This is a genomic window from Streptomyces fumanus (assembly GCF_014655295.1).
GTDB classification, from domain to species: Bacteria; Actinomycetota; Actinomycetes; order Streptomycetales; family Streptomycetaceae; genus Streptomyces; species Streptomyces fumanus.
The window spans coordinates 115,343-228,113 of the sequence record NZ_BNBI01000005.1; the positions used below are offsets into that span (position 1 = coordinate 115,343).

Sequence of the window (112,771 nt, forward strand, 5' to 3'; positions counted from 1 at the left end):
GCACGCCGCCTGGCCGGCTGGGCGATCGCCGACCACTCACGCACCGACCACGGAGCCCACTGCCCGAGCAGGGCCTTCACCGCAGCCCGCGGATCAGCAGCGGTCGGCGGAGCGCGAGCGCGGGCCCCAGCGACGTTCTCAGCCTGGTCTCAGGTCGATCGGGGACAATGAGCGGCAAAAACATCGACGGGAAGGGGGCGGGCGGGCGTGCGGATCATGATCGCGGATGATGAAGCGGCCATCCGTGAGTCGCTGGAGCGGGTGCTCCAGGTCGAGGGGTACGACACCAGCACCGTCGCCAACGGTTTCGCCGTGCTCGACGGGTTCGTCGGGGCCGACGGCGACACGCTGGATCTGCTGATCCTCGACGTGATGATGCCCCGGCTCGGCGGACTGGAGACCTGCCGGCGGTTGCGGGCCGCGGGGCGGGATCTGCCGGTGCTGATGCTGACCGCCCGTGACCAGGTCTCCGACCGGGTCACGGGGCTGGACGCGGGCGCCGACGACTACCTGCCCAAGCCGTTCGCCACCGAGGAGTTGCTGGCCCGGGTGCGGGCCCTGCTGCGCCGGCGGACCCCGGCCGACGGGGAGTCGCAGATCCTGTCGTTCGCCGACGTCCGGCTCGATCCCGACCGGTTCGAGGCGTGGCGGGGCGGACGGCCGCTACGCCTGACCCGGACCGAGTTCTCCCTCCTGCAGGTCCTCATGAGCAATGCGACCCGGGTCCTGACCCGCGACGCGCTGTTCGAGGCGATCTGGGGCTTCGACATGAGCGCCACCGCCAACAACCTCCAGGTGTACGTGAGTTACCTGCGCCGCAAGATGGAGGCCGAGGGTGAGCCGCGATTGATCTACACGCTGCGCGGCCTGGGTTACGTGCTGCGGGAGACTCCTCCATGAGCAGGCCCGCCGGCCGGGAACCGCGTCGGCTGACCCGATGGTGGCGCCGGCGGTCCCTGCGGGCCAGGCTGACGGTGATCGCGGCGACGGCCATCGCGGTCAGCGTGTTCGTGGCCTTCCAGGTGGCCAGCGAACTACTGGGCGGGGAGTTGCAGGACAGCGCCGAGAAGCAGATGCGCGCCGACGCCCGCGTCCTGGCGACGAACGCGCGGCGCGCCGGTGCGGCCCAGGTCCAGCTACCGCCTTATCCCGGATCCGGTCGGCTGGTGCGGGTCGTCCTTCCCGACGGCTCGACCCGGACGCCGGCCGGCCAGCCCGCGCTGCCCCCCGTCAGCGAACACGCCGAGCGGGTGGCGCGGGGCGCGTCGGCCGACCTGATGGAGTCGAACGACAGTGACGAGGACGGCTACCTCGTCTACACGGTGCGGGCGGGCGACGGCGCGGTCCAGGTGGCCCAGGTCGTCGACGACAGCCCGATCAACCAGTTCGGGTTCGGCATGCTGCTGATCGGGCTGCTCTGCGTCGCCGGCGGCACCCTGGTCGGGCGGACCGTGGCGCGGACCGGCCTTGCACCGATCGACCGGCTGACCGCTGCCGCGGTACGTGTCGCGCACACCCGGGATCTCGACGCCGACATCCCGGACGAGGGCGGCGGGGAGATCCGGCGGCTGATCCAGTCGATCAACGACATGCTCGCCTCGCTCCGGGACTCCCGGCGGGCCCAGCGGCTGCTCGCCGAGGACGCCGCCCACGAACTCAAGACCCCGCTCACCAGCCTGCGCCTCAACGTCGAGCTGCTGATCCGGCTCGATCGGCGCGGCACCCTGGACAGCGCACTGCCGGCGGCGGGCCGGACCCGGCTGCTCAACGATCTCGGCGCCCAGGTGGCCGAGTTGAGCACCCTTGTCGCCGAGCTGACCGACCTCGCGCGCGGTGACGTCAGCGACGAGAACACCGAGCTGCTCGACCTCGCTGACGTGGTGGCGGCCGCCGCGACCCGGGCACGTTCCCGCGCACCTGACATCGAGGTCGCGCTCGACGTGACCTCCGTGTGGGTGAGCGGGCGTCCCGCTGCGCTCGAGCGGGCGGTGCTCAACCTCATCGACAACGCCGGCAAGTGGTCCCCCGCGGACCAGCCGGTCCAGGTCCGGCTCCGTGCCGAGGACGCGTCGGTGGTGCTCGAGGTCGACGACGCCGGGCCGGGCATCGACGACGCCGACGTACCGCGGGTGTTCGACCGGTTCTACCGTGCCGACAGCGCCCGGGCGCTGCCGGGCTCCGGTCTGGGGCTGTCGATCGTGCAGCGGGTCGTCGACGCCCACGGCGGCCGGGCCGCCGTCGCCCGCTCCGCACGTGGTGGCGCGCTGCTTCGGGTCGACCTTCCGGCCGCGGCCCCGCCCGCCCCGATCGCGCGGCTCACCGCCGGGGAGGACTCCGCGGCGCGCTGACCCGCCCGGCGGTGCGGCGCAGGACGGGGGACGGCGCCCCTCGGACATGGTCCCGCGCGGCTCACCGTCGACGCAGGACACCGCGGTGCGCCGGCCCCCGCCCCGGCAAGTGGCGCGGGACCGAAGGGCGGCGGCCATCGGCCCCGTGAAAGAGACCGGGACGGGCCTGGGGCCCGTCCCGGATCTCGTCCGTACCGCCGCGTTCACCGTTGCAGCGCGGGCTCCTCGTCGTCGGCGAGCGGCTGTTGCCCGTCCGGCAGCTCTGCCGCTGGACGGGACAGCCGGCTCGGCCACCACATCCGCCGGCCGATCAGCACAGTGAGAGCGGGTACCAGGACCGACCGCACCAGCAGGGCGTCGAGCAGCACGCCGAAGGCGACCAGGAACCCGACCTCGATCAGCATCACCAGCGGAAGGGTCGCCAGGACCGCGAACGTGGCCGCCAGGACCAGACCTGCCGAGGTGATGACACCCCCCGTGGCCGAGAGGGCTTTGAGCATGCCCTTCTCGGTGCCGAGGCGCACGGTCTCCTCCCGGGCCCGGCTGGCCAGGAAGATGTTGTAGTCGACGCCGAGCGCCACCAGGAACAGGAATGCCAGCAGCGGCACCGCATGGTCGACACCCTTGAACCCGAGGAGCGTGTCGAAGACGAACACGCTGCCGCCGAAGGCCGCCGCGAAGGAGACGATCACGGTGGCCATCAGGACCAGCGGGGCCACGATCGCGCGCAGCAGCAGCCCGAGGACGATCAGGACGACGGCGAGCACCAGCGGGATCACCAGCTTCTCGTCGCGCTCGGTGGTCACCTCGGTGTCGAGGTTCTCCGCACTCGGCCCGCCGACGATCGCCTCCGCTCCGCGCACCGCGTGCACGGCCGTGCGTACCCGCTTGATCGTGTCGTACTCCGCGGCGGTGTCCGGTGCGTCCTTCGGGAACACGGAGATGTCGGCCCAGCCACCGCTGGTCTGCTCCGGGACGGCCAGGGCCACGCCACGCGTGGCCTTGACGACGTCGAGGACCCGCTCCTGGTGCGCCGGCCGCGTGAAGACCGTCATCGGCTGGCCGCCGAGCTCCGGGAAGTGCTGGCGCAGCACGGTGAAGCCGGTGACCGACTCCGGCGCGGACAGGAACTGGTCCTGCTCCCGCAGGGCGCCCGTGTTGCCCGCCAGCCCGAGGGCGAGTACGCCGAGGACTCCGAGCGAACCGAACGTCGCCAACCACCGGCGGCGGCTGATGGCGGCGCCGAGCCGTCCCCACAGCCCCGGCTTCTCCTCCACGGCTGTGCTGAACCGCGGGATGGCCGGCCAGAAGATCCGCCTGCCGAGCACCACGAGCACCGCTGGGAACAGCGTCAGCATGGCCACCAGCGCGCACAGGATGCCGGCCGCGCCGATCGGGCCCAACCCGCTGGTGCTGTTCAGGTCCGCGACGAGCAGGCAGAGCAGACCGGCGACCACGGTCGCCGCGGACGCGACGATGGCCGGCGCCGCGCCGCGCAGCGCGTGGACCATCGCGACCCGGACGTTCTCATGGTGGTGCAGTGCCTCCCGATACCGAGCGATGAGCAACAGCGCGTAGTCCGTGCCGACGCCGAACACCAGGATCGTCAGCAGCGCCGAGTTCTGGTCGTTGACCACGATGCCGAAGCCCTTGACGAGCAGGTAGACGGTCCCCATCGCGGTCAGTGCGGCCGCGCCCACGGCCAGCAGCGGGATGATCCACAACACCGGACTGCGGTAGGTGAGGATGAGCAGGAGCGTGACGACGACGATGGTGGTGAGGAGGACCTGCACGTCGATGCCGTCGAAGACGGCGTCCATGTCGCCGTCGATCGCGCCCGGGCCGGTCACGTCGAGTTCCAGGCCGGAGGGGCGGTCCTTCGCGGCGTCACGCAACGGGCCGACGATCTCCTCCGGCGCGCCGTAGGCCGTGCTCACCTCGAGGGTGAACATCATCGCCTTGCGGTCGGCGGAGGGACTCACCGATGAGCCCTCGTCATCAGCTTCACCCTCGTCGCCCGCAGCCGTCGCCTTCGGCGGGTACCGCTTGGCCAGGGTGTCGTAGTGGCGCTCGACCGTCGCGCGGTCGGCGGCGGTCATACCGCCGGCGCGGTGGTACACGAAGACGAACGTGTTGTTGTCACCGCCGGGAAGACTGTCGTCCAGCGCCGCCACCTTGGTGGACTCGGCACTGGCCGGCAGGGTGTCCACGGCGCTGTCGGTGGTGACCGAGCTCAGCTTTCCGCTCAGCGGCACCATGCCCGCCGCCAGCACCAGCCACAAGCCAATCACCACCCAGGGCACCCACCGGCCTGCCAACCGACCGGCCGGCGCTTCCCCGGACGGCGCTGCGTCGACTGCCATCACTAGCCTCCTGCATAGGGGTTGCATCACTTGTCTGGATGCGTGCTTCCTACTGAGCGAAGCTGAGACGACTGTTAATACGGTGGTCAGGCTGGTTGGCCGAACGATGCGCCCGGCGCGCACGCACCAACGTGGCGGCGTCGGGGTGTGCCGACGAGCACGCGGACGAGGTCCAGGAGCGGTTCGAGTACCGCGATGTCACCGACCGGATCCTGATGCCCTGGCAGAACTGCTCGTCGCCGGCGAGGTCCGCTCTCGCGGTCGTGGCCGGCGACGCGGTCGACACGCTCGGCGGCCTCCGCGTCGGCACCATCAAGGTGTGCGCGGGAACCGACTGCGTCGCGGTCTTCCTCGACGCCACCCGCGGCGAGTTCCGCCGCTGGTGTTCGATGAACACCTGCGGCAACCGGGCGAAGAAAGACGCCATGCGTGTGCGAGCCGCCCAGTGACGTCACGCGGTGCGCGCAAGGCGGAACTAGGGCCTGCGTGCCCTGAATCCGCTGTGTGCTCAGCGCGGGCCGGCTCGGGCCTGCCCTGCTCGGTGATGCTCATGCTCAGTGGATCGAGCCGTTCGTCAGGCTGAGTCCGGTGCGGTTCTACCGGCTCGTGGCGCTGGTGCGTCGGCGCGGTGGTGACGTCCAGCGGGGCCGGCCGTGGCGGTTGCCGCTGGGGGACCGGGTGTTGCTGGTCGCTGTGTACTGGCGCACGAACCCGACGTTGTGTCGACGGCACACACGTTCCCACCCGCGACGGCGGCATCGCAGCCTAGAGCAAGGACTACCGGTACTCGACGAACCGCGCTGGGCGATGACCAGGCCGGTCCCCGTCATCGCGGCGAGCGGAGGGACCCGAGCGCCGTCGGTGCGGCGGGCACCGCGCACGGCCTTGCCGTCCACGGCGAGCCGACTTCCGGCAACTGTGTCCAGCGCGTCCCTGCCGATGCGTTGGAGGACACGACACACGGTGACCTCGGCCGGGGCGAAAGCGACGGCCGCCCACGCAACACGCTCGGTCGGGGGATACCGGCCGAGCGGCTGCGGAGGCTGCTCGCGGTCAGACCGTCGCGGTCGTCCGCGACTTGATGGTGAGGGCGGCCGCGGTCATCATGAGCGCGCCGAAGAGTGCGGCGCAGGCGTACATGGCGAAGCCGATGTCGGCGTTGCCCGCCTCGAGGAGGGCGCCGCCGATCCACGGGCCGAAGATGGCGCCGAAGCGGCCCATGCCGGAGACCCAGCCGAGGGCGGTGGGGCGGTCCTCGTCGTCGTGGTGGGTGCCGACCGTCGCGTAGACCATGGTCTGGCCGGAGAAGAGCAGCAGCCCGGCGAGGAAGACCACCGCGTACAGGACGCCGACCGGCATCTGGACGCCCATGAGGTAGACGAAGACGGCGGTCAGCAGGAACCAGGCGATGACGACCTTGCGCGGGCCGATGCGGTCGGCGGTGCGGCCGGCGACGAGCATGCCGCAGATGCCGCCGACGTTCAGGAACGTCGAGAAGAGCAGTGAGTCGCCGGTGTCGTAACCCAGGTCGACCATGATCTTCGGCAGCCACTGGCCGACGCCGTAGACCAGGAGCAGGCCCGCGAAGGAGGTCAGCCAGAAGCACAGGGTGGTGGACCACTGGCGGTTGCGGAAGAGGTTCTTGAGTGCGTCCAGCTTGTCCCCGCGGTGGGCCTTCGGTTCGGCCAGTTCGGTGCCGTAGGCGGCGGCGAGCCGCTCGGCGTCGGCGTGGCGGCCGCGGGTGAGCAGGTTGGCGGGCGACTCGGGCAGCAGCTTGACGGCGACCGGGAGCAGGATCAGGGCGGGCAGCGCGGAGGCGATGAAGGCCGTTCGCCAGCCGTGGTCGTCGACCAGCCAGAGGGCGATCAGCGGGGCCAGGGCACCGCCGGTCTGGTGGGCGGTCATGATGATGCCGGTGGCGAGGGCGCGGCGGCCGCGCGAGGTGAACTCCATGCCGTACGAGATCGCGATCGGCAGCAGTGCCCCGAGGCCGAAACCGCACACGAAGCGGAAGAAGCCGAACTGGCCCGAGGACTGGGACCAGCCGGTGCCCAGCGTGGCGAGGGTGAAGATCACGACGCTGACGAAGACGGTGACGCGGCGGCCGATCCAGTTCGAGGCCATGCCGGACAGGATCGTGCCGAGCAGCATCCCGAAGTTGGCGTAACTGCCGATCGTGCCGGCCGTGTCGGGGGTCAGGCCGAGGCTGTGGCCGCCGAGCATCTTCGGCAGCACGGAGCCGTAGATGAACGTGTCGATGCCGTCGAGGAGGACGAGCCCCCAGCACAGGGCGATGACGGCGGTGCGACTGCGGCGGGTCGCTGTCCCGGTCGCCTGGGCGAGCGGGGAGGTGGCGGAGGAGGACATCGTTGTTTCCTCTCGTGCGGGACGCCAGGACGGGGCTCTGGTCCTGGCTGCAAGGGCGATGGGGCCGGTGCGGCTCGCGCGGCCGGTGGGGAGGACGGACGGAGCGCGCCCCCGAGCTGCGGACTCCGCGCGGGGAGCCTCGAACTCGCTGTGGCGTAGACGTTAAGAAGCCATGGCCGTCAGGTCAACGCTTTTGTTGACAATTTCGGTGACGATTTGGCCCCGGGGTACGGACGGCCGTTCCCCGGGGCCTGAAGGGACAAGGTCACATCAGGGCCGCACGGGCGGTGTGCCGTGCGTGTGGAAGGACTCGATGGTCTTCAGGCCCCATGCCTGGCCCCTCTTGCGCTCCTCCTCGGTCCAGGTGATGAGCGGCCAGTCGGGGGCGAGGACGAGACGGGTGAGGGGGTTGCAGAGTTCGATGCGGTTGCCGCCGGGTTCGTAGACGTAGAGGAAGAACGTCTGCTGGATGGCGTGCTTGTGCGGCCCGGTCTCGATGAAGACACCGGTGTCGATGGCGAGGTCGGCGGCGCGCAGGACGTCCTCGCGGGTGTCGGTGGCGAACGCGATGTGATGCAGACGGCCCTCACTGCCGGTCCAGTCGGACGTGTAGACGACGTCGTACGACTTGTCGGTGTACGTCAGCCAGCGTGCCGCGATCCTGCCGGAGTCGAGCCGGATCTGCTCGGTGGGGCGGGCGCCGAGGAGTTGTTCCTGCCACTCGGCGTTGGCGAGGACGTCGGCGGCGAGGAAGTTGATGTGGTCCAGGCGGCGGACGCCGACGCCGCGGTTGGGTTTGGCCTGCGGCTGGTTCTTCAGTGCCGGCCGCAGCTCCTCGGGGGCCTGGTAGTGCTCGCTCTCCCAGTACAGGGCGTGTTCGTGGCCGTCCGGGTCGGTGGTGACGTAGAGCCGGCCGAGACCGGGCTCGTCCTCGGTCCACTTTCCCGTGCCGCCGGCCGCCTCGATCGCCGCCACCCGGCGCCGGAGCGCCTCCTCGCTGGAGGTGCGCAGGGCGAGCCGGCCGAGTCCGGGCTGTTCGCGGGCGGTGAGGACGAGGCTGTGGTGCTCGTAGTCGTCGAAGGTCCGCAGGTAGACGGTGTCGCCGTGCTGCCCGTTGACGGTCAGGCCCAGGAAGTCGGTGAAGAAGGCGACGGAGGCGTCCAGGTCCGGGGTGAAGAGCTGGGTGTGGCCGATGTGGGCGATGTCGCCGAGGGGCGGGGTCATGAGCGACCTCCTGTGGGTGGTACGGGGAAGACGGTGCCGTCGAAGATCTTGCGGGCGGTGCGGACGACGGCGGTGCGACGGGCTCTCGGGCCGCCCTCGGGGGAGCGGTCGATGCTGCTCTCGATGTCCGTGAATCCGCTGGGATGCTCGATGCGGAGCCGGTCGCCCTCCTCGGGGAGGGCCGCGATGCCGTGCGCGACGCTTCCCTCGATCCGCAGCCCGGCCGCCACGCTCGCGGCGCCGAGGACGCCGATGGAGGTGTGGACGCGGGCCGGGATGAAGGTACGGGTGGTGACGGCGCCGCCGTGGCGGGGCGGGGAAAGGAGGGTGAGTTTGGGGACGGTGGTTGCGGTGACGTCGCCGAGTCCCATCAGCTTCCCGGCTTCCAGCCGGATGCCGTGGAGCCGGGCGGTCAGTTCCCGGTCGGTCTCCAGGGCCTCGGGGTCCTCCCGACCGGTGACCCCGAGGGCCTCGGCCGGGATCAGGACGGTCGGCATGCCGTTGTCGACGCAGGTGACGTCGATGCCGGCGACCGTGTCGCGCACGTTCCCCGTGGGCAGCAACGGCCCCTTGCGCGGGGGGAATTCGACGACCACGGCGGCCGCGCTCCCGGGGACACCGGAGATCTCCGTGTCGCCGTTGTAGTCGACACGGCCGTCAGGGGTGGGGAACGTCGCCGTGGCGATGTCACCGGAGTTCACCATGCGGATGCGCACGGATGTCCCGCCGCTGCCCGCTGGTACGAGTCCGCGCTCGACCGCGAACGGGCCGACCCCGGCGAGCAGATTGCCGCAGTTCTGGCGGTCCGAGACCACCGCTTCGTCCACGGCGACCTGGAGGAAGAGGTAGTCGACATCGGCCTCGGGGTCGGCCGACGGGGACACCACGGCGACCTTGCTGGTGAGGGGGTGGGCGCCGCCGAGGCCGTCGATCTGGCGCGGGTCGGGGCTGCCCATGACCCGCAGCAACAGCTCGTCGCGGACGGTCTCCTCGGTCGGCAGGTCGTCCGCCAGGAAGTAGGCGCCCTTGGAGGTGCCGCCGCGCATCAGCATGCAGCGGACCCCCGCGGGGCCGGTCACGACCCGGCCTCCTCGTAGGTGCGGTACTCCACGCCGAGTTCCCTGAGCCTGTCCCGCAGTCCGTAGCGGTCCAGGCCCAGTTCGCCCTCCAGGAAGGCGGCGCGGGCGGCGGCCTCCTTGCGCTCGCGGGCCTCGGACGCCTCGGCGGTGTCGCGGGCGCGCTCACGCGGGACGACCACCACGCCGTCGTCGTCGGCGACGATCACGTCACCGGGGCGGATCACCTGCCCGCCGATCACGATCGGTACGTTGACGCTGCCGCCGGTCGCCTTGACCGTGCCCTGCGGGCTGACGGCGGCGGACCAGGCGGGGAAGCCCATCGCGCGCAGTTCGGCGGTGTCGCGGACACCGGTGTTCAGGACGACGCCACGCACCCCGCGACGGGCGAGGGCCGTGGCGAACAACTCGCCGAACAGTCCGTCCGCGCACGGCGAGGTGGTGGTGACGACCAGGAGGTCGCCCTCGCCGCACTGCTCCACCGCCGCGTGGATCATGAGGTTGTCGCCGGGCCAGCACAGCACCGTGACGGCGGTGCCGGCGACGCGGACGCCTTGCTGGACGGGGCGCAGATGCGTGCCGAGGAAGCCGGTGCGGCCCATGGCCTCGCCGACGGTGGCTGTCCCGTGGCCGGCGAGCGCGGCGACGTCCTCCGGGGCGGCCTTGGGCGGGTTGGTGACGACGACGCCGGGCATCAGGCGAGCTCCTTCGCGATCTGCGGGTAGGGCCGCATGTACGCCTCGGCCATGGTCCTGTGGGCAAGACCCAGGTTCGGGCCGGCGTTCCGCTTGAGCTGCACCCCTCGGCGTACGGCGAGATCGGTGTAGTAGTCCCACAGGTGCTGCTGGGCGCCCAGGCACTCCATGGCCTTGCGCTTGGTGTCCCAGACCTCGGTGATGTCGAGGAGGACCTCGGGCTTGAAGCCGCTCATCTCCGGCTGGTGCGGTTCGAAGTAGAAGACGGGCGGGGCGCCGATGATGCCGCCCTCGCCGGGATAGCCGATGGCCTGGGCGAGGACACGGGCCTGAAGAGCCATGCGGTTGGCAGCCGGGTGGTCGCCGTTGTACGGGTCCTCGACCGGGTGCGTGAGCACGACGTCCGGCTGCGTCTCCCGGTAGAGGGCGACGAGCCGGTCGGTCAGCTCGGCCGTGGCGACGAGCGGATAGTCGCCGGCGTCGAAGAAGCGGACCTCGGCGCCGAGCGTCGCGGCGGCGCGCTCGGCCTCCTCCCGGCGGATCGCCTTGATCTCGTCGAGCTTCTTCCCCTCCCGCCACGCCTTCGCCGACTCGCCGCGCTCGCCGAAGGTCAGGCACGCGATGGTGACCTTCTCGCCCCGGGAGGCGGCCAGGGCGATGGCGCCGCCCGCCCGCCACACGAAGTCACCGGCGTGCGCGGTGACGACGAGGGTCGATCGGGGCGGTGCGGTGACGGGTGCGCCGTTGCCGTGGGTCATGCTGCATCTCCTTGGTGACAGGTGCCGCACCCGCCCCAGGTGTGCGTTTCAGTCGGCGCGCAGGGCGTCGATCACGCTGCTGAGGTGGGCGCGCACGGCCGTCTCGGCCGCTTGCGGATCCCTGGCCCTGATCGCTTCGATCAGGGCCAGGTGCTCGCTCAGGGACTGCTGCGGACGTCCCGGCCGCAGCGCCAACTGGAAACGGTGGCGCACCAGTTGGGCGTTGAGCCGCTCCAGGAGACCGACGGCCGTGTGCTGGCCGGAGGCGTCCCGGATCAGGCCGTGGAGGTCCTGGTTGAGCTCGGAGTAGGTGACCGGATCGCCGTCGGCGACCGCCTTGGACATGGCCTTGCCCAGGCCGGTCAGCTCGTCGAGCTGCGCGTCGGTGGCCGCGGTCGCCGCCTTGGCCGCGCACAGCCCTTCGAGCGCCAGCCGGCACTCCGTGATCTCCACGGCCTCCTCGACCGTCACCACCCGCACCCGCGAACCGCGGTTGCGGATCCGCTCGACCAGCCCCTCGGAGGTCAGATCCAGCAGTGCGGCACGCATGCTGGCACGCGTGACGCCGTAGCTCTCGGCGAGTTCGTTCTCCACCAGCCGCTGGGCCGGCGCCATCTCGCCCCGCAGGATCGCCTTCCTGAGCCGCTCCAGCGCGTACTGCTTGGCCTGCTCTCCGGAGCCTGGACGGGCTTCCTTCGGCATCTGCCCTCCCTGAGTGAGTGCCTGTCGACGCTAAATCTAGGGCAACAGAATTGTCAACGATTCTGTTCTCACTCTTGGGCGGGGCTCGTCGCGGCGGACGGGGCAGGCGGCGCCCGATGGCCTTCGTCGAGGGTCAGGCCGCCGGGGGGGGCGCTGCCGCCCGCACCGCCGGCTCGCCGTCCTGCGGTGACGGCACGTCGGTGGCTAGCTCTTGTGGCCCGTCACCTCGGCGACCCACTTGAAGAAGTCACCCGGGTCCTCGTTGGTGGCGTGGCCCTTGTCCCAGTAGTACGCGTGGTCGACCTCGTCACCGAGGTTGTCCACGGCCATGGCGAGGTTCGCGGCGACCGTCAGCGCGGTGTCGGTGTCGGAGGTGCCGAGCCGGATCCACCAGTGCCTGGAGCGGTGCGGGTTGCGCTCTTCGAGAAGGTGGAACATGGGGTTCATCAGCTTCAGCTTCTCGGGGATGTCGCTGTCGACCCGCTTGCCGCTGAGCCCGGTGGTGTCGTTCCTCGCGCTGTACGCGGTGAAGTGACGGGCCTTGGTGGTGCCCTCGCCGAACTCGTTGTTCTCGCCGGCGGACAGGTCGAACGCGTCGAACGCCGGCTGCGTCTTCTTGCGCCGGGCCACGTGCGCGAGGTAGCCCTCCCATGTGAAGACGGCCCGGTCGTTCTGCCATGTGATGAACGTGTTCTCGGCCAGGTACGTCTCGCGCTCGGAAGCCGGCAGGGCCGCGAGGTACTTCGTCGCCGACGGCCGCAGATAGTGTTCGAGGAGGTAGTCGGCGTAGTTGCGGGCGGTGATCTTGCCGAAGCGGGAGCCCTTGAGGCCGCGTAGGTTCAGGCTCGCCTGATACTCGGCGAACTGCGACCGCAGCTCCTTCGACACGTTCTGGTCGACGGTCTTGCCGGTGCTCTGGGTGGGCAGGGTGCCCCAGTTCCACTCGTAGGCGCCGTCGGCGTGCTCCAGGTCCGTGATCGGGCACCAGGCGCCGGTCGCGAAGATCGCGTCGGAGGCGTCGGCCGCGCCGGCCTGCCTGAGGTACGGCTCGTAGATCTCGCTGTCGCCGGAGGCGCCGAGCAGGGCCGAGGAGGCGCCGCCCGCGCTGGTGCCGGTGGACACGATCCGCTCGACGTTGCCCGGGACGCGCCCCTTGTTGGCGCGGAGGTAACGCACGGCGGCCTTCAGGTCGACGATCACCGCGGGGGCTGTGCCGTAGTAGGTGCCGGAGGAGTCGGTCAGGCTGCGGCCGCGGGTGCCGGGCTCCACCACGACGTAACCGGCGACCAGGGCCAGCTTGGCGAGGTTCACCATGCCGTTGACGGCACCCGTGCCACCGGCCATGCCGCCGCCCGTGCCGCCCGACGGCATGCCGCTGGGCATGGGATCACCCGTACCGCCGCCCATGCCGGTCATCTCCAGCTTGGCCTGGCCCACGCCGGTGGCGTCGGCCACCGTGGAGGGCATGTACGCCCCTACCGCGTTGGCGAGCACGATCGGGGCGTTCGAGGCATCGACCGCCTTGCCGTCGATCGTGACCGGGACGCTGACGACCAGGCTCTGGTGGCCGGAGTCGCTCGGATGCGTGACGTAGTCGCGGGCCTTGTAGAAGCGGTACGTCACCGAGTGCTCGGTGCCGGACGCGTCGGCGATCGACTCGGTCTTCTTCGTGAAGTCGTCCCTGTCGAAAACCAGGGAGCCGTCGGCCGAGGTCCCCGCGCTGTCGGTGCCACCCGTGTTCTCCGCCTGTGCGGTCAGGGTGATGCCGCCGACGGCCGCGGCCCCCGCGGCCGCACCGAGTCCTATGACGACGCTCCTGCGGTTCACTGCCCTGTGCTTCACGATCATCTCCTTGCATGGCGGGATGCCCGCCGGCTGTCGGGACTGCCATTTGGAGTGTGCGACTCCGGATTTTTATTTTCAACGGTTGAAAAATTAGAAGACCGTGAGACCGGGAGTGCTGTGGCGACCAGGCACAATCGAGACGTGAACACCCCCGCTCCCACCGACTCCGCGGCCGTGCGCCGGGCCAACCTCTCCTTGGTCCTGCGCTACGTCGCCGCGCACGGCCCGTGCGCACGCACCGAGGTCGCGGCGGGCACCGGCCTGGTGCACGCCTCGGTGACGGCGCTCGTCGCCGACCTGATCGACCGCGGCCTGGTGGCGGAAGCGGGCGCCGCCGCCTCGACAGGCCGCGGCCGTCCGCGCCGACCGGTGCGCCTCGTGCCCGGGCGAGTGCGGACCACAGCCGTTCATGTGGCCTGGGGGTACAGCACGGTGATGACGTCCGACCTGGCCGGTGTGACCGGCCGACCACGCCGACTACCGAATTCCGGAGGGCCGTTCGGGCCGTTGGAGGTCCTGGCCGATGACATCGCCTCCGCCGTCGACGCCGTCGGTCCCCCGGAGCCGGGAGTCCATCACGGCCGTCTGGTGATCGCCCTGTCCGGACCGGTCACCGAAAGGGATCAGGACGCGCCGAGCCCTGCGCGCAGCGCCTCGCACCTCGCCCGGCTCGTGGCCGACCGGCTGCCCGGACCGCCGTGCCCCGTCGACGTGGTCAACGACGCCAAGGCGGCGGCCTTGGCCGAGTACCACGCCCTTGCCGTAGGGGGTGGCACCGTCGCGTACGTGAAGTCCGACGCGGGAGTGGCCGGTGCCTTGATCGTCGACGGACGCGTCTTCCACGGCAGCCACGGCCTGGCGGGGGAGCTCGGCCACATCCCGGTCTCCCTCGACGGACCGGTCTGCCGGTGCGGCGCGACCGGCTGCCTGACCACGTACGTCAGCACCCGCGCGGTCCTGGAGGAGGCCGGCCTCGGCGGTTCGACCGCACCTCACCACGTCAGTGCCGCCCTCACCGAACTCGATCACCGCCTGCGTGCGGGGGAGCCGGTCGCTCTGGCCGCACTGGACCGCGCCGGGCACGCCCTGGGCGCCGCACTCCAGTCGCTCGCCGGAGTGGCCGACCCCGACCATGTCGTCCTCGGAGGCCGGCTCGCCGACTGGCTCCCCTGGCTGAGGCCCGGCATCGACGCCCGCCTCGCCGCGCGCCGGGGCGCCTTCCCGGCCTTTTCCCCTGCCGTCACGCCCGGGCACCTCGGTGACGAGGCGGCCCTCCACGGCGCGCTCGCCGCCGGACGCGAACACATCCTCGCCGACCCGGCCGCCGTTCCGAAGGGAGCCTGATCCCGGCCGCGCGGGTACCGCTGCCGGCGATGGGGCTCAGGACCTGCCTCCGGCCACCCCGCGCACCCCCGACACCGACCGCCCCGCCGAGGCGATCCTGCGCGCCGACCTGGCCGACCACCACCAGGACGTGCGCCTTCGTCGTGCCCTCCACCGCCGACGGCCGCCCCGCCCGCATCGCCGCCCCCTCGCCGACGACCAGGACCGGCACCTGGCCCGGTGGCTGCGCCACCATGACGCCCGATGATGTCCGCGATAATGCTAGGCATATTGTTAACAATCTTATAGCGTGCGTCACGCCTTGACCCCGAGGCATCCGCGCAGCACCTGGTGCTCGATGAGGGGAGACCCATGCAGAGGTTCACCACGTCCCGCGGACGAGACGCACTCGCCCACCCGCCGAGCGTGCGGGCGGACCGCCCCACGCCCCGCACACGCCGCCTGAGCAGGGCGGCGCTCGCGGGTGCCCTCGTCCTCACGTCCGTCGCCGTACCGGCCTCCGTCGCGGCGGCCGCCCCCGCGCAGAGCCGTGGCCACGCCGCGGACCCCCAGGACGCGGCGCTCGCCTTCGACTCCTCCGCCTACACGACGATCACCGTCACCGTCGACGGCCGTCCCTTGTCCGTACGCTGGTACAAGGAGATCTGCTACGTCGCGGACCCCGTCGCCGCCGCGGCACAGCAGCCCGGTGGTCCCGCCGGGGGCAGCACCACCATCCCCAACACCGCTTGCGGCTACCAGAGCATGAACGTGTTCGTCCCCGAGAGCGCCATCGGCGACCAGCGGGCGCCCGTCTACTTCGCCGTGAACAACAGCGGCTGGATGGCCAGTTACGTACGGGCGAGCGTGACCGCCGACGCCTCCTACCGCAGTGCGACGAGCAACGTCGGCGCCGCCCTGAAGGCGGGATACGTCTTCGTCGACGTCGCCGGCCGCAGCCGCGGACTGGTCGGCGCCGACGGCTCGTCCCCCGGCAAGGCACCCGCGGCCGTCACCGACGCCAAGGCGGCCGTGCGCTACCTGCGTCTGAACGACGCCGCGATGCCCGGCAGCGCGGAGCGGATCGTCGTCAACGGCACCAGCGGCGGCGGCGCACTGGCGTCCATCCTGGGCGCTTCCGGCAACAGCGCCGAGTACGCCCCGTACCTCGCCGCGGTCGGCGCCGCCGGTGTCGACGCCGAGAGGCGCAGCACCCTGCGCGACGACGTCTTCGCCGTCAACGCCTACTGCCCCATCACCGACCTCGGCAACGCCGACATCGCCTACGAGTGGCTGTACAACGTCCTCGGCACCCGCGCCACCACCGGGCAGAACCCCTCTCCCGAGGGAGCCGCGGAGATGGCGGCCCGGTTCGCGGCGTACGAGAAGAGCCTCGGACTGCGCAACCCCGACGGCTCCCGGCTCACCGCCGCCACCATGCTCGACACCATCCAGCAGGAGGTCGTCCGCTCCGCCGAGACCTACCTGAAGGCCGATCCCGCCCACACCGTCCCGCCGCTGGGCGGCACCTTCCAGATCACGGCGGGCGGTACCACCACGTCGTACGTCAACGACTGGATCGACGTCGACACCGCCACCCGCACGGTGCGCTCGGTCGACATGGCGAGGTACCTCGCCTTCGTCGCCACCCAGGCCGCCCTCAAGACGACCCCCGCCTTCGACGCCGTGGGCGTCGACGGGAACACCACCAGCCGCACCGAGACCAACCTCTTCGGCCCGCCGACGCAGACGTACCTCAACTACACCGAGTTCGGCTGGAACCACAACGACGTGCCCGGCGACGGCAGCGGTGCGGACGACACCGGGCTGACCTGGAAGCAGTACACCGCGCGGCACAGCACCACCGTCGACGACCAGATCCACCTCATCAACCCGATGGACTTCATCGGCACCAAGGCCGACACGGCGCCGAACTGGTACGTCCGCCACGGCACCCGCGACCGCGACACCGCCTTCACCGTCTCGGTCAATCTCGACCGCGCGCTCGCCGCTGACAAGCAGGTCGAGGATCTGGACTACCGGCTCGCCTGGAACCAGCCGCACGCCGGGAACTACGACGTGCCCGAGGCCATGGCCTGGATCGCCAGGATCGTTCAGAAGGCCGGCGACCCGCTCGCCTGACGGACCGGACCGCCACCGGAAGGCCGCAGGCCGGCGGGGTCGGCCGGCCGATGCGGAGGCCCCTGTCGGCTCAAGCTGTCGGTGACACCGAGCAGCCGAGTGCGGAGGTCGTCGGGGGCGGTTGTGCGCGCGGCCACCAGGCCGGCGCACGAAAGGGCGGTTCTGGGGGTCTGCATCGCGGCGGGCCGTGCGCGCGGGGTGAACCGACTCGGGTGCGGCAACGTTCCAGCGCAGGACAGGACGTGCAACCGGTGGTCGATCCTGCCGGGCACCGATGCAGAAGGAGGACGACAGTCCGGTGAACGCCCCTTCCGTGTTCCCGCTCCACGATCTTGCCGACCTCGACGCGTCCATCGCGAGGGCGGTCGAGGGTCTGTTCGCCTACCAGGGGCAGAACGGCGCGTTCGCTCCCTCCGACACCCGCTACTCACCGGCGCACAGCGCCCTCGCCCTCATCGCCCTGCATCTGACCTCGCCCGAGGACGCGGACGGGCTGATCACGCGGGGGATCGCCCAGCTCTGCCGGACCCAGCGCTTCGACGGCGGGTGGTCCCCGCACCGGTTCGGTTCGGAGCCGCTGGCCACCGCCCTGGCCGTCGATGCGCTGCGGCTGATCGCGCCCGAGCGCGCGGCCTCCGCCATCGAGGCGGCCAGGATCCTCATCGACCGGATCGGTCATGCCCAGGAGCACGCCGACGCGGCGCCGGCCGGGGGCTACGAACGTCTGCTCTTCAGCCCCACGGCGGCGTTGCGGCAGGACGTGGCGTTGCGTCTGCCGCTGTCGCCCGGCCGGGCGAGGAGACAGTTGAGCCTGCAGTGGCCGGCCGTGGCCAGTCTGACGCTGCGCGGCAGACGGCAGGAGTCCGCGGGCGATCCGGTGGGCCGGGCGGTCAGGGCCCGGACCCGGGCCTCCGCGCTGTCACTGATCCGGCAGTTGTACGAGCACGAAGGCGGCACCGGCGGTTTCGCGGCGGATCCCATGCTCACCGGTTACATCTGCATTGGCCTGGGCCTGTCCGGGCTGGGCCCCGACATCGCACGCGCGGCGGCCGCCTGGCTGAAGGCGGCCGGCGGTGAGTCGGGGCAGTGGGCCCAGGCGCCCCTGCACGTGCGCTGGACCAGCCTCGCCGGTTCGGCGCTCGCGGAGGCGGGGCTGGCCTCCGACACCCGGCTGGCCGGCACGGCCCACGTGCTGGCGCGGGCACAGCACCAGGCCGACTTCGCGCCGCTGGGCGTTCCCGCCGGGGGGTGGAGCGCCTCGGGCGGTCCGGGCTGGGCGACGACGCTGGACACGGCCGAGGCGGTGTCCGCCCTGGCGGCACTGACCGCGACCGACCGCACGGCGGTGATCCGCGAGGGCGTGCGGTGGCTGACGGACCAGCAGGACGCGGCCGGGTCGTGGAGCTACGCCGTACGGGACACCTTGCCGGGCGCCTACGGACCCTGCGCCCACCTGACGGCCACGGCGGTCCGGGCACTGATCGACGCGGGCACGCCCGCCGACGACAAGCACGTCAAGAAGGCCCTGCACTGGCTCGCCCGGCGGCAGGACGCCTCCGGGTACTTCACGGCGATGTGGTTCCGGGGCCACACCATCGCCACCGCCGCGGTCGTCGAGACGTACTGCCGCATCGGCGACGGGGAACACGCGGTGGCCGCCCGCGCCCGGGACTGGCTGCTGCGCACCCAGCGGCGGGACGGTTCGTGGAGCGCCGGGCAGAGCGTCGGGGTCAGCTCGGTCGAGGAGACGGCCTCCGCGCTGCGCGCCCTCGTGGCCACCGGCCTGACCGGGTACGCCCCGCCCGTCGCCCGCGCCGTGGGGTGGCTGATCGCCCGGCAACGCACCAACGGCACCTGGCCCGGGGAGCCCGTCAACGAACACGTACGCCTGCAGCACCGCTACGCGGACGACCTGGTGGCCACCGCGCTGGCACTGCGGGCCCTCAGCGCCGTGCGCGGGAGATGAGGGACGACGGGCGACAGTTGCCCCCGGACCGGCCGCTCTCGCACGGCGTCGACGGGACCGGCGGGTGGTGGCCGTTGCGCCAGACCGTACCGGCCGCGATCCCCGTGAAGTCCGCCAGTCCGTGGATGTACGAGAAGCAGTCCGCGAGCACCGGGCAGGTACGGCAGACCGCCTTCGCCGTCTTCTCGGTGGCCACGTCGTCGAAGATGCCGGGGTCCACGACGTGGCGGCACGCGGCGTCCTCCATCCAGGTGTGGGACGTACGCGTCTCATCGAGCCGTACCTGCTCGCAGTCCATGATCACTTCCCGTGCCGTCGAGAACCCCGTGCTTCGCCTGGCTCAACGACCGCCCGGCGGCTCGGGTTCACCCCACGGCACACAGCCGTCCCGGCGGCCGTCACCCGCCGGGGCCGCTCACCGGGCTGCCTGCTGCCGCTTGCGGTACGTGGCCACCTTGTGCCGGTTGCCGCACTCGGCCATGCCGCACCAGCGCCGGGTGGCGGACCGCGACAGGTCCACGAAGAGGCGGGTGCAGTCCTCGTTGGAGCACTCCCGGACGCGAGCGAAGTCGGCACCGCCCAGCAGGTCCACCGCGTCCCGGGCCACCGCCCCGAGCACCTCGTCGACGTCCCCGGTACGAGTCAGGTGCCCCTGCTCGTCGAGCTGGTGCCTCGGCAACGGCAGCCGGGCCGCCTCGTTCACCACGGCCAGGGCGTCCCGTACCTCGCTGTCCGCGTCCGGGGCCAGGGGCCAGGAGCGGACCAGCGTGTAGACGGCCTCCCGCAGGCGGCACGTCCTCGTCAGGGCCCGTGCGTCCAGCGGGCCGGGCGCGTCGAGCAGTGCCGCCTGCCGGATCCAGCGCCGCAGATCGTCGGGGGAGCGCAGCAGTTCGGTGCGCCGGCTCCGCCGCCAGAGCAGGGTCCCCGCGAGGTCCAGGGACAGGCGCCCGCTGACGAAGACGAAGTCATCCACCCCCTCATGGTGCCATCCGGTCCCCGGCACCCGCGCCACCCCTCCTGCCACCCAGCGCCTCGACGACCCGGGTCAGGATCTCGTCGAGTATCTCCTGCGAGGTGGCGAAGTTCAGCCGCAGGAACCCGTCGGCGTCCTCGCCGAACGGGGCCCCGCCGTCGAGCAGGACCCGGCCCTCCCTGAGCACCTTCTCCACCGGCGGCTCGTCCAGCCCGAGCGGCCGGGTGTCCAGCCACGCCAGGTAAGTGGCCTCCGGCAGGTGGTGGCGGACCAGCGGCAGCCGCTCGCGCAGCACCGCGTGGACCCGTCGGCGGTTGCGGTCCAGGACCGTCAGCAGGTCGCGCTGCCAGGCGTCACCGTGCTCCCAGGCGGCCAGCGTGGCGGTGACACCGAGCGGCGAGACGGTGCCGTACAGGTCGGGCGGCTGTGCGTCGCGCAGTGCGAGGAGGCGGTCGGGGCCGTAGTGCGTCAGGGCGCAACGGATGGCGGCCAGGTTGAACGCCTTGGTCGCGGAGGTCAGGGTCACCGTGCGCCGCGCGGCGTCGTCGGACAGGCTCGCGAAGGGAACATGCCGATGAGGGGCGTGGGCCAGCTCGGCGTGGATCTCGTCACTGATGACGAGGAGGTCGTGCCGTCGCGCGATCACCGCGATGTCACCGAGCTCGTCACGCGTCAGGACGCGACCGGTGGGGTTGTGCGGATTGACCAGGAGGAGCGCCTTGCAGCCGAACCGTTTCACCGCGGTGTCCACAGCGGCGGGATCCATCTGCCAGTTGTGGTCGGTGTCCCGCATCGGGAGGGGGACGATCCGGCGGTTCATCGTTCGCAGCGTCGCCAGGAACGGCGGATAGTTGGGCGTCTGCACCGCCACCGCGTCCCCGTCGGACGTGGCAAGGTGGAGGACGAGTTGCAGGCACTGGATCAGGTCGGTCTGCTCGCGCACCCGGTGCGCCGACGCGGACCATCCGTGGCGTTCGGCCATCCGTTTGGCGAAGGCCGGCCGCAGCGGGCTGCCGTTCGGCCAGTCCGGATACCCGAGGTCGAGGTCGTCGATCGCCTGACGCAACGCGGCCGCCACCGGCGGCGGGGTGGGGAAGTCCATGTCGGCCACCCACGCCGGCAACACATCCCGCCCGGCACGGCGCCACTTGACGCCGCCGCGGGCGCGCAGCCGCTCCAGATCGAGGTCGTCGAAGCCGGGAAATCCCTGAGCCTGTGCGGTCCTCATGCCGCGACCCCCGCCCGCAGAAGGTCCCGGGTGATCTGCACCTGACCGTGATGCTGGGCCAGTTCCTCCAGTACGTGGAGCTGGACGCCCCGCACGCTCAAGGGGCGGTCCGGTCCCTCGAAGTCGGCGGGGGCGGCGTTGCGCGGTGCGTCCGCCGACGCCGCCCGGCGGAGGTCCGCCCGCAGGCGCACGAACAGCGCGTCCACCTCTTCGCGCAGGCGTCGCACATCCCCTGCCGCCCTGAACTCGGCGGGCCGATCACGGTCGACGTGCCGTCCGGCGACCACATGGCCGAGCCAGTAGTCCGCCACACCGACGCAGTGGTACGCGATGGCGTAGGGGGAGTTGGCGTCCGGCAGCGGCGGCGCGGTATTGGCGAGGTCGTCACCCAGCTCCACCAGCGCGTCGAGCATCCCGTCGAAGGCGCGGCGGAGGAAGTACAGGTACTCGTCGTGATCGTGCACGGTGCCTCCTTGTCGGTCGAAGCATGAGGATCATCAGGATCATCAAGACGACGACACCTGTCAAGGCGGTGTCTTCACGAGGTGGCAGAGGTAAGTGCATGGAATAAATACGGCAAAGCGGGCTCCACGGGCGAAGAAAGTAACTGCCTTAGCTGGTGTTGTCGAGGGTAGGAGCCCGAGGGATCGCAACCGACTTCGTCCCCGGGCGAGTCGGTCCGAGCTGCGACCCGAGGGTGCGGGCCGCACCCTGGACGGGCAGGGCCCGACCGGCAGCGGGAGACCAAGGAGTGACGCCACATGCGGGACGACGAGCGGAAAGAGACCTGGGACGCGTTCCGTGACGCGGTGAACATGACGCCGGGGGAGCTGGAGAAGTGGCTGGACTCGGAGCGATCGCAGGCGGCCGGGCAGCACAAGGACGGGGGCGAGTCCACGGGGCATGCCTCCGGTCGCCGCATCCTGGACATCCTGCGGACCAAGAAGGGCGACCTCTCGGACGAGGACTACCAGCACATGCGCAAGGTGGTCGGCTACGTCCAGCGGCATCTCGCGCAGCGGCCCTCCGGTGACGTACGGGACACCCGGTGGCGGGATTCGCTGATGAACTGGGGACACGACCCGCTGAAGTGACCCGAGCCGCGCCCGCCCCGGCGTCGTCCGGCCGGCGGCGGCGCTTTGTGGGCCTGATGTGCGCAGCCCTATGATCAGCCGCTGTTCGTCATCCAGCGGCTGGAGGAACCGTCCGTGGGCCATTCCCTGGAGTCCGATCCGGTGCCGGGCGCGGAGCGGCGGCGAGGTCCGTCCGCGTGGGCGGCGTGATGAGCGGCGAGGAGTGCGGCCGTACCGGCATGCGGCGCGCGCTGCTCGTACCGCTGGTGGCGGTGGCCCTGGCCGGCTGCTCCCTCCTCGGCCGGGACGCCACCCCGTGCGGGCAGGCCGACGCGGACTCGCGGGTGTCCGCGGTGTGGCGGTCCGCCGACTTCGGCGGACCGGACGCGGTGACGGTCCGGCTCTGCGTGGACGACACCTGCGAGGCGCGGTCGTCCGGCGATCCGGGCGATCCGTTCACCTCGCTGGCGGTCCGGCTCCCCGACGACGTGGGTGCGGTCGCCGTGCCGGTTCGGCTCACCGTGACCTCCGCGCGCGGCGGTGACACGGTCGTCGAGGACAGCGTCCGGGCCGAGTTGACCGAGCAGCACCCCAACGGGCGCACCTGCCCGCCCACCGCGTGGACGGCGACGTTCCGCGCCCACCCCGAGAAGGGCCTGACCTCACCGGAGGGACTGGCGCTGCAGGACTGAGCCTCTGCTCCGGGCGGCCGGTGGCGGGGTCACCCGCGACCGGCCAGCCCCCCGGCGGCGGCGAGTGTGCGGGCGGCCTCCATGACGGTCCGGCGGCGGCGGTCGAGGGCGGCCCGCTCGGTCTCCTCGTCCAGCACCAGGCGGCACATCCGCGGCACCGCGAAGTTCCAGGCGATCAGCCCCATGACGGTGAACAGCAGGTCCTGCGCGGCGCGCACGCGCGTCTCCTCCGGCAGTTGCCGGGCCGCGTCGCCGCCCGTGAGCCGCTCCACCTTCCGGCGGAAGGCGTCGCGGCGCTCCCGCTCGCTCTCGGCGTCCTCCTCGACCGCCTCCAGCGCGTCCCACAGCAGCAGCCTGATCAGCTCCGGGTGCTCCTGGTACCAGTCGAAGAGCTGTCCGACCGACTCGGCCACCGCGTCGGGATCGACGCGGATGGCGGCGCCGGCCTCCTCCAGCTTCGCCCGCAGTACGGCGGCGAACAGCTTCTCCTTGCTGCCGTAGTAGAGGTAGATGGCCTGCTTGTTCGCCCTGGCGGCCGTCGCGATCCGCTCGACCCTGGCCCCCGCGAGGCCGTGCTCGGCGAACTCGGCGGCAGCGGCGGCGAAGATCCGCCGCCTGGTGTCCTCCGCGTCATAAGCCATGGCCGAATTAAACCATCCGGTTGACTCCGCGTCCCCCGGGCGGCAGCATCCTCCTCGGATGTAAAACAACCAGATGGTTTAGTCAGCGAGAGGCTGCCCGCGCATGAGCACTCCGACTTCCTCACCCGCGTCCTCACCCGCCCCCGAGCCCGCCCCCGTGCCGGTCCGCAACCCACTGCCCGGCGGCCTGGCCGGCGCGACCGCCGTCCTCGTCGGCGGCACCTCCGGTATCGGGCTGGCGACGGGTGTGCTGCTGCGCTCGGTCGGCGCCCGCGTCGTGCTGGTCGGCCGCGACGCCGACCGGCTCAAGGCCGCCGTCTCCCGGGTGCGCGGTGCGGGCCCGGACGAGGACGCCGACGACGCCGTACTGGGCGTCGCGGGCGACGGCGCCGACGACCGGACCCTCGCCGAGGCGTTCGACCGCGCCGGTCAGGTCGACCACGTCCTCGTCACCGCGGGCGGCATCGGAGGCGTCGGCCCGGTGACCGGCCTGACGGCCGACGACCTCGGCGCGGCCTTCGACTCCCGGCTCCGCGGGGCCTTCGCCGCCGCCCGCACGGTGGCGACCCGGCTCCCGGCGGGCGGCTCCCTCACCTTCAGCTCCGGCATCCTCGTCGTCCGCCCCCGGGCCGGGATGAGCGCCCCGCTGACGGCCGCCGGTGCCGTGGAGATCCTCACCCGGGCCCTCGCCGTGGAACTCGCCCCCGCCCGGCTGCGGGTGAACACCGTCCGGTTCGGCCGGATCGACACCCCGCTGCTGCGCTCGCAGCCGGGGCTGGACTCCGACGCCGCCGTCGCCGCCGCGGGCGCCTCCGCGCCCCTCGGCCGCTTCGGCACCGCCGAGGAGGCCGCCGCCTCGGTCCTGTTCCTCATGGCCAACCCTTACGTCACCGGCCAGGTCGTCACCGTCGACGGCGGCGAGACCCTCGTCTGACCCCTCAGGCGGCGTCCTCGTGGGCGGTGGCGGCCGACTTCTCGCGCCACGGTTCGAGGTCGTCGTGGATCTGCCGCAGCTTGACCTCCAGGCGCTCCAGGGTGTCGCGGCCGAGGTAGAGATGGGTGGGCAGCCGGTCGGTGTTGGTGACCTCGACGATCAGGGCGGCGCCCTTCACCGGGTCGCCGAGCTGGGCGTGGTTGGTCTGGCCGGCCCAGTCCAGGGTCGCGTGGGCGGGTGTGCCGTCGTAGTCGGCGATCCGGCGGGCGGCCACCGACAGGGAGCTGGCGTCGAGGAAGTCGGTGCGGAAGACGCCGGGTTCGACCACCATCGACTGGATGCCGAACGGGGCCAGCTCCACCGACAGGGCCTCGCTGATGCCGGCGACCGCGAACTTGGACGCCGCGTACAGCCCGACACCGGGCTCGCCCTCGAAGCCGGCGCGGGAGCCGATGTGCACCAGCTTGCCGGCGCCCTGCCGGCGCATGACGGGCAGTACGGCACGGGTGACGTTGATCAGCCCGAAGACGTTCAGGTCGAACAGCGAGCGGGCCTCGGCGTCGGAGACCTCCTCCAGGGCGCCCAGCAGCCCGCGGCCCGCGTTGTTGACCAGGACGTCGATGCCGCCGAAGCGGTCCACGGCGGCCTGCACGGCGTCGGGGATGCCGCCGGTGTCGGTGACGTCCAGGGCGACGGGCAGGACGGCGTCGGAGTCCCTGAGGTCGTCCGGCACCCGCCGCGGGTCACGGACGGCGACGACGACCTCGTTGCCGTCCTTGAGCGCGGCGCGGGCGATCTCCGCGCCGATGCCGCGGGAGGCGCCGGTGATGAACCACGTAGCCATGGGAGTTCCTCTTTCGTCGCGTTGCGTGCCCCGTCGCCGCGGGGCCTCTCCTCCTGACGTGTTCGAGTCTGCGGACGGCGGCGCCGCCGATGAAGGCCGAGCCGTTCCTGGGTGCACCGCTCCCAGGAACGGCTCCTTCCGCGCCCGGGCGCCCGCCCGCCGTGTCGGTCAGAGGGCCGCGAGCAGGCCGTCGAGCGGGGCCGGGACGCGGGCCGTGTCGAGGGACTCGGCGAGCAGCCGCCCGTAGCGGATCTTGCGGCCCTTCCTGGTGCCGAGGAAGCGCCGCAACTGCCGCTCGCGGGACCGGCCGTGCTGTGCGGGCTGGCTCAGGAAGGTCTGCCAGGGGCGCAGCTCGCCCTCGGCCCGGATGATCTCCTCGACCACCTCGGTGCCCAGCGCCCGGATCAGCTCGTCCTCCAGGTCGGACACGCATACGAAGAACCCGTCCCGGGGCGCCCGCGCCCGCTCCAGCGCGCGGTCGTAGAAGGGCCGTTCGCGCTCGTCGCACAGGCCCGTCAGGCGCAGCCCGAGGCCGGCCGGGCCGAGCAGGGCGGTGTACCGGCCGACGCTCATCGCGCCGCCCATCGGCAGCACGCACACGCCCTCGGCGGCCAGGTCCCGGCCCCGCCGGGCGGCCAGCGCCTCGACGGCCGCGAGGTCGCTCGGCCCCTCCAGCAGCACCACCGTCCGCACCCCCGGTGCCAGTTCACGCGCCGGTGCGCCGGAACCGCCGGCCGCCCAGTCGCCGACCGCACTCCGGAACGCCCGCATGTCCGCCATGCGGCGAGTCTGCACCCTCGCCGGCGGCCCGGCACGGGAATTTCCGCCGCCGGTCAGGTCCCGTCCGGGGCGATGCCGGTGAGCAGGTTGGCGAGCAGGCGGTCGGTGAATTCCCGGTCCAGGGGCAGGCCCGCCGGCAGCAGCAGCCGGTGGTAGCAGGCGCCCCAGAGCTGGTCGACGACCGTCTCCAGGTCGACGCCGGCCCGGATCTGCCCCAGCTCACGGGCGCGCGCCAGCCGCTCCACCGCGAGCCCGCGCCGCTTGCGCACGTACTGCTCGGACAGTGCCGCCGCCAGGCCGGGATCGCTCTGCGCGGCCCCCACGATCCCGGCGAGCACGGGCCCGTGCCGCTCCACCAGGTCGACGAAGGCGTGGAGCTGCTCGGTCAGGTCGCGCCGGATGTCACCGGTGTCCGGGAAGGCGAGCGTCCGCTCGAACACGCTGAAGTACGCCTCGAAGGCCAGGCTCCCCGGCGACGGCCACCACTTGTAGAGGGTCATCTTGCTGACGCCGGCCCGCGCGGCCACCTTGGCGAAGGTCACGCCCGGCATCCCGTCCGCCAGCAGCAGCTCGGCCGCCGCGGCCAGGGCGGCCCGGCGGACGTCGTCGGCGGGACGGCGGCCCCGGCCGGGCTTGAGCGTGGGCGCCGCGGGCGCCGCGGGCACGTCGCTGGACTCCATGGCCGTACTCCTCCTCCGGCGACTTCGGCCGCACTCGTCGTACTCGTCGCACTGGTTCGGACGAACTATGTGGACAGACAGTCTACATACGAGTTAATGTACTAGCAGTCCATATAAGCGCGGCGGAGCGGCCGTCGTCGCACCGCCGGAAGGAAAGAGGGCCGTCATGACCACCACACAGCGGACACCGGAGCGGGTCGCCGTCGTCACCGGGGGATCGGGCGGGATCGGCGGCGCGGTGGCCCGCCGGCTCGCCGCCGCGGGCACGGCGGTCGTCGTGCACTACTCCGGCGGCCGGGCGCGGGCCGACGAGGTGGTGGAGCGGATCACCGCAGAGGGCGGCACCGCCGTCGCGGCACGGGCCGACCTCGCGGACGCCGACGAGGCGGCCGCGCTCTTCGCCGCCGCCGAGGAACACTTCGGCGGTGTCGACGTGGTCGTCAACACCGCCGGAATCATGCTGCTCGCCCCGCTGGCCGAGATGGACCTGGACGACTTCGACCGGATGCACCGGATCAACGTCCGGGGCACCTTCGTCGTCTCCCGGTTGGCCGCCCGCACCCTGCGGCCGGGCGGCGCGCTGATCAACTTCTCCACCTCGGTGACCCGGCTCCAGCAGCCCACGTACGCCGCCTACGCCGCGACCAAGGGGGCGGTGGAGGCGATGACCCTGATCCTCGCCCGGGAGCTGCGCGGCCGGGACATCACCGTCAACGCGGTGGCGCCCGGCCCGACGGCCACGCCGCTGTTCCTGGACGGCAAGAGCGAGCAGACGGTCGAGCGGCTGGCCGCCGCCGCGCCGCTGGAGCGGCTCGGCACCCCGGACGACATCGCGGAGACGGTCGCCTTCCTGGCCGGTCCGGGGCGCTGGATCAACGGCCAGGTGCTGTACGCCAACGGCGGCATCGCCTGAGCCCGGGCGCCGGCGCGGCACCCGGGCTCGGCCCCGGCCGGGTGTCCGGCCGGGCGGTGGCTCAGGGGCGCCAGCCGTACTGCGGCGGGATCCGCACGTCGGCACCCAGTTCGCGGGCGGCGCGGCGGGCCCAGGTGGGCTCGCGCAGGAGCTGCCGGCCGATCAGCACCGCGTCGGCCTCGCCGTTGGCGAGGATCTTCGCGGCCTGCTCCGGGTCGGTGATCTCGCCGACCGCCGCCACCGGCATCTCCGTCTCGCGCCGGACCCGCTCGGCGAACGGCACCTGGTAGTTCGGGCCGACCGGGATGCTCACCCCGGCCGCGTTGCCGCCGGTGGAGATGTCCATCAGGTCCACGCCGTGCTCGGTCAGCACCCGGGCCAGGGCGACCGTGTCGTCCGGCGTCCAGCCGCCCTGCTCCAGCCAGTCGGTGGCGGAGACCCGGAAGAACAGCGGGAGCTCGTCGGGCCACTCCTCGCGTACGGCGTCCACCACCTCGACGGCCAGCCGGATCCGGTTCTCGAAGGAACCGCCGTAGGCGTCGGTGCGGGTGTTGCTGTGCGGGGAGAGGAAGTTGCCGATCAGGTAACCGTGGGCGCCGTGGATCTCGACGACCTGGAACCCGGCCTTGAGCGCCAGTCGCGTGGAGACGCGGAACCGCTCCACGACCTCGCCGATCTCCTCGACGGTCAGCTCGCGCGGCACCTTCAGCCCCGGGTAGGCGACGGCACTGGGGCCGACCGGCTCCCAGCCGTGCTCCTCGGGACCGACCGGGCGGTCCCCGTCCCACGGGCGGCTGGTCGACGCCTTGCGGCCGGCGTGGCCGAGCTGGATGCCGGGGACGGTGCCCTGCTCCTTGAGGAACGAGGTGATCCGGCTCAGGCCCTCGGCCTGGGCGTCGTTCCACAGCCCCAGGTCCTGGGGGGAGATCCGGCCCTCGGGCGCGACACCGGTCGCCTCCACGATGATCAGCCCGGTGCCGCCGGCCGCCCGCGCGCCGTAGTGCTGGAAGTGCCAGTCCGTCGGCACACCCTGCGCCGGCCCCTCGGGCGCGGCGGAGTACTGGCACATCGGGGGCATCCACACCCGGTTGGGCAGGGTCACGGACCGCAGGGTGTACGGCTCGAACAGGGCGCTCACAGAGGTCTCCCGTCGACGGAAAGGTCGGTCACGCCGGCCGCGCACGACACCGGACGCGACCGCCGCCTCGTACGATAACTCTCGTAATACGGCACCCGTCAAATTACGACACCCCTCGTACAAGCGGCCCCTCTCGCACGACCCGCCGAGCCGCCGAGCCGCCGGCCTCGGACCGGCCGCCGCCGGGGCCGGGCTCCCGCCCGGGAAACCGGCTGGAACCCCGGGCGGGAGCCGTGCTGGGATGACGGGATGACGGTGCACGACGTGTCCCCGGCCGTGGACCGGGGTTCCTACCCGCGGACGGTGACGCCCTGGGAGCGAGCCGACTGGCGGGCGGCGGCTTCGGACTGGGCGGAGCGGCGGCTCGCCGCGCGGGGACTGCGGGAGACCGGCCCGCGCAGTGTCCGGCTGCGGCCGTGGTCCGTGCTGGTGCGGCTGCCCGTCGAAGGGGGCGGTGCCGTCTGGTTCAAGGCCAACCCGCCCGCGAGCGCCTTCGAGGCCGGGCTCACCGCCGCCCTGTCCCGCTGGGTGCCGGAACACGTCCTGCGGCCGATCGCCGTCGACACCGCCCGGGGCTGGTCGCTGCTCCCCGACGGGGGCGCCCTCTTCCGCCACGTACTCGACCGCGGACCCGCCGACCCGCGCGCCTGGGAGGAGCCGCTGCGGCGGTACGCGGAGATGCAGCGCGCCCTGGTCCCGCGCGCCGACGCCATGGAACGGCTCGGCGTGCCGAGCGCGCGGACCGGCGCCCTGCCCGAGGCCGTCGACCGGATCGTCGCCGAGAACGCCGCCCTGCGGCCGGAGGACCGTGCGCGCCTGCGCGCGGTGCGCCCGCTCCTGGTGGACCGGTGCGCCGAACTGGCCGCCGCGGGCGTCCCGGACTCGCTCGACCATGCCGACCTGCACGACGGCCAGCTCTTCCGGCCCGCGCCGGGCCGCTACACCTTCTTCGACTGGGGCGACGCCGCCGTCTCCCACCCCTTCCTGAGCTTCCTGGTCCCGGCCCGCAAGGCCCGCGAGCGGTTCGGGCCCGGTGTCCTGCCGCGACTGCGGGACGCCTATCTCGAACCCTGGACGGGAGCCGGCCGGACGGCGGCGGACCTGCGCCGCGCGTTGGCCCTGGCCGAGCCGCTGGGTGCCGTCGGCCGCGCGGCCTCCTGGGGCCGGCTGTTCCCCGGCACCGGCACGGCCGGCACGGCGGCGGCCGGTGCGGATGCGCTGCGCGAACTCTGCGCCGCCCTCGAAACGGCCGCCTGACGGAACGGGAACGGCGACCGGGCCCGGGACGCCGTCCGGCGGAAGCGGCGGCTTGCCTCGCCGGGACGCCGATTTGCCGGATCGGCAAAGAAGCGTGCCGTTCCGGGGTGGTCGGGTGCAGGCTGCGGGGTGTGGAAGCGGGGATCGCCCGATGCCCGTTCCCTCACGTTCCGTCCCGTTCCGCCGTCGTCAGGAGGCAGCATGAGCCGTACGTCCTTGCCGGACCAGCCCGCCGAGTACTGGGAGGCCCGGTACCGCGACGCGGGGCGGGTGTGGAGCGGCCGCCCGAACGAGCTGCTGGTGCGCGAGGCGGCCGGCCTCGCCCCCGGCACCGCCCTGGACCTCGGCTGCGGGGAGGGCGGCGACGCGGTGTGGCTGGCCGGGCGGGGCTGGCGGGTCACCGGCGTCGACATCTCCGCCACCGCGCTGGAGCGCGCCGCCCGGCACGCCGCCGAGGCGGGCGTCGGCGACCGCGTCTCATGGGAGCGCCACGAACTGGGCGTGACCTTCCCCGAGGGCTCCTTCGACCTGGTCAGCGCGCACTACCTGCAGTCCCCGGTCGCCCTCGACCTGCGGCGGGTGCTGCGCCGGGCGGCCGACGCGGTCGCGGCCGGCGGCACCCTGCTGATCGTGCTGCACGCGGGCTGGCCGTCCTGGCAGACCCAGCCGCCGTTCGACGCGGAGTTCCCCACGCTGGACGGTGTCCTCGACGACCTCGGGCTCGCCGAGGGGGAGTGGACGGTGGAGACCCGGGAGACCGTCCGCCGGGCCTCCGCCGCCCCGGACGGCACGGCCGGGCACCGCGACGACCACGTGTGGCGGCTGCGCCGGGCGTAGCGGGCACCCGGCGACTGTGCCGGGCCGGGCCGGGTACTCAGCCCGCCCACCGTGCGACCAGGGAGCGGAGACATGACCGGAAACCACCGGACGGCGGACGACCCCGCCGGGCGTCTGCGGCGAACCGCCGCCGAGGTGTTCGGGTGGGAGCGGCTCACCGCCGAGCAGCTCCAGGCCATGGAGGCCGTGCTGGACGGCCGCGACACCCTCGTCGTGATGCCGACCGGGTCCGGCAAGTCGGCCGTCTACCAGGTCCCCGGGGTACTGCTGGACGGCCCGGTGGTCGTCGTGTCGCCGCTGCTGGCGCTCCAGCGCGACCAGATCGCCGGCCTGCCCGAGGGCGAGGACGCGCCCGGCGCCGTCGCCGTGAACTCCACCCTCACGGCGGCCGGCGCCGAGGCCGCGTGGGAGGCGGTGCGCTCGGGCGCGGCCCGGTTCCTGTACCTGTCGCCCGAACAACTGGCCAAGGACGAGGTGGTCGACGAGCTGGCCGCCGCCGCACCCGCCCTGTTCGTCGTGGACGAGGCCCAGTGCGTCGCCTCCTGGGGGCACGACTTCCGGCCCGACTACCTCCGCCTGGAACAGGCCGTACGCCGGGTCGGCCGCCCCCCGCTGCTCGCCCTGACCGCGACCGCCGCCCCGCCCGTCCGCGAGGAGATCGTCGCCCGCCTCGGCATGGACCGGCCCCGGCTGACCGTCACCAGCTTCGACCGGCCCAACATCCGGCTGGAGGCCCGCCGCTTCCTCGACGAGGACGACCGGCGCCGCGCGCTCGTCGAACGCGCCGCCGCCGAGCCCAAGCCCGGCATCGTCTACGCCGCCACCCGCAAGGAGACCGAGGAGTACGCCGAGCAGCTCGCCGCCCTCGGACTGACCGCCGTCGCCTACCACGCCGGGCTGCCCGGCGCCGAGCGCGCCCGGGTCCACGACGCCTTCCTCGCCGGCCGCACCGACGTGGTGGTGGCCACCTCGGCGTTCGGGATGGGCATCGACAAGGAGGACGTACGGTTCGTGCTGCACGCCTCGCTGCCGGGCTCACTGGACGCCTACTACCAAGAGATCGGCCGCTGCGGCCGGGACGGCGAACCGGCCCTCGCGGTGCTGCACCACCGCCCCGAGGACACCGGCATGCAGTACTGGTTCGCCGGCCGCACCCCGGGCCACGACACCCTCACCGAGGTCGCCGACGCCGTACGCGACCACGAGGACGACCCCGCCGACCTGGACGCGCTGCGCCGCGAGACCGGACTGTCCCGCAACCGCGTCACCACCGCCGTGAACCTGCTGGAGGAGGCCAGGGCCGTCGCCACCGGCGCGGACGGCGAGGTCCGCCCGGACCAGGACACCCCGCCGGAGGCCGCCGCGGAACGGGCCGAGGAGGCCGCCGAGGCGCACCGCGTCACCGACCGCACCCGGGTCGACATGGCCCGGGCCTACGCCGAGACCACCGGGTGCCGGCGCCGGTTCCTGCTGGGCTACTTCGGCGAGGAGTACGAGCCCCCGTGCGGCAACTGCGACGGCTGCGACGCCCGGGAGGACGAGGACGCGTCCCCGCGGGCCGAGCACCCCGCGGCCTCCGCCTATCCCGTGGGGGCCCGTGTGCGGCACCGCGAGTGGGGCGAGGGCATGGTGCTGAGCGAGGACGGCGACCGGATCACCGTCCAGTTCGAACGGGTCGGCTACCGCACGCTCTCCCTGGACGCGCTGGCCGAGCAGGACGACCTGCTCACCGTGGTCACCGAGGAGCCCTGACCCCTCAAGCCGCCCCGTGCCCCGCCCACGCCCGTGCGCGCAGGTCCGCGTGGAGCAGTACGTCCGCGGCGGTGCACGCCAGCGCCTGCGTCACGGCCGGCAGGACCGCGCGGGCCCGTTCCGAGGCGGCGGCCGCGGCGAACTCGGGGGTGTGGTCGGAGCCGTCCTCGTCCATGATCGCCACGAAGGGGTGGATCGCGGGCACCCGCGCGCTGACGTTGCCGATGTCCGAGGAGCCGAGATACACCCCCGGCGCGGGCGCCGTCAACGTGATGCCCGCCCGGGACAGGTGCGCGGCGAACCGGTCGGAGAGCACCGCGCTGTCCCGGAAGTGGTCGTAGCGGACCGTCGCCCGGGTCACCTCCGCCCGCGTCCCGGTCGCCCGCGCGACCCCCTCGGCACACTCCCGCAGGCGCCCGGTCAGCTCGTCCAGCGCCCCCGTGGTCGCCGCCCGCAGCCCGAACAGCCCCTCCGCGTACTCCGGCACGATGTTGGTGGCCGTCCCGCCGTGCGTGACGATGCCCTGCACGTGCGACGCATCCGGCAGCCTCCGCCCCAGCACGTTCAGCACGTTGAACAGCTCCACCAGGGCGGCGAGGGCGTCGACGCCCTCCGCCGGGTTGCCCGTCGGATGCGCGGCCCGCCCGTGGAAGGCCACCCGGTACTGCACCTGCGCGATCAGCGGCGCCCACCGCCAGTCGTGCACGCCCGGGTGGAACATCAGCGCCGCGTCCACCTCGTCGAAGACCCCGGCCTCCGCCTCGACCGCCTTGCCGCCGCCGCCCTCCTCGGCCGGTGTGCCCACCGCCAGGACGGCGCCCGGGGTGCCGTCCAGCACCTCGCGCAGGGCGAGGGCCGCGCCCAGGCCCGCCGCCGCGATGAGGTTGTGGCCGCAGGCGTGCCCGAGGCCCGGCAGGGCGTCGTACTCCAGCAGCAGGGCCACGGCGGGCCGCCCGGTGCCGGACCGCGCCACGAACGCCGTCTCCAGCCCGGCGACCGGGCGCCGCACGTCGAAGCCGGCGCGCTCCAGCTCCCCGGCGAGCAGCGCCGCCGCCCGGTGCTCGGCGAAGGCGTACTCGGGATCGGCGTGCAGGCGCGAGGCCACCTCCCACAGGGCGTCGGCCCGGCCCGCCACCTCGGTACGGAGCTGGTCGTGCACGTCCTGCGGGGTGCGGGTCACGGTGGCCTCCCGGTGTCGGATGCGTCCTCGTCCGGCCGTCGGACGAGCCTGGTCCGCCCCGGGTTCCACCACCGGGTGCGGGGACACCCGCCGGTCCCGGCGCCCCCAGGCACCGGACGCGGCCCCGCCGCCCACCGCCGCCCCACCCCCTGTCCGGTATGCCCGATTATGTTGAAAAACTTACCTTCAGAGAATTCTGAGAAGTTAGGCATGTTTTGTGACTGACCGGACACCTGTGTCGGTGAAGGCTACCGGCCAAATCAGAGGGAGATGGTGACATGCCTTCCAAGGAAACGGTCATGGAAGAAGTGGCCCGCATCCAGGACATCGACGTAGACGCGGCTCTCGACCCCGCCGAGGCGGAGGGCGTCTACCGCGACAGCCGGCAGTGCGCGGCACTGGCTCTGGCCGGCGGACAGGGCGGAGTCCTGCTGTCGCCGCCCACCCCGCGTCCGAAGAAGGGCTGACCGGCTCGACGGGAGCACCTGAATGGAACAGTCAGGCACTTCGACCCTGCTGAAGGGCGCGGTGCAGGACCTGGCTGCCGGCGTGGCCTCCGCTCTCCGGAGCGGGGGCCACGGTCCGGCCGGTGACCTGCCGTCGGCCGCGTTCGCGGCCGACGGCCTGGCGCCGGCCGCGGTACGGGTCCTCGGCGCCGACTACGTGCTGCCGCACGTGCTGCTCGGCACCCGCCCCGACCCCGCCGAACTCGCCCTGCTGCGGCGGGCGGTGGAGACCTACCCGCCCCGCGCGGACGCCGCCCCCACCGTGGCCTGGAGCCACTGGGCGATGACCCGCGCCCTGCGGCGACTGGCGCCCGGCGAGGCCGTACCGGCCCCCGAACCCGCCGCCGACTGGCTCGACACGGCCGACTGGCGGACCCTCACCCACCAGCTCGCGATCCTGGCCCCCCTCGCCCTGCCCGGCGAGGACAGCGCGGTGGGCCGCGCGGCCCGGCACCGGCCGGTCGACGTCGCCCGCGGCTTCGTCCGCGCGGTACGCCGCCGGGACTGGGCCCAGGCGGCCGGCGCGGCCCGCTGGCTGACCGTCCTGGACGGCGTCCCCGACACCCTCGGCCTGGACACCGGCCTGGACTTCGTGGAACTCATGGGCGGCGGCGACCCATTGGTCGACCTCCAGGTACGGGCCGCCCGCCATCTGCGCGTCGGGGCACTCGTGTGACCGCCGTCGGCGTCCGGGGCGTCCGGGAGGTGGCGGACGCGGCCCTGGACTGGATCTGGGCGCACCGCGGCGCGTTCGCGCTCGGCGAGGACGCGCTCGCCCTCCACGGCGAGGTCGACCGCACCTGGAAGCCGCTCGGCGAACTCGCCCAGGTCTGCGCCACCCTGACCCGGCGCACCGACCCGGCCGACCCGCTGCACGGCCGCGCCGCCGAGCTGCTCGCCTTCGCCTGGCGGGAGACCGACCTGGGCGAGCTGTTCCTGACCCTGCAACGCCAGGAACCCTTCGCCACCTACCCGTTGGAGGTCTACGCGGCCTTCGCCGCCGGCGGCCTGCGGCACCCCGGCTACGAGACGGCCGCGGCCACCGTGGCCCGTACCCGGGGCTGGCGGCGCACCGAACAGGACCCCACCCGGCGGCTCGGCGTGCTCTGCGCCGAACGGCACGGCGGCATCGCCCGGCCCGAACCGGCCACCGCGGTCCTGGACGGCACCTGGCTCGGCGGACTGCCCGAACCCTGGACCTTCGAACGGGCCTCCGGCTACGCGCTCACCCACGTCGTCTTCCACCTCACCGACTGGGGCCGCGCCGAAGAGGCCGGCGTCCCCGGCCGCCTCACCGCCTATCTGGCGCACTGGCTGCCGCCCTGGATCGACACCTGCCTGGAGGCCGGCCAGTGGGACCTGGCCTGCGAACTGCTCGCCGTCGCCGCGAGCGTCCCCGGCACCGCCGGCCCGCCGCTGCTCCAGGAGGCGTGGCGGCGCCTCGCGGCGGCCCAGCGGCCCTCGGGAGCACTGCCCGAGGAGGCGGCCTTCGAGGGCGAGGGGTTCGCGTACAGCTACCACTCGACCCTGATGGCCGTCTTCGCGGCGGCCCTCACCGACCACCGGTACGGCGGACAAGGAGTCCTCGGATGACCGCCACGCGCCTGATGCACACCGTCGGGACCCGCGCCATGGAGTGGCTGTGGGCGCACCGCGACGGCTTCCGGCTGGAGCCCGACGTGGACCCCGAGGTGGGGTTCCTGGAGCGCTTCAAGCCGGTCGGCGAACTGGCCATGATCTGCAAGGTGCTGTTCCGCGAGGGCGTGGCCGGCTCCCGGCAGGCCGACCTGGCCCGCAGGCTGCTGGACCACGCCTGGCGGGAGACCCTGGACGGCGGCCGGATGCTGGTCCTCGGCCAGCGCACCGAACCGATCTCACCGATCCCGTTCGAGGTGTACCTGGCGTTCAAGGAACTCGGCTACAGCCAGCCCGAGGTGGAACGCGCCGCCGCCCTCAACCACCGTCTGGAGAGCTGGGTCTCCTTCGAGGTGGCCCCCACCCGCAGACTGGGCCTCTCCGCGTTCCAGCGCCGCTTCGGCCTCACCCCCCGCCCGCCCGAGCCGGAGGCGTTCGCCGCCACCTGGCTGGCCCGCACCCCCGAACCCTGGACCGTCGAGGGCCACATCGCCTACGACGTCACCCACGCGGTGTTCCACCTCACCGACTGGGGCGAGCGCCCCGACGGGCTGCCGCCCCGGGTCGCCGACTACCTCGCCACCTGGCTGCCGGTCTGGATCGACGACTGGCTGGACCTGCGCCGCTGGGACCTGCTCGGCGAACTCCTCGTGGTGGACGCCTGCCTGCCCGAGCCCACCCTGGACCAGCGGGCCTGGGAGGGGTTCGCCGCCGCCCAGCAGCCCGACGGGGCCATGCCCGCCGTGCACGAGATGCCCGAGGGCGACCCGGACGAGGTGTTCGACGTGGTGTACCACCCGACGCTGGTGGCCGCGTACGCCTCCGTGCTGGCCACCTCGCGCTCCCTCACCGAGCTGGCGCACACGCCCTCATGAGCGGCGTCCTGCTGTGGCCCGGCGCCCCCGCCGGCGAACCCCGCGCCCCCGCACCCCAGGGTGCGGACCACGGTCCGGAGCCGGCCGAGCGGCTCGCCGCCGCCGTCGAGGCCGCCGACGCGCCCGACGCGGTCTTCGCCATGTCCCGCCACGGCCGCCGCGTCCTGTGCTCCGGCGGCACCGCCCCGCCCCCCGGCGCCGCCCGCGAGGACCTGCGCTACGAGATCGGGTCCGCCACCAAGACGTTCACCGGGCTGCTGCTGGCCCGGCTCATCCAGGACGGCGCGCTCACCGGCGGCGAACCCGCCGTCACCTGCCTGGACCCGGCCCGCGAGGCCGGGCCGCACCCGGTGACCCTGGCCCACCTGATCACCCACACCGCCGGACTGCCCGCCCTGCCGCCCGGCTTCCGCCGCCGCGCCCTGCCGGTCTGGAACACCAACCCCTACGGCCGCTACCCGGCCGGGCGGGTGGCCGACGCCTTCCTGCGGTACCGCCCCCGGCACCGCCCCGGCACCCGCTGGCACTACTCCAACTTCGGCGTCGCTGTCCTCGGCCACGCCGTGGCCGCCGTCACCGGCACCGCCTGGGAGGACCTGCTCACCGACCGCGTGCTGCGCCCGCTCGGCCTGCACGGCACCGGACTGCGCCCCGCGGACGCCGCGACGGACGCCGCCGGCCACGGCAAGGACGGCCGCACCCCCGTCCCCCCGTTCGACGCCGGCGGGTTCCAGGCGGCGGGGGCCGTCCGCGCCACCCCGCACGACCTGCTGACCTTCCTCGAAGCCCACCTCGACCCGGACGGCTCCCCGGCCGCCGCGGCGCTCCGGGCCGTCCAGGTGCCCGTACTGCGCCGGGGCCTGGACCACCGGCACGTGCACACGGTGGCCTGGTTCCGGCACCCCACCGACGGCGGGCCGCTGTACTTCCACTCCGGCGCCACCCTCGGCCAGCAGGCGTTCCTGGGCTTCCGCCCGGACACCGGCACCGCGCTCGCCGCCGTCTGCACCCGCCGCTTCCGCTCCCGCGACCCGTTCGTGGCCGCCGCCTACGCCCTCCTCGCCGAGGACTGACCCCGCTTTCCGGTGCGGGCCCGGCCCGCACCGGAAAACGGGGTCAGCGGGTCACAGCCGCTGCCACAGCGCCGGAGTGCCCTCCGGCGACCAGGAGGGCTGCGCCTGGTGGTCCTGCAGACACTGGTAGCGCACGCCCGAGCGGGTCACCGTGGCACCCGCGTCGTAGACCCGGCCGGCCGACCAGGCGTCCGCCGCGCCCTGCTCCCCGGGGGCCGCCGGGGCGCTCTGCCCGGAGGACGTCTTCAAGGTCACGGCGAACTCCTTCAGCATCGGGTTGACCGGCTGGAAGAAGGTGGTCCCGCCGCTGGTGCAGTCACCCGAACCGCCCGAGGTCACCCCCTGCGCCTGCGCACCGGCCAGGTACGGGCCGCCCGAGTCACCGGGCTCGGCGCACACCGTGGTCTGCGTCAGGCCGTTCACCGTGCCCTCCGCGTAACTCACGCTGGTGTCGTGCTGCTCGATGGTGCCGCAGTGCCAGCCGGTGGTCGACCCGGACCGGCACACCGACGCCCCGACCAGCGCCTGCACCGAACCGGCCACCGCCACCTTCTGCTCCTTCTCGCCCTTGACGTCGGCGGTGGCGGTCCAGTCGGCGTTCACCTCCACCCACGACATGTCCTTCTCCGGGAAGGTGGACGCCTGGAAGGTGCCCTGCGCCGCCTTGTCCGAGCCGGTGGTCTTCGCCCCCGGCTTGCCGCAGTGACCGGCCGACACGAAGCCCTGCCGCTGCTCCTTGGTGACGGAGAAGCCGATCGAGCAGCGGGCCTTGTCGTCGATGTAGTACGCGTCACCGCCCACCACCTCCGCCAGCGGCCGGGGCCGGTCCGCCGACACCCGTACCCCCGCGTCCTGGGGCCGCACCCCCGCGCCGCGCAGGAACGCGGCGCCGGCCTGCTCGCTGGTGGCCTGGACGACGACCCGGTTCGACGGCACGTCGACGTACCACACCGGTGTCTCGGGGGTGGCCGCCCGCCGCGCGGCGGTGTCCAGCTTCTCCTTGACGGCCCGCAGCTCCGCCAGCGTCTTCTTCACCACCACCGCCTCCGCGCCCTGCGCCCGGATGGCGGCCACCTGCGAGGCGTCGGTGGTGGCGATGGTGAGCCGCGCCGAGGTGGTGCCGCTCACCCAGGCACCGGCGAAGCGCGGGCCCAGGGTGTTGCGCAACTGCCCGGCGCGGGTGCCCGCCTCGGCCTCGTTGACCAGCTTCGCCGACGCCTGCTCCGGCGTCAGTTGCAGGTCGCGCTGGAGGGCCCGCAGCACCTCGGCCGAGGGCCGGTCGGCGCCGAGGGTCTGCGCGGCGGTGGGCAGCGGCCCGGGCGCGGGCGGCGGCGCGGCCGACGCGGCCGCCGGAACGGCGGTCAGGACGAGCGCGCCGAGCGTGGTGAGGGCCGCGTGCGAGCCGCGCGTGGCATGTCTGCCGGCCATCATGCGATGTGCCTCCTTGGGTCGAGGGGAGAGACCTAGCCCTAGCCGGAACGCCCCGCCCTGATGCCCTGCCGGGGTGTCTTTCGCGCTTTGGGGGACGTCGACCGGTGCCAAGTGCAGTACGCGGGCACCGCGACGGCTCAGGCCGGCTTCATGCCCTGGTCGCCGACCTCGGTGACGAAGGAGGCGGCGGTGGTGAGGGGAGCGCCGGGCGTGGAGATGACCGAGACCGTCTTGAAGTCGATCCGGGCCGACTCGGTGCCGATCGTGACCCGGGCGAAGCCGCGCCGGCCGTCGTAGAACTTCATGTGCGGGTTGGCCTTCATCTGGGTCTCCCAACTGTCCGGCCGTTCCACGCCGTCCTTGCCGCTGGAGACCGAGGAGCAGGCCAGTTCGGTGCCGAGGGTCCTGGAGTCGGGGTTGTCGAAGTCGTCCTTGACGTCGAAGGCGTAGGCCACGTGCACGTCCCCGGTGAGGATCAGCCAGTTCTCCAGCCCGGCGGCCTTGGCACCGGCGACCACCCGGTTGCGGGAGGCCCGGTAGCCGTCCCAGGCGTCCATGGACAGCGGGGCGTCGGCGGTCAGCCCGAACCGGCGCTGGGAGAAGCACACCTGCTGCGCCGTCACGTTCCACAGCGCGTCGGACGCCTGCCAGCCGTCGAGCAGCCACTTCTCCTGCTCGGCCCCGGTCAGGGTGCGCGCCGGGTCGTCCGACTCGGGCCCGGGGGCGTGCGGCCGGTCGTCGTACGCCTGGTCGGAGCGGTACTGGCGGGTGTCCAGCACGTCGAACTGGGCGAGCGTGCCCCACTGCAGCCGCCGGTACAGCAGCGCGTCGGGGCCCTGCGGGAGTTGGGCGGAGCGCAGCGGCTGGTTCTCCCAGTAGGCCCGGTAGGCGGCGGCCCGCCGGAGCAGGAACTCCGACGGCGGCAGGTCGTTCTCGGGCACCGAACCGGCGTAGTTGTTCTCGGTCTCGTGGTCGTCCCAGGTGACGACGAACGGATGGGCGGCGTGCGCCGCCTGGAGGTCCTTGTCGCTCTTGTAGAGGGAGTACCGCAGCCGGTAGTCGGCGAGGGTCATGGTCTCCCGGTTGAACACCTCGGGCAGGGTGACGTCGGTGTAGCCGCGCTCGCCGCCCGCCGAGTTCACCGCGTACTCGTACAGGTAGTCGCCGAGGTGGAACACCACGTCGACGTCCTCCCGGGCGAGGTGCCGGTAGACGGTGTAGTAGCCGTCCTGGTACGCCTGGCAGGCGACGGCGCCCAGCTTCATCGTCGTCAGGTCCGCGTCGGCGGCGGGCGCGGTGCGGGTGCGTCCGGCGGGGCTGATGTAGCTCCCGGCCCGGAACCGGTAGTAGTACGTCACGCCCGGCGTCAGCCCCTGCACGTCGACGTGCACGCTGTGGCTGTACTCCGGGTACGCCAGCGCGGTGCCCCGGCGGACGACGAGGGCGAAGTACTCGTCCAGCGACACCTCCCACTGCACCGACACCCGTTCCTGGCCCATGCCGCCGTCCTCCTCGAACGGCTCGGGCGCCAGACGCGTCCACAGCAGCACCGACTCCGGCAGCGGATCGCCGGAGGCCACGCCGAGGGTGAACGGGTCGGCGGTGAGCCGGGCGGCGTCCATCTCGGCGGCCACGGCACCACGGGCCGGCAGGTTGGTGGAGAAGGCGAGCGCGGCGGCGGCCGCGGTGACGGTGAGGAAGCGCCGGCGGCCGAGGTGCCGGGCGGCGGCGCTCAGCACGGCGTCGTGCGGGGAGAAGGCATGCGCGGCCAGTGCTCTGGGACGGCCCAAAGGCGCCATCGGGGGTCCTCTCGTACGGGGCGGGCGGCGCGGGCGGTTCCGTGGCGAACGGCACGAGGAGCCGCCGCGCTGACGCCGGCCCGCGCACGCGGACCCTGCATGCTAAGCAGACAAAACCCCCAAAACTGGCCAAACTTGCGGAGCGGCCGGAGCGATCACACAGGAGGCGGTACGGGGGGCGCGCGCCCGGGACGCGCGCCGGGGCTCACACGCGGCGGCGCAGCAGCACGACCGTGGCGGCGGTGAGCACCAGGGCGAGGCCGCCGAGCAGGGCGGTGTCGTACCACTGGACGGTCCAGTAGTCACCGGCCGGGTTGGCCTCGTAGAAGCGGGCGACATAGCCGTGCCGGGCCATGCACTCCTTCAGCTCGGGGCCCGACGGATAGGGGCAGTTGAGCACCGGTTCGCGGCGGCCGGAGGCGGTGATCAGACCGTAGTTCCCGGTGGACCACTTGTCGCCCATGGGCGGCTTGGGCCGGGTGCCCTGGCTGACGTAGCGGTGCGGCGGGACCAGCAGCCGGGAGCGGTGCAGCCACTGCACCAGGAATGCCGTCGCCGCCGTCACCGACAGGGTCCAGGCCATCGCGGCGAGCACCCGGCGGGCCAGCAGCCCGGCGAGGGTGCCGACGGCCAGGCCGAACAGGGCGGCGGCGACCGTGGACGGTCCCGAGCCGCTCAGGGCGGTGGTCTCGTACCAGAACAGACCGTAGCTGCGGTCGGCGGCCGGCTCCCACCACCAGTGGAACAGCCAGGCAAGGGTCCCGGAGACGGCCACCGTGCCGAGCGCGGCCAGCGCCAGGCGGGAGGTGAACCACTGGGCGCGGCTGACGCCCTGGGCGAGGACCATGCGGTGGGTGCCCAGTTCGCGGTCGCGGCCCAGCAGCGGCGCGCCCCAGAACATGCCGATCAGAACGGGCAGCGCGATGTTGAGCGCCCCGAGCAGCTTCAGCGGCTCGATGTCCAGGAACATCGGCAGACCGTCGGACGGCCGGGTGCAGTACAGCGGGCCGGGTGCGCAGTGGTCGAACAGACCGCCGCGCAGGGCGTCCAGCATGCCGGAGCGGAAGTGCGCGGCGAGCGCGGCGGCGGCCACCAGGACCGCCGCGCCGCAGCCGACCAGTACCCGCTGCTGGCGCCAGGCCAGCCACAACGAGCCCTTCACGCCGCCTCCTTCAGGTCCCCGGCGAGCGCCTCGGCGCCGCGCAGATGGCCGAGCAGGATCTCCTCCAGGCCCGGGTGGGTCACATGCCAGTCCCCGTCCAGCGGGCCGCGCGGCCGGAGCAGGGCGGTGAGCTGCCGGCCGTGCGTCCGGCGGTGCACCACGTCGTGTCCGGCCAGCGCGGCCGCCCCGTCGGCGTGCCCGGTGACCAGCAGATGGTCCTCGCGGAGCGTGCCGGTGTCCTCGCTCAGCCCGACCCGGCCGTCCCGCAGGAGCAGCACCCAGTCGCAGGTCTCCTCCAGTTCGGGCAGGACGTGCGAGGACAGCACGATGCTCAGCTCCCGTTCGGCCGCCTCGGTCATCAGCGTGGCCATCACCTCGCCGCGCACCACCGGGTCGAGGTCCGCGAGGGGCTCGTCCAGCAGGAGCAGTTCGGGGCGCTTGCCGAGGGCGAGGGCGAGCGCCACGCGGGTGCGCTGCCCGGGGGAGAGTTCGCCGACGCGGGCGCCGGGGGCGATGCCGCCCTCGCGGACCACCCGCTCGGGCACGGCCGGGTCCCAGCGGGAGTTGAGCCGGGCGCCCATGCGCAGGGTGTCGGCGACGGTGAAGCGGGGGTAGAGCGGCTTGTCCTGGGTGACCAGCGCGACCCGGGACCGGGCCGAGGCCGTGCCCGGTACGGAGTCCAGCGCGCGGATCTCGCCCTCGGCGGGACGCAGCAGCCCGCCGGCCAGGTGCAGCAGCGTGCTCTTGCCCGCGCCGTTGCGCCCGACCAGCGCGGTGATCCGGCCCCTGGGCACCGTGAACCCGCAGTCCCGCAGGGCCCAGCCGCCACGCGCCCGGTACCGGAAGCCCAGCCCGGTCGCGCTCAGCGCGGCGGGCTCGTCTGGCCCGGTCATGCGTCCTCCTGTTGCTGTTGCTGCTGTTCTTGCTGTTCTTGCTGTTCTTGCTTGTGTTGCGGTCGTTGCTTCTGGGCGGTGTGTTCCTCGTCCGAGGCGTCCAGGGCCGCCGTCACCAACGCCAGCACGTCGTCCCGTTCCAGCCCGGCCGCGCGGGCCCGCTCGACCCACGCGGCGAGGTCCGCGCGCAGGGGCGAGTCGTCCTCCGCGCCGGGCCGCGCCAGCGACCGCGTCACGAAGGTGCCGAGACCGCGCCGCGAGGTGACCAGCCCCGCCTGCTCCAGATCGCGGTAGGCCCGGAACACGGTGTTGGGGTTGATGGCGGTGGCGGCGACGACCTCCCTGGCCGTCGGCAGCTTGTCCCCGACCCGCAGCACACCCATCCGCAGTGCCTGTTCGGTCTGCCGAACGATCTGCACATAGGCGGGGATGCCGCTCTGCCGGTCGATCCGGTACTCGACCACGTCACCTTCCATGCTTTCATTAATTCATTAGTACAAGCATGATCAGGGGGAGCGTGGATGTCAAACAGCCTGGCCGAGCCGGTCGAGACGGCACGTCCCGAGCCGGTCGAGACGGCTCGGGACGTGCCGCCGGAGCTTCCGCCGGAGGCACGGGGCCCCCGCCGCACCGCCCTGGCCGTCGCCGTCGCGCTCACCGCCGCCGCGTTCGCCCAGCAGGTCCTGCTGATCGCGGGCGGGGGAGGGCTGCTCCCCGGGTGGCAGCCGTGGCCGTTCCTGCTGGGCGCCGCCCCCGCCTGGTGGCTCGCCCGGCCGTCCGGGACCCCCCGTGCCGGCGCCGGGGCGGTGCGTCTGCTGCGCCGGGTGCCCGGACCGGCGTACGCGGCGGGCGTGCTGGTGACCGCCGCCGCCGTGTGGGCCGTCCTCCAGGACCACGAGCCGTACCTCGGCCACGAGGAGGCCGTCTACGCCAACCGGGCCCGCGCCTGGGCCGACGGCACGCCCGCCGCCGGCTGGGGCCCCTACCGCCCGGTCGGCCTCCCGGCGCTCGGCCGGCTGGCGCTGGCCGTGCACGACGGCGTCGGCGCGCTCCGCGCGGTGGCGCTGCTGCTGACCCTGTTCACCCTCGCCGTGACCTATCTGGCCGCCGCCCGCTGGACCACCCCGCGCCGGGGCGCCCTGGTGGCCCTGCTGGTCCTCGGCGGCCTCGGATTCCTGCGCCGGACACCGGAGTTCCTCAACGACATCGGCGCCACCGGTCTGCTGCTGCTCGTCGTCGCGCTGCTGGTCCGGGTCCAGGAACGGCCGCGCTCCCGCTGGGCGGCGCCCGGCGCGGCCCTCGTCGCGCTCGCCGCCTTCTACCTGCGCTACGGCAGCCTGGGCAACCTGCTGGCCATCGCCCTCGCCGCCCTGTTCGCCTACGGGCCGCGCGCCTGGTGCGTCCGGGGCCGCCGACTCGCCCTCGCCGCCGGGGTGTTCGCGGCCGGCCTGGTCCCGCACTTCGTGTACGCCGCCCAGGTCACCGGCTCCCCGCTCGGCCTGATCCGGTGGGCCACCGCCCAGGCCAACCGCGCCTACGTCGGCGACGGCCTCGTCTACTACGCGGCGATCCTGCCGTACCGGCTCGCCGGTGACCTGGGCGCGGTGGTCATGGCGGCCGGACTGCTCGCGGGCCTGGCCGCGGTACGGCGCCGCCGGGGCGGGGGAGCGGCGGACCCCGGGGACGCGCGCCGGGTGTTCCTCGCGGCGACGTCCGTGCTGGTCCTGGTCGTGCTCGGCCTGGTCACCGACGGCGAGCCCCGCTTCGTCTACCTGCCGGTGGTGCTGCTCACCCTGCTCGGCGTCGAGGCGCTGCCGCGCTCCGCCGGGCGGTGGGGCGGCCCGCTGCTGGCCGGGACCGGCGTGCTCGCCGCGCTGACCGTCCCCGGCACCGCCCAGGTGGTGGCGCACGGGGCGATGCCCGGCCCGACCGCGCAGGCCCGGTCCACGGTCCCGGTCGCCCAGCGGCTCGCCGCCACCGGCCGCCCCTGCCTGCTGGTCACCGGCTACGAACCGGAGGCCGGCTGGTACTCCAGTTGCGACGCGGTCACCTACGCCCAGTACCGCCGTGCGGCCCCGCCCCCGGGCACCACGGTCCACCTGGTCCTCTTCGCGCACGGCCGGCTCCAGCCCGGCCCGGCCGCACGCGCCGCCCTGGTCGCCGACCGCTCCGCCCGTACCCGTACGTTCCCCACCGGCGGGTCCCTGGGCACCGCCACGGTGATCACCCTGCCGCCCGAGCGGTGGGACACGCGTGCGGGGGACCACTGACCAGGTCCCCCGCACGCTCCCGTTCCCCGTGCTCTGCGGCTCCCGGGCCGGTCAGGCCGGCCGCGCCACCGCCCCCACCGCCGGTGTCCGCAGCACGTGGCGCGCCGTCGCCAGGCTCGTGCCCAGCGTCACCGCCGCGCCCACCGACGCCACCGCGGCCCAGGTGCCGAGGAACTGCCCCGGCAGCACCCCGTCGGCGCGGACCACCGTGAACGGCACCACCCCCGCCAGCGCCGCCAGCGTCCCGAAGAACACCCCCGTCACCGTCAGCAGCACAGCCTCCGCGCCGACCGTGCCGAGCACCTGGCCGGGCGTCGCCCCGGCGAGCCGCTGCTGCCCGAACTCCCGGGAGCGGTACGTGGTCGCCGCGTACAGCGAGTTGACCAGCATCACGCAGACGAAGACGGCGATGATCCCGACGACCGTCAGGTTCAGCGTCTCCAGGTTCTTGGCGTCGACCGACTTCACCCGGCCCGAGGCCGCGACCGCGTCGCTCTCCACGGCCTGCACGGTCAGCGTCGCCGTGGCCACCGCCGTGAACAGCGTCAGCGACATCAGCACCCCGGCGAGCTGCCCGGCCCGCTGCCGCAGATTGCGCACCGCGAGCCAGACACTGGCGCCGTCCAGGGGCAGTCGGCCCAGCAGCTTCGTCAGCAGCCCCGGCGCCAGCAGCGCGCAGCCCACCGACAGCAGGATCGCCCCGTACGCGGGCGGCGCCATCAGCGCCTCGGCCGTCGCGGAGAACCCGAACGTCGAGCAGGTGCTCGCCGCCCCCGCCGCCAGTGCCGCGTACGCCGGGAGCCGCCGCGCCCGCGCCCGCCGGGCCCCGGTCCGGTTCACCCGGCGCAGGGCGAGGAAGGCCGCGCCCGCCGCCGCGAGCAGCGTGCTGCCCACCCCGGACGACAGGGCGAGGGCACCGAAGACGTACTCCACGTCCCCGGCGACCTGGCCGCTGTCCTGGAACACCGTCAGCAGCACCCGGCCGCCGAGCAGCGCCGGGCCGATCGCCAGCAGCGCGCCGGCCAGCGCGACGGCGACCGCCTCGCCGACCACCATCCGCCGGAGCTGCCCCGGGGTCGCCCCCGAGCAGCGCAGCAGCTCCAGTTCGGCGGCCCGCTGCCGGACCGCGACCGTCAGCGCCGAGGCGACCGCGAAGAACACCAGCAGGGTGCCGTAGCCGCCGACCACACTCGCCGACGTGCCGAGGGTCTCCGCGCTCACCGGGTCGACGCCGGCCCCCGCCGCCGTGTCGTGCATCGCGGCGAACGTCATGACGACCGCCGCGCCGAGGAAGGCGGAGAGCAGCGTGGCGAGGAACCGTCCGGGCCGGTGCCGGACCGAGCGCAGGGCGAGGACGAACACGGCTCACACCCCCACCGCGGCGTCGTCACCCAGGTGCGCCAGCCTCTCGGCGACCGCGTCCGGCGTCGGTGCGTCCATCCGCCCCGCCAGCCGCCCGTCGGCGAGGAACACCACCGCGTCGGCGTACGACGCGGCGACCGGGTCGTGGGTCACCATCACCACGGTCCGCCCCTGCGAGCGCACCGCGTCCTGGAGCAGCCCCAGCACCTGCCGGGCGCTGCGGGTGTCCAGCGCGCCCGTCGGCTCGTCCGCGAAGATCACCCGGGGTTCGGCGACCAGGACCCGCGCGATCGCCACCCGCTGCCGCTGGCCGCCGGACAACTGGCCGGGGCGGTGGCCGAGCCGGTCGCCCAGCCCCACCGAGGCGAGCACCTCCCGGGTCCGCCGGCGGTCCACCCGCCGCCCGGCCAGCTTCAGCGGCAGCACGGTGTTCTGCGCCACCGTCAGCGTCTCCAGCAGGTTGTACTCCTGGAACACGAACCCCACCCGGCCGCGCCGGAACTTGGTCAGCTCCGTCTCGGTGCCGCCGGTCAGCTCGGTGCCGTCCACCCGGACGACCCCGCTGTCCGGCCGTTCCAGACCCGCCGCGCACCGCAGCAGCGTCGACTTGCCCGAGCCCGACGGTCCCATCACGGCGGTGAACGTGCCCCGGGCGAGGCCGAGCGTCACCCCGTCCAGCGCGGTGACCGCGTTCTCGGCGCTCCCGTAGGTCTTGCCGACCCCGGCCAGCCGCAGCGCCTCGGCGGCGGGTCCCGCGTCCTGGCCGTGTCGTGCGCCGGTGCGCACCATCGTCATCACCCTCCGTACGGCACGCCCTGTGCCTCACCACGACGCTACGGAGACGGCGGTGCGGGCACACGGGGCGCAGAACCCGTATCGCGGGGTGTACCCAGCACCACCCCGCCCGGGCGGCGGCTACCGGACCGTCACCAGCACCACCTCCAGGGTGCGCGGGCCGTGCACCCCCTCGACCCGGTCCAGCTCGATGTCGCTGGTCGCCGACGGGCCGGAGATCCAGGTCAGCGGGCGGGCCGGGTCGAGGCGTCCGAGCGCCTGCGGCACGGAGGCGACCACCTGACCAGGCACCCGGACGACACAGATGTGGTGGTCCGGCACGAGCGTGATGCGGCGGCGGCCCTGGTCGGGGGAGCCGTCCAGCACGATCGTGCCGGTCTCGGCGACGGCGACGGCGCAGCCGGTGACCACGCTGTCGACGCCGTCCAGGGCGCGCGGGGTGCCGTCCGCCGTGTCCGCGACCCGGGTGACCTCGGTCTCCGCGAGCCAGCCCGGGTCGAGGCCGGGCGGCACCACCACCGACGCCGACCCGTGCCGCCGCAGCAACCCGGCGATCAGCGACGGCAGTCCGGTGTCCGTGCAGCGGTGCACGAGCGCCCGGTAGTCCGCCAGGTTCTCCGCGAGCAGCTCCACCGTCTCCGCGACGCTCCGGCCGCCGTGCTCGCGCAGATACCCCCGGGGCACCGCCTGCTCGTACGGGACCTCCTCGCGCGGTACGTCGGCCAGCGCGCGCCGCACCCGGCCCAGCACCCGTTCCCTGCCGCTCACCTGTCCGTGTCCTTTCCACCCCGGGTCCGCTGCCACCAGTCGCGGAACGGCTCCGCCGGCACCGCCGGCAGGTCCCGGCTCGCGCTCCACGCCCGGCCCGGACCGGGCAGCGTGCGCGGATGGAAGCGCCGGGTCCGCGACGCCAGCCGCTGCCCCGCGCGCAGCGCGCCGGGGCGGGTGAACGCCCACCGCGCCGCCCGCATCGCGGCCCGCTCGGCGGCGTGGCCCTTGGCCGGGCGCAGGACGACCTTGTTGCCGTCCCGGGTCGCCGGACCGCCCCGCACCACGCGTTCCCGCAGGTGCACCAGCACCTCGGGGATGTCGATGGCGACCGGGCACACCTCGTAGCAGGCCCCGCAGAGCGAGGACGCGTACGGCAGCGAGGCGTCGATCTCGCTGCCCGTGCCCCGCAGTTGGGGGCTGAGGATCGCGCCGATCGGGCCCGGGTACACCGACCCGTAGGCGTGGCCGCCGGCCCGCTCGTACACCGGGCAGACGTTCAGGCAGGCCGAGCAGCGGATGCAGCGCAGGGCCTGGCGGCCGACCTCGTCGGCGAGGGTGTCGGTGCGGCCGTTGTCGAGCAGGACCAGGTGGAAGGCGCGCGGCCCGTCGCCGTCGGTGGTGCCGGTCCACATCGACGTGTACGGGTTCATGCGCTCGGCGGTCGAGGAGCGCGGCAGGGTCTGCAGGAACACCTCCAGGTCCCGCCAGGTCGGCACCACCTTCTCGATGCCGACGACCGAGATCAGCGTCTCGGGCAGGGTCAGGCACATCCGGCCGTTGCCCTCGGACTCCACGACGACCAGGGTGCCGGTCTCGGCGACCACGAAGTTGGCCCCGGAGATGCCCACCTTGGCCCGCAGGAACTTCTCCCGCAGGTGCAGCCGGGCCGCCTCCGCGAGTTCGGCGGGGCGGTCGGTCAGGCCCTCGGGCGCCGGGCGGCCCCAGGCGCCCATCTCACGGGCGAAGATGTCCCGGATCTCGCCCCGGTTGCGGTGGATGGCCGGGACCAGGATGTGCGAGGGCCGGTCCCGGCCCAACTGCACGATCAGCTCGGCCAGATCGGTTTCGTAGGCGCGGATGCCCTCCGCTTCGAGGGCCTCGTTCAGCCCGATCTCCTGGGTGGCCATCGACTTGACCTTGACGACCTCCGACTCGCCGGTCTCCTTGACCAGTTGGGCGACGATCGCGTTGGCCTCGTCGGCGTCGGCGGCCCAGTGCACGGTGCCGCCCGCCGCCGTCACCGCCTCCTCCACCTGCTCCAGATAGCGGTCGAGGTGGCGCAGGGTGTGGTCCTTGATGCGCCGGCCGGCCTCGCGCAGCTCCGCCCAGTCGGCCAGCTCCGCGACCGCCTGCGCCCGCTTGCCGCGGATGGTGCGGGTGGCGTGCCGCAGATTGCCGCGCAGGGTCGTATCGCGCACCGCCGTACGGGCCGCCCGGGGGAAGGCGGGCATGCCCACGAAGGTCCCGCTCATCCGGCCGCCTCCTCTTCCGTGCTCGCCAGGATCTCCGCGATGTGCACCGGCCGCATGTCCACCCGGAGCCGGCTCATGGTGCCGCCGATGTGCATCAGGCACGAGTTGTCGGCGGCGCACAGCACCCGCGCGCCCGTCGACTCGGCGTTGCGCACCTTGTCGGCGCCCATCGCCGCGGACACGTCGGCGTTCTTCACGGCGAAGGTGCCGCCGAACCCGCAGCACTCGTCCGCGCCCGGCAACTCCACCAGCTCAAGACCCTTCACGGCCCGCAGCAGCCGCAGCGGCCGCTCACCGAGCCCGAGGCTCCGCAGCCCGTGGCAGGTCGGGTGGTACGTCACCGTGTGCGGGTAGTACGCGCCGACGTCCGTCACCCCCAGCACGTCCACCAGGAACTCCGTCAGCTCGTACGTCTTCGGCACCACCGGCGCCAGCACCGCCGCGAGGGCGCTCCCGCGGCCCTCGGCCCGCGCCCGCTCACCCATCCGCGGATACAGCTCCCGCACCATCGCCCCGCAGGAGCCCGACGGCGTCACGATCGCCTCGTACTCCCCGAAGACATCGGAGAAATGCCGGGCCAGCGGCTCGGCCTCGTGCCGGTAGCCGGTGTTGTAGTGGGCCTGCCCGCAGCAGGTCTGGGCGGGCGGGAAGTCGACCTCGACGCCCAGCCTGGTCAGCAGCTTCACCACGGCACGGCCGGTGTCGGGATACAGCGTGTCGTTGACGCAGGTCAGGAACAGGGCGACACGCATCGCGGCTCCTTGTACTGGAAGAACATCGGACGAAAGCAGCGTAATGGGCAGGTCAGGGCCGGCGCGGACCCGGCTCACCGGGCGGTGAGCCGGGCCTCGGCGGCCCGCCAGCGCGCGGTGCCGCCCCGCGGCTCGTAGCGGACGGGCGCCTGGGTGCGCGCCAGCAGACGGCGCATCCCGGCCAGGTCGCCGACCAGACCGTCGGCGCGGGCCTGCACCAGCACATTGCCGAGCGCGGCGGCCTCGGCCGGCCCGGCCACCACCGGCAGCCCGCAGGCGTCGGCGGTGGACTGGCACAGCAGGGCGTTGCGGGTGCCGCCGCCCACGATGTGCACCACGTCCACCGGGTGCCCGGCCAGCTCCTGCGCCTCCCGCACGGCCCGGCGGTGGGCGAGGGCGAGGGAGTCCAGGATGCACCGGGTGATCTCGGCGGGCGTCACCGGCACCGGCTGCCCCGAGGCGCGGCACGCCCCGGCGATCCGCTCCGGCATCCGGCCCGGCGCGAGGAACGCCGCGTCACCGGCGTCCACCACCGACCGCAGCGCCGGCACCTCGGCGGCCCGGCGCAGCAGGCCGGCCAGCTCCGGGTCGCCCCACTCCCGCAGGCACTCCTGGAGCAGCCACAGCCCCATGATGTTGCGCAGATAGCGGACCGTGCCGTCCAGCCCCAGCTCATTGGTGAAGTTGGCGGCGCGGCTCGCCTCGGTCAGCACCGGCGCGGTCAGCTCCAGACCGGCCAGCGACCAGGTGCCGGTGCAGATGTACGCGAAGCGCTCACCGCCGGCCGGTACGGCGGCCACCGCCGAGGCGGTGTCGTGCGAGCCGACCGCCGTCACCCGCACCGGCCCGGTCAGCCCGGTCTCCGCCAGCACCTCCGGGCGCAGCACGCCCGCCGGATCGCCGGGCCGCCTGAGCGGCGGGAACAGGCCCAGGTCGATGCCGAGCCGCTCGGCGACCCCGTGCGCCCAGTCCCGGGTGCGGGGGTCGATCAACTGGGTGGTGGAGGCGTTGGTCAGCTCGGTGCCCTGCTCGCCGGTGAGCCAGTACGTCATCAGGTCCGGGATCAGCAACAGCCGCCTGGCCTGGGCCAGTTGGGCGGTGCCGCGGGCGGCGGTGAGCTGGTACAGGGTGTTGAACGGGGCGTACTGCAACCCGGTCGCCGCGTACAGCTCGGCGGGGGGCAGCGTCGCCCACACCCGCTCGGCGACGCCCTCGGTGCGGGCGTCGCGGTAGTGCACCGGGTTGCCCAGCAGCGCCCCGTCCGCGTCCAGCAGCCCGTAGTCCACGGCCCAACTGTCCACGCCCACCGACGCCACCGGCCCCGCCGCCCGCAGCCCGCGCAGGATCCCGGCGTACAGCCCCAGCACGTCCCAGCGCAGCCCCTCGGGCACCCGCACCGGACGGTTGGGGAAGCGGTGCGCCTCGGTCAGCTCCAGGGTGCCGGGGCCGACGCGGCCGACCATCACGCGCCCGCTGGACGCGCCGAGGTCGACCGCGGCGTACGACGCCGCGCTCATCGCAGGAAGGCCGCGGCCACACCGGCGTCGACCGGGACGTGCAGGCCGGTGGTGTGCGTCAGCTCCCCGCCGGTCAGCGCGAACACGGCGTTGGCCACGTGCTCGGGCAGCACCTCGCGCTTGAGCAGGGTGCGCTGGGCGTAGAACTCGCCCAGCTTCTCCTCCGCCACCCCGTACACGGCGGCCCGCTGGGCGCCCCAGCCGCCCGCGAAGATGCCCGAACCGCGCACCACGCCGTCGGGGTTGACCCCGTTGACCCGGATGCCGTGCTCGCCCAGTTCGGCGGCGAGCAGCCGCACCTGGTGGGCCTGGTCGGCCTTGGTGGCGGAGTAGGCGATGTTGTTCGGGCCGGCGAACACGGCGTTCTTCGAGGCGATGTAGACGATGTCACCGCCGAGCCCCTGCGCGATCATCACCCGGGCCGCTTCGCGGGAGACCAGGAAGGAGCCGCGGGCCATGATGTCGTGCTGGAGGTCCCAGTCCTTCGCGGAGGTCTCCAGCAGCGGCTTGGAGATCGAGACGCCCGCGTTGTTGACCACCAGGTCGACCCCGCCGAAGGCCAGCACCGCCGCCCGGAAGGCCGCGGCGATCTGCTCCTCGTCGGTGACGTCCACGGTCACCGCGACGGCCCGGTCCGGGCCGCCCAGCTCCTCGGCGACGGCCGCCGCGTTCTCCCCGTTCAGGTCGGCGACGACCACGCAGGCGCCCTCGGCGGCCAGCCGGTGCGCGATGGCCTTGCCGATGCCGCTGCCCGCGCCGGTCACCAGCGCCACCCGGGTGGCGAGCGCCTTGGGCTTCGGCATCCGCCGGAGCTTGGCCTCCTCCAGCGCCCAGTACTCGATGCGGAACTTCTCCGACTCCTCGATCGGCGCGTACGTGGAGACCGCCTCGGCGCCCCGCATCACGTTGACGGCGTTGACGTAGAACTCGCCGGCCACCCGCGCGGTCTGCTTGTCCTTGCCGAAGCTGAACATGCCCACGCCCGGGACCAGCACGATCGCCGGGTCGGCGCCGCGCATCGCGGGGGAGTCGGGCCCGGCGTGCCGCCGGTAGTAGGCGGCGTACTCCTCGCGGTACGCGGCGTGCAGCTCCGTCAGCCGCGCGATGGCCTCCTCCAGCGGGGCGCCCGGCGCCACGTCCAGGACCAGCGGGCGGACCTTGGTGCGCAGGAAGTGGTCCGGGCACGAGGTGCCCAGCGCGGCCAGGCGCGGGTGCTCGGCGCGGGAGAGGAAGTCCAGCACCACGTCGGAGTCGGTGAAGTGCCCGACCTGCGGCCGGTCCTGGGAGGCGACGGCCCGGACGTACGGCGCGAGGGCCGCGGCCCGCGCCCGCCGCTCGGCCTCGGGCAGCGGCTCGTACCCCTCGATCACGGGGCCGAACGGCTCCGCCTTGCCGCGCTCGGCCAGGAACCGCTCGGCGGTGCGGATGATGTGCAGCGAGTTGCGCTCGCACTCCTCGCTGGTGTCGCCCCAGGCGGTGATGCCGTGCCCGCCCAGCACACAGCCGATGGCCCCCGGGTGGGCCTCCTTCACCGCCGCGATGTCCAGCCCGAGCTGGAAGCCGGGGCGGCGCCAGGGCACCCACACCACCGAGTCGCCGAAGCACTCGGCGGTCAGCTTCTCGCCGTCCGCCGCGCAGGCCAGCGCGATCCCGGAGTCGGGGTGCAGGTGGTCCACGTGCGCGGCCTCGACCAGGCCGTGCATCGCCGTGTCGATGGACGGCGCGGCGCCGCCCTTGCCGTGCAGGCAGTAGTCGAACGCGGCGACCATCTCGTCCTCACGCTCGACCCCCGGGTACACGTCCTTCAGCGCCCGCAGCCGGTCCAGCCGCAGCACCGCCAGCCCCGCCTCGGTGAGCGTCCCGAGGTCCCCGCCGGACCCCTTCACCCACATCAGCTCCACATCACCTCCGGTGACGGGATCGGTGGCGGTGCCTTTCGCGGAGGCGTTGCCTCCCGCGTAGTTGGTGTTCCGGGGGTCGGAGCCGAGGCGGTGCGAACGGGAGAGAAGGGCGTCGGCTTCGGGGTGAGGTGCCATGTCTGTTCAGTCCTTTGCGACGAAGAGGAAGGTGAGCGCCCCGAAGGGGCGCGGGGAACTGCGCGACCAGCCACACACCGGCCCGCAGCCCGCACATCACAGAACCCGGTAGACGCTCACGCCCCCCACCCCGCCTGCCGCCCGCCGACCCGCTCGGCGACGATCCGCTCGCCCCACCCCGACGCCCGGTACGCCTTCAGCGGTTCGGGATCGATCCCCATCTCCTCCCGGACCTCCCGCAGCAACGGCCGCACATCCGTGTTGTACGCGTCCATCACCACCGCGTTCGCCTCCAGCACGTCCCCCGCGGCCTGCGCCGCGGCCAGCGCCTCGCCGTCCACGAGCAGCGCCTTCGCCGTCGCCTCCTGCACGTTCATCACCGACCGGATGATCGCCGGGATCTTCGCCTCGATGTTGTGGCACTGGTCGAGCATGAACGCCACGTCCGGGGTGAACCCGCCGCCGCGCACCACCTCGTACATGATCCGGAACAACTGGAACGGGTCGGCGGCGCCGACCATCAGGTCGTCGTCGGCGTAGAACCGCGAGTTGAAGTCGAACCCGCCGAGCTTGCCCTCGCGCAGCAGCGTCGCCACGATGAACTCGATGTTGGTGCCCGGCGCGTGGTGCCCGGTGTCCACCACGACCTGGGCCTTCTCGCCCAGCTTCAGGCAGTGCGCGTACGCCGTGCCCCAGTCCGGCACGTCCGTGGTGTAGAACGCCGGCTCGAACAGCTTGTACTCCAGCAGCATCCGCTGGTCGTCGCCGAGCCGCTCGTACACCTCCGCGAGCGCCTCGGCGAGCCGGTCCTGCCGGGACCGGATGTCGTCCTGCCCGGGATAGTTCGTGCCGTCGGCGAACCACAGCTTCAGGTCCTTCGACCCCGTCGCGTCCATGATGTCGACGCACTCCAGCAGGTGGTCGACCGCCTTGCGGCGCACCGCGGCGTCGGGGTGGCAGACGCTGCCGAGCCGGTAGGCGTCGTCCTGGAAGGTGTTGGAGTTGATCGCGCCGATCTTCACGCCGCGTTCCTCGGCGTGCTTGCCCAGCGCGGTGTAGTCCTCGACCCGGTCCCACGGGATGTGCAGGGCGACGGTCGGCGCCACGCCCGTGAACTCGTGCACCTTGGCCGCGTCGTCGAGCTTCTCGAACGGGTCGCGGGGCACGCCCGCCTGCGCGAACACCTTGAACCGGGTTCCCGAGTTCCCGTACGCCCACGACGGCGTCTCGACGGCCTGGGTCTTCAGCGCGGCCTTCACCGCGGCGGTCTCGGTCACGTCGGCTCCTGTGACGTCGGGTCGCACCACCCTCGCGTACGACCATGTGTGTGAAACGATTCAGAACGCGAAGTTATGAGGCGCCCGGAGGGGTGTCAAGCCCTCCGCCCGATCCGGAGCGCCGTGACTCCTTTGTGACCTTCGGGTATCGAAAGTTTTTCGGCCCGCACCCATTGACGTGGCATCCCCCGCCTGCCTAACGTCCCGGCAACCCAGTTGAAACCTTTCACGACGCTGTGAGGGCCGTCCCGCAGGCGTCGTCGAGGAGCCCTCATGACCCACCCGTCCGACACGGGTCCGGACCCGGTTCTCGCGCTCAGGGACGTGTCCAAGTCCTTCGGCGCGGTCCGCGCCCTGCGGGACGTCTCCCTGGACCTCTTCCCCGGAGAGGTGCACGCCCTCGCCGGCGAGAACGGCGCGGGCAAGTCCACCCTGATCAAGACGCTCGCCGGGGTGCACCGCCCCGACGCCGGGCAGGTCCTGCTCGACGGGGAACCGGTGGCCTTCCACGGCCCCGGCGACGCCCGCGACGCCGGTATCGCCGTGATCTACCAGGAGCCGACCCTCTTCCCGGACCTGTCGATCGCCGAGAACATCTTCATGGGCCGGCAGAAGCGGCGCGCGCTCGGCCGGATCGACCACAAGGCCACCCGCGCCGCCACGGCCGAGCTGATGCGGCGCCTGGGCGTCGACCTCGACCCGGACCGGCCGGCCCGCGGCCTGTCCATCGCCGACCAGCAGATCGTGGAGATCGCCAAGGCGCTCTCCTTCGACGCCCGCGTCCTGATCATGGACGAGCCCACCGCCGCCCTCACCGGCAGCGAGGTCGCCCGGCTGTTCGGCGTGGTGCGCACCCTGCGCGACCAGGGCGCCGCCGTGCTGTTCATCTCCCACCGGCTGGAGGAGATCTTCCAGATCTGCCGGCGCGTCACCACCCTGCGCGACGGCGCCTTCGTCGCCAGCGAGCTTCTCGACGGCATGACCGAGGACGACCTGGTGCGCCGCATGGTCGGCCGCGACCTCGACGAGCTGTACCCCAAGCAGGAGGTCACCCCGGGCGAGACCGTGCTCAGCGTGCGCCGGCTGACCCGCGAGGGCGTCTTCACCGACGTCTCCTTCGAGGTGCGGCGCGGCGAGATCGTCGGGCTGGCCGGACTGGTCGGCGCCGGCCGCACCGAGGTGGCCCGCGCCGTGTTCGGCATCGACCGCTGGGACGCCGGGGAGGTCGAGGTCGACGGCAGGGCACTGGTCAACGGCGCCCCGTCCACCGCGATGGCCGCCGGGCTCGCCCTGGTCCCCGAGGACCGCCGGGCCCAGGGCCTGGTGATGGACATGTCCATCGAGCGGAACATCGGCCTCACCGGACTGCGCGGCACCACGAAGGCCGGACTGATGGACCGGGGCGCCGAGCGCAGCCGGTCCCTGGACTGGGCGGTCAGGCTCCAGGTCAAGTACGCCCGGCTCGCCGACGCCGTCAGCACCCTGTCCGGCGGCAACCAGCAGAAGGTCGTGCTGGCCAAGTGGCTCGCCACCGGCCCCAAGGTGCTGATCGTCGACGAGCCCACCCGCGGCATCGACGTCGGCACCAAGGCCGAGGTGCACCGGCTGCTGTCGCACCTGGCGGCCGACGGGGTGGCCGTCCTGATGATCTCCTCCGACCTGCCGGAAGTGCTCGGCATGGCCGACCGCGTGCTCGTGATGCACGAGGGCCGGCTCACCGCCGAACTCGACCGCACCGACGCCACCGAGGAAACCGTGATGGCCGCAGCCACCGGGAGGGCCGCCGCATGACGGTCACCACCCCCGACCGAGCCCCCGTCGCCGAGGCGCCGCGGGCCGGCGCCGCCAAGCTGGTCGACCGCATCGTCAAGATGCGCGAACTGGCCATCCTGGTCGTCTTCCTGGTGATGATCGCCGTCACCCAGGCCGGCAACAGCGAGTTCCTGTCCGTCCAGGGCGTCAAGGACCTGCTGCTGAACGCGACCATCCTGGTGCTGGTCGCCACCGGCCAGTCCCTGGTGGTCATCACCCGCAACGTCGACCTCTCCGTCGGCTCCACCCTCGGCATCAGCGCCTTCGCCGCCGGCACCTGCCTCCAGGGCGGCCAGCACCCGGTCGTCGCCGTGGCCCTCGCGGTGCTGCTGGGCATCGGCTTCGGCCTGCTCAACGGCCTGCTGGTCAGCCTCGGCCAGGTGCCCGCCCTGGTGGTCACCCTCGGCACCCTCTACATCATCCGCGGCATCGACTCCATCTGGGTCGGCTCCCGCCAGATCACCGCGGCCGACCTGCCCGGCGGCTTCGTCGACTTCGGCGCCGGCGGCGTCTGGGCGGTGCCGTACCTGGCGCTGATCGCCCTCGCCGTGCTGGTCGCCACCGCCTACTACCTCAAGCACTTCGGCGGCGGACGCGAGCTGTACGCGCTCGGCTCCAACCCCGAGGCCGCCCGGCTGGCCGGCATCCCCGTGCGCCGGCGGATCCTGGCCGCGTACACCTTCTGCGGCGCCCTCGCGGGCCTGGCCGGCGCCCTCTACCTGGCCCGGTTCGGCAACGTCGACTCCGGCACCGGCAACGGCTACGAACTCACCGTCGTCAGCGCGGTCGTGGTCGGCGGCGTCGTCTTCACCGGCGGCTCCGGCAGCGTCTACGGCGCCGCCCTCGGCGCGCTGCTGCTGACCTCCATCAACAGCGTGCTGCCCGCCCTCGGCGTCAGCTCGGTCTGGGTGCTGGCCATCAACGGCATCCTGCTCATCCTGGCCATCGCGGTCGACCGGATCGTCGCCCTGCGCCTGGCCACCGCACTGAAGAAGAGGAACGCCCGCCATGGCTGACTCCACGCTCACGCGCGCCGTCCGCTGGGACACCGTGGTCGGCGCCCTGCTCCTGGTGGTCCTGCTGCTGTCCTTCGGCTTCGTCGACGGCTTCGGCAACGCCCTCAACCTGTCCTTCCTGCTCGGCAACACCCTGCCGATCGCCCTGATCGCCCTGCCGATGACCCTGCTGGTGGTCTCCGGCGAGATCGACCTGTCCGTCGCCTCCACCGCCGGACTCTCCGGCGCGGTGCTGGGCGCCCTGTGGAACCAGGGCCTGGCCATCGAGGCGATCGTCCCGCTCTGCCTGCTGCTCGGCGTGGTCTGCGGCCTGGTCAACGGCCTGCTGGTCACCCGGCTCGGACTGCCCTCGCTGGCCGTCACCATCGGCACCATGGCCGCCTACCGGGGCATCGCGCAGATCGTCCTCGGCTCCGACGCCGTCACCGACTTCCCCGCGCAGTACCTGGACTTCGCGGCCGGACGGGTCGGCGACTCCTTCGTCCCCCGGGCCTTCCTGCCGTTCCTGGTCCTGCTCGTGGTGGCCGTGGTCGCGCTGCACGCCACCCCGTTCGGCCGCGCCCTGTTCGCCATCGGCGCCGGCGAGGAGGCCGCCCGCTTCGCCGGCATCCGGGTCAAGCGGCAGAAGCTGATCCTCTTCACGGTCACCGGCCTGATGTCCGCCCTGACCGGCGTCTTCTGGGCGCTGCACTACGCCAGCGCCCGCTACGACAACGCCACCGGCCTGGAGCTGTCCGTCGTCGCCGCCGTTCTCCTCGGCGGCATCGACTTCGACGGCGGCAAGGGCACGCTCGGCGGCGCGATCGCCGGCGTCTTCCTGCTGGGCGCCCTGCAGAACGTCATGAGCCTGCAAGACGTCTCCGCTCAGTCCCAGATCGTCGTCACCGGAGTGCTGCTCGTCCTGTCCGTGCTCGGCCCCCGGGTGGCACGCCAGATCTCCGCCGCCCGGGCGGGCCGCCGGGCCGCATCGGCACCACCACCGGCGTCCAACACGCCCGCACCGACCACCTGAACGCCGCCCCCGCCACCTGCCCTAAGGAAACCCGCCATGCGCAAGTCGTCGATCCGCCGTGCCGGCGCGGCCCTCGCCGCCGTCACCTCCCTCGCCCTGGCCGCCACCGCCTGCGGCGGCACCACCAAGGAGGACGTCAAGAACGAGGGCGGCGCCGCCGCCTCGGCCGGCAAGGCCGACCCGAACGCCGCGACCAAGAAGGGCCTGACCGTCGGCTTCCTGCCCAAGCAGGTCAACAACCCGTACTTCACGGTCGCCGACCGGGGCGGCGAGAAGGCGCTGAAGGAACTCGGCTCCGCCTACAAGGAGGTCGGCCCGTCCAGCGCCACCGACACCTCCGGCCAGGTCTCCTACGTCAACACGCTCACCCAGCAGCAGGTCGACGCGATGGCCGTCTCCGCGCAGGACCCGGGCGCCCTGTGCACGGCGCTCAAGCAGGCCCTGCGGGGCGGCATCAAGGTCGTCACCTACGACTCCGACACCAAGCCCGAGTGCCGCAACGCCTTCATCTCGCAGGCGTCCGCCGAGGACCTCGGCCGCACCGAGGTGCGGCTCCTCGCCGAGCAGCTCGACTACCGCGGCGAGATCGCGATCCTGTCGGCCGCGCAGACCGCGACCAACCAGAACACCTGGATCGAGTTCATGAAGAAGGAACTGGAGGACCCCGAGTACAAGGACATGAAGCTGGTCAAGGTCGCCTACGGCAACGACGACGCCCAGCAGTCCTTCCAGCAGACCCAGGGCCTGCTCCAGGAGTACCCGAAGCTGAAGGGGATCATCTCCCCGACCACCGTCGGCATCAAGGCCGCCGCCCAGTACCTGTCCGGCTCCAAGTACAAGGGCAAGGTCAAGCTGACCGGCCTCGGCACCCCCAACGACATGCGCAAGTACGTCAAGAACGGCACCGTCGAGGCGTTCGAGCTGTGGGACCCGGCCAAGCTCGGCGAACTGGCCGCCCGCACCGCCGTCGCCCTCGCCTCCGGGCAGATCACCGGCAAGGAGGGCGAGACCTTCAAGGCCGGTGCCATGGGCGAGTACACCATCGGCGCCAACGGCGTGATCGCCCTCGGCAAGCCGACCGTGTTCGACGCCGGCAACATCGACGAGTTCGACTTCTGATACGCCGTAACCGACTGGTGAGGAGCGGTACGTCATGCAGCGCGTCTGTTTCCTGCTCAAGGTCCGCGAGGACAAGCTCGCCGAGTACCGCGAACGCCACGCCGCCGTGTGGCCCGAGATGAAGGCCGCCCTCTCGGCCACCGGCTGGCACAACTACTCCCTCTTCCTGCGGGACGACGGCCTGCTCGTCGGCTACCTGGAGACGGAGGACTTCGCCGCCGCGCGGGCCGGCATGGAGGCCACCGAGGTCAACGCCCGCTGGCAGGCCGAGATGGCACCCTTCTTCGAAGCCCTCGACGGGTCCCGCCCCGACGAGGCGATGAAGCCGCTCACCGAGGTGTTCCACCTGGCCTGACGCGGAGCCGGCAGCTCCGCCGACCGCCGCCCCGCCGATGGGGGTCCTTGTGGCGGGGCGGCGGTAATGTGAGGTCTTCCGGCCACTTCCGCGCCTGCCGCGTAGCCCCCTAGCCCGACCCTGGAGGTCCCTGCCCGATGGCCCAGTCGGTGGGTATCAAGGACGTCGCCCGAGCCGCCGGAGTCTCCGTGGGCACGGTCTCGAACGTCATCAACCGCCCGGACACCGTCGCCACCGAGACCCGCGCGCGCGTGCTGTCCGCGATCGACCGGCTCGGCTACGTCCGCAGCGAGTCCGCCCGTCAGCTCCGGGCCGGCCGCAGCCGCATCATGGGGCTGCTCGTCCTCGACATGGGCAACCCCTTCTTCGTGGACGTGGCCCGCGGCGCCGAACGCGCCGCCCGGGACGCCGGACTCGGCGTGATGGTCTGCAACAGCGCCCAGAACCCCGGCGAGGAGGCCGAGTACCTCTCGCTCTTCGCCGAACAGCGGGTGCGCGGCGTGCTGCTCACCCCCGCCGACGCCACCGGCCGCAACATCGACGCCTTCCGGCGGCACAACATCCCCTTCGTCCTGGTCGACCGCGTCGCCGAGGGCACCACCGAGTGCTCGGTCTCCGTCGACGACGTCGCGGGCGGCGCGCTCGCCGTGCGCCACCTCGTGGACGCCGGACACCGCTCGCTCGCCTACGTCAGCGGACCCCCCGGACTGCACCAGGTCCGCGACCGCCGGATCGGCGCCCTGGAGGCCCTCGCCGAGGCCGGGCTCGGCCCCGACGCGCTGCGCGAGCTGCCCACCGAGCGCCTCGACGTCGCCGCCGGACGGGACGCCGGGGCCCGGCTGCTCGGCCTCGCCGACCGGCCCACCGCCGTGTTCTGCGCCAACGACCTGCTCGCCCTCGGCGTCCTGCAGGCCATGTTCGCGGCCGGCGTCTCCGTCCCCGACGACCTCGCCATCGTCGGCTACGACGACATCGAGTTCGCCGCCGCCGCGGCCGTCCCGCTGACCTCCGTACGCCAGCCCGCCGTCACCATGGGCGCGCTCGCCGCCGGGCTGCTCCTGGAGGAGACCGAGGCGGCGAACGCGGCCGAGCGGCACGAGCACCGCCGGGTCGTCCTCCAGCCGGAACTGGTCGTACGGCGCTCCAGCCTGGCCGCTCGCTGACCGCAGGATGTCGTGATCCCGGCCGCCGGGGCCGCAGGGGCGTGTGCTCAACTGGGAAACCGCCGTAAAAGATCCGTCCGCCCCGGGAGTCCTCGTTGAGCGTCCGCTACCGCCAGCCCGGCGTCGTCCTCACCGACCGCCGCTTCACCGTGCCCCTCGACCACTCGGCCCCCGACGGGCGGACGATCGAGCTGTACGCCCGTGAGGTGGTCGCGAGCGACAAGGAGGACCAGGACCTGCCGTGGCTGGTCTACCTCCAGGGCGGCCCGGGCTTCGGCGCCCCCCGCTTCACCGGCCGGGACACGGCCTGGCTGGGCCGCGCCCTGGAGGAGTACCGGGTCCTCCTGCTCGACCAGCGCGGCACCGGCGCCTCCACCCCCGTCAACCGGCAGACGCTGCCGCTCGCCGGCGGCCCCGCCGCCCAGGCCGGCCACCTCACCCTGTTCCGCGCCGACTCCATCGTCCGCGACTGCGAGGCCATCCGCCCCCAGGTCACCGGCGGCGCCCCCTGGACCGTCCTCGGCCAGAGCTTCGGCGGCTTCTGCACGGTCGCCTACCTGTCCCTGGCGCCCGAGGGCCTCGCCGCCGCGCTGATCACCGGCGGCCTGCCCTCCCTGGACGCGCACGCCGACGACGTCTACCGGGCCGCCTACCCGCGCATCGCCCGCAAGGTGGCCGCGCACTACGCCCGCTACCCGCAGGACGTCGAACGCGCCCGCCGCATAGCCGACCACCTCCTCGCCCACGACGTGGTCCTGCCCAACGGCTACCGGCTCACCGTGGAGGCGTTCCAGTCGCTGGGCGCCGTGCTGGGCAGCGGAGACGGCAGCCACCGCCTGCACCACCTGCTGGAGGACGCCTTCGTCCGCACCCCGGCCGGCCCCGAACTCTCCGACGCCTTCCAGGAACAGGTCCAGGCCCGGCTCTCCTACGCCGGCCACCCCCTGTACGCCCTGATCCACGAGGCCATCTACGCCCAGGACGAACGCCCCACCGACTGGTCGGCCGAGCGGGTCCGGGCCGAGTTCCCCCGCTTCGACGCCGCCAAGGCCCTGGCCGGCGACGAACCCCTGCTGTTCACCGGCGAGTCCGTGCACCCCTGGACGTTCGACTGCGACCCCGCCCTGCGCCCGCTGCGCGAGACCGCGGACCTGCTCGCCGCCCGCACCGGCTGGACCCCCCTGTACGACCCCGCCCGCCTCGCCGCCAACGAGGTGCCGGTCGCCGCGGCCGTCTACCACGACGACATGTACGTCGACACCGCCCACGCCCTGACCACCGCCCGGGCGATCCGGGGCCTGCGCACCTGGGTCACCGACGAGTTCGAACACGACGGCGTCCACGTCGGCGGCGCCCGCGTCCTGGACCGCCTGCTGTCCCTCGTCCGCGACGAGGCGTGAGACACGGCCCCGCTGTCGGCGGGCGGCGCTAGTCTGCGGGCATGACCGAGCCGATGACCAGCCCGCCGGAGCCCCCGCCCGCCGACGCCGCCGCGCGACTGGCCGACCGGTTCGAGGAGCACCGCGGGCAGTTGCGGGCCGTGGCGTACCGGATGCTCGGCTCCCTCGCGGAGGCGGAGGACGCCGTCCAGGAGACCTGGCTGCGGCTGGACCGCGCCGGTGCCGACGGGGTGGACAACCTCGGCGGCTGGCTGACCACCGTCACCGGCCGGATCTGCCTGGACCTGCTGCGCTCCCGCACCGCCCGCCGCGAGGAGCCCATGCCCGACACCTTCGTGCCGGACCCGGTGGTGCGGGCGCTGCCGCGCACCGACCCGGAGCAGGAGGCGCTGCACACCGACTCGGTGGGCCTGGCCCTGCTGGTGGTCCTGGAGAGGCTGGAGCCCGCCGAGCGGCTGGCTTTCGTGCTGCACGACCTGTTCGCCGTGCCGTTCGACGACATCGCCGCGATCGTGGAGCGCACCCCGGCCGCCACCCGGCAACTGGCCAGCCGGGCCCGGCGCCGGGTGCGCGACGCGACCCCCGCGGCCGACCCCGACCTCGGGCGGCAGCGCGCGGCGCTGGACGCCTTCCTCGCCGCCAGCCGCGCCGGGGACTTCGAGGCGCTCCTGGCCGTGCTCCACCCCGACGTGGTGCTGCGGGCCGACGCGGGCGCCGGCCTGTCCCGGCTGGTGCGCGGCGCCCGCACGGTGGCCGAACAGGCGCGGCTCTACCAGCGCACCGCGACCGCCGAGGCGCGGCCGGTCACGGTCAACGGCGCGGCCGGACTGCTCGCCGTCCGCGGTGGCCGGCCGGAGTCGGTCCTCACCGTCACCGTCGTCGACGGGCGGATCACCGGTCTGTACATCCTGGCCGACCCGGAGCGGCTGGCCCGTCTGGAGCTGCCCGGCCTGGACACCTGACCGAGGGTCGAACAGCAGTTCCGTATGCTGTCGGCATGCGTGATCACACGGCGGACCTGGCCGGACTGCGCGGCGACTGCGCCCGGTGCTTCGGGCTGTGCTGCGTCGCCCTGCCGTTCGCCGCGTCGTCGGACTTCGCCCTCGACAAGCCGGCCGGGCGGCCCTGCCCGAACCTCGGCGACGACCACCGCTGCGGCATCCACGACCAACTGCGGCAGCGGGGCTTCACCGGCTGCACGGTCTACGACTGCTTCGGCGCCGGGCAGCGCGTCTCCCAGGTCACCTTCGGCGGCCGGGACTGGCGCACCGGCCCGCCCGGACATCTGCGCCGCATGACCGAGGTCTTCCCGGTCGTCCGCCAGTTGCACGAGCTGCTGCGCTATCTGACCGAGGCGCTGACCCTGCCCGCCGCCCGGCCCCTCCACGCCGAGCTGCGCCGGATGCGGGAGCGCACCGAGGCGCTGGCGTCCGGCACCCCCGGGGAACTGGCCGCGCTGGACGTGCCCGCGCACCGGCAGGAGGTCAACGTCCTGCTGCTGCGCACCAGCGAGCTGGCCCGCGCCGGGACGCGCGGCCGGAAGAAGAACCGCCGGCACGCCGACCTGCTGGGGGCCCGCCTCAGGGGCGCCGACCTCAGCGGCGCCGACCTGCGCGGGGCCTGTCTGATCGCCGCCGACCTCACCGGCGCGGATCTGCGCGGCGCGGACCTGATCGGCGCGGACCTGCGGGACACCGACCTGACGGACGCGGACCTCACGGGCGCGTTCTTCCTGACCCAGCCCCAGGTCACCGCGGCCCGCGGCAGCGCCGGCACCCGTCTGCCGGACTCAGTCACCCGCCCCGCGCACTGGACAGCGGGCGGCTGACCCCTCCGCCCCGGCCCCCCGCGCGGGCACGACGGCCCGCCGCGCCTCCGCCGCCCCGGCGGCCGACGGGCCCGGCCCGGACGCCCCCGCCGACGCCGCCACGGACGCCCCGGCTACCGGCGAGGCCGCCCCCGCCGCCCCGGAGCCGCCCGCCCCCCGCCGCTCCGGACGCAGCCGCAGTCCCTCCGGCATCAGCGTCAGCCGTTCCGTCACCCGCAGCCGGTAGCCCGGGTCGGCCCGCAGGTCGTACCGGCGCAGCAGCAGGCCGAGGACGAGGGTCGCCTCGTGCAGCGCGAACTGCCGCCCGATGCACGCCCGCGCCCCCGTCCCGAACGGCTTGAACGTGTGCGGGGCCCGCGAGCGCGCCGCCTTCGCCTCGAACCGGTCCGGGTCGAACTCCTCGGCGTCCGGCCCCCACACCTCCGGGTCCCGGTGCAGCATCGACGTCAGGACCATCGCCCACGCCCCCCGCCGCATCGGGTGCACCCCGCCGAGCAGGGTGTCCTCGCGGGCCTCCCGGGCGAAGGCCGGCGCGGTCGGCCACAGCCGCAGCGACTCGTCCAGCACCCGGCGCACGTACCGCAGTTTGGCCACCTGCTCGTAGCCCGGCACCGCCGTGCCGCCCCAGACCCGGTCCACCTCGGCGCGGGCGCGGGCGGCGGCCCCGGCGTGCCGGGAGAGGTAGTGCAGCGCGAAGGAGAGCGCGCCGGAGGTGGTCTCGTGCCCGGCGACCAGGAAGGTGATGACCTGCCGGCGGACGTTCTCGGCCGACAGCCGCTCCCCGGTGACCGGGTGCGCGGTCTCCAGCATCAGGTCGAGCAGGTCACCGCCGGCGGGGCCGGAGCGCCGGCCGGAGCGGCGGGCGCGCACCACGTCGTCGACCGTGCGGTCGAGGTAGGCGATGTGGGCCGCGTTGCGCCGGTGCGCCCGGCGCAGCAGCCAGGGGGAGAGCGGCGCGGGGACGGTGTTGAGGCGCTGGGCGTGGGCGAGGACGCCCACCATCGCGGTCACGAACGGGTGCGGCCGGGCCCGTTCGAAGGACCCGAAGTCGTGCCCGAACCCGGTGCGCGCGATGGTCTCCAGCGTCAGCTTCGTCATGTCGCCGGGCACGTCCACCGTCTCCCCGGCCGCCGCCGCCCGGTCCCAGTGCGCCATCAGCCGCCCGGCCACGTCGAGCATCATCGGGTGGTAGCCCGCCATCGCCTCGCGGCTGAACCCGGGGGCCAGCACCTCGTGCGCGAGCTGCCAGTTGGGCTCGTGGTTGTACGCGGTGAACAGCCCGTCCCCGGCGAGCGGCCGCAGATTGGCCACGCCCAGGCCCACGTGCTTGGCGAACCGCGACTCGTCCGCGAGGTCGGCGGCGAGCGCGGCACCCCACACGAACACGAACTCCTTGCCGAAGACCCGCCGCCGGAAGATCGGCCCCAGGTCGCGCGCGTACCGCAGCGTGTCCTGGATCGGGTTGGCCCGGTCCGCGCCCCGCACGTCCCCGAGCAGCGGCAGCCGGTGCGGCGGGTGGGGTATTCGGTGCAGTTCGGGCCAGCCCAGCTCGGCGCTGCGGAACCCTTTCGGCAGTCCGTTCCTCGTCTCCGCCATGACGCGATCTCCGTTGTCCGTGGGCGAGTCGTCCCTGAACGTGCGCGTGTTGTACGTGGATTCAATAGCGCGCCCAGTGTCGTCCCGGCGCTGAACCGCCGTCAAGTAAGGTGCGGGGCATGGCCGCCGACCAGGGAGAGCGCACGCGCCGCCGGCTCAGCACCGCCCAACGCCGGGAGCAACTGCTCACGGTGGGGGCGCGGTTGTTCTCGGACCGTCCGTACGACGAGGTGTGGATCGAGCAGGTGGCCGAGATAGCCGGGGTCTCCCGGGGGCTGCTGTACCACTACTTCCCGACCAAACGGGACTTCTTCGCGGCGGTCGTCGAGCGCGAGAGCGAGCGGATGCTGCGGATGACGGCGGCGGTGCCCGGCGTCCCGGTGCGCGAGCAGCTCGACGCCGCGCTCGACGCGTATCTGCGGCACGTCGAGGAGCACGCGCACGGCTACCGCGCCTTCCACCGCGCCGACGCGGCCGGGGACCGGGCGGTGCGCGGGGTCTACCGGCGGGCGCTGGCCGTGCAGCGGCGGCAGATCCTCGCCGCGCTCGCCGCCGACCCGGAGTTCGGCCCGGAGCTCGCCGGGCGGCCCGAGACGACGGTGGCCGTGCACGGCTGGCTGGCCTTCACCACCGCGGTCTGCCTGGAGTGGCTGCGCGCGGGGGAGTTGTCGCGCACCGAGGTGCGCGACCTGTGCGCTCGCGCGCTGCTCGGTGCCATCGGGCGCTGAGCGGCTCCCGGTGCGGGAGGCGGGCCGTGGTTGGCGCGCCCTCCGATCTCCGATAGGTTAGGTGAGGCTTACCTAAGGAGGTTGGGATGGGTGACGGCCAGACCTGGGCGGCGGCGCCCGCCGCGGCGGAGCGCGCCCGGTCGGTGCTCGCCGCCGCGTGGTCCTGCGCGGTGACGTCGGAGGCCGGCCGCGAGGAGTTCACCGGCGCGCACAGCGTGACCGGCGACGGCCGGGTGCTGCTGCGGGTGCCGGAGGACAGCGCGCTGCCCGCCGCGGCGATCTGCGCGCCCCGGGGGGAGCCGTCGGCCGTCCTGGAGTTCGCCGACGTGGCGCCCGTCCCGGTGCGCAGCAGGATCCGCGCCCGGCTCTGGCTCGCCGGCCGGCTGACCGCGGGGGAGGGCCATCTCGTCTTCCACCCCACGCGGCTGGTGCTGCGGCAGTCCGCCGGGGCGGTGGTGGTCGACCGCGAGGAGTTCGCCGCCGCCGCGCCCGATCCGCTGGCCACCGCCGAGGCCCATCTGCTGACCCACCTCGCCGACCGCCACGGCGACGCGGTGGAGCGGCTCACCCGGCTCGTCGACCCCGCGAGCCTGCACGGCGCGGTCCGGGTGCGGCCCCTCGCCGTCGACCGGCACGGACTGACGCTGCGCATCGAACGGGCCCGCGCCCACGGCGACGTACGCCTGCCGTTCCACCGCCCCGCCGACGACCTCGCCCAGCTCACCGAGCGGGTCCACGTCCTGCTCGGCCGGGCGGACGGCGCGCCCTGCCCCCGCGCCCTGCACCGGCGGCGCACCGACCGCGACGGCTGACCCGGACGCCCCCGGCCCCGAAGGAGGGCGGCTACCACTCGCCGTCCTCCACCGGCCGCCCCGCCGCGTCCCCCAGGGGCAGCACCTGGCCGGGCGCCGGCATCTGCCACGGCTCGTGTTCGTCGCCGAGCCAGTCGCCGACCGGGGCGACGCCCTCGAGGGGGCCGGCCGGGGCGAGGTCGGCGGCGTCGTCGTAGTAGTCGAACCAGGGCAGGCCGGCCCGGGTGTAGGCCGCGCGGTCCACCGGGGACGGCGGGGGCTCCTCACCGGTGATGCGCCGCCAGTCGGGCGGTGTCACCAGATGGACGAAGACCCGGCCCGCGGGCCGCTCCGCCCAGTCCGTCGCCGGCCGGTCGTCGCGGTACACCTCCTGCCGCATGGTTCCGCCGGCACCCAGCCCCATGGCCGGGCCCCGGGGAGCGGCGGCCGCCGTCCCCGCCGGCAGGGCGGGCCCGCCCCCCCGGTACCGGCTCCCCGTGCGCCGCCGCCGCTCGCGCCAGCGGGCCAGTGCCGCGCCGGTCAGCGGGAACGTCTGGAGCTGTACGCCGCCCCAGGTCTCCTCGCCGGTGACCTGGCCCTCGACGGTGGCGCCCAGGCCCAGCGGCACGGCCACGAACTGACGGACCGTGCCCTTGCCGGAGTTGATGCCGTCCAGCCAGGGCTGCCGGGGGAGCACCACGTAGTTCTGCGGGTCCCGGGCGAGCCGGTCGCTCCAGGGCCGGCCGGAGACCGCGCACACCTTGCCGACGCCGACCTGGAGCGCGGCGGGCTCGGTGGCGCCGAAGCCCAGCCACATCGCCTCGCGCAGGTACACCGGCAGCAGGACGCCGCCGCGCGCCCGCCAGGACGCGGGCACGGTGTCCGCGAAGTCCGCGACCCGGCGCACCGGGAACTCCCCGAGCCCCGGCGGCAGCGGATGCGTCCCGGTCTCGGGCAGCCGCAGGGTGCGCATGAACCGCACCACCACGCCGCCCGGCAGTTGCAGCGAGTTCCCCTCGATCCGTACGGCGCTGTCGCTCATCGTCGGCCCCCCTGGGTCCGCGTCGCGGTCGCGGGGCCCCGGCGGCGGCCCCTCGCCCTCAGGAACGCCGTCCGGCGGCCGTGCGGTTCCGCCGCAGGCGCCGCACCGGCCGGAGGCGGTCCCGCAGCCGGGTCAGCCGGGGCAGCCTCTCGCGCAGTTCCCGGGTGTGCCGGTCCAGCTCCTCCAGCAGGCGGCGCGAGCGGTGCTCGGTGTCCATCTCGTCCAGGATGCGGTCGACCTCGGTCAGGACCGCGCCGTAGAGCTGCCACTGCCGGGTGCCGCGCTCGACCTCCGCCCGCAGCAGCCCGGCGAGCTTGTCCCGGGTCACCGCGGCCTGCCGCAGTTCGGCGGAGAGCCGTTCCTCCGCGGACTCGGCGTTCTCGCTGACGCTGGTGGTGACCAGGACCGCGAAGCTGACCACGGCGTCGGAGATCTCGGCCAGCAGTTGCTCCAGGGTGGCGCCGGTCTCGGGCGCGAACAGCGGTTCCGGCTCGCGCTCCTTGGCCAGGTCGGTCAGGGTGCGCGCCAGGACGCGCAGGACGACGGTGCAGATCTCCAGCGTGTCCAGACCGGTGCGCAGCACCACCCGGTGCAGCAGCCCCTCCCGTACCCGGGGGTTGAACCGCAGGCTGTCCTCGGCCTGCCGCAGGTCCTCGTCGACCTCGGCGATCTCGTGGTCGAGCCGGCGCGCCTCGTGCAGCCGGGCGGCCGCCTCGTGGAACGGGGTCTGCCCGGACGCCTCCTCGCCGACGCGCAGCATGAGCTGCCGCACCCGCCGGGCCAGCCCCTCGATCGACTCGCCCGCCTGCTCCACCCACACCGGGGGCGCGAGGACCAGGTTGAAGGCGAGTCCGACGACGGCGCCGATCAGCGTCTCCACCACCCGGGCCCACGCCAGCGCCCCGTGCGAGGTCACCCCGAGCACCAGCATGGCGCTGATCGCCACCTCGGCGGTGAACTCGTGCGCCCGCACCAGATGCCCCACGCCCAGCGCCGCCAGGATGATCAGCGCCAGGCTCCACCAGCTCAGGCCCACCACCACGCTGAAGGCGATGGCGACCAGCACCCCGGCCACCACGGAGTTCACCCGGCGGATGCTCATCTTCAGCGTGGCGTACAGGGTGACCTGGACGACCAGCAGCGCGGTGAGGGGAGCGGTGAGCGGGGCCGGCTCCGGACTCAGCCGCACCGCGATCACATAGGCGATCGAGGCCGCGGCGGCCGAGCGGACCGCCTGCACCACCACAGGGTCCCGGTGCGCCTTGCGCAACGATCGGGCGAAGGACACCGAAAGATCACGTACATCGAGCATCCTCGCCTCTGTTCCCCTTCCCCGCGTGTGTCGAACGTACGGTGACGAAACGGACGCTAGCCGCCCGGATCTTCCCCGCTCCGCTCCCACGCGGGCCGCTAGGCCGTCAGCTTGTCCAGGAAGCCGGAGAGGTTGGCCGTGGTGCGGGCGATCTGTTCCTCCAGGGTGAGGCTCTCCTCGAAGCGGCCCCCGGCCTCCGGGGTCTTCTTGCCGCGTACGTAGAAGGAGCAGGCGAGGTCGGTGCACATGTAGAGGCCGACCGAGTTGCCGTCGCGGCCGGCCGGGCCCGCCTTGCGGGCGGTCATGAGGGAGACGCCGCCGCGCGGATGGGTGGTCAGGCACAGCGCGCACATGCTGCGGTGCAGGAAGCCGGGCCGGGCGGGCTGGAAGCGCAGGGCCACGCCGACCGGGCGGTCCCCGAGGCCGGCGACCAGATAGCTGCGGTCGGGGGCGCCCGGGTCCCGCCAGCCGAGGAAGTCGAGGTCGTCCCAGGGGCGTTCGTCCAGGTCGCGGGGGATGTTGACGCGCTTGGCCTCGCCCTTGGAGCAGTTGATGAACGAGGCGCGGATGTCCTGCTCGGTGAGGGGTTTCACGGGGGCTCCTGAGGGATGGAAGGAAACCTAGGGATCCTAGGCGCACGCCTATGCTAGGTAGCCCTTTGGGTGAGTGGCCACTGTATTTCCCGCCCTCTCTTAGCTCAGGGCGTGAATTAAGTGGCAGGGAAAGTCGCGGCGGGCCGTCCCCGTTGGGTATCTTGCGGGTCGGGCACGGGTGCGGAGGGAGCCACATGGCGGCGGGGCGGAACGGGCGCACGGTACGCGACCTCAGAAGGGCGAACCGCACGGCCGTCCTCCAGCGGCTCTACTTCGACGGACCCCTCAGCCGCTTCGAGCTCGGCCCGGCCACCGGCCTCAGCTCGGGCTCGGTCAGCAACGTCGTCGCCGACCTGGCCGCCGACGGACTGATCGAGGAGGCCGGCAGCGTCGGCTCCGACGGCGGCCGGCCCCGCACCCTGCTGCGGGTCGCCCCCGGCAGCGGGCACATGATCGGCGTGGACGTCGGCGAGACCCGGGTCCGCGTCGAGCTCTTCGACCTCACCCTCACCGAACTCGCCCGCGCCGAACGCCCCCTCGCCCCCCAGCGGCACGATGTCGACGTGGTCGTCGGCCACATCCGCGACGGCATCGCCGAGGTGCTCGCCACCGCCGGCCGCGCCCCCGAGGACCTGCTCGGCGCCGGGATCGGCGTCCCCGGCATCGTCGAGCACACCCCCGACCGCGGTGCCGTGGTGCACGGGCAGACCATCGGCTGGGACGCCGTCCCCCTGGAGGAGCTGCTGCGCGCCCGCTCCCCGCTGCCGGACACCGTGCCCTACCTCATCGACAACGGCGCCAAGACGCTCGGCCAGGCCGAGATGTGGTTCGGCGCCGGCCGCGGCGCCCGCAACGCCATCGTCGTCCTCTTCGGCTCCGGCGTCGGCGCCTGCCTGGTCACCCCCGAGGTCGAGCACGGCCGGGCGGTCGAGTGGGGGCACCTGACGGTACGGGTCCGGGGACGCCGCTGCCGCTGCGGCGCCCTCGGCTGCCTGGAGGCGTACGCGGGCGCCGAGTCCCTGCTCGCCCGCTGGCACGAGGAGGGCGGCCGGGTCCCCGACGGCACCGACGAGGAGACGGCGCTGACCGCCATGCTCGCCGCCGCCTATCCGCCCGACGGCGCCGCACCCGACCCGGTGGCGCTCGCCGTCCTCGACGAGACCGCCGAGTACCTGGGCGCCGGCCTGTCCGACCTGATCAACCTCTTCCAGCCCGAACGCATCCTGATCGGCGGCTGGGCCGGCCTCCAGCTCGGCACCCGCTTCCTGCCCGCCGTACGCCGCCACGCCCTGTCCTACGCGCTGCGCCACCCCGCCGAGAAGGTCACCGTCGACCTGGGCCGGCTCGGCCCCGACGCGGTGACCGTGGGCGCCGCGATCCTGCCGCTGGCCGGCTTCTTCGCGCGCGGCGGCCGGCGCCCCGAACCCGCGCCCCAGGACCCCGTGCCCGCCTGGCGCACCGCGCTCCAGGAGCGGACCCCGCACTGAGGTTTCGCCGGGCGGCGCGGACGGTACCCGGAACCGCTCGTCCGGCATCCGACCGGACGGGGACCCGCAGCACAGCAGGAGGGAGACGCCGTGACCGACCACCGCGCCGAGGGACCCGGCGAGAACGGTGCCCCCGTGCCCCGCGACCTGCCGGACCAGCAGGCCGACGCGGGCGAGGACCCCTGGGACGTCGCCCCCGGCCTCGCCGCCCGCGGGGACACCGGGGCGGACGAGGACGAGGACGGCACCGACGTGCCCGACACCGACGAGGCGGGGACCGGACGGCGGGGCGCGCCGCACGCGAGCGCGGACGACCCCGACCAGCCGGTGCCCGACGAGCCCTCCGCCTGACACCGGCCGGCCCGGAGCCGCCGCGGGATCAGCCCACCTTGCGGCCCCGCAGCGGCTCCGTGGCGGCACCGGCGCCCTCCTGGAACCCCTTCAGGAACTCCTCCAGGACCTCGGTGGCGGTGTGCTCCGGCCGCCACCCCAGCTCGGCACGCGCGCGCGTGCAGTCCATCAGCGGCAGCCGCAGCACCGCGTCGAACAGGTGCGGGGAGGCGGGCAGCAGCCGCAGCCGCCAGGCCGCGGCGATCGCCGCGCGCGCCGCCGGGCGCGGCACCCTCACCCGCCGCGGGGTACCGACCAGCTCGCCGAGCAGCTCCGCGTCGACGGGCGGCTCGGCCGCCAGGTTGTACGGGCCCCGCGCGTCCTCGGTGCGCACCGCGAGCCGGTACGCGTTCGCCGCGTCCGCCGTGTGCAGCGCCTGCATCCGCAGCCCCGGCACGTCCGGCAGGAACGGCAGCAGCTCCGGGCGGGCCAGCGGCCCCGGCAGGTACTTGCCGCCGAAGATGCGGCGCTGCTCGCTCGCCGACGACCGCTTGAACAGGAACGCCGGCCGCATCCGCACCACCCGGATCCCCGGGTGGTCCCGCTCGAAGATGTCCAGGGCGCGCTCCAGGTACGCCTTCTCCCGGCAGTACGCGGCGTCCGGCCAGCCGTGCGTCGGCCAGGACTCGTCGATCGCCCGGTTCTTCGGCCCCGGCGAGTACGCGCCGACCGAGGAGGCGTGCACCAGCACCGGCACCCCGGCCGCGGCCACCGCCTCGAAGACCCGCAGCGACCCGAGGACGTTGGTCCGCCAGGTCGTCGCCGGATCGTGGGTGGGCTGGAACGCCCACGCCAGGTGGATCACGGCGTCGGCCCCCGAGAACAGCCCGACCAGGTCGTCCGGGCCGGCGCCCAGGTCGGCCGCGGCCCACTCCGTCTTCGCCGGCGACCACTCGGGGATCCGCCGGGCCAGGCCCAGCACCGAGCCGACCTCCGGATCCTCGGAGAGGAGCCGCACCACACTCGTACCCACGTTGCCGGTGGCCCCCGTGACCACGACCCTGCTGCCCGCCGCGCTGCTCACCATCCGCTCCTCTCGGCCGCTGTGTTCCGCAGGTGAGGCCCCCGGGTACCCCGGGCGCGGCCCGCGCAAGCGGACTCCGCCGGACTCCCGGGCGGCTCCGGCGCTTCCGGGACAGCAGAAAGCCCCGACCGGGACGGGGGAATCACGGTCGGGGCGGCTCAGGTGTGGGCGCGGACGGCGGTCGCCTCTCGGCGAGACGCTCCACAGGGCTTCAGCCGGACGATCGTCCCTGTGGGCAGAAGGTGAGGCCCGGGGACACTGTCCCGTCCGCACCCACGATCGTCTCAACGGTGCGGGACCTCCTGATGTTCCGTGTTTCGTCCCGGTACGGGGTGATCCGCGTCACCACATCCGTCGGCGCCGCCGGGCAGCACCTCCGCCCAGATGTTCTCGGCCTGGAGCAGCAGGGTGCCCAGGACGGCGGTCGGCGCGGCGCCCCGCCGGGCGTGCTCGCGCAGCCCCTCCTGGAGCCGCTCGTGCAGATCGTCCAGATCCGCCGGGTCGGCCCGGCCGGGCCGGTCCGCGCCGGCCGTGCCCGCGAGGCGGTCGGCCTCGGCGTGGCAGGTGTCGCCGATCAGCTCCAGCAGGCGCGCGTAGCGCCGCAGCACCGGGCCCTCGGGCGGGGCGGGGGTGCGGTGGTCGTCGACCGTCACGGCCAGGGTCCGGGCGAGCGCGGTGACGTGCCCGGTGACCCGGCCCCACCGCAGGTCCTCGTCCTCCGGCGGCACGCTGGAGGTCGGCGGCACCCGGTGCAGGGCGCGCAGCGGGGCGTAGGTCAGCCGCAGGCTCTCCCGGCTCCAGGCGCGGGCCGAGTGCAGCGCGTCGAGCCGGCGCTGCAGCCCCGCCGCCCCGTCGGACCAGTCGGCGGCGGTCTGCGCGTCCCAGTCCTCGCGGCGCAGGCCCCCGGCGATGTCCCGCAGCACGTCGCCGGTGTCCCGGACCAGCGCGACCAGGTTCTCCCGGACGTCCCGCAGATGGATCGGGGGCAGCACCAGCGCGTTGACGGCGACCCCGATGATCGCGCCGAGCGCCGCCTGCGCCAGCCGGTGCCCGACCGCCGAGCCGGAGACGGCCCCGGAGGCCAGGGTGAACACGGCGGTGGTGGCGGCGTAGACGCCCTGGGTGCCCAGGCGTGCCCAGTTGGCCAGCAGCATCAGCGGCGGCAGGCACAGGGCCAGCGCGCCGGTGGTGTCGTCGGTGACCGCCTGCGCCCCGGACGCCACCAGGGTGCCCACGCACATCGCGGTGAACTGCTGGGCGCCCTGCCGTACCGAGCTGTAGACGGTGGCCTGCACCAGCACCACCGCGACCCAGGGCGCCATCAGGGCCATCGGGTCGCCCATCCAGACCCCCGCCACGCACCAGGCGAGCAGCCCGGCCGCGGCCGCCTTCAGCGACTGCTTGACCAGGTCGCGTTCGCGCCCCGGCGCCCGCCAGGCGGCCCGGGCGGCCTGTCCCGCCGCGTACGTGTCCCGCCGTACCGCGTCCCTCAGCCGTCCGGCCCGGTCCCTCACGTCCGTCATGCCCGGACGGGTATCCGCAAGATCGGCACCGTCACACGAAGCGGCCCGGCGCCGTCACGCGAGAGGTCCGGCGCCGTCATGCGAAGAGGCCCGGCCTCGTCCCGCGGAGAGTCCCGGAGCTGTCACGCGAAGAAGCCCGGCGCCCTCACGCGAAGGGGCCGTTGGCCAGGTCCGCGAGCAGCGCGGCGGGATCGTCGTAGACCGCGTCGGCGCCCGCGTCGACCAGGTCGGCGCGGGGGATGCCGCCGCACAGCATGCCCACGCAGCGCACCCCGGCCGAGCTGCCCGCGCGCATGTCCCAGACCGTGTCGCCGACGAACACCGCCCGCTCGGCGGGCACCCCGGCCAGCTCCAGGGCGTGCTGGACCGGCTCGGGCGCGGGCTTGCCCGCGTCGACGTCGTCGGCGCTCGCGGTCGCCGTGATGGCGTCGTCCGCGTCGATGGCCCGGCGCAGCGCGCTCAGCTCCGCGCCGCCCGCCGAGGTGGCCAGCACCACCGTCCAGCCGTCCGCGGCCAGCCGGCGCAGCAGGTTCCCGGCGTCCGGGAGGGCGGGCAGCCTGTCGAAGTACTGCCCGTACAGCGCCTTGTGCGCGGCGCTGATCCCGTCGTCCTGGCCGGTGTCGCGGTCCTCGCCCAGCAGGTGGGCGATCAGGTCGGTGGAGGGCAGGCCCACGGCCCGGTGCACGGCGTGCATGGGCACCTGGTGCCCGGCCTGCCGGAACGCCTCCCACCAGGCCGTGACGTGCAGGTGGTTGGTGTCGACCAGGGTTCCGTCGACGTCGAACACGGCGGCCCGTTCCATGCACCGTTCCTCTCCTCGTGCCTCGGTCCCCCGGCGGGTACCACGTCAGCGGCCCTTCACGCGCTCCGGCGTACGGCCCTCCCGGGTCCAGGCCAGCAACTCGTCCAGGGACCAGGTGGTGACCACCCGGTCCGGGTCCACCCCGCACTCCTCGGCCCGCGCGCAGCCGAGGATCTGCCAGTCCAACTGGCCCGGCGCGTGCGCGTCGGTGTCGATCGAGAACAGCGTGCCCGCGGCCACCGCCTGCCGCAGCAGTTGCCGCGGCGGGTCCAGCCGCTCGGGCCGGCTGTTGATCTCCACGGCGGTGCCGCTCTCCGCGCAGGCCGCGAAGACCTCCGCCGCGTCGAACTCCGACTCCGGCCGCCCCCGCCCGGTCACCAGCCGCCCGGTGCAGTGGCCGAGGACATCGGCGTGCGGGTCGCGTACGGCGGCCAGCATGCGGCGGGTCATCGAGCGGGCGTCCATCCGCAGCTTGGAGTGCACCGACACCACCACCACGTCGAGCCGCTCCAGCAGCTCCGGCTCCTGGTCGAGCGAGCCGTCCTCCAGGATGTCGCACTCGATGCCGGTCAGCAGCCGGAACGGCGCCCAGGTCTCGTTCAGCCGGGCCACCACGTCGAGCTGCTCGCGCAGCCGCTCGGGGGACAGGCCGCGCGCCACGGTGAGCCTGGGGGAGTGGTCGGTCAGCGCCGCCCACTCGTGCCCGAGGGCCGCCGCGGTCCGCCCCATCTCCTCGATCGGGCTGCCGCCGTCCGACCAGTCCGAGTGCAGGTGGCAGTCGCCGCGCAGCAGCCCCCGCAGGCGCTCGCCGCCCTCGGTCACCGGGGTGCCCGCCTCGCCTTCCAGCTTCTCCAGGTAGCCCGGCACCTGCCCGGCCAGCGCCTCCCGCACCACCTGGGCGGTCTTCGGGCCGACCCCCTTGAGCGACTCCAGCGAACCGGCGTCCGCCCGCTGCCGCACCTCGTCCGCCGCCAGGCCGGACAGCACCCGGGCCGCCGTGCGGAACGCGCGGACGCGGTACGCCGGGGCCAGCGACCGCTCCAGCAGGAACGCGATCCGGTCCAGCGCCTCGACGGGGTCCATCGGATGAGCCACCTCCTCGCCCCCAGGGTTCCCCAGTCGGGGGCCGCCCGCACGGCGGGGGACGGGGTCCGCCGTGGTTTGCCGGTACCTCGCCCGGGTACTGCGATGCCCCGTCACTTGTGTCCCTGCCGTCGAGGAGGCACCATGCCCGACCCCACCCGTGTCGCCGTGATCACCGGCGCCGACTCCGGCATCGGCCGGGCCACCGCCGTCCGCCTGGCCGAGGCCGGCCTGGACATCGGCATCACCTGGCACACCGACGAGGAGGGCGCCGAGCGCACGGCGCGGGAGGTACGCGCCCTGGGCCGGCGGGCCGAGACCAGTCGCGTGGACCTCACCGAGCTGCCCGCCGCCGCGGACACCGTCGACGACCTGTGCGAACGGCTCGGCCGGGTCGACGTCCTGGTCAACAACGCCGGGACCGGCACCGCCACGCCCTTCCTCGACCTGGGCCTGGACGATCTGCGGCACGTCCTGGACGTGGACCTCGCCGGGCCGTTCCTGTGCGGCCAGAAGGCGGCCCGCCGCATGATCCGGCAGGGCGACGGCGGCCGGATCGTCAACGTGACCTCCGTCCACGAGCACCAGCCGCGGGTGGGCGCCGCCCCCTACTGCGCGGCCAAGGGCGGGCTCGGGCTGCTCACCCAGGTGATGGCGCTGGAACTGGCCGAGCACGGCATCACCGTCAACGCGGTCGCCCCCGGCGAGATCGCCACGCCCATGACCGGCCAGGAGGACACCGACCCGCACACCGAACGCCGGCCGGGCGTGCCGCTGGGCCGGCCCGGCGACGCCCGAGAGGTCGCCGCCGTGATCGCCTTCCTCGCCGGACCCGACGGCTCCTACGTCACCGGGGCCTCCTGGAGCGTGGACGGCGGCATGCTGCGCATGGGCCCGATGGCAGGCTCCCATCTGACCAGCGACGACTGGCGGCGGCCCTGAGAACGAGCACCCGGAGGGGGGACATCGTGCGACTGCGCACCAGCTCCTGCGACCGGCCCGGCTACCGCCGGGTCCGGCACGGCCGCGGCTTCCGCTACCTCGACCAGCACGGCGAGCCGCTCACCGACCCCGGCCAACTGGCCCGGATCAAGGCCCTGACCATCCCGCCCGCCTGGCGCGACGTGTGGATATGCCCCTGGCCCAACGGCCACCTCCAGGCCGTCGGCACCGACGACGCCGGTCGCCGCCAGTACCTGTACCACGAGGAGTTCCGCGCCCAGCAGGACCAGGCCAAGCACGAGCACGTACGGGAGGTGGCGCGGGCCCTGCCGGAGCTGCGCCGCCAGGTCTGCGCCGACCTGGCGGGCCGCGGACTGACCCGGGCCCGGGTCACCGCCTGCGCGGTACGCCTGCTCGACCTGGGCTTCTTCCGCGTCGGCAGCGTCCGCCACACCCGGCAGAACGGGACGTACGGGCTCACCACCATGCTCCGCGAGCACGTCACCTGCGGGCGCGGCGAGATCGCGTTCAGCTACCCGGCCAAGGGCGGCATCGAACTCGTCCGCGCACTGGTCGACGAGGACGCCCACGCCGTCGTACGGGCGCTGCTGCGGCGCCGGCGGGGCGGGGACCAGTTGCTGGCGTACTGGGAGCGGGGCGCCTGGCACGACCTGCACAGCGACGACCTGAACGAGGCGCTGGCGAAGCTGTCCGGCACGGACATCACCGCCAAGGACTTCCGCACCTGGCACGCGACGGTCCTCGCGGCGGTCGCCCTGTCCGTCACCGCCGAGGACGCCCGCGCCACCGCGGCGGCCCGGCGCCGGCAGATGAGCCGGGCGGTGCGGGAGGTCAGCCACTACCTGGGCAACACCCCGGCGGTCTGCCGGGCCTCGTACATCGACCCGCGGGTCTTCGAGCAGTTCGAGCAGGGGCGGACGATCGCCCCGGTGCTCACCCGACTGGGCGAGCACGGGCACTTCGGCCGTCCGGCCACCCAGGGCGCGGTGGAGGCGGCCGTCCTCGACCTGATCGGCGGCTGAGCGGCCCGGTCAGGACCGGCCGGGCCGCTCTACGCTCGACCTATGACCGAAATCGCGAGCCCGTACATCGCCCGGCCGCGGATCCTGGTGCTCGGGGTCCAGCCGGGCACCCCGCCGTTCCGGATCGTGGAGATCGACGGTCAGGTCGTCGGCGAGGCCCGGGACGTCACCGACGTCCTCCAGGCCGCCGCCGCGTTCGGCATCACCGTGCACGACCTGGACGACCCGGAGACCGTCCGCTGGGTGGGCGGCGACAAGTTCACCTGGAGACCGCACTGACCGTCCCGGGTCCGCCGCTCAGGCCCGGACGCGGCGGGCGTGCACCGCGCGGCTCATCCGCCGCCCGAGCAGCAGGTAGCCCAGGAGCGCGCCCGTGGTGTTGAGGATCACGTCGTCGATGTCGAAGGCGCGGCCGGTGACCATCGCGCCCTGGGCGCACTCGACCAGCAGCATGACGACGGCGGTCAGCAGCAGCACCCGCAGCACCCCGCGGGTGCGCGGCGCGACCACCGGGACCAGCACCCCGAACGGGACGCCGAGCAGCACGTTCCCGCCGATCTGCTTGACCGCGTCGCGCAGCGCGGGCTGGTTGAGATACGCCTCCAGGGAGCGCCCGGGGTGCAGATTGGTGTGGGTGAACGCCTCCGAGGCGGGCGAGGGATTGAGCGTGAGCCGCGCCAGCACCACCGCGAAGGCCACCATGAACAGGAACGCGCACACCACCGCCAGCAGCCGCAGCGGCCAGGGCAGCGGACGCCGTACGGGCTCCGGCTCCGCCCGCTCGACGGCCGGTTCCCCGCGGGCGGCGGGCCCGTCGGGGCCGGGATCGGTGCGGGGGCGCAGCAGGGAGCGCGGCCATGTGCCGGCACGAGCCATTGGGTCTCCTCCAGTGTGAACTTCCCCGTGTGCTACGGCGGTTACCCGCCGGTGTGCCGGCGATGCTCAGTCGCCGTAGGTCACCCGCACCTTTTCGAAGCCGAGGGAGTGCAGCAGGCCCTGGAGCATGCGGGTGGTGTTGCTCTCGGCCCGCGCGTTCAGCCCGCTCTCCTTCGCCGCCTCGCCGATGTGCCGGACCGCGAGTTTCTGCACCGCCTGCTCGCCGTTGGGGTTGTCGGAGAACAGGTCGCCGAGCCGGTCGAACAGGCCGCGCTCCTTGGAGACGGCGTAGGAGCGGTCGGGGTCCAGGGCCGGCTTGGCGAGCGCGGCGTGCGGCAGCCTCAGCGTGGCGGCGGTGCGGTCCTCGTTCACCGTCACATCGCCGTCGCCGACCTTGCCGAGGTCCACGTAGGAGTCGACGCTGCCCGCCCCGACGTACAGGGTGCGGCTGCCGCGGATGGCGTCGGGCACGAACTTGGTGTCCTTCTCCAGGTCGACCACGACCTGGAAGTTCCCGGTGGCGGCCTGGTAGCGGCTGAGGTCCTGGATGGACTCCAGCAGCGCGGGGCCCGACCGGTCCCGGGTCTCGGTGCCGAACAGGTCCTTCAGGCCCGGGATCAGGCTCAGCCGGAACCCGGCGAACAGCACGGCGAGCACCAGCGCGAACGCGGACAGCACCTTCACCCAGGCCGGGAGGCGCCGGGGCTGGCGTCCGATGGGAGTCGACATGGCGACGGCCCTCCTTCCTACTGACCGGATGCCCCTCACTTCCCTTGGCAGACCGGCCAGTTGGCACGCGCCCGCGCCGTGCGGCCCGGCGTCAGAGCGAGCCGGAGGGCGCGCCGGGGCGGCCCAGCGCGTCCTCCAGGGTGGGCCGGGGCGGCAGCAGCCGGGACAGGCCGGTGATGCGCAGCACGCGCAGGGTCAGAGCGTGCGCGCACACCAGGTGCAGTTCGCCGCCGTGGCTCAGGACCCGGCTCCGGGCGCGGTACAGCAGCCGCAGCCCGGAGCAGTCGAAGAACTCCACCCGGCTGAGGTCCAGCACCACCCGGGCGCCGGGGCGGCCCGTCGCCCGGTCCAGATGCGGGACGATCTCGTCGGCCGCGGCGATGTCGATCTCGCCGCGGAACTCCAGCACCGTGTGCCCCCGGACGTGGCGCACGCGCAGATACCGGCTGAGCGGTGCGGGTTCCTGCCGCACACGACATCGCCTCCAGTCGGCTCCCCGGGCGGTGGGCGCCGACACCCCAACGCCCCTACGTGCCCCGCAAGTTACCCCGTCCGAGGGAATTCGAGCATGTTCGATTGACATATGTCATCGAAATCTCAAGTACTGCACACCCCACGTATCCGGGGAGACGCCGGGGACCGGCCGGGGCGGCCCGCCCGCTCAGTCCACCACCAGCACCAGCTTGCCCGTGGTCCGCCCCTGCTCGCCCAGCGCGTGCGCCCCGGCCGCGTCGGCCAGCGGGAAGGTCCGCTCCACCGAGGCCCGCAGCTTGCCCGCCTCCACCAGGGCGGCGATCTCCCGCATCCCGGCCTGGTCGGCGTCGACCAGCATCCGCACCGCCCGTACGCCGAGCCGCTCCGCCTCCCGGGGGAACTCGTCCGAGCCGACCGGCAGGATCGACACCACGACCCCGCCCGGCCGCAGCACCCGCAGCGACTTCACCGCCGTGTCGCCGCCGAGCGTGTCCAGCACCACGTCGACGTCCTTGAACGCCTCGGTGACGTCCGTCTCGTGGTAGTCCACCGGCTCGTCCACGCCGATGGAGCGCAGGAAGTCGTGCTTGCCCGCGCTGGCCGTGCCGATCACATGGGCGCCGCGGGCCTTGGCGATCTGCACCGCCACATGGCCCACCCCGCCGGCCGCCGCGTGGATCAGCACCCGCTGCCCCGGCCGCAGCTCCGCCCGCTCCACCAGCGCCTGCCACGCGGTCAGCGAGACCAGCGGCAGCGCGCCCGCCTGTACGTGGTCGACCCCGGCCGGCTTGTGCCAGAAGAAGCGCGCCGGGGCGGCGACGTACTCGGCGTGGGAGCCGTGGCCGAAGGGGTACGACAGCATGCCGAAGACCTCGTCGCCGGGCTGGAAGGCGGCGACGCCGACCCCCGTCTCCTCGACCGTGCCGGACACGTCCCAGCCCAGCGTGAAGGGGGGCTCGCCGAGGAAGCCGCCGGTCGCGCGGTGCTTCCAGTCGGTCGGGTTGACGCCGGCCGCGCGCACCCGCACCAGCACCTCGTTCGGGCGCGGCGCCGGGCGGGGCAGACGTACTTCCTCGAGGACCTCGGGACCGCCGAGGACGTTCTGGGTGATGGCTCGCATGGTGTTCACATCGCTCATGGTCACCCAGCCTGCCGTCTTCCGCCCGTCCGGAAAATGGCAGGACTGCCATGCTCCGCTACGATCGTGCCATGCAGCTCTCCCGACGCCCGGAACGGGTCGTGGTCCTCGCCCTCGACGGCGTCTACGCCTTCGAGCTGGGCATCCCCAGCCGCATCCTGGGCGCCGCCGACGGCCGCTACGAGGTGCTGACCTGCACCGCCGACGGCCGCCCGGTGCGCACCGACGCCGGTTTCACGGTCACCGCCGACCACGGTCCCGAGGTGCTGGCCACCGCCGACACGGTGGTCGTCGCCGCGGTCGCCCCGTCCCGGGTCACCGCCGAACCGCCCGCCGAGGTGCGCGCCGCCCTGGCGCTGGTCCGGCCCACCGCCCGCCTGGTCTCCATCTGCACCGGCGCCTTCGTGCTGGCCGCGGCCGGGCTCCTGGACGGCCACCGGGCGACCACCCACTGGCAGCTCGCCGACGCCTTCCGGCGGATGTTCCCCCGCGTCCGGCTCGACCCGGACGTCCTCTTCGTCGACGACGGACGGGTGCTGACCTCGGCCGGCGCCGCCTCCGGCATCGACGTCTGCCTCCACCTGGTCCGCGAGGACCACGGCAGCGACCTGGCCAACGCCGTCGCCCGCCGCTGCGTGGTCCCGCCGTTCCGGGAGGGCGGCCAGGCCCAGTACATCGAGCAGCCGGTGCCGCAGGCGGGCTCCGCCGGCACCGGCGCCACCCGCGCCTGGGCGCTGGAGCACCTCGACGAGCCGCTGACCCTGACCGACCTCGCGGCGCACGCCGGGATGAGCCTGCGCACCTTCGCCCGCCGCTTCCAGGACGAGGTGGGCCTGAGCCCCGGACGCTGGCTGATCCAGCAGCGCGTCGCCCGGGCCCGGCATCTGCTGGAGGCCAGCGACCTGCCGGTCGACCGCATCGCCGGGATGGTCGGCTTCGCCACCGGCGCCTCGCTGCGCCAGCACCTGCACGCCGCCATCGGGGTCTCGCCGGGGGCCTACCGGCGGACCTTCCGGGCGACCGCCGTACCCGAAGCAACCCGCGGGTGAGCCGCGGGACTCGGGCCCCCGGCCGACTGAAACGGCCGGGCGGGGATATCCGCAAGAGGAAGCGGGGGCGGGGCAGGACCGCCCCGCGCCCCGGACCCTTCGGAGGGGAACATGGCACTGGTGAAGGCGGGCGTCGTGGTGCTCGACTGTGCCGAGCCCGAGATTCTCGCGGAGTTCTACAAGGAGTTGCTGGGCGCGGAGGAGACGGCCGTCGCCGCCAACCGCGTCGAGATCAGGGGAGCCGACGGCTTCCGCATGGCGTTCCGCCGGGACGTCAACGCCACCCCGCCGAGCTGGCCCCGCCCCGAGAACTCCCTCCAGGCCCACCTCAACTTCGTCGTCGACGATCTGGACGAGGCCGAGCGCGGGGTCGTGGGGCTCGGCGGCCGCCCCCTGGAGACCAAGGACGCGCCGGGCCCGTACGAGGAGCGCAGCTTCTCCGACCCGGCGGGCCACTCCTTCACCCTGCTGCGCAACGCGTCGGCGGCCCCCAAACAGGGCTGAGCCCCGAGGGGGCCGCCGGCGCGGCGGCGGTGCGGCGGGCGTCAGTCGCGCCCGCCGGCCTGGGTCGGCCAGACGCCGGTGGACCGCTCGATGGCCTTGGCGCCCGAGCGGTCCACCACGCTGCGCACCGCGGCGAAGAGGGCCCCCTGGATCGCGGCGGCCAGCAGGATCTCACCCCAGCCCCGGTCCGGGTCCAGGGCGTCGGGCGCGTCGTCCTCGTGCCGGATCAGCTTCCAGGTCTTCTGGAACGCCATCCCGGCCAGCGCGCCGCCCGCCCAGCCCAGGACGAAGCCGACCGGCTTGTAGGCCAGGGGCAGCTTCTGCTTCTTCTTCTTTCCCACAGGTTCTCCTCGGGTTCTCGGGGTCTCGGGGTTCTCAGGGGTTGACGGCGGGTCCGCGGCGCCTCAGGGCCGGCCCCGCGCCGGGACCTCCTCGCCGGGCCGGACCGGACCCGGCGGCGTACCGTCGCCGAACGGCCGGCCGCCCAGGTCCTCGCGGTGGTGCGGGGTGAGCCAGCCCGCCAGGTCGGGTCCCAGGGGCACGATCCCGGTCGGATTGACGCCCGTGTGCACCTGGTAGTAGTGCCGCTTGATGTGGTCGAAGTCGACGGTGTCGCCGAACCCGGGCGTCTGGAACAGGTCCCGGGCGTACGCCCACAGCACCGGATGCTCCGTCAGCTTCCAGCGGTTGCACTTGAAGTGACCGTGATAGACGGCGTCGAAACGCACCAGCGTGGTGAAGAGCCGGATGTCCGCCTCCGTGATCGTGTCCCCGACCAGGTAGCGCTGCCGCTCCAGTTGGGCCGCCAGCAGCTCCAGTCGCCGGAACACCCCCGCGCACGCCGCCTCGTACTCCTCCTGGCCGGTGGCGAACCCCGCCCGGTACACGCCGTTGTTGACGTCCCGGTAGACCTCCGCCATCACCTCGTCGATCTCCGCGCGCCGCGCCTCGGGGTACAGGTCCGGCGCGCCCGCCCGGTGCAGGGCCCGCCACTCGGTGGCCAGGTCGAGGGTGATCTGCTGGTAGTCGTTGGTGACCAGCCGCCCGCTGGGCACGTCCACGATCGCCGGGACGCTCACCCCGCCCGGGTAGCCGGTCTCCCGCTTGTCGTACGCCTCGCTGAGCCAGCGGATGCCGAGCACCGGGTCGCGGCCGTCCGGGTCGAGGGTGAAGCGCCAGCTCCGGTCGTCCTGGATCGGGTCGGCGACCGCCAGCGACAGCGCCTCCTCCAGACCCAGCAGCCGCCGGGAGACCAGCGCCCGGCTCGCCCACGGGCAGGCCCGGCTGACCACCAGCCGGTAACGGCCGGGCTCCACCGGCCAGCCGTCCCGGCCGTCGGCGGTGATCCGGTCCGCGAAGTGGCTCCGGGACCGCTTGAACGCCTTCCGGCCGTACGCGCTGTTGCCGGCCTCCCCGTCGCCGTCGCTCATGGCCTCTCCTCCCTGCCGTGCGGGTGCCCTGGTGGACGCGTTCCCCGTTTTCGGCCGCCGGCACGGGCGGGCCACCCGCACAGCGGGTGTGACCGGGCCCGGCCGGGGGCATCCGGCGAAGGGTGAGCGGCACACCGACGAACGAGACGACCCCCCGTACGGACGAGATATCCGGTGCGGACGAGACACCTCGTACGGACGAAATATCCGGTACGGACGAGACACTTCGTACGGACGAGACATCCGGTGCGGACGAAGCATCCGGTGCGGACGAGGCGACACCCGCGGGGACGCGGACGCGGGCGCAGGAGAAGACGGACCGGCACACCCGCGTCACCGTCCTCGTGGCCCTGGCGGCCAACCTGGTCATCGCCGTCGCCAAGGCGATCGGCGGGGTCCTGGCGGGCTCGCCCGCGCTGCTGTCGGAGGCGGCGCACTCCGTCGCCGACAGCCTCAACGAGGTCTTCCTCCTCGCCGCCCTGCGCCGCAGCCGGCGTCCCGCCGACCGCCGGCACCCCTTCGGCTACGGCAAGGAACGGTACTTCTGGTCGCTCCTCGCGGCCGTCGGCATCTTCGTCATGGGCGGCTGCTTCTCCGTCTTCCAGGGCGTCGAGGCCCTCCGTAAGGGCGCCGAGGAGGAGCTGAGCGGCTACATCGCCGGCCTGATCGTGCTCGGCGTCGCCCTGCTCGCCGAGGGCGCCTCGCTGCTGCGCGCCCTGCACCAGGTGCGCCGGCAGGGCGGCGGCCTCGGCGACCCGGCGCTACGCACCGTCGTCGCCGAGGACGGCACCGCGGTGCTCGGCGTGACGCTCGCCATCATCGGCATGGCCCTGCACATGGTCACCGGCGACGTGGTGTGGGAGGCGTCCGCCTCGCTCGCCATCGGCGCCCTGCTCGGGTACGTAGCCTACCGGCTCGGCCGCGACGCCCGGGACCAGTTGATCGGGGAGGCCGCCGACCCCGAGGCCAGCGGCCGGATCCGGGAGCTGCTGCGGGCCCAGCCGGAGATCGACAGCGTGGAGGCCCTGTTCACCATGAAGACCGGCCTGGACTCCACCCTGGTGGCGGCCCGCATCGACCTGGTGCCCGGCCTGGACAGCGAACGGGTCGAGGAGGTCGCCGTGCGCATCAAGCGGTCCATCGCGCACACCGTCCCCGAGGCGGGGCAGATCTTCCTCGACGTGACCGACCGGCCGGCGCGGGAGGCAGCCGAAAGCCCCGCCGCGACGGGGGAACGCGGCGGGGCCTGAAGCACGCCTGCCCCGGACCCGCCGGTTCATGCGCGCCCCGCGCGGAAAAAAACTCCCGCGCGGCGCTCAGCCCTCCTCGGAGGGCTCCAGGACGAAGACGGGGATCGCCCGGTCGGTCTTCTCCTGGTAGTCGGCGTACGGCGGGAAGGCCGCGACGGCCCGTTCCCACCACTCGGCCTTCTCCCGGCCGGTGACCTCACGGGCCGTCATGTCCCGCTTGACCGGCCCGTCCTGCAGCTCCACGTGCGGGTCGGCCTTGACGTTGTGGTACCAGACCGGGTGCTGCGGCGCTCCGCCGTAGGAGGCGACCACGGCGTACCGGCCCTCGTGCTCGACCCGCATCAGCGGCGTCTTGCGCAGCTTGCCGCTGCGGGCGCCCCGCGTGGTCAGCACGACCACCGGCAGCCCGGTGTCCCGGAGCGTGGTCCCCTCCGTGCCCCCGGAACTCTCGTACAGCTCCACCTGTTCGCGCACCCACCGCGTCGGGCTGGGTTCGTACTCGCCCTCAAGAGGCATGGCATCCGTACCCTTTCGTCGGTTTCCGCCGCGCACCGCCGTCCGGCACCGCGCGGCGCGGTAGTGATCCCTACCCCGTCCGCCCGGTCCGCCGCACCGGCGGGGCTCCCGGTGCCCGACGGGAACCGGCGGACCGGTGCCGCCGCCGGACGGCCCGATCACGCCAGTCCCGCCCCCCGGCCACCGTGCCCCGCGCCCGTGAGCTGGTCCGTCCCGGTCCGCGGAGCGTCGAACTCCGGCCACTTCGCCACCGGCGGCGATCTGGCCGAACTTCACGTCGCCACCTAGATGCCCTGGGCATCTAATGAAGATCGGCACGACGCACTTCTTCGTCTGCGAGGTCTTCATGACGGACACGACCACCACCGTCGCCTTCCCCCAGGACCGGACCTGTCCCTACCACCCGCCCACCGGCTACGACCCGCTGCGCGCCGCCCGGCCGCTGGCCCGCGTCACCCTCTACGACGGCCGCCGGGCCTGGCTGGTCACCGGCCACTCGGCCGCCCGCCGCCTCCTCGCCGACCAGCGGCTGTCCACCGACCGCACCCGCGACGGCTTCCCCGTCACCGCGCCCCGCCTCGTGGTACCGCCGGACCGCCGCGGCGCCGCCCTGCTCGGCGTCGACGACCCCGAGCACCGGACCCAGCGCCGGATGGTGCTGCCCGAGTTCACCCTCAAGCGGGCCGTCGCGCTGCGCCCCGAGATCCAGCGGATCGTGGACGAACACCTCGACGCCATGATCGCCCAGGGGCCGCCCGCCGACCTGGTGAGCGCCTTCGCGCTGCCCGTCCCCTCGATGGTGATCTGCGCCCTGCTCGGCGTCCCCTACGCCGACCACGAGTTCTTCCAGGAGCAGTCCCGCACGCTGCTGCGCGGCCCGGCCGCCGCCGACGTGTACCGGGCCCGCGACCGGCTGGAGGAGTACCTCGGCGGGCTCATCGACCGCAAGGTCGACGAACCCGGTACGGGACTCCTCGACGAACTGGTGCGCGGCCCCCTCGCCGAGGGCGCGACCGACCGCGCCGAACTGGTCTCGCTGGCGCTGATCCTGCTGGTCGCGGGCCACGAGACCACCGCCAACATGATCTCGCTGGGCACCTACACCCTGCTGCGGCACCCCGACCGGCTGGCCGAGCTCCGCGCCGACCCCGGTCTGCTGCCCGAAGCGGTGGAGGAGCTGATGCGGACCCTGTCCATCGCCGACGGGCTGCTGCGGCTGGCCACCGAGGACATCGAGATCGACGGGCAGACCATCCGGGCCGGCGAGGGCGTCGTCTTCGCCACCTCCGTGATCAACCGCGACGCGGCCGTCTACCCCGAACCCGACACCCTGGACTTCCACCGCCCCGCCCGCCACCACGTCGCGTTCGGCTTCGGCATCCACCAGTGCCTCGGCCAGAACCTGGCCCGCGCCGAGATGGAGATCGCCCTCGGCACCCTCATCGCCCGGCTGCCGGGGCTGCGCCTGGCCGCACCGGCCGAGGAGATCCCCTTCAAACCCGGCGACACGATCCAGGGGATGCTGGAACTCCCGGTGGCCTGGTAGGAGGCTCCGCACATGCGTATCGACATCGACAAGGACGCCTGCATCGGCGCCGGCCAGTGCGCCCTGACCGCCCCCGACGTGTTCACCCAGGACGACGACGGCTACAGCACCCTCCTGCCGGGCCGCGAGGACGGCGCCGGCAGCCCCCTGGTCCGCGAGGCGGCCCGGGCCTGCCCGGTGAGCGCCATCACCGTCTCCTGAAGCGTCGCCCGACGGTGCGTCCTAGCCGCAGCGGACCGTCGGACCCGGCAGCATGCCGCCGGTCACCTCCTGGCCGCGGGGCAGCCAGTAGCCCAGCCTGGAGACGACCGTGGAGCAGGCCGGGCCCAGGGTGACGCGCACCCGGACGGTGGCCGGGCGGCCCGGCCGCAGGCCGGTGAGCGCGCAGTCGAGGGCGTGCCGCAGCCGGGTCCCGGCGGGGCCGCCGCCGGTGACCGGGCTGACGCAGCGGGCGTCGTCGGTGGCCAGCCGCACCCCGGTCCGCTCCTCGCCGATCAGACCGAGCCGGGCGCTGCCGTCGCCGGCCGCGCTGTCCTGGTGGACGGTGTAGGTGAGCGTCGTGCCGGTGCCGGGGCGCAGGGCGGTGCGGTCGACCTCGACGCGATGGGTGGGGGCGGGCCTGGGGGTGCGCAACGTGAGGGAGGCGCGGACCGTGCCCCGCAGGTCGACGCCCTCCGGCGCGGACCGGGCACGCACCTCGGCCGTGATGGTGTACGTCCCCGGGCCCGGGTAGACGGCGTCCGCGCCGGGCAGGGCGCCCGAGGCGACGGTCCGCCCGGCGCGGCGGGCGGTCCAGGTGCCGGAGGTCAGACAGGCGTACCGGGCGGCCGTCCCCGGCACCCGGCAGGTCGCGGGCGCGGACACCGACAGTCCGCGGGGGCCGCCGCCCGCGCAGAGCAGGACCGCGGCCCGCTGCCCGCCCGCCCCGCGAAGGGTTCCGGCCGGGGCGCACAGCGTCGACGCCGCCTCGGCCGCCGGGTCCGGCGCGGGACCCGGCCGGCCCCACGCGGGCGGCACCAGGGCCAGACAGACCAGGGCCGCGCCGGTCAGGATCGGGACGCTTCTGGGACGGCTCGGCACGCTTTCCTCCCGGGACGGCACGACCGGCCGGACGCCGGACGTCTGCGCCGAGCATGCGGCAGCGCCCCGGAGTCCCGGCCGCTCCCACGCCGGGCCGTCACCTGGGGGCAGCAACCCGCCCGCGCCCCGGACGCACCCCGGCACGTACCCTCCCCCTGTCACCCCACCGACCGCAGGAGCAGCGACGATGCAGTACGTGAAGCTCGGCACGACCGGCCTGGACGTGTCCCGGATCTGTCTGGGCTGTATGACCTACGGGGTCCCCGACCGCGGTACGCACGAGTGGACCCTGGACGAGGAGGCGTCCCGGCCGCTGATCCGGCAGGCGCTGGAGGCGGGCGTCACCTTCTTCGACACGGCCAACGTCTACTCCGACGGCACCAGCGAGGAGATCGTCGGCCGGGCCCTGGCCGACTTCGCCCGCCGGGACGAGATCGTCCTCGCCACCAAGGTGCACGGCCGGATGCGGCCCGGCCCCAACGGCGCCGGCCTCTCCCGCAAGGCGATCATGACCGAGATCGACCACAGCCTGCGCCGCCTGGGCACCGACTACGTGGACCTCTACCAGATCCACCGCTTCGACCCGGACACCCCGGTCGAGGAGACGATGGAGGCCCTGCACGACCTGGTGAAGGCCGGCAAGGTGCGCTACCTCGGGGCGAGTTCGATGTACGCCTGGCAGTTCGCCAAGCTGCAGCACGCCGCCGAGCGGCACGGCTGGACCCGGTTCGTGTCCATGCAGAACCACTACAACCTGCTGTACCGCGAGGAGGAGCGCGAGATGCTGCCGCTCTGCGCGGACCAGGGCGTCGGCGTCCTGCCGTGGAGCCCGCTGGCCCGGGGCCGCCTCACCCGGGACTGGGGGACCAGCACCCGGCGCAGCAGCACCGACGCCTTCGGCAGCACCCTCTACCAGGAGGGCGACCGCGCCATCGTGGAGGCCGTCACCCGCATCGCCGGCGAGCGCGGTGTGCCGCGTGCCCAGGTGGCGCTGGCCTGGCTGCTGCACCGGGACACGGTGACCGCGCCGATCGTCGGCGCCGCCCGGCCGGGGCACCTCGACGACGCGGTGGCGGCCGTCGGACTGCGGCTGACCGACAAGGAGATCGAGGAACTGGAGCGGCCCTACACCCCGCGCCCCGTCTCCGGTCACTGAGCCGGCCGGGTCAGGGGCCCTCGCCGGGGGAGAGGACGGTGACCGAGACCGCCGACCGGTCGCCGCCGCTCACCGGTACCTCCCCGGCCGTCCACGCCACCTTCAGGGGGTGTCGTTCGTCGGGCGGGGTGACGAGCAGTGTCGCGGGGTCGGCGGTGCGGGCGCCGCTGATCCCGGGGTCGGCGAAGGACAGCGCGGCCCACGCGCTCGCGCCGGGGACCAGCCGCACCGTCTCCGGTGAGGCGGGGGTGCGCTTCGGGTCGGGGCCGAGCTGCCGCCCGGCGGCGTCGGTGAACGCCAGGCCCGGATAGCCGTACAGGGTGCAGGTGTGCGACGAGATGTTGGTCAGCACCACCGGGAAGTTGCGCTGTCCGGCGCCGGGGTCCATCCGGCCGACCGAGGCGCGCAGCGCGGAGGTGTGGCACCGGCCGTCGGCGCGGGCGGAGGCCGACGCGGACCCGGCCGTGTCGCTGGGGGTCCCGGCCGTGTCACGCGGTGTCCCCGTGCTGTCCGCCGGGGCGGGAGACCGGCCGGTGGCGGGGGAGGTGGTGCGGGTAGGGGCGGCCGGGGAGGGGCGGGTGGCGGTCGTCGCGGTGCCGCCGCCACCGTCGCCGCACGCGGTCAGGGCGGAGAGCAGCGCGATCGCGCTCGCCAGCAGTGCGGTCCGGCGGACGGCCGGGGATGTGTACGCCATGGCTGCCTCACCCTCCTGGGAGTCTCTCGCGCACGGCCTGTCCGTCCGGGTGTCCGCTCCGCCCCCGCCGGAAACCGGCGCACGGGGGCGCACCGGCCCCGCGCACCGGCTCACTCCTCCTCCAGCAGCCCCAGTTCCGCCCAGATCGTCTTGCCCTCGGTGGTGTGCCGGCTGCCCCAGCGCTGGGTGAGCTGGGCGACCAGCAGCAGTCCGCGTCCGCCCTCGTCCCAGGTCTTGGCGCGGCGCAGGTGCGGGGCGGTGTGGTTGGTGTCGGAGACCTCGCAGATCAGCGTGGTCGCGTCGTGGATCAGCCGGAGCCGGATCGGCGGGGCGCCGTACCGGATGGCGTTGGTGACCAGCTCGCTCACCACCAGTTCCACGGTGAACGACGCCTCCAGCAGCGCCCAGGCGGACAACTGGTCCAGGACCTGCTTGCGGATGGGCGCGACCAGCGCCGGGTCGGCGGGGACGTCCCAGGTCGCCACCCGGGACGGGGGCAGCCCGCGGGTGCGGGCCAGCAGCAGCGCCACGTCGTCGGCGGCACCGCCCGGCGGCAGCAGGGTGTGCAGCACCCGGTCGCAGGTCTCCTCCAGGGAACCGGCGGGTCTGGCCAGCGCCTCGCAGAGCAGCCGGTGCCCGGCGTCCACGTCCCGGTCGCGGCTCTCGACCAGTCCGTCGGTGTAGAACGCCAGCACGGTGCCCTCGCCCAGTTCGAACTCGGTCGACTCGAAGGGCAGCCCGCCCAGGCCCAGCGGCGGCCCCGAGGGCAGCGGGACATGGCGGGGCGGCCCGTCCGGCGGGACCAGGACCGGCGGCGGATGGCCGGCCCGGGCCACGGTGCAGCGCCGGGACACCGGGTCGTACACCGCGTACAGGCAGGTGGCGCCGACCTCGCCGGTGCCGTCGCCGCCGGACTCGTCGGACAGCCGCAGCACCAGGTCGTCGAGGTGGGTGAGGAGTTCGTCGGGGGCCAGGTCGATGTCGGCGAGGGTGCGGACGGCGGTGCGCAGCCGGCCCATGGTGGCCGACGCCTGGATGCCGTGGCCGACGACGTCGCCGACGACCATGGCGACCCGCATCCCGGAGAGCGGGATGACGTCGAACCAGTCGCCGCCCACCCCGGAGCGGGCGGCCGGCAGATAGCGGGAGGCGGCCTGCACCGCGGCGGTGGGCGGCAGCGAGCGCGGCAGCAGGCTGCGCTGGAGGGTGAGGGTGGTCTCGCGCTCGCGGGAGTAGCGGCGGGCGTTGTCGATGCAGACGGCGGCGCGGGCGGTGACGTCCTCGGCCAGCAGCACGTCGTCGTGGGTGAACGGCTCGGGCCGCTGGTAGCGGGTGAAGACGGCGACCCCGAGGGTGGTGCCGCGGGCCTGGAGGGGGACGGACAGCGTGGCGTGCACGCCCAGTTCCCGCACCCGCCGGAAGCGGGCCTCGTCCCAGGCCCGGAACCGGTCGGCGTCCTCCCCGGTGGGCATGGCGGCGACGATGGAGCGGCCGGTGGCCAGGGAGTCGGCCTGCGGGGAGCCGACCGGGTAGAGGTCGGTCTGGCCCGGCCGGGCCAGCGCCTCCGGACAGCCCGGGGTGATCGACTGGTGGGCGGCCCGGCGCAGCGTCACCGGCGGCGCGGGCGGCCCGGCGTGCTCGGCGCCGGGCTCCCGGGCGTCGAGCAGGTCGACGCTGACGAAGTCGGCGAGCGCCGGGACGCAGACGTCGGCCAGCTCCTGGGCGGTGCGGGTGACGTCGAGGGTGGTGCCGATGCGCACGCTGGCCTCGTTGACCAGCAGCAGCCGCTCGCGGGCGAGGTGCTGCTCGGTGAAGTCGTGGGCGCTGACGCAGACGCCCCGGATCCGGCCCTCGGGGTCGGTCAGCGGGGCGATCCGGGCCAGCCACGCGTGGGCGCGGATCTCCCCGGCGGCCTTCAGATGGGCGTGCATGTCGTACCCGCGGCCGGTGGTCAGCACGCGCCGCATGTGGTTCTCGAACTCCGCGGTCTGCGGCTCGCCGTCGAGGTCGGTGGGGCGCAGGCCGCGGATGCGCGCGGGCGGCATCTCCATCAGGGCGGCCATGGCGTCGTTGACGCCGTGCAGCCGCAGTCCCTCGTCGTAGATCATCATGGCGCAGGGGGACTGGGTCAGAGCCGCGCGGAACAGCGGGTCGTCGGTCTGGACCGTACCGACCTCCACCGGGGCGGCCGCCAGGTAGAGCGGCGGGCCGTCGGCGGGCAGGCGGCGGTGGGCCTGCACCCAGACCGACAGGACCCGGCCGTCCCGGTGCCGCAGGGCCAGGGTGCCGCCCCAGCGGTCGCCGCCGAAGTCCACGAGCGCGCCCTCGGCGCGGCAGGCCAGCAGACCGGCCACGGGCCGGCCCACGACCTCGGCCGCGGGGTGCCCCAGCAGCCGGCGCGCGCCCTCGTTCCACCTCAGGACCCTGCCGGTGTCGTCGATGACGGCCCGGGCCGTGACGGCATCGTCGAACCGATTGACCGGACTCATCGTCGCCACTCCATCGCGCACACTCACAGTGAACGGTGTGTCACTTGGGGGCCAGCGTAGTGCGTCCCCGGCCTCCCGCGGACCCGAACTCCGCGGTGCGCGGAACCCGGCGGGCGCACGGTATCTCGAACGGGAGCGACGTGCGGGAAAGAAGTGCGCCTCCGCACACTTGACGTCCGCATGTGGCGCGGCGTCAGAATCTGTTTGTTGTCGATTGGTTGTGAGTATTTCTGTTCTAGTCCCTGATGAGGGAGAGTCATGACGGTCACCCGCAGATCGGTTCTGATCACTTCCGCCGCCACCCCGGCGGCGGGGGCGCTGCTGGGCACCCCGGCGGCCTGGGCCGCGGACCCGGAGGGCCAGGTCGCCGGCCGCCGCGTCGTCCCGTTGCGCGACAACTGGCGTTTCCTGCTGGCCGACCCGGTCGGTGCCGAGGAGCCCGACGCGGTCCCCGCCGATCCCGGCCACGACGACACGGACTGGCGCCGGGTCGCCGTCCCGCACGACTGGAGCATCGAGCGGACGCCCACCACCGAGCACGGCACCACCAGCGGAACCGGCTTCCTGCCGGGTGGCCTGGGCTGGTACCGCCTGGCCTTCACGCTGCCGCCCGCGCTCGCGGGCAAGCGGATCTCGGTCGAGTTCGACGGCGTCTACATGGACGCGTTCGTGTACTGCAACGGCACACAGGCCGGTCGTCACCCGTACGGGTACACCGGGTTCGCCGTCGACCTCACCGGCCTGGTGCACACCGACGGGCGTACCGAGAACGTCCTCGCCGTCCGGGTCCGCAACCGGCTGCCCAGCAGCCGCTGGTACTCCGGCAGCGGCATCTACCGCGAGGCCCGCCTGGTCGTCACCGAACCGGTGCACGTGCGGCGCTGGGGCACGTACGTCACCACCCCCGAGGTCACCGACGGGCGGGCCGTCGTCCGGGTGGCGACCACGGTGGTCAACGCCTCCGGCACCGCCCGCGAGGTGGAGATCCGCTCGGCGGTGGTGGACCCCGACGGGCGCACCGTGGCCCGCGCCGCCTCCACCGTCACCGTCGGCGCCGACGAGCGCGCCGAGACCCATGAACTCACCGTCGCCCGGCCGCGCCGCTGGGACTTCGCGGCCCCGCACCGCTACACCCTGCGCACCGAACTGCGCGTCGGCGGCCGGACGGTGGACACGTACACCACCCCGTTCGGCATCCGCACCGTGCGGATCGACCCGGAGGAGGGCTTCTTCCTCAACGGCGCGCACGCCAAGCTCAAGGGCGTCGACCTGCACCACGACCTCGGCGCGCTCGGCGCCGCCGTCAGCGCGGACGCGGTCCGCCGGCAGATGACGATCATGAAGTCGATGGGCGTCAACGCCCTGCGCACCGCGCACAACCCGCCCGCCCCCGAGGTGATCGACGTCTGCGAGGAGCTGGGCATCGTGCTGCTCGTCGAGGCGTTCGACTGCTGGCGCACCGGCAAGAACCGGTACGACTACGGCCGGTTCTTCGACGAGTGGTGCGAGACGGACGCCACCGAGATGGTCCTCGCGGCCCGCAACTCACCCGCCGTGATCATGTGGTCCATCGGCAACGAGATCCCCGACTCCACCTCCACCGCCGGGCTCGCCATGGCCGACCGGATCATCGCCGCGATAAAAGCGGCCGACGACACCCGGCCGCTGGTCATCGGCTCCGACAAGTACCGCAGGCTGCCCGCCAAGGGCTCCGCGGCCGACCTGATGCTGGCCAAGCTGGACGGCCTCGGCCTGAACTACAACACCGCCAAGTCGGTGGACGACCTGCACGCGGCCTACCCCCACCTGTTCCTCTTCGAGTCCGAGTCCTCCTCGGAGACCTCCACGCGCGGCGCGTACCAGGAGCCCGAGCACCTCAACACCGGCGAGAACCACACGCCGGGGAAGCGGGCCACCTCCTCGTACGACAACAACCTCGCGTCCTGGACGATGAGCGGCGAGTACGGCCACAAGAAGGACCGGGACCGCACGTGGTTCACCGGGCAGTTCCTGTGGTCCGGCATCGACTACATCGGGGAGCCGACGCCGTACGACGTCTTCCCGGTCAAGGCGTCCTTCTTCGGCGCGGTCGACACCGCGGGCTTCCCCAAGGACATGTACCACCTCTTCCGCAGCCAGTGGACCGAGGAACCGATGGTCCACCTGGTGCCGATGACCTGGAACCACGCCGAGGGGGACACCGTCGAGGTCTGGGCGTACGCCAATGCCGACACCGTCGAGCTGTTCCTGAACGGACGCTCGCTCGGGGTGCGCCGGTTCGACACCAAGAAGACCGTGGACGGCCGCACCTACCTGGAGACCACCGAGGCCACCGGCGACGACAAGACCTTCACCTCCGGGCCCTACCCGGGCAGTTACACCAGCCCCAACGGCAGCGCCGGCAAGCTCCACCTGACCTGGCGGGTGCCGTTCGAGCCGGGCGAGCTGAAGGCCGTCGCCCGGCGCGGCGGCGAGACGGTCGCCACCGATGTGCTGCGCACCGCGGGCGAGCCGTACGCGGTGCGGCTCACGCCCGACCGGAAGTCCCTCGCCGCCGACGGGCGTGCCCTGGTCTTCGTCACCGCCGAGGTGGTCGACCGGCACGGCGTGGTGGTGCCGGACGCCGGGCACCTGATCTCCTTCGACGTGACCGGCGGCTCGCTGGCCGGGCTCGACAACGGCCGCCAGGAGAGCGCCGAGCGCTACCAGGCCAGCACCCGCACGGCCTTCCACGGCAAGGCCCTCGCCATCGTCCGCTCCGGCACCCGCGCCGGGACGCTGAAGGTGACCGCCCGCGCCGAGGGGCTGCGCACCGGCACGGCCACCGTGCGCGCCGAGCGGGCCGCCGACCGCGCCGGCACGCCCGCCCCGGAGTTCGCCCCGGACCTCCCGGCGCCCGTGGCGTACCCGCACGCGGACGCCAGTTACTCCGGGCGCCCGGACACCCTCCCGGCCGCCGTGCTCGACGGCGACCCGGCGACCGGCTGGTCCAACGGCTTTTACAAGGAGGCCACCGCCCTGCTGCCCGCCTTCGACGGGGCCCGCCCCGAGGACTGGCTCTCGGTGGACTACGGCCGGACCCGCCGCTTCGACCGGATCGAGGTCTCCTTCACCACCGACGCCGGCCACACCCTGCCCGCCGCGGTACGGGTCGAGGTGTTCACCGGCCGGGGCTGGCGGCCGGCCGAGGGCGTGCGCACCGACTGGGCCACCGCCTCCGACGAACCCACGGTCGTCCGCTTCGACGCGGTGCGCGGCTCCCGCGTCCGGCTCACCCTGACCAGCCGGTACCCCGGCGAGGCCCGGGGCGCGATCCGCGTCAGCCGCCTGGCGGCGCCGGCCGCCTGACGCACGGGTGACGGTCCGGACGGGAAAACCAGTTCCGTCCGGACCGTTGACTCGCTGTCATGACTGCAACAACCATGTCCTGCGTCCCCTTTGGGAGCGCTCCCATTTCCCTTTCGGCGAGCGACACCCGCCCCTCCTCCGAGGAGCCCAGACGTGAAAAGACGCAGGACCGCGCTGCTCTCCCTGACCGCGCTGCTGGCGACGGCGCTCACCGCGCTGCCCGCCGCACCGGCCGGGGCCGAGGAGACGGAGCAGGTCAAGAACGGCACCTTCGACAACGGCACCGAGTCCTGGTGGTCGTCGAGCAACGTCACCGCCGGCGTCGAGGACGGCCGGCTCTGCGCCGATGTGCCCGGCGGCACCACCAACCGCTGGGACGCGGCGGTCGGCCAGAACGACATCCCGCTCGTCGCGGGGGAGACGTACCGCTTCTCCTTCCAGGCGAACGGCACGCCCGCCGACCATGTGGTCCGGGCCGTGGTCGGCCTGTCGGTGTCGCCGTACGACACGTACTACGAGGTGAGTCCGCAGCTCAGCGTCTCCGGCAACAGCTACTCCTACACCTTCACCGCGCCCGTCGACACCGCCCAGGGGCAGGTCGCCTTCCAGGTCGGCGGCAGCGCCGAGCCCTGGCGGTTCTGCGTGGACGACGTCTCGCTGCTCGGCGGGGTGCCGCCGGAGCAGTACGAGCCCGACACCGGGCCCCGGGTCCGCGTCAACCAGGTCGCCTACCTGCCGTCCGGGCCGAAGAACGCCACCCTGGTCACCGACGCCACCACCGCCCTGCCCTGGCAGCTCAAGAACGCCGGCGGCACCGTGGTCGCCCGCGGCACCAGCGTGCCGCGCGGCGTGGACGCCTCCTCCGGGCAGAACGTCCACTCCATCGACTTCGGCCGCTACAAGCAGCGCGGCGAGGGCTACACCCTGGTCGCCGACGGCGAGACCAGCCGGCCCTTCGACATCGGCACGGCCGCCTACGACAAGCTGCGCGCCGACGCCGCGAAGTACTACTACACCCAGCGCAGCGGCATCGCCATCCGCGAGGACCTGCGCCCCGGCTACGCCCGCCCGGCCGGGCACCTGGGCGTCGCGCCCAACCAGGGCGACACCGACGTGCCCTGCCAGCCCGGCGTCTGCGACTACCGGCTGAACGCCGCCGGCGGCTGGTACGACGCCGGCGACCACGGCAAGTACGTCGTCAACGGCGGCATCTCCGTGTGGGAGCTGCTGAGCACCTACGAACGCGCCCTGCACGCCCGCACCGGCACCCCCGCCGCCTTCCGCGACGGCACGCTCGCCATACCCGAGAGCGGCAACAAGGTGCCCGACCTGCTCGACGAGGTGCGCTGGGAACTGGAGTTCCTGCTGAAGATGCAGGTGCCCGCCGGGCAGCCGCTGGCCGGCATGGCCCACCACAAGCTGCACGACGAGAACTGGACCGGGCTGCCGCTGCTGCCCAGCGACGACCCGCAGAAGCGCGAACTGCACCCGCCGACCACCGCCGCCACCCTCAACCTGGCCGCCGCCGCGGCCCAGGCGGCCCGGCTCTACAAGCCCTACGACCGGGCGTTCGCCGCGCGGGCCCTGGCCGCCGCGCGCACCGCCTGGGCGGCGGCGCTCGCCCACCCCGACGTCTACGCCGACGAGAACGACGGCGTCGGCGGCGGCGCCTACCCCGACCGGGACCTTGAGGACGAATTCTACTGGGCCGCCGCCGAGCTGTACCTGACCACCGGTGAGAAGGGCTTCCGCGACCAGGTGCTGGCCTCCCCGGTGCACACCGCCGACATCTTCGGCCCGACCGGCTTCGACTGGGGCCGCACCGCCGCCGCGGCCCGCCTCGACCTCGCCACCGTGCCCAGCAGGCTGCCCGGCCGCGACCAGGTGCGCCGCTCCGTCGTCCGGGGCGCCGACCGCTACCTGGCCACCCTCAAGGACCACCCGTACGGGATGCCGTACGCCCCCGCGAACAACGTCTACGACTGGGGGTCCAGCCACCAGGTCCTCAACAACGCGGTCGTCCTCGCCACCGCCTACGACATCACCGGCGGCGCCAAGTACCGTGACGGAGCCGTCCAGAGCATGGACTACGTCCTGGGCCGCAACGCCCTGAACATCTCCTACGTCACCGGCTACGGCGAGGTCAACGCCCACAACCAGCACAGCCGCTGGTACGCCCACCAGCTCGAACCCTCGCTGCCCAACCCGCCGGCCGGCACCCTGTCCGGCGGACCGAACTCCAGCATCCAGGACCCCGTCGCGCAGGCGAAGCTCCAGGGCTGCGTCGGGCAGTTCTGCTACATCGACGACATCCAGTCCTGGTCGACCAACGAGACGGCCATCAACTGGAACGCGGCCCTGGCCCGGATGGCCGCCTTCGTCGCCGACCAGGGCTGACCCCCCTTCCGGCCACGCCTCCCCGGTACCCCTCGGTAACCGACCTGACCTGCGGCTATTTACGGGTCAGTACCCGAGCGGTACCGTGGGAGGCATGCCAGCCCTGAACGTGGAGTTCAGCGACCGCGAACTCGACGACCTGCGCCAGATCGCCAAGGAACGCGGTACGTCGATGAAGGCCCTGGTCCGGCAGGCCGCCGCCGCCGACATCGCGCGGCACCGGGCGCTGCAGGAGGGCGCCGAGGCGTTCCGCCGCTTCTTCCAGGACCACGCCGGGGAGTTCGCCGCGGCCTTCCCCGACGACGAGCCGCCCGCCCCGGACGAGGGCCGGGCCGCCTGACCCATGGCGGCGGTCATCCACATCGACGTGCCCTGGCTGCTCCAGCGCTACGAGGACGTGCTGCCCGGCCGGCCCGCGGTCGGCGACCTCTCCGCGCTGGTCGCCGCCGTCGCCCGGCACCGCGTCGACCCGCCCCGCCCCGGCGTGGCCGCCGACCCCGCCTGGCGGGCCGCCGCCCTGCTGCACACCCTCGCCGTGCTCAAGCCGCTGCCGTCGGCCAACGCCCGGTTCGCCTGCGCGACCGCCGTCGCCTACCTGTCCGTCTGCGGCGCCGCCGTCGACCCGCCGCGCGGCGCGCTGGCCGGGCTCGCCCGCGACCTGATGTCCGGCGCGGCCGACGTCTACCGGGCGGCCGACCGGCTGCGGTCCTGGCAGATCTGACACCGGGTCGGCGGGCGCCGCCGCAACGGCCGGTGTCAGACGTTCCGTCAGTAGGCGGATGTCTTCGAGAACGCTTGTTGACCATCCGCGGTTCGTGCCAGAGTGATGCCCCCGCGCGGGGGGTGGCGGCCGGGTGTCGCACGCGCCTTGAGGAACCGGGTCCGCTTCCCGGGCGGCCAGCGATCCCGACTGCCGTGCGCGTGGGAAGGAACCCGACCCAGTGCCCACCCCCCACCCCCCTCGTCCGCTCGACCCCCCGCCCGGCGGGGACCCCGGGGAGTCCGACGATTCCCTGGCCGGCCGGCTCCGCGGCCACCCGGAGAGCGAGGCCGCCCACGCCGTGGCGCTGCTCACCGCGCGGCACTGGCGGCCGGCCCACGACTACGCGGCCGTCTGCCTGGCCACCGCCTCCGAGACCGCCGCGATGGTCACCGCCGCCGCCTTCCGCCGGGTGCTGGACCGGCTCGCCGAGGGCGAACCGGCCGCCGCCCTGCGGCCCCGGCTGCTGGTCGCCGTCCGCGACACGGTCCGGCAGTGGGCCGCCGACGAGCGGATCACCGGCGCCCTGCCGCAGTTGCTCCGGCCCGCGGGCGGACGCGGGATGCGCGCGGCCGGGTCCCTGATACCCGACAACCGCGCGCTGGCCGCCCGCGCCTTCGCCGCGCTGCCCGGCCCCGCCCGCTGCCTGCTCTGGCACACCGAGGTCGAGGCCGAACCCCTCCACGTCCCCGCCGAGCTGCTCGGCCTGGACCCCGAGACCGCCGCCGCGACCCTCGCCCAGGCCCGGGAGACGTTCCGCGAGGGCTGCGTCCACGCCCATCTGCACCTCGCGCCCGGCGGCGACTGCCGCTTCTACAACCGGCTCCTCGACGTCCAGATCCGCCGGGGCGGCCCCCTGCTCCCCGATGTCCAGGACCACCTGGCGCACTGCCGGCACTGCCGGAACGCGGCCGAGCAGCTCGGCCACTTCGGCGGCGGGCTCGGCACCCTGCTCGCCGAGGCCGTGCTCGGCTGGGGCGCCCGCCGCTACCTCGACTCCCGGCCCGGCCGCGCCGCCCGCCCCGGCGCCGCCCGGCACCGGGGCGGGCGCCCCGGCCTGCTGGCCCGCGTCCCGGTCCCCGCCCGGCGTGCCCCCGGCGGGGCGCGCTCGGCCCGCTCGGTGCTCCGCGGGGTCGGCGCCGCCTCGGCGGGCGTGCTGGTGACCGCCCTGGTCATCGGCGTCTGGTCCTACGACGGGGGCCGCGCCGACCCCACCGCCTCCACCGGCGCCGCCGACCGCGCCGGTGGCTCGCCGGGGGCCGCCGCGCCGGCCCCGACCGGACCGGCCGGACTGCCCGCCGCGCCGGGGCAGACCCGGGTGCGCAACGCCGCCGCCGGGCTCTGCCTGGACGTGCGGGGCGCGCCCCGGGCCGGGGCGGGGGCGAGGCTGGCGGGGTGCTCGGCGGAGCTCACCCAGCAGTGGATCCGGGAGGACGACGGGCTGCTGCGGTCGGTGGCCGACCCCGGGCTCTGCCTGGACTCCCGGGCCGACGCCGGGGTCGTCGTGCTGGGCACCTGCGCGGGGGAGGGCACCGGCCGGGGCGCCGACGTGCGGTACGCGCTGACCGCCCGGGAGGAACTCGTGCCCCGCTGGGACCCGCGGCTCGCCCTCGCCCCGGCCACCGGCGACCCGGACGCCGACGTGGTGGTCCGGGTGCGGGACGGCTCGGCCGCCCAGCGCTGGACCACCGATCCGGCGCCGGCGGCCTCCGGTTCGCTGTCGATGGCGGGCACCGGGACGCGGGCCGCGCGGCCCGTGCGCCGGGCGGGCGCGGGGCACCCGGGCTGACCCGCGCGGGCGGTGCCGCCCGCCGACCGGTACCGGCCGCCCGGCCCGGGGTCAGGCCCCGTCCGTCACGAGGTCGGCGGGCCCCGGGGTCGACGGGCCGGTGTGCCCGGACAGGGCGAGGGTCAGGTCGAGTTCGGCCAGCAGGCACCGTACGACGTGCTCGACGCCCGCCTGTCCGTCCAGGCCCAGCCCGTAGACGTACGGCCGCCCGAGCAGCACCGCGCGGGCGCCCAGCGCCAGGGCCTTGAACACGTCGTCGCCGGTGCGGATCCCGCTGTCGAACAGGACGGTGAGCCGGTCGCCGACCGCCTCGGCGACCCGGGGCAGCGCGTCGGCGGCGGCGACCGCGCCGGCCACCTGCCGGCCGCCGTGGTTGGACACCACCACCCCGTCCATCCCGGCGTCCGCGGCGAGCCGGGCGTCGTCCGGGTGCAGGATGCCCTTCAGCACGATCGGGCCGTCCCAGTTCTCCCGCAGGAACGCCAGGTCCGGCCAGCTCTTGCCGGGGTCGGAGAACATGCCCACGAAGTGCATCACCGCGGCGTCGAGGTCCTCGTGCACCGGCTTGGCGAGCCCGGCCCGGAACGCCGGGTCGGAGAAGTAGTTGGCGGTGCCCACCCCGCGCAGGAACGGCAGGTACGCCTGGTCCAGGTCGCGCGGGCGCCAGGACAGCAGCGGGGTGTCCAGCGTGACGAACAGCGCCGTGAACCCGGCCGCCTCGGCCCGCCGCAGGAAGCTGCGGGCCACCTCCCGGTCCTTGGGCCAGTAGAGCTGGAACCAGCGCTCGGCGTCGCCCATCGCCTCCGCCACCCGCTCCATCGGCGTGCTGGACGCCGACGACAGCACGAACGGCACGCCCTGCGCGGCGGCGGCCCGCGCGGCGGCCGGCTCGGCCTCCGGGTGCATGATCGACAGCACCCCGACCGGCGCCAGCGCCACCGGCGCGGGCAGCGACCGGCCCAGCACGTCCACCGACAGGTCCCGCTCGCGCACGTCCCGCAGCATCCGGGGCACGATCCGGTGCCGGGCGAGGGCCGCCCGGTTGGCGCGGGCGGTGCTGCCGTCGCCCGCGCTGCCCGCCACGTAGCCGACGGGGCCGGGGCCGAGGCGCCGCTCGGTGAGCGCCTCCAGGGCGGTCAGGTCGGTGGGCAGCCGGGGCACGGCCCCGGTCATGCCGTTCAGGTAGATCTCGTACTGGAAGTCCGCCCAGTGCTTCGCCATCCGCACGTCCGCCTCTCGTCGTCGCGCCGGTGACGATACTCGCCGGTAGGAAGGCGGGGCACGGGGTGGGTTCCGGCCTTTTGCGGAACGTGATGATCACGCCAGTGTGACCCGCGAGCGATCACGAAGGGCCGCGATCCGGCATTGAAACGTTCAAAGTCCGTAACTTCTCGCCACTCTTTCAACACTCAAAGTTACTGAAACGCGCCGGGGCGAGATGAGTTCCGGCGCCGGGATCGGCAGACTCGGGCGCGTCGCTCGTTGCTGGGGAGAACGAGCGCGAAAGGCGGCGGACGGAAGTGGGGCCGTCCGCCGCCCGCGAGGGTCACTCGCGGGACCGGGCGCGGTGGCTGGTGTCGCACCAGGGGTAGCGGCGGCTGCGCCGGCAGGTGCACAGGGCGACCCGGAAGCGGTCGGAGGAGACCGTCGAGCCGTCCTCCAGCTCGATCTCCACCGGGCCCTCCACCAGCATCGGTCCCCGGCGCCGGACGGTGATCCGGCGGGGCTCGTCAGACGGGGCGTTCGGCACGGACGACCACCAGCTCCTCCTCGTTGTCGGTGGCGGACAGCAGCCCCCGGTGGCGCAGCCAGCCCTCCCGGCCGCGCACCACCGGACCGAAGGCGATCCGCTGCCGCCGGGTCACCGCGGCCTTCAGCCCGGCCTCGCGCAGTTGCCCGACGGTCGAGCCGGGGTCGCTCAGCGCCGACTGCACCAGCAGCAGCACACCACCGGGCCGCAGCAGGCCGGGCGCCTGCCGGCAGATCCGGTCGAGCAGCAGCCGGCCGTCGTGGCCCGCGTCCCAGGCCCGCGCCGCGCCGCGCGGACGGCGGCCGCCGTGCGGGGAGGGGACGTAGGGCGGATTGGTCAGGACCAGGTCGAAGGTCTCGCCCAGGACGGGCGTGAACAGGTTGCCGTGCCGGACGCGCAGCGGCAGTCCGGCACGCGCGGCGTTCAGCCGGGCCGTGCACACCGCCCGCCACGACACGTCCACCGCGGTCACCCGGGCTCCGCGCCGCGCGGCCTCCAGGGCCAGCGCACCGGTACCGGTTCCCACGTCCAGGACGGCCGCGGCGACGGGCAGTGCCTCGTCGGCGAGGGCGTCGGCCAGCAGCGCCGTGTCTTCTTGCGGGGCGTACACACCCGGCAGCACCAAGGGGCTCACGCGCCTCGGGTACCCCGGCGATCAGGAAGTATGGGAGATCCCGGAGGGAAGCGGTACGCGCAGCGAGGACCGCCCCGCCCGCCAGTCGGAGAGCAGCCGGGCGGCCAGCCGGTCCTCGACCAGGCCGGTGGCGTCGATGCCCAGCACCACGTCCGGCGCCAGCTCCGGCTCCTCCTCCAGCAGACCGCCGATCACCTCGTGGCGGACCACCTGCTCGTGCACCGCGTCGGCCTCGACGTGCTCGTCGTAGAAGAACTCGGCGGCGGGTCCCGCGCCGGTGCGGCGCATCGCCTCGGCGAGCCGCCGGGAGCCGGGGGAGGAGGTGATCTCGACCGCCGCGAAGTGCCCCACCAGGGCGCCGCGCAGCGAGCGGTGCAGCCCGAACAGGGACATCAGGTTCACCGTGGCCAGCAGCTCCGCGCAGGCCGCGTCCAGATAGCGCCCGTACGCCGTGTCCAGGCCCAGGTCGGTCATCAGGTCGGCGAAGAGCCGGGCGTGCACCCGGTCGGCGCGGCCGCCGCCGTACTCGTCGAACTCCACCGCGGCCATCCCCGCCTTGGCCCGGCCCCAGAGCCGGGGCAGCACCCAGGCGTGCGGGTCGGCCTCCTTCAGGTGGTACAGCGAACGCTGGGCGGCGTACTCGCGCAGGTGCCACAGCTCGCCCTTGTCCCGCAGGAAGTGGCTGACGCCGTTGCCGTCCACGGGCTCCACCAGCAGATCGCCGACCGCCTCGTCGACGCTGTCGTGCACGGGCGTGTCCTCGCGCAGGGCGGCCAGGAAGACGCGCTCCAGCGCCCCCCGGACGCGCAGCAGCTCCGGGTCCCACTCCAGGTCGGGGCAGACCCCGGCGAAGCCCCGGTAGTGCAGCTCGTAGCACTGGTACAGGGCGAGCTGCAGGTCGTCGCCGTACGGGTCGGCGGCGGCCACGGCCTCGGGGGCGGGCAGCGGCCCGGTGCCCCGCAGATGGTCCCGGACGGCCGCGGAGAGGGGGCCCCGGGCGGACGGCAGAGATGGTCCTTCGCGGTCGTACTCCATGGTCCCCCGGGTACCCGGGCGCGATGAACGCACGCCCGTGATCCACGGCACGCCCGGGGCGCCGGGGGCCTCGTCGGCGCCGGGGGTCAGTCGTGGTGGGACTGCTCCTGGGCGCCGGTGTTGGGGGAGGTGGCGTCGCCGGCCTCGCCGCGGTGCCGGCGCTCGCGCGGGTCCTCGGGGTCGCGGGTCTCGGCCTCCTCGACCTCGCGGATGACCTCCTCGATGGCCGTCTGCGGCGGCTTCCGGGCGTGCTCGTCGGGCCGGGCGCCGTTGTCGTTGCCGGACATGGACGTCCCCTCTCTCTCGTTCGTCGGTTCGGTGCTCATGGTGCGTGCCGTGCCGCTGCTCGGCGGGCTCGGCGTGGTGGCGGTAGGGGGCCGGGGTGCCGCTGCCGGCCGGTTCAGCGCGGGCTGCCCGCGACGCGCAGCGGCACCGGTTGCGGGGGGTCCGACTCGTCGCTGCCCCGGATCACCTCCGCCCACCAGGACGGGCCGTCCTCGATGTGGCGCAGCAGGATGCCCTCGCGGATCGCCCAGGGGCAGATGGTCACCGCGTCCAGGCCGGTCAGCTTCATCGCCGTGTGCGCCACCACCGCGCCGGCCAGGCTCTGCGCGGCCCGGGGCGCGGAGATGCCGGGCAGCGCGGCCCGCTCGGCGGCGGGCAGGGCGGCCAGCCGGCCGATCGCGGTCCGCAGGTCGTCGCAGTGCAACCGGCGGTCCACGAACGGGCCGTGGCGTCCCGGCGCGGCCCCGCACAACCTGCCGAGCTGCTGGAAGGTACGGGAGGTGCCCACGGCGGTGCGGGGGCCCTCCCAGCGGATCCGGGCCGCCACGTCCCGGAGCTGGTGGCGGACCCTGCGGCGCAGCGCCTTGACCTGCTCCGGGGGCGGCGGGTCCGCCCCGCCGTCGAAGAACTCGTGGGTGAGCCGTCCCGCGCCCAGCGGCAGCGAGGCCACGAAGTCGGGCAGTCGGCCCCGGCCGAAGGCGACCTCCAGCGAGCCGCCGCCGATGTCCAGCAGCGCCAGCGGACCCGACCGCCAGCCCATCCAGCGCCGGGCGCCCAGGAAGGTCAGCTCGGCCTCCACCTCGCCCGGCAGGGTGCACAGCGGCACGCCGGTGCGGGCCCGGACGGTGTCCAGCACCGCACGCCGGTTGGGGGCGGCCCGTACCACGGCGGTCGCGAAGGCCAGCGGGCCGGCCGCGCCCCAGCGGGCCGCCGTCCGGCTCGCCTCCGCGACTGCCCCGGCCAGTCGTTCGACCGCCTCCTCGGGGATCGGGCCCCCGGGTCTGACCTCCTCGGACAGGCGCAGCCGCCACTTGGCGGTGTGCACCGGCAGCGGGACGCCGCCCTCGGCGTCCGCCACCACCAGCCGTACCGTCTTCGAGCCCACGTCCACCACGCTGATCCGCATGCAGGCGCAGGTACCCACTCAGCCCGGGGGCAACGCCCCGGGCCGCTCGGATGCGCCCGGAGCGAGGACGGTCTGAACGGCGGCGCCGGGCGGCGCGTACCACCTGCCGTCCAGGCGCCCCGTTTCCCAGGAGGTCGAGAAGGTTGAGTCACCAGCGCATCCTGAAGCGCAGGGCCGTGATGGCGGCGGGCGGCGTCATGGCGCTCGGCGCGGCGGCCGTCCTGCTGCCGCACGCCAGTGCCTCGCCGGACGGTTCGGCGCGGGACGCCGCGCCCCGCACCCTGCGGGCGGCCGACGCCTCGGACCTCGCCGCCCGGCTCGCCGCCACGCTCGGCGACTCCTTCGCCGGCTCCTACTACGACGCCGGTGAGCGCCGGCTCGTCGTCAACGTCGTGGCGGACGGCGGCGGCGAGGCGGTCGCGGCGGCCCAGCGGGCGGGCGCGGCCGTCCGCGAGGTCGGCAACAGCGTCCCCGAACTGACCGCGGGCGCCCGCACCCTGAGCTCCCGGGCCGCCGTCCCGGGCACCGCCTGGGCGATCGACCCCCGCACCAACCGGCTCGTCGTCACCGCCGACAGCACCGTCACCGGCCGGGACTGGGACCAACTGGAGTCCACCGTCCGGGAACTCGGCTCCGGCATGGCGACCCTGAGGAAGTCCGCCAGCACCTTCACGACGTTCGCCTCGGGCGGTGACGCGATCTTCGGCGGCGGCGCCCGCTGTTCGCTCGGCTTCAACGTCACCGCCGCCGACGGCTCGCCCGCCTTCCTCACCGCCGGGCACTGCGGGGTCGCCGCCGCCCAGTGGTCCGACGCGCAGGACGGGGCGCCGGTCGCCACCGTCGACCGGGCGGTCTTCCCCGGCGCGGGTGACTTCTCCCTCGTCCGGTACGACGACCCGGCCACCGAGGCGCCGAGCGAGGTGAACGCCGGCGGCCGGAGCGTCCCGATCGCCGCGGCCGCCGAGGCGACCGTCGGCCAGCGCGTCCTGAGGACGGGCAGCACCACCGGGACGGCCGACGGCCAGGTCCTGGGCCTGGACGCCACGGTGAACTACCCCGAGGGCACGGTCACCGGCCTCGTCCAGACCGACGTGTGCGCCGAACCCGGGGACAGCGGCGGCCCGTTGTTCACCGAGGACGGCCTCGCGCTCGGACTCACCTCCGGCGGCAGCGGCGACTGCACGGTGGGCGGCGAGACCTTCTTCCAGCCGGTCACCACGGCGCTGGAGGCGGTGGGGGCGACGCTGGGCGACGCGACCGGGGCCGGGGAGGGGGACGGCGACTCCACCGCCGTACCGGCGTACTGACCGCCGTACCGCCGCGGCTCACTCCCTCCGCGTCCGCAGCAGCAGCAGCGCGATGTCGTCGGGGCGTTCCTCCGCGTCCGCCTCGTCCCGTACCAGGCGGTCGGCCAGTTCCGGCAGGGGCAGGTCGCCCGCCTCGGTGAGCCGGTCGCCGAGTTCGGCCAGGGAGTCGTCGAAGTCGGTGCCCGGGGACTCCACCAGGCCGTCGGTGTAGAGGACGAGCAGGGCGCCGGGGGCGAGGTCCAGCTCCGTGCACGGATAGCGGGCCGCGCCGTCGATGCCCAGCAGCGGGCCCCCGGCCACGTCGGGCACCCGGACCCGGCCGTCGGGCCCGCGCAGCAGCGGCGGCGGGTGCCCGGCGCGGGCCAGCACCGCCCGTCCCCGCCCCGGGTCGAGGCGCAGGTACAGACAGCTCACGAACAGCTCGGTGCCCAGGTCGATCAGCAGCCGGTTGGTGCTGCGCATGACCTCCTCGGGTTCCTGGCCGAGCGCCGTGCAGGCGCGGACGGCGGTGCGGACCTGGCCCATCAGCCCGGCCGCCGTCACGTTGTGCCCCTGGACGTCCCCGATGACGGCCGCCGCGGTGCCCCCGGCCGGCACCAGGTCGTAGAAGTCGCCGCCGATGTCCATGCCCCGGGTGGCCGGCAGATAGCGGGCCGCCGCCTCGATGCCGGGCACCACCGGCAGCGAACGCGGCAGCAGCGCCTCCTGGAGCCCGTGCGCCAGCCGCTGCTTGGCGTCGTACAGCAGGGCCCGGTCCAGGGCCTGCGCGACCAGCCCGGCCATGCTGATCAGCACCGCCCGCTCGTCGGTGGTGAAGCGGTGCGGCGCGTCGTAGGCGAGGACGCAGGTGCCCACCGGCCGTCCCGAGGCGATCAGCGGCAGGAACGCCCAGGCCGCGAAGCCGTCCGGCGAGGAGCGCCGCGTCGGGTACAGGCGCCGCAGCTCCTCCCAGGACTCGAAGAACCCGGGCACACCGGTCCGCAGCACCTGCGCGCCGGGCGTCGGCTCGGTCAGCGGCATCCCGTCGAAGCCCTCCACGACCCGCGGCTCCGGATAGCCCCGGTGCCCGATGACGTACATCCGCCCGGCCCGCGAGCCCAGGAGGGCGAAGGCCCGGCTGCCCACGGTCGGCGCGATCTCGTCGGCGATCAGTTGCATCACGTCCCGTACGTCCGCCGCCTCGGCCAGCGCCCCGGTCAGGCTCACCACCTTCGAGACGCTGACCAGCCGGGACGGCGTCTCGGCCGGGGCCGGTGCCGACCGGCCGGGCCGCGACACGCCCCGGGCCCGGCTGATCCGCACGCTCAGCCCGGTCCGGCTCGGGTACAGCCGGAAGGACAGCCACTCGCCGGGCGGCCGCAGCGCCGTGAACGACGTGGTGTGCTGGCTGAGCAGCGCGGCCCGGTAGCGGTCCTCGTAGACGGGGTCGTCCAGCCAGGGCACCGCCGACCACAGCGGGACGCCGATCAGCCGGTCGGCGGGGACGCCGAGCAGCTCGGCCGCCGCCGGGTTGGCGAAGCCGACCCTTCCGTCCAGGTCCAGCGAGCACAGCCCGTACGGCAGCCGGGCCGCCATCCGCGCCGCCTCCACCGCGCCGAGCGTGCCGGCCGCGCCGCCCACCGTCGGGGCGGCCGGCAGATCGGGTTCGGGGCGGACGGGCCGGCCGGCCCCGGCGGCCCGCTCCAGCTTCAGCGCCAGCTCGTGGCAGGCCGCCATCAGCCGCTCCCGCTGCCGGTCGGACAGCTCCGGGGGGTGCGTGCCCGGCCAGGTGAGGAAGACCGCGCCGTACACGGCGCTCTCCGTGGCCACCGGCAGCGCGGCCATCGCGAACGGATAGGGGATGACCACGGCGACCCGCGGATAGCGGCGGGCCATCTCCTCCTCGCCGCCGACCCAGATCAACCGCCGCAGTTGCACCGCGTCGACGACCGGCACCCGGGCGCCGAGCGTGATCCGCTCCCAGGGCGCGGCGAAGGCCCGGGGCAGCCCCGCCATCACCGCCATCTCCAGCACCGGCGGGTCCGCGGCCAGCAGGTACACCGCGCCGGAGTGCGCGTGGAACTCCTCCAGCATCGCGGCCAGCGCCAGCGACAGCACCGGCGGGCCGGCCCGCGACCGGCCGTCCGGTGGCGGGCGCGGCGAGGACGACCGACCGTCGGACACGCCGACCACCTCCTCGCACGGGCGCGCGGGCGGACCCCGGTAATCAAATCTCCCCCCTGGCGGCCGGTCGCGCACGGCGAGCACCGACCCGGCACCCCCGGCGCGGGCCCGCCCCGGACCGTCCGCAGGGGCTGCGCGGGTGTCCGGTACGCGCTGTAATGGCGGCGTGAGCAGTGAGGGTGCGGTGGAACGCGGAACGAGAACCCCGCGCGCCGCGAGCGCCCTGCGGGCCCTCGCGTCCGGTCCGGACGCGGCCGACCGGCTGCGCCGCACCCTCGAACAGGCCCTCGTCTTCGCCGGTGCCGCCTTCGCCGCCGTCTACACCCCCGGCCAGGACGCCGACCTGCTCTGCCTGACCGAGTCCGCCGGGGTGCCCGGCAGCCTGTACGGCGTCCGGGACGTCTACCGCGCGTCCGGTGCTTCCCCGGTCGCCGCCGCCCACCGCGCCCGGCGCCCGGTGTGGCCGGGCCCGGCGGAACCGGGCGGCCGGGCCGCCGCCCGCCGGGCGCGCCCCGGCGGCCGCGCCCTCGCCGCGCTGCCGCTGCCCGGCGGGGGCGGCGGCTGCCTGCTCGCCGTCACCGAACACCCGGACGGCTTCGACGCCGAGGACCGGGCCTGCCTGGAGCTGATCGCCGAGGCCGTCGCCGGCACCGCCCCGGTCCGGGCCGCGGACGGCGGCGACCTGCCGCCGGGGGCGTTCAGCCTCGCCATGGACACCGGCCGGGTCCGGGTCGGCGACGACGTGCTCGCCCTGTTCGGCCTCGGCCCGGACGCCTTCGACGGCAGGGTCGAGACGCTGCTCGGGCTGACCGTGCCCGAGGACCTGCCCGCGCTGATGTCCGTGGTGGAGGCCGACCGCATGTCCCCCGGCGACCGCGAGCTGGAGTTCCGGGTGCTGCGGCCCGGCGGTCCGCCGAGGTGGCTGAAGCTGCGCGGACGGCTGCTGCCCGGCGGCGAGGGCCGGCCCGCCCGCCTGGCCGGCACCGTCGCCGACGCCTCCGCCCTGCGCTCCGACGTCACCGACGTGGCCCGGGTGCAGCGCCTGGCCGCCGCGCTGGCCACCGCCGGCACGGTCCGCGACGTCGGCCGGGCCGTGGTCGCCGCCCTGCGCCGCCCGTTGCGCGCCGACCGGATCGCGCTGGCCGGACTGGAGAACGACCGGCTCGTCGTCACCGTCCTCGACCCGCCCGAACCCGAGGCATGGCCCGAGGTGTGGCGCTCACGGTGGCGCACCGAGTGGCCCGACGCGCCCCTGCGCGACATGCCGGCCCTGGCCGCGGTGCTGCGCGGGGGCCGCCCCCGGATCTGGCCGCCCGGCTCCACCGCCCCCGGACCCGCCCTCGCCGAGGTCGGCCCCGGCGGGCTCGCCGCGCTGCCGCTGCCCGCCGGCGACCGGACCGCCGGGGTCTGTCTGATCGGCTGGGACGCCCCGCACCAGGTCAGCGCCGACGAACGCGCCCTGCTCACCGCCTTCGCCGGACTGGCCGGGCAGGCCCTGACCCGGGCCCACGCCTTCGACGCCGAGCACGAACTGGTCGGCATGCTCCAGCGCCAGCTCCTGCCCCGCCGCCTGCCCCGCCTCCCGGGCGCGGTCGCCGTCGCCCGGTACCTGCCCAGCACGGCCGGGCTGGAGCTGGGCGGCGACTGGTACGACGTGATCCCGCTGCCCGACCACCACGTCGCCCTCGTCATCGGCGACGTCCAGGGCCACAGCGCCGCCGCCGCCACCCTCATGGGGCAGATGCGCACCGCCCTGCGCGCCTACGCCGTCGAGGGCCACCCGCCCGACGTGGTGGTCTCCCGCGCCAACCGGCTCCTCGCCGACCTG

General features: G+C 74.1%; 103 protein-coding genes and 2 pseudogenes (1 of these 105 only partly in view). 49 read left to right on the plus strand and 56 right to left on the minus strand.

What is annotated here, in order from left to right; all coding sequences use genetic code 11:
- The first annotated feature begins 207 nt into the window (after positions 1–207).
- Both IE316_RS12295 and IE316_RS12300 read left to right on the plus strand, forming a co-directional pair.
- On the plus strand, positions 208–900 hold the full coding sequence (locus IE316_RS12295) for a response regulator transcription factor (RefSeq protein ID WP_308438914.1): 693 nt from the start codon (positions 208–210) through the stop codon (positions 898–900).
- Positions 897–2,348, plus strand: coding sequence for a HAMP domain-containing sensor histidine kinase (locus tag IE316_RS12300; protein ID WP_190204291.1), 1,452 nt, complete (start codon positions 897–899; stop codon positions 2,346–2,348). Before IE316_RS12295 ends, IE316_RS12300 begins: the two co-directional genes overlap by 4 nt.
- A gap of 203 nt (positions 2,349–2,551) precedes the next feature.
- Here the strand turns inward: IE316_RS12300 and IE316_RS12305 are convergent, their stop codons facing one another.
- On the minus strand, positions 2,552–4,711 hold the full coding sequence (locus IE316_RS12305) for an MMPL family transporter (RefSeq protein ID WP_190204292.1): 2,160 nt from the start codon (positions 4,709–4,711) through the stop codon (positions 2,552–2,554).
- Between the two features lie 95 nt (positions 4,712–4,806).
- Here IE316_RS12305 and IE316_RS35515 point away from each other — a divergent pair, with 95 nt between their 5' ends.
- Together IE316_RS35515 and IE316_RS12315 are read left to right on the plus strand one after the other, a co-directional pair.
- Complete coding sequence (locus IE316_RS35515; RefSeq protein ID WP_229910359.1) at positions 4,807–5,160, plus strand: CGNR zinc finger domain-containing protein; 354 nt, start codon at positions 4,807–4,809, stop codon at positions 5,158–5,160.
- An 85-nt stretch (positions 5,161–5,245) separates the two neighbouring features.
- Positions 5,246–5,431: pseudogene (locus IE316_RS12315) on the plus strand (helix-turn-helix domain-containing protein); the annotation flags it as partial.
- Positions 5,432–5,764: 333 nt separating this feature from the next.
- On the opposite strand, the gene IE316_RS12320 reads toward IE316_RS12315, so the two are convergent.
- From IE316_RS12320 to IE316_RS12350, 7 genes are all read right to left on the minus strand, one after another.
- Complete coding sequence (locus IE316_RS12320) at positions 5,765–7,078, minus strand: MFS transporter (protein ID WP_190204293.1); 1,314 nt, start codon at positions 7,076–7,078, stop codon at positions 5,765–5,767.
- Positions 7,079–7,348: 270 nt separating this feature from the next.
- Positions 7,349–8,302 carry a catechol 2,3-dioxygenase gene (locus IE316_RS12325; RefSeq protein ID WP_190204294.1) on the minus strand — a complete coding sequence of 318 codons (954 nt, stop codon included), beginning with the start codon at positions 8,300–8,302 and terminating at the stop codon, positions 7,349–7,351.
- The gene (locus IE316_RS12330; RefSeq protein ID WP_229910360.1) at positions 8,299–9,381 is read right to left on the minus strand and encodes a 4-oxalomesaconate tautomerase; all 1,083 of its coding nucleotides are present in this window, start codon (positions 9,379–9,381) and stop codon (positions 8,299–8,301) included. Before IE316_RS12330 ends, IE316_RS12325 begins: the two co-directional genes overlap by 4 nt.
- Positions 9,378–10,073 (minus strand): 4-carboxy-4-hydroxy-2-oxoadipate aldolase/oxaloacetate decarboxylase, encoded by a 696-nt coding sequence (locus IE316_RS12335; RefSeq protein WP_190204295.1) that lies wholly within the window; start codon positions 10,071–10,073, stop codon positions 9,378–9,380. Before IE316_RS12335 ends, IE316_RS12330 begins: the two co-directional genes overlap by 4 nt.
- Positions 10,073–10,831, minus strand: coding sequence for a PIG-L deacetylase family protein (locus IE316_RS12340; protein ID WP_190204296.1), 759 nt, complete (start codon positions 10,829–10,831; stop codon positions 10,073–10,075). The genes IE316_RS12335 and IE316_RS12340 overlap by 1 nt, the downstream gene beginning before the upstream one ends.
- A 48-nt stretch (positions 10,832–10,879) precedes the next feature.
- On the minus strand, positions 10,880–11,533 hold the full coding sequence (locus IE316_RS12345; protein WP_190204297.1) for a GntR family transcriptional regulator: 654 nt from the start codon (positions 11,531–11,533) through the stop codon (positions 10,880–10,882).
- Positions 11,534–11,737: 204 nt separating this feature from the next.
- Positions 11,738–13,381, minus strand: coding sequence for a subtype B tannase (locus tag IE316_RS12350; protein ID WP_190204298.1), 1,644 nt, complete (start codon positions 13,379–13,381; stop codon positions 11,738–11,740).
- Between the two features lie 138 nt (positions 13,382–13,519).
- On the opposite strand from IE316_RS12350, the gene IE316_RS12355 reads away from it, so the two are divergent.
- From IE316_RS12355 to IE316_RS12365, 3 genes are all read left to right on the plus strand, one after another.
- Entirely contained in the window at positions 13,520–14,722 is a 1,203-nt protein-coding gene (locus IE316_RS12355) for an ROK family transcriptional regulator (protein WP_190204299.1), read from the plus strand.
- 351 nt (positions 14,723–15,073) lie between these two features.
- On the plus strand, positions 15,074–16,843 hold the full coding sequence (locus tag IE316_RS12360) for a subtype B tannase (RefSeq protein WP_190204300.1): 1,770 nt from the start codon (positions 15,074–15,076) through the stop codon (positions 16,841–16,843).
- Between the two features lie 298 nt (positions 16,844–17,141).
- A complete protein-coding gene (locus IE316_RS12365; RefSeq protein ID WP_190204301.1) occupies positions 17,142–18,809 on the plus strand; it encodes a prenyltransferase/squalene oxidase repeat-containing protein in 1,668 nt (555 codons plus the stop codon).
- Here IE316_RS12365 and IE316_RS12370 read toward each other — a convergent pair.
- The 4 genes from IE316_RS12370 to IE316_RS12385 all read right to left on the minus strand — a co-directional run bounded on the left by IE316_RS12370 (position 18,787) and on the right by IE316_RS12385 (position 21,474).
- Positions 18,787–19,107 (minus strand): WhiB family transcriptional regulator, encoded by a 321-nt coding sequence (locus IE316_RS12370; RefSeq protein WP_190204302.1) that lies wholly within the window; start codon positions 19,105–19,107, stop codon positions 18,787–18,789. The genes IE316_RS12365 and IE316_RS12370 overlap by 23 nt on opposite strands.
- Before the next feature lie 117 nt (positions 19,108–19,224).
- On the minus strand, positions 19,225–19,782 hold the full coding sequence (locus IE316_RS12375; RefSeq protein WP_190204303.1) for a CGNR zinc finger domain-containing protein: 558 nt from the start codon (positions 19,780–19,782) through the stop codon (positions 19,225–19,227).
- Positions 19,783–19,786: 4 nt separating this feature from the next.
- Positions 19,787–21,010, minus strand: coding sequence for a MalY/PatB family protein (locus IE316_RS12380; protein WP_190204304.1), 1,224 nt, complete (start codon positions 21,008–21,010; stop codon positions 19,787–19,789).
- Positions 21,007–21,474: a DinB family protein gene (locus IE316_RS12385; protein ID WP_190204305.1), complete on the minus strand. Its 468-nt coding sequence runs from the start codon at positions 21,472–21,474 to the stop codon at positions 21,007–21,009. The genes IE316_RS12380 and IE316_RS12385 overlap by 4 nt, the downstream gene beginning before the upstream one ends.
- 297 nt (positions 21,475–21,771) lie before the next feature.
- Here IE316_RS12385 and IE316_RS12390 point away from each other — a divergent pair, with 297 nt between their 5' ends.
- The gene (locus IE316_RS12390) at positions 21,772–22,104 is read left to right on the plus strand and encodes a DUF3140 domain-containing protein (RefSeq protein ID WP_190204306.1); all 333 of its coding nucleotides are present in this window, start codon (positions 21,772–21,774) and stop codon (positions 22,102–22,104) included.
- 176 nt (positions 22,105–22,280) lie between these two features.
- Positions 22,281–22,775: a hypothetical protein gene (locus IE316_RS12395; protein WP_190204307.1), complete on the plus strand. Its 495-nt coding sequence runs from the start codon at positions 22,281–22,283 to the stop codon at positions 22,773–22,775.
- Positions 22,776–22,804: 29 nt separating this feature from the next.
- Here IE316_RS12395 and IE316_RS12400 read toward each other — a convergent pair whose 3' ends face one another.
- Positions 22,805–23,416 (minus strand): TetR/AcrR family transcriptional regulator, encoded by a 612-nt coding sequence (locus IE316_RS12400; protein ID WP_190204308.1) that lies wholly within the window; start codon positions 23,414–23,416, stop codon positions 22,805–22,807.
- Between the two features lie 103 nt (positions 23,417–23,519).
- Between IE316_RS12400 and IE316_RS12405 the strand changes: the two genes are divergently transcribed.
- On the plus strand, positions 23,520–24,350 hold the full coding sequence (locus IE316_RS12405; RefSeq protein ID WP_190204309.1) for an SDR family oxidoreductase: 831 nt from the start codon (positions 23,520–23,522) through the stop codon (positions 24,348–24,350).
- Positions 24,351–24,354: 4 nt separating this feature from the next.
- On the opposite strand, the gene IE316_RS12410 is transcribed toward IE316_RS12405, so the two are convergent.
- From IE316_RS12410 to IE316_RS12420, 3 genes are all read right to left on the minus strand, one after another.
- Entirely contained in the window at positions 24,355–25,194 is an 840-nt protein-coding gene (locus IE316_RS12410) for an SDR family NAD(P)-dependent oxidoreductase (RefSeq protein ID WP_190204310.1), read from the minus strand.
- A gap of 168 nt (positions 25,195–25,362) precedes the next feature.
- Positions 25,363–25,974 carry a TOPRIM nucleotidyl transferase/hydrolase domain-containing protein gene (locus tag IE316_RS12415; RefSeq protein WP_190204311.1) on the minus strand — a complete coding sequence of 204 codons (612 nt, stop codon included), beginning with the start codon at positions 25,972–25,974 and terminating at the stop codon, positions 25,363–25,365.
- A 53-nt stretch (positions 25,975–26,027) separates the two neighbouring features.
- Positions 26,028–26,654: a TetR-like C-terminal domain-containing protein gene (locus IE316_RS12420; RefSeq protein ID WP_190204312.1), complete on the minus strand. Its 627-nt coding sequence runs from the start codon at positions 26,652–26,654 to the stop codon at positions 26,028–26,030.
- Positions 26,655–26,820: 166 nt separating this feature from the next.
- On the opposite strand from IE316_RS12420, the gene IE316_RS12425 reads away from it, so the two are divergent.
- Entirely contained in the window at positions 26,821–27,567 is a 747-nt protein-coding gene (locus IE316_RS12425) for an SDR family oxidoreductase (protein WP_190204313.1), read from the plus strand.
- Positions 27,568–27,628: 61 nt separating this feature from the next.
- Here the strand turns inward: IE316_RS12425 and IE316_RS12430 are convergent, their stop codons facing one another.
- Positions 27,629–28,705 carry an NADH:flavin oxidoreductase/NADH oxidase gene (locus IE316_RS12430; RefSeq protein WP_190204314.1) on the minus strand — a complete coding sequence of 359 codons (1,077 nt, stop codon included), beginning with the start codon at positions 28,703–28,705 and terminating at the stop codon, positions 27,629–27,631.
- Positions 28,706–28,954: 249 nt separating this feature from the next.
- Between IE316_RS12430 and IE316_RS12435 the strand changes: the two genes are divergently transcribed.
- The 3 genes from IE316_RS12435 (at position 28,955) to IE316_RS12445 (ending at position 32,551) form a co-directional block, all read left to right on the plus strand.
- The gene (locus IE316_RS12435; protein ID WP_190204315.1) at positions 28,955–29,962 is read left to right on the plus strand and encodes an aminoglycoside phosphotransferase family protein; all 1,008 of its coding nucleotides are present in this window, start codon (positions 28,955–28,957) and stop codon (positions 29,960–29,962) included.
- Positions 29,963–30,163: 201 nt separating this feature from the next.
- On the plus strand, positions 30,164–30,799 hold the full coding sequence (locus tag IE316_RS12440; RefSeq protein WP_190204316.1) for a class I SAM-dependent methyltransferase: 636 nt from the start codon (positions 30,164–30,166) through the stop codon (positions 30,797–30,799).
- A gap of 72 nt (positions 30,800–30,871) precedes the next feature.
- On the plus strand, positions 30,872–32,551 hold the full coding sequence (locus IE316_RS12445; RefSeq protein WP_190204317.1) for a RecQ family ATP-dependent DNA helicase: 1,680 nt from the start codon (positions 30,872–30,874) through the stop codon (positions 32,549–32,551).
- A gap of 4 nt (positions 32,552–32,555) precedes the next feature.
- Here IE316_RS12445 and IE316_RS12450 read toward each other — a convergent pair whose 3' ends face one another.
- A complete protein-coding gene (locus IE316_RS12450; RefSeq protein WP_190204318.1) occupies positions 32,556–33,731 on the minus strand; it encodes an amidohydrolase in 1,176 nt (391 codons plus the stop codon).
- Between the two features lie 278 nt (positions 33,732–34,009).
- Here IE316_RS12450 and IE316_RS12455 point away from each other — a divergent pair, with 278 nt between their 5' ends.
- Genes IE316_RS12455 through IE316_RS12475 form a run of 5 tightly spaced genes read left to right on the plus strand, consistent with a single transcriptional unit; the run spans position 34,010 to position 37,820 of the window.
- Positions 34,010–34,198: a hypothetical protein gene (locus IE316_RS12455; RefSeq protein ID WP_190204319.1), complete on the plus strand. Its 189-nt coding sequence runs from the start codon at positions 34,010–34,012 to the stop codon at positions 34,196–34,198.
- Between the two features lie 22 nt (positions 34,199–34,220).
- Positions 34,221–34,913, plus strand: a complete 693-nt coding sequence (locus tag IE316_RS12460; RefSeq protein ID WP_190204320.1) for a hypothetical protein — start codon at positions 34,221–34,223, stop codon at positions 34,911–34,913.
- Entirely contained in the window at positions 34,910–35,830 is a 921-nt protein-coding gene (locus IE316_RS12465; RefSeq protein WP_190204321.1) for a DUF6895 family protein, read from the plus strand. The genes IE316_RS12460 and IE316_RS12465 overlap by 4 nt, the downstream gene beginning before the upstream one ends.
- Positions 35,827–36,747: a DUF6895 family protein gene (locus tag IE316_RS12470; RefSeq protein ID WP_190204322.1), complete on the plus strand. Its 921-nt coding sequence runs from the start codon at positions 35,827–35,829 to the stop codon at positions 36,745–36,747. The genes IE316_RS12465 and IE316_RS12470 overlap by 4 nt, the downstream gene beginning before the upstream one ends.
- Entirely contained in the window at positions 36,744–37,820 is a 1,077-nt protein-coding gene (locus IE316_RS12475) for a serine hydrolase domain-containing protein (RefSeq protein WP_190204323.1), read from the plus strand. Before IE316_RS12470 ends, IE316_RS12475 begins: the two co-directional genes overlap by 4 nt.
- A gap of 51 nt (positions 37,821–37,871) precedes the next feature.
- Here IE316_RS12475 and IE316_RS12480 read toward each other — a convergent pair whose 3' ends face one another.
- From IE316_RS12480 to IE316_RS12500, 5 genes and pseudogenes are all read right to left on the minus strand, one after another.
- The gene (locus IE316_RS12480) at positions 37,872–39,248 is read right to left on the minus strand and encodes an alpha-lytic protease prodomain-containing protein (RefSeq protein ID WP_190204634.1); all 1,377 of its coding nucleotides are present in this window, start codon (positions 39,246–39,248) and stop codon (positions 37,872–37,874) included.
- 140 nt (positions 39,249–39,388) lie between these two features.
- Positions 39,389–41,050 carry an alkaline phosphatase D family protein gene (locus tag IE316_RS12485; RefSeq protein WP_190204324.1) on the minus strand — a complete coding sequence of 554 codons (1,662 nt, stop codon included), beginning with the start codon at positions 41,048–41,050 and terminating at the stop codon, positions 39,389–39,391.
- A 205-nt stretch (positions 41,051–41,255) separates the two neighbouring features.
- Complete coding sequence (locus IE316_RS12490) at positions 41,256–42,212, minus strand: ABC-2 membrane transporter-related protein (protein WP_190204325.1); 957 nt, start codon at positions 42,210–42,212, stop codon at positions 41,256–41,258.
- 392 nt (positions 42,213–42,604) lie between these two features.
- Positions 42,605–43,105, minus strand: a pseudogene (locus tag IE316_RS36390) (ATP-binding cassette domain-containing protein); the annotation flags it as partial.
- Positions 43,102–43,581: a GntR family transcriptional regulator gene (locus IE316_RS12500; RefSeq protein ID WP_190204327.1), complete on the minus strand. Its 480-nt coding sequence runs from the start codon at positions 43,579–43,581 to the stop codon at positions 43,102–43,104. The pseudogene IE316_RS36390 and the gene IE316_RS12500, both read right to left, overlap by 4 nt.
- 45 nt (positions 43,582–43,626) lie before the next feature.
- On the opposite strand from IE316_RS12500, the gene IE316_RS12505 reads away from it, so the two are divergent.
- Complete coding sequence (locus IE316_RS12505; RefSeq protein WP_190204328.1) at positions 43,627–45,375, plus strand: glycosyltransferase; 1,749 nt, start codon at positions 43,627–43,629, stop codon at positions 45,373–45,375.
- Between the two features lie 51 nt (positions 45,376–45,426).
- Here IE316_RS12505 and IE316_RS12510 read toward each other — a convergent pair whose 3' ends face one another.
- From IE316_RS12510 to rhaI, 8 genes are all read right to left on the minus strand, one after another.
- Positions 45,427–46,737 (minus strand): FtsX-like permease family protein, encoded by a 1,311-nt coding sequence (locus tag IE316_RS12510; RefSeq protein ID WP_190204329.1) that lies wholly within the window; start codon positions 46,735–46,737, stop codon positions 45,427–45,429.
- 3 nt (positions 46,738–46,740) lie between these two features.
- Positions 46,741–47,526 (minus strand): ABC transporter ATP-binding protein, encoded by a 786-nt coding sequence (locus tag IE316_RS12515; protein ID WP_190204635.1) that lies wholly within the window; start codon positions 47,524–47,526, stop codon positions 46,741–46,743.
- Positions 47,527–47,652: 126 nt separating this feature from the next.
- Positions 47,653–48,300, minus strand: a complete 648-nt coding sequence (locus IE316_RS12520; protein WP_190204330.1) for a LutC/YkgG family protein — start codon at positions 48,298–48,300, stop codon at positions 47,653–47,655.
- Entirely contained in the window at positions 48,297–49,775 is a 1,479-nt protein-coding gene (locus tag IE316_RS12525; RefSeq protein ID WP_190204331.1) for a LutB/LldF family L-lactate oxidation iron-sulfur protein, read from the minus strand. The genes IE316_RS12520 and IE316_RS12525 overlap by 4 nt, the downstream gene beginning before the upstream one ends.
- On the minus strand, positions 49,772–50,527 hold the full coding sequence (locus IE316_RS12530) for a (Fe-S)-binding protein (protein ID WP_190204332.1): 756 nt from the start codon (positions 50,525–50,527) through the stop codon (positions 49,772–49,774). Before IE316_RS12530 ends, IE316_RS12525 begins: the two co-directional genes overlap by 4 nt.
- A gap of 74 nt (positions 50,528–50,601) precedes the next feature.
- Positions 50,602–52,044, minus strand: a complete 1,443-nt coding sequence (locus IE316_RS12535) for a rhamnulokinase (protein ID WP_190204333.1) — start codon at positions 52,042–52,044, stop codon at positions 50,602–50,604.
- The gene (locus tag IE316_RS12540) at positions 52,041–54,080 is read right to left on the minus strand and encodes a bifunctional aldolase/short-chain dehydrogenase (protein WP_190204334.1); all 2,040 of its coding nucleotides are present in this window, start codon (positions 54,078–54,080) and stop codon (positions 52,041–52,043) included. Before IE316_RS12540 ends, IE316_RS12535 begins: the two co-directional genes overlap by 4 nt.
- Before the next feature lie 116 nt (positions 54,081–54,196).
- A complete protein-coding gene (rhaI, locus tag IE316_RS12545; RefSeq protein ID WP_190204335.1) occupies positions 54,197–55,357 on the minus strand; it encodes an L-rhamnose isomerase in 1,161 nt (386 codons plus the stop codon).
- Positions 55,358–55,630: 273 nt separating this feature from the next.
- Between rhaI and IE316_RS12550 the strand changes: the two genes are divergently transcribed.
- The 9 genes from IE316_RS12550 to IE316_RS12590 all read left to right on the plus strand — a co-directional run bounded on the left by IE316_RS12550 (position 55,631) and on the right by IE316_RS12590 (position 65,062).
- A complete protein-coding gene (locus IE316_RS12550) occupies positions 55,631–57,148 on the plus strand; it encodes a sugar ABC transporter ATP-binding protein (protein ID WP_190204336.1) in 1,518 nt (505 codons plus the stop codon).
- Complete coding sequence (locus IE316_RS12555) at positions 57,145–58,185, plus strand: ABC transporter permease (RefSeq protein ID WP_190204337.1); 1,041 nt, start codon at positions 57,145–57,147, stop codon at positions 58,183–58,185. Before IE316_RS12550 ends, IE316_RS12555 begins: the two co-directional genes overlap by 4 nt.
- The gene (locus IE316_RS12560) at positions 58,178–59,197 is read left to right on the plus strand and encodes an ABC transporter permease (RefSeq protein WP_190204338.1); all 1,020 of its coding nucleotides are present in this window, start codon (positions 58,178–58,180) and stop codon (positions 59,195–59,197) included. The genes IE316_RS12555 and IE316_RS12560 overlap by 8 nt, the downstream gene beginning before the upstream one ends.
- A 36-nt stretch (positions 59,198–59,233) precedes the next feature.
- Complete coding sequence (gene rhaS, locus IE316_RS12565; protein ID WP_190204339.1) at positions 59,234–60,316, plus strand: rhamnose ABC transporter substrate-binding protein; 1,083 nt, start codon at positions 59,234–59,236, stop codon at positions 60,314–60,316.
- Positions 60,317–60,350: 34 nt separating this feature from the next.
- Entirely contained in the window at positions 60,351–60,671 is a 321-nt protein-coding gene (locus IE316_RS12570) for an L-rhamnose mutarotase (protein WP_190204340.1), read from the plus strand.
- A gap of 137 nt (positions 60,672–60,808) precedes the next feature.
- Positions 60,809–61,834, plus strand: coding sequence for a LacI family DNA-binding transcriptional regulator (locus IE316_RS12575; RefSeq protein ID WP_190204341.1), 1,026 nt, complete (start codon positions 60,809–60,811; stop codon positions 61,832–61,834).
- Between the two features lie 95 nt (positions 61,835–61,929).
- A complete protein-coding gene (locus IE316_RS12580; RefSeq protein WP_190204342.1) occupies positions 61,930–63,234 on the plus strand; it encodes an alpha/beta fold hydrolase in 1,305 nt (434 codons plus the stop codon).
- A gap of 41 nt (positions 63,235–63,275) precedes the next feature.
- Positions 63,276–64,196, plus strand: coding sequence for a sigma-70 family RNA polymerase sigma factor (locus IE316_RS12585; protein WP_229910361.1), 921 nt, complete (start codon positions 63,276–63,278; stop codon positions 64,194–64,196).
- A gap of 35 nt (positions 64,197–64,231) precedes the next feature.
- Complete coding sequence (locus tag IE316_RS12590; RefSeq protein ID WP_190204343.1) at positions 64,232–65,062, plus strand: pentapeptide repeat-containing protein; 831 nt, start codon at positions 64,232–64,234, stop codon at positions 65,060–65,062.
- On the opposite strand, the gene IE316_RS12595 is transcribed toward IE316_RS12590, so the two are convergent.
- Positions 65,024–66,658 (minus strand): cytochrome P450, encoded by a 1,635-nt coding sequence (locus IE316_RS12595; protein WP_190204344.1) that lies wholly within the window; start codon positions 66,656–66,658, stop codon positions 65,024–65,026. The genes IE316_RS12590 and IE316_RS12595 overlap by 39 nt on opposite strands.
- 119 nt (positions 66,659–66,777) lie before the next feature.
- Here IE316_RS12595 and IE316_RS12600 point away from each other — a divergent pair, with 119 nt between their 5' ends.
- Entirely contained in the window at positions 66,778–67,386 is a 609-nt protein-coding gene (locus tag IE316_RS12600) for a TetR/AcrR family transcriptional regulator (RefSeq protein WP_190204345.1), read from the plus strand.
- An 86-nt stretch (positions 67,387–67,472) separates the two neighbouring features.
- The gene (locus IE316_RS12605) at positions 67,473–68,198 is read left to right on the plus strand and encodes a DUF2470 domain-containing protein (protein ID WP_190204346.1); all 726 of its coding nucleotides are present in this window, start codon (positions 67,473–67,475) and stop codon (positions 68,196–68,198) included.
- Positions 68,199–68,229: 31 nt separating this feature from the next.
- Here the strand turns inward: IE316_RS12605 and IE316_RS12610 are convergent, their stop codons facing one another.
- The 3 genes from IE316_RS12610 to IE316_RS12620 all read right to left on the minus strand — a co-directional run bounded on the left by IE316_RS12610 (position 68,230) and on the right by IE316_RS12620 (position 71,124).
- Positions 68,230–69,219 carry a hypothetical protein gene (locus IE316_RS12610; protein WP_190204347.1) on the minus strand — a complete coding sequence of 330 codons (990 nt, stop codon included), beginning with the start codon at positions 69,217–69,219 and terminating at the stop codon, positions 68,230–68,232.
- A gap of 58 nt (positions 69,220–69,277) precedes the next feature.
- Positions 69,278–70,531 carry an FUSC family protein gene (locus IE316_RS12615; RefSeq protein ID WP_190204348.1) on the minus strand — a complete coding sequence of 418 codons (1,254 nt, stop codon included), beginning with the start codon at positions 70,529–70,531 and terminating at the stop codon, positions 69,278–69,280.
- A 98-nt stretch (positions 70,532–70,629) separates the two neighbouring features.
- Positions 70,630–71,124, minus strand: a complete 495-nt coding sequence (locus IE316_RS12620; RefSeq protein ID WP_190204349.1) for an FBP domain-containing protein — start codon at positions 71,122–71,124, stop codon at positions 70,630–70,632.
- Between the two features lie 194 nt (positions 71,125–71,318).
- On the opposite strand from IE316_RS12620, the gene IE316_RS12625 reads away from it, so the two are divergent.
- The gene (locus IE316_RS12625) at positions 71,319–72,611 is read left to right on the plus strand and encodes an ROK family transcriptional regulator (RefSeq protein ID WP_190204350.1); all 1,293 of its coding nucleotides are present in this window, start codon (positions 71,319–71,321) and stop codon (positions 72,609–72,611) included.
- A gap of 90 nt (positions 72,612–72,701) precedes the next feature.
- Positions 72,702–72,962, plus strand: coding sequence for a hypothetical protein (locus tag IE316_RS12630; RefSeq protein ID WP_190204351.1), 261 nt, complete (start codon positions 72,702–72,704; stop codon positions 72,960–72,962).
- A 28-nt stretch (positions 72,963–72,990) separates the two neighbouring features.
- Here the strand turns inward: IE316_RS12630 and IE316_RS12635 are convergent, their stop codons facing one another.
- From IE316_RS12635 to IE316_RS12650, 4 genes are all read right to left on the minus strand, one after another.
- Positions 72,991–74,025, minus strand: a complete 1,035-nt coding sequence (locus IE316_RS12635) for an SDR family oxidoreductase (protein ID WP_190204352.1) — start codon at positions 74,023–74,025, stop codon at positions 72,991–72,993.
- 284 nt (positions 74,026–74,309) lie between these two features.
- A complete protein-coding gene (locus tag IE316_RS12640; RefSeq protein WP_190204353.1) occupies positions 74,310–75,548 on the minus strand; it encodes an FUSC family protein in 1,239 nt (412 codons plus the stop codon).
- 145 nt (positions 75,549–75,693) lie between these two features.
- Complete coding sequence (locus tag IE316_RS12645; protein WP_190204354.1) at positions 75,694–76,350, minus strand: HAD family hydrolase; 657 nt, start codon at positions 76,348–76,350, stop codon at positions 75,694–75,696.
- Positions 76,351–76,395: 45 nt separating this feature from the next.
- Positions 76,396–77,433, minus strand: coding sequence for a PHP domain-containing protein (locus tag IE316_RS12650; RefSeq protein ID WP_190204355.1), 1,038 nt, complete (start codon positions 77,431–77,433; stop codon positions 76,396–76,398).
- A gap of 144 nt (positions 77,434–77,577) precedes the next feature.
- Between IE316_RS12650 and IE316_RS12655 the strand changes: the two genes are divergently transcribed.
- From IE316_RS12655 to IE316_RS12665, 3 genes are read left to right on the plus strand one after another with little or no spacing between them, the layout of a single operon-like run.
- Positions 77,578–78,375 carry an SDR family oxidoreductase gene (locus IE316_RS12655; RefSeq protein ID WP_190204356.1) on the plus strand — a complete coding sequence of 266 codons (798 nt, stop codon included), beginning with the start codon at positions 77,578–77,580 and terminating at the stop codon, positions 78,373–78,375.
- A 26-nt stretch (positions 78,376–78,401) separates the two neighbouring features.
- Entirely contained in the window at positions 78,402–79,418 is a 1,017-nt protein-coding gene (locus IE316_RS12660) for a DNA topoisomerase IB (RefSeq protein WP_190204357.1), read from the plus strand.
- A 42-nt stretch (positions 79,419–79,460) separates the two neighbouring features.
- A complete protein-coding gene (locus IE316_RS12665; protein ID WP_190204358.1) occupies positions 79,461–79,697 on the plus strand; it encodes a hypothetical protein in 237 nt (78 codons plus the stop codon).
- A gap of 18 nt (positions 79,698–79,715) precedes the next feature.
- Here IE316_RS12665 and IE316_RS12670 read toward each other — a convergent pair whose 3' ends face one another.
- From IE316_RS12670 to IE316_RS12685, 4 genes are all read right to left on the minus strand, one after another.
- On the minus strand, positions 79,716–80,294 hold the full coding sequence (locus IE316_RS12670) for a VanZ family protein (protein ID WP_190204359.1): 579 nt from the start codon (positions 80,292–80,294) through the stop codon (positions 79,716–79,718).
- Positions 80,295–80,360: 66 nt separating this feature from the next.
- Positions 80,361–81,023: a DUF4230 domain-containing protein gene (locus IE316_RS12675; protein WP_190204360.1), complete on the minus strand. Its 663-nt coding sequence runs from the start codon at positions 81,021–81,023 to the stop codon at positions 80,361–80,363.
- 91 nt (positions 81,024–81,114) lie between these two features.
- Complete coding sequence (locus IE316_RS12680) at positions 81,115–81,495, minus strand: anti-sigma factor antagonist (RefSeq protein WP_190204361.1); 381 nt, start codon at positions 81,493–81,495, stop codon at positions 81,115–81,117.
- Positions 81,496–81,684: 189 nt separating this feature from the next.
- On the minus strand, positions 81,685–82,635 hold the full coding sequence (locus IE316_RS12685) for an NADP-dependent oxidoreductase (protein WP_190204362.1): 951 nt from the start codon (positions 82,633–82,635) through the stop codon (positions 81,685–81,687).
- Positions 82,636–82,706: 71 nt separating this feature from the next.
- Here IE316_RS12685 and IE316_RS12690 point away from each other — a divergent pair, with 71 nt between their 5' ends.
- Positions 82,707–83,684, plus strand: a complete 978-nt coding sequence (locus IE316_RS12690) for a GlxA family transcriptional regulator (RefSeq protein WP_190204363.1) — start codon at positions 82,707–82,709, stop codon at positions 83,682–83,684.
- Positions 83,685–83,795: 111 nt separating this feature from the next.
- Positions 83,796–84,188, plus strand: coding sequence for a VOC family protein (locus tag IE316_RS12695; protein WP_190204364.1), 393 nt, complete (start codon positions 83,796–83,798; stop codon positions 84,186–84,188).
- Between the two features lie 41 nt (positions 84,189–84,229).
- Here IE316_RS12695 and IE316_RS12700 read toward each other — a convergent pair whose 3' ends face one another.
- Positions 84,230–84,529 (minus strand): DUF4235 domain-containing protein, encoded by a 300-nt coding sequence (locus IE316_RS12700; RefSeq protein WP_190204365.1) that lies wholly within the window; start codon positions 84,527–84,529, stop codon positions 84,230–84,232.
- Positions 84,530–84,592: 63 nt separating this feature from the next.
- Positions 84,593–85,618 (minus strand): glutathione S-transferase family protein, encoded by a 1,026-nt coding sequence (locus tag IE316_RS12705; protein WP_190204366.1) that lies wholly within the window; start codon positions 85,616–85,618, stop codon positions 84,593–84,595.
- Between the two features lie 344 nt (positions 85,619–85,962).
- On the opposite strand from IE316_RS12705, the gene IE316_RS12710 reads away from it, so the two are divergent.
- Complete coding sequence (locus tag IE316_RS12710; protein WP_190204637.1) at positions 85,963–86,868, plus strand: cation diffusion facilitator family transporter; 906 nt, start codon at positions 85,963–85,965, stop codon at positions 86,866–86,868.
- A 66-nt stretch (positions 86,869–86,934) separates the two neighbouring features.
- On the opposite strand, the gene IE316_RS12715 is transcribed toward IE316_RS12710, so the two are convergent.
- Entirely contained in the window at positions 86,935–87,384 is a 450-nt protein-coding gene (locus IE316_RS12715) for a nitroreductase family deazaflavin-dependent oxidoreductase (RefSeq protein WP_190204367.1), read from the minus strand.
- A 346-nt stretch (positions 87,385–87,730) separates the two neighbouring features.
- Between IE316_RS12715 and IE316_RS12720 the strand changes: the two genes are divergently transcribed.
- Both IE316_RS12720 and IE316_RS12725 read left to right on the plus strand, forming a co-directional pair.
- Complete coding sequence (locus IE316_RS12720; protein ID WP_190204638.1) at positions 87,731–88,930, plus strand: cytochrome P450; 1,200 nt, start codon at positions 87,731–87,733, stop codon at positions 88,928–88,930.
- 12 nt (positions 88,931–88,942) lie between these two features.
- Positions 88,943–89,131: a ferredoxin gene (locus IE316_RS12725; protein WP_190204368.1), complete on the plus strand. Its 189-nt coding sequence runs from the start codon at positions 88,943–88,945 to the stop codon at positions 89,129–89,131.
- Between the two features lie 21 nt (positions 89,132–89,152).
- On the opposite strand, the gene IE316_RS12730 is transcribed toward IE316_RS12725, so the two are convergent.
- Positions 89,153–90,010: a hypothetical protein gene (locus IE316_RS12730; RefSeq protein WP_190204369.1), complete on the minus strand. Its 858-nt coding sequence runs from the start codon at positions 90,008–90,010 to the stop codon at positions 89,153–89,155.
- A gap of 187 nt (positions 90,011–90,197) precedes the next feature.
- On the opposite strand from IE316_RS12730, the gene IE316_RS12735 reads away from it, so the two are divergent.
- Positions 90,198–91,166, plus strand: a complete 969-nt coding sequence (locus IE316_RS12735) for an aldo/keto reductase (protein ID WP_190204370.1) — start codon at positions 90,198–90,200, stop codon at positions 91,164–91,166.
- 10 nt (positions 91,167–91,176) lie between these two features.
- On the opposite strand, the gene IE316_RS12740 is transcribed toward IE316_RS12735, so the two are convergent.
- The gene (locus IE316_RS12740; protein ID WP_190204371.1) at positions 91,177–91,860 is read right to left on the minus strand and encodes a DUF4232 domain-containing protein; all 684 of its coding nucleotides are present in this window, start codon (positions 91,858–91,860) and stop codon (positions 91,177–91,179) included.
- A 110-nt stretch (positions 91,861–91,970) separates the two neighbouring features.
- Positions 91,971–94,349: a SpoIIE family protein phosphatase gene (locus IE316_RS12745; protein WP_190204372.1), complete on the minus strand. Its 2,379-nt coding sequence runs from the start codon at positions 94,347–94,349 to the stop codon at positions 91,971–91,973.
- 258 nt (positions 94,350–94,607) lie between these two features.
- Here IE316_RS12745 and IE316_RS12750 point away from each other — a divergent pair, with 258 nt between their 5' ends.
- From IE316_RS12750 to IE316_RS12770, 5 genes are all read left to right on the plus strand, one after another.
- A complete protein-coding gene (locus IE316_RS12750; RefSeq protein WP_190204373.1) occupies positions 94,608–97,697 on the plus strand; it encodes a glycoside hydrolase family 2 TIM barrel-domain containing protein in 3,090 nt (1,029 codons plus the stop codon).
- Positions 97,698–97,850: 153 nt separating this feature from the next.
- On the plus strand, positions 97,851–100,094 hold the full coding sequence (locus IE316_RS12755) for a glycoside hydrolase family 9 protein (protein WP_190204374.1): 2,244 nt from the start codon (positions 97,851–97,853) through the stop codon (positions 100,092–100,094).
- Between the two features lie 94 nt (positions 100,095–100,188).
- Positions 100,189–100,434: a hypothetical protein gene (locus IE316_RS12760; RefSeq protein ID WP_190204375.1), complete on the plus strand. Its 246-nt coding sequence runs from the start codon at positions 100,189–100,191 to the stop codon at positions 100,432–100,434.
- A 3-nt stretch (positions 100,435–100,437) separates the two neighbouring features.
- Positions 100,438–100,815 (plus strand): toxin Doc, encoded by a 378-nt coding sequence (locus tag IE316_RS12765; protein ID WP_190204376.1) that lies wholly within the window; start codon positions 100,438–100,440, stop codon positions 100,813–100,815.
- 220 nt (positions 100,816–101,035) lie between these two features.
- Complete coding sequence (locus IE316_RS12770; RefSeq protein ID WP_190204377.1) at positions 101,036–102,643, plus strand: RICIN domain-containing protein; 1,608 nt, start codon at positions 101,036–101,038, stop codon at positions 102,641–102,643.
- Between the two features lie 51 nt (positions 102,644–102,694).
- Here IE316_RS12770 and IE316_RS12775 read toward each other — a convergent pair whose 3' ends face one another.
- From IE316_RS12775 to IE316_RS12800, 6 genes are all read right to left on the minus strand, one after another.
- A complete protein-coding gene (locus IE316_RS12775; protein WP_190204378.1) occupies positions 102,695–103,864 on the minus strand; it encodes a lactate 2-monooxygenase in 1,170 nt (389 codons plus the stop codon).
- A 325-nt stretch (positions 103,865–104,189) separates the two neighbouring features.
- On the minus strand, positions 104,190–104,393 hold the full coding sequence (locus IE316_RS12780; protein ID WP_190204379.1) for a CDGSH iron-sulfur domain-containing protein: 204 nt from the start codon (positions 104,391–104,393) through the stop codon (positions 104,190–104,192).
- Positions 104,374–105,027, minus strand: a complete 654-nt coding sequence (locus IE316_RS12785) for a HemK2/MTQ2 family protein methyltransferase (RefSeq protein WP_229910362.1) — start codon at positions 105,025–105,027, stop codon at positions 104,374–104,376. Before IE316_RS12785 ends, IE316_RS12780 begins: the two co-directional genes overlap by 20 nt.
- 21 nt (positions 105,028–105,048) lie before the next feature.
- Positions 105,049–106,062: an iron-containing redox enzyme family protein gene (locus tag IE316_RS12790; RefSeq protein ID WP_190204380.1), complete on the minus strand. Its 1,014-nt coding sequence runs from the start codon at positions 106,060–106,062 to the stop codon at positions 105,049–105,051.
- An 86-nt stretch (positions 106,063–106,148) separates the two neighbouring features.
- The gene (locus IE316_RS12795; RefSeq protein ID WP_229910363.1) at positions 106,149–106,349 is read right to left on the minus strand and encodes a hypothetical protein; all 201 of its coding nucleotides are present in this window, start codon (positions 106,347–106,349) and stop codon (positions 106,149–106,151) included.
- A gap of 113 nt (positions 106,350–106,462) precedes the next feature.
- The gene (locus tag IE316_RS12800; RefSeq protein ID WP_190204382.1) at positions 106,463–107,473 is read right to left on the minus strand and encodes a Ppx/GppA family phosphatase; all 1,011 of its coding nucleotides are present in this window, start codon (positions 107,471–107,473) and stop codon (positions 106,463–106,465) included.
- A gap of 143 nt (positions 107,474–107,616) precedes the next feature.
- Here IE316_RS12800 and IE316_RS12805 point away from each other — a divergent pair, with 143 nt between their 5' ends.
- The gene (locus tag IE316_RS12805; protein WP_190204383.1) at positions 107,617–108,780 is read left to right on the plus strand and encodes a S1 family peptidase; all 1,164 of its coding nucleotides are present in this window, start codon (positions 107,617–107,619) and stop codon (positions 108,778–108,780) included.
- Positions 108,781–108,798: 18 nt separating this feature from the next.
- On the opposite strand, the gene IE316_RS12810 is transcribed toward IE316_RS12805, so the two are convergent.
- Positions 108,799–110,952, minus strand: a complete 2,154-nt coding sequence (locus IE316_RS12810; RefSeq protein ID WP_229910364.1) for a SpoIIE family protein phosphatase — start codon at positions 110,950–110,952, stop codon at positions 108,799–108,801.
- 157 nt (positions 110,953–111,109) lie between these two features.
- Between IE316_RS12810 and IE316_RS12815 the strand changes: the two genes are divergently transcribed.
- Positions 111,110–112,771, plus strand: partial view of a SpoIIE family protein phosphatase gene (locus IE316_RS12815; RefSeq protein WP_229910365.1) — the 5' portion only. It continues 795 nt past the right edge of the window; only the first 1,662 of its 2,457 coding nucleotides appear in the window; the start codon lies at positions 111,110–111,112; the stop codon falls past the right edge of the window.

Excerpts from the sequence above, each read along its gene's own strand:
- IE316_RS12300 (WP_190204291.1), top strand. The coding sequence starts at position 897 with ATGAGCAGGCCCGCCGGCCGGGAACCGCGTCGGCTGACCCGATGGTGG.
- IE316_RS12305 (WP_190204292.1), bottom strand. The coding sequence starts at position 4,711 with ATGGCAGTCGACGCAGCGCCGTCCGGGGAAGCGCCGGCCGGTCGGTTG.
- IE316_RS12320 (WP_190204293.1), bottom strand. The coding sequence starts at position 7,078 with ATGTCCTCCTCCGCCACCTCCCCGCTCGCCCAGGCGACCGGGACAGCG.
- IE316_RS12325 (WP_190204294.1), bottom strand. The coding sequence starts at position 8,302 with ATGACCCCGCCCCTCGGCGACATCGCCCACATCGGCCACACCCAGCTC.
- IE316_RS12335 (WP_190204295.1), bottom strand. The coding sequence starts at position 10,073 with ATGCCCGGCGTCGTCGTCACCAACCCGCCCAAGGCCGCCCCGGAGGAC.
- IE316_RS12340 (WP_190204296.1), bottom strand. The coding sequence starts at position 10,831 with ATGACCCACGGCAACGGCGCACCCGTCACCGCACCGCCCCGATCGACC.
- IE316_RS12345 (WP_190204297.1), bottom strand. The coding sequence starts at position 11,533 with ATGCCGAAGGAAGCCCGTCCAGGCTCCGGAGAGCAGGCCAAGCAGTAC.
- IE316_RS12350 (WP_190204298.1), bottom strand. The coding sequence starts at position 13,381 with ATGATCGTGAAGCACAGGGCAGTGAACCGCAGGAGCGTCGTCATAGGA.
- IE316_RS12360 (WP_190204300.1), top strand. The coding sequence starts at position 15,074 with ATGCAGAGGTTCACCACGTCCCGCGGACGAGACGCACTCGCCCACCCG.
- IE316_RS12370 (WP_190204302.1), bottom strand. The coding sequence starts at position 19,107 with ATGGACTGCGAGCAGGTACGGCTCGATGAGACGCGTACGTCCCACACC.
- IE316_RS12380 (WP_190204304.1), bottom strand. The coding sequence starts at position 21,010 with ATGAGGACCGCACAGGCTCAGGGATTTCCCGGCTTCGACGACCTCGAT.
- IE316_RS12390 (WP_190204306.1), top strand. The coding sequence starts at position 21,772 with ATGCGGGACGACGAGCGGAAAGAGACCTGGGACGCGTTCCGTGACGCG.
- IE316_RS12400 (WP_190204308.1), bottom strand. The coding sequence starts at position 23,416 with ATGGCTTATGACGCGGAGGACACCAGGCGGCGGATCTTCGCCGCCGCT.
- IE316_RS12405 (WP_190204309.1), top strand. The coding sequence starts at position 23,520 with ATGAGCACTCCGACTTCCTCACCCGCGTCCTCACCCGCCCCCGAGCCC.
- IE316_RS12410 (WP_190204310.1), bottom strand. The coding sequence starts at position 25,194 with ATGGCTACGTGGTTCATCACCGGCGCCTCCCGCGGCATCGGCGCGGAG.
- IE316_RS12415 (WP_190204311.1), bottom strand. The coding sequence starts at position 25,974 with ATGGCGGACATGCGGGCGTTCCGGAGTGCGGTCGGCGACTGGGCGGCC.
- IE316_RS12420 (WP_190204312.1), bottom strand. The coding sequence starts at position 26,654 with ATGGAGTCCAGCGACGTGCCCGCGGCGCCCGCGGCGCCCACGCTCAAG.
- IE316_RS12425 (WP_190204313.1), top strand. The coding sequence starts at position 26,821 with ATGACCACCACACAGCGGACACCGGAGCGGGTCGCCGTCGTCACCGGG.
- IE316_RS12435 (WP_190204315.1), top strand. The coding sequence starts at position 28,955 with ATGACGGTGCACGACGTGTCCCCGGCCGTGGACCGGGGTTCCTACCCG.
- IE316_RS12440 (WP_190204316.1), top strand. The coding sequence starts at position 30,164 with ATGAGCCGTACGTCCTTGCCGGACCAGCCCGCCGAGTACTGGGAGGCC.
- IE316_RS12445 (WP_190204317.1), top strand. The coding sequence starts at position 30,872 with ATGACCGGAAACCACCGGACGGCGGACGACCCCGCCGGGCGTCTGCGG.
- IE316_RS12455 (WP_190204319.1), top strand. The coding sequence starts at position 34,010 with ATGCCTTCCAAGGAAACGGTCATGGAAGAAGTGGCCCGCATCCAGGAC.
- IE316_RS12460 (WP_190204320.1), top strand. The coding sequence starts at position 34,221 with ATGGAACAGTCAGGCACTTCGACCCTGCTGAAGGGCGCGGTGCAGGAC.
- IE316_RS12470 (WP_190204322.1), top strand. The coding sequence starts at position 35,827 with ATGACCGCCACGCGCCTGATGCACACCGTCGGGACCCGCGCCATGGAG.
- IE316_RS12475 (WP_190204323.1), top strand. The coding sequence starts at position 36,744 with ATGAGCGGCGTCCTGCTGTGGCCCGGCGCCCCCGCCGGCGAACCCCGC.
- IE316_RS12480 (WP_190204634.1), bottom strand. The coding sequence starts at position 39,248 with ATGGCCGGCAGACATGCCACGCGCGGCTCGCACGCGGCCCTCACCACG.
- IE316_RS12485 (WP_190204324.1), bottom strand. The coding sequence starts at position 41,050 with ATGGCGCCTTTGGGCCGTCCCAGAGCACTGGCCGCGCATGCCTTCTCC.
- IE316_RS12500 (WP_190204327.1), bottom strand. The coding sequence starts at position 43,581 with ATGGAAGGTGACGTGGTCGAGTACCGGATCGACCGGCAGAGCGGCATC.
- IE316_RS12505 (WP_190204328.1), top strand. The coding sequence starts at position 43,627 with ATGTCAAACAGCCTGGCCGAGCCGGTCGAGACGGCACGTCCCGAGCCG.
- IE316_RS12515 (WP_190204635.1), bottom strand. The coding sequence starts at position 47,526 with ATGGTGCGCACCGGCGCACGACACGGCCAGGACGCGGGACCCGCCGCC.
- IE316_RS12525 (WP_190204331.1), bottom strand. The coding sequence starts at position 49,775 with ATGAGCGGGACCTTCGTGGGCATGCCCGCCTTCCCCCGGGCGGCCCGT.
- IE316_RS12530 (WP_190204332.1), bottom strand. The coding sequence starts at position 50,527 with ATGCGTGTCGCCCTGTTCCTGACCTGCGTCAACGACACGCTGTATCCC.
- IE316_RS12535 (WP_190204333.1), bottom strand. The coding sequence starts at position 52,044 with ATGAGCGCGGCGTCGTACGCCGCGGTCGACCTCGGCGCGTCCAGCGGG.
- IE316_RS12540 (WP_190204334.1), bottom strand. The coding sequence starts at position 54,080 with ATGGCACCTCACCCCGAAGCCGACGCCCTTCTCTCCCGTTCGCACCGC.
- IE316_RS12550 (WP_190204336.1), top strand. The coding sequence starts at position 55,631 with ATGACCCACCCGTCCGACACGGGTCCGGACCCGGTTCTCGCGCTCAGG.
- IE316_RS12555 (WP_190204337.1), top strand. The coding sequence starts at position 57,145 with ATGACGGTCACCACCCCCGACCGAGCCCCCGTCGCCGAGGCGCCGCGG.
- IE316_RS12560 (WP_190204338.1), top strand. The coding sequence starts at position 58,178 with ATGGCTGACTCCACGCTCACGCGCGCCGTCCGCTGGGACACCGTGGTC.
- rhaS (WP_190204339.1), top strand. The coding sequence starts at position 59,234 with ATGCGCAAGTCGTCGATCCGCCGTGCCGGCGCGGCCCTCGCCGCCGTC.
- IE316_RS12570 (WP_190204340.1), top strand. The coding sequence starts at position 60,351 with ATGCAGCGCGTCTGTTTCCTGCTCAAGGTCCGCGAGGACAAGCTCGCC.
- IE316_RS12575 (WP_190204341.1), top strand. The coding sequence starts at position 60,809 with ATGGCCCAGTCGGTGGGTATCAAGGACGTCGCCCGAGCCGCCGGAGTC.
- IE316_RS12585 (WP_229910361.1), top strand. The coding sequence starts at position 63,276 with ATGACCGAGCCGATGACCAGCCCGCCGGAGCCCCCGCCCGCCGACGCC.
- IE316_RS12590 (WP_190204343.1), top strand. The coding sequence starts at position 64,232 with ATGCGTGATCACACGGCGGACCTGGCCGGACTGCGCGGCGACTGCGCC.
- IE316_RS12595 (WP_190204344.1), bottom strand. The coding sequence starts at position 66,658 with ATGGCGGAGACGAGGAACGGACTGCCGAAAGGGTTCCGCAGCGCCGAG.
- IE316_RS12600 (WP_190204345.1), top strand. The coding sequence starts at position 66,778 with ATGGCCGCCGACCAGGGAGAGCGCACGCGCCGCCGGCTCAGCACCGCC.
- IE316_RS12605 (WP_190204346.1), top strand. The coding sequence starts at position 67,473 with ATGGGTGACGGCCAGACCTGGGCGGCGGCGCCCGCCGCGGCGGAGCGC.
- IE316_RS12610 (WP_190204347.1), bottom strand. The coding sequence starts at position 69,219 with ATGAGCGACAGCGCCGTACGGATCGAGGGGAACTCGCTGCAACTGCCG.
- IE316_RS12615 (WP_190204348.1), bottom strand. The coding sequence starts at position 70,531 with ATGCTCGATGTACGTGATCTTTCGGTGTCCTTCGCCCGATCGTTGCGC.
- IE316_RS12625 (WP_190204350.1), top strand. The coding sequence starts at position 71,319 with ATGGCGGCGGGGCGGAACGGGCGCACGGTACGCGACCTCAGAAGGGCG.
- IE316_RS12640 (WP_190204353.1), bottom strand. The coding sequence starts at position 75,548 with ATGACGGACGTGAGGGACCGGGCCGGACGGCTGAGGGACGCGGTACGG.
- IE316_RS12645 (WP_190204354.1), bottom strand. The coding sequence starts at position 76,350 with ATGGAACGGGCCGCCGTGTTCGACGTCGACGGAACCCTGGTCGACACC.
- IE316_RS12650 (WP_190204355.1), bottom strand. The coding sequence starts at position 77,433 with ATGGACCCCGTCGAGGCGCTGGACCGGATCGCGTTCCTGCTGGAGCGG.
- IE316_RS12655 (WP_190204356.1), top strand. The coding sequence starts at position 77,578 with ATGCCCGACCCCACCCGTGTCGCCGTGATCACCGGCGCCGACTCCGGC.
- IE316_RS12665 (WP_190204358.1), top strand. The coding sequence starts at position 79,461 with ATGACCGAAATCGCGAGCCCGTACATCGCCCGGCCGCGGATCCTGGTG.
- IE316_RS12670 (WP_190204359.1), bottom strand. The coding sequence starts at position 80,294 with ATGGCTCGTGCCGGCACATGGCCGCGCTCCCTGCTGCGCCCCCGCACC.
- IE316_RS12675 (WP_190204360.1), bottom strand. The coding sequence starts at position 81,023 with ATGTCGACTCCCATCGGACGCCAGCCCCGGCGCCTCCCGGCCTGGGTG.
- IE316_RS12685 (WP_190204362.1), bottom strand. The coding sequence starts at position 82,635 with ATGAGCGATGTGAACACCATGCGAGCCATCACCCAGAACGTCCTCGGC.
- IE316_RS12690 (WP_190204363.1), top strand. The coding sequence starts at position 82,707 with ATGCAGCTCTCCCGACGCCCGGAACGGGTCGTGGTCCTCGCCCTCGAC.
- IE316_RS12695 (WP_190204364.1), top strand. The coding sequence starts at position 83,796 with ATGGCACTGGTGAAGGCGGGCGTCGTGGTGCTCGACTGTGCCGAGCCC.
- IE316_RS12705 (WP_190204366.1), bottom strand. The coding sequence starts at position 85,618 with ATGAGCGACGGCGACGGGGAGGCCGGCAACAGCGCGTACGGCCGGAAG.
- IE316_RS12715 (WP_190204367.1), bottom strand. The coding sequence starts at position 87,384 with ATGCCTCTTGAGGGCGAGTACGAACCCAGCCCGACGCGGTGGGTGCGC.
- IE316_RS12720 (WP_190204638.1), top strand. The coding sequence starts at position 87,731 with ATGACGGACACGACCACCACCGTCGCCTTCCCCCAGGACCGGACCTGT.
- IE316_RS12725 (WP_190204368.1), top strand. The coding sequence starts at position 88,943 with ATGCGTATCGACATCGACAAGGACGCCTGCATCGGCGCCGGCCAGTGC.
- IE316_RS12735 (WP_190204370.1), top strand. The coding sequence starts at position 90,198 with ATGCAGTACGTGAAGCTCGGCACGACCGGCCTGGACGTGTCCCGGATC.
- IE316_RS12740 (WP_190204371.1), bottom strand. The coding sequence starts at position 91,860 with ATGGCGTACACATCCCCGGCCGTCCGCCGGACCGCACTGCTGGCGAGC.
- IE316_RS12745 (WP_190204372.1), bottom strand. The coding sequence starts at position 94,349 with ATGAGTCCGGTCAATCGGTTCGACGATGCCGTCACGGCCCGGGCCGTC.
- IE316_RS12750 (WP_190204373.1), top strand. The coding sequence starts at position 94,608 with ATGACGGTCACCCGCAGATCGGTTCTGATCACTTCCGCCGCCACCCCG.
- IE316_RS12760 (WP_190204375.1), top strand. The coding sequence starts at position 100,189 with ATGCCAGCCCTGAACGTGGAGTTCAGCGACCGCGAACTCGACGACCTG.
- IE316_RS12765 (WP_190204376.1), top strand. The coding sequence starts at position 100,438 with ATGGCGGCGGTCATCCACATCGACGTGCCCTGGCTGCTCCAGCGCTAC.
- IE316_RS12775 (WP_190204378.1), bottom strand. The coding sequence starts at position 103,864 with ATGGCGAAGCACTGGGCGGACTTCCAGTACGAGATCTACCTGAACGGC.
- IE316_RS12790 (WP_190204380.1), bottom strand. The coding sequence starts at position 106,062 with ATGGAGTACGACCGCGAAGGACCATCTCTGCCGTCCGCCCGGGGCCCC.
- IE316_RS12795 (WP_229910363.1), bottom strand. The coding sequence starts at position 106,349 with ATGTCCGGCAACGACAACGGCGCCCGGCCCGACGAGCACGCCCGGAAG.
- IE316_RS12800 (WP_190204382.1), bottom strand. The coding sequence starts at position 107,473 with ATGCGGATCAGCGTGGTGGACGTGGGCTCGAAGACGGTACGGCTGGTG.